This is a genomic window from Rhodoferax sp. (genome assembly GCF_025354435.1).
GTDB lineage: Bacteria > Pseudomonadota > Gammaproteobacteria > Burkholderiales > Burkholderiaceae_C > Rhodoferax_B.
This window is the reverse complement of record NZ_JANXMU010000036.1, coordinates 1-112,992: the sequence shown is the minus strand read 5'-3', so window position 1 is coordinate 112,992 and position 112,992 is coordinate 1. Positions and strand designations below refer to the sequence as shown.

Annotated in this window: 112 protein-coding genes, 3 tRNA genes and 1 pseudogene (1 of these 116 only partly in view); 56 read left to right on the top strand and 60 right to left on the bottom strand. The window is 61.5% G+C overall.

Going from position 1 to position 112,992, the window contains the following annotated elements:
* The 4 genes in view from Q0T48_RS09440 to accD are tightly spaced (at most 54 nt apart) and all read left to right on the top strand, a layout consistent with a single transcriptional unit that may run on beyond the window.
* On the top strand, positions 1–605 hold the 3' portion of the coding sequence (locus tag Q0T48_RS09440) for a phosphoribosylanthranilate isomerase (protein ID WP_295955516.1). The gene continues 112 nt to the left of window position 1, outside the view; the window shows 605 of its 717 coding nt (coding positions 113–717); its start codon lies beyond the left edge, outside the window; the stop codon is at positions 603–605.
* Complete coding sequence (gene trpB, locus Q0T48_RS09435) at positions 583–1,866, top strand: tryptophan synthase subunit beta (protein WP_295955514.1); 1,284 nt, start codon at positions 583–585, stop codon at positions 1,864–1,866. Before Q0T48_RS09440 ends, trpB begins: the two co-directional genes overlap by 23 nt.
* Entirely contained in the window at positions 1,863–2,672 is an 810-nt protein-coding gene (gene trpA, locus Q0T48_RS09430; protein ID WP_295955510.1) for a tryptophan synthase subunit alpha, read from the top strand. Before trpB ends, trpA begins: the two co-directional genes overlap by 4 nt.
* Positions 2,673–2,726: 54 nt before the next feature.
* A complete protein-coding gene (gene accD / locus Q0T48_RS09425) occupies positions 2,727–3,599 on the top strand; it encodes an acetyl-CoA carboxylase, carboxyltransferase subunit beta (protein ID WP_295955508.1) in 873 nt (290 codons plus the stop codon).
* A gap of 103 nt (positions 3,600–3,702) precedes the next feature.
* On the opposite strand, the gene Q0T48_RS09420 is transcribed toward accD, so the two are convergent.
* Positions 3,703–4,257: a YggT family protein gene (locus tag Q0T48_RS09420; protein ID WP_295955504.1), complete on the bottom strand. Its 555-nt coding sequence runs from the start codon at positions 4,255–4,257 to the stop codon at positions 3,703–3,705.
* A gap of 60 nt (positions 4,258–4,317) precedes the next feature.
* On the opposite strand from Q0T48_RS09420, the gene Q0T48_RS09415 reads away from it, so the two are divergent.
* Genes Q0T48_RS09415 through lysS form a run of 11 tightly spaced genes read left to right on the top strand, consistent with a single transcriptional unit; the run spans position 4,318 to position 14,730 of the window.
* Positions 4,318–4,965 carry an LON peptidase substrate-binding domain-containing protein gene (locus Q0T48_RS09415; protein WP_295955502.1) on the top strand — a complete coding sequence of 216 codons (648 nt, stop codon included), beginning with the start codon at positions 4,318–4,320 and terminating at the stop codon, positions 4,963–4,965.
* Entirely contained in the window at positions 4,965–6,926 is a 1,962-nt protein-coding gene (locus tag Q0T48_RS09410; protein WP_295955499.1) for a nucleoside-diphosphate sugar epimerase/dehydratase, read from the top strand. The genes Q0T48_RS09415 and Q0T48_RS09410 overlap by 1 nt, the downstream gene beginning before the upstream one ends.
* On the top strand, positions 6,923–8,275 hold the full coding sequence (locus tag Q0T48_RS09405; protein ID WP_295955496.1) for an oligosaccharide flippase family protein: 1,353 nt from the start codon (positions 6,923–6,925) through the stop codon (positions 8,273–8,275). The genes Q0T48_RS09410 and Q0T48_RS09405 overlap by 4 nt, the downstream gene beginning before the upstream one ends.
* A gap of 3 nt (positions 8,276–8,278) precedes the next feature.
* Positions 8,279–8,947 (top strand): class I SAM-dependent methyltransferase, encoded by a 669-nt coding sequence (locus Q0T48_RS09400; protein WP_295955494.1) that lies wholly within the window; start codon positions 8,279–8,281, stop codon positions 8,945–8,947.
* A 4-nt stretch (positions 8,948–8,951) separates the two neighbouring features.
* Positions 8,952–9,782 (top strand): glycosyltransferase family 2 protein, encoded by an 831-nt coding sequence (locus Q0T48_RS09395; RefSeq protein WP_295955492.1) that lies wholly within the window; start codon positions 8,952–8,954, stop codon positions 9,780–9,782.
* Complete coding sequence (locus Q0T48_RS09390; RefSeq protein WP_295955489.1) at positions 9,779–10,603, top strand: glycosyltransferase family 2 protein; 825 nt, start codon at positions 9,779–9,781, stop codon at positions 10,601–10,603. The genes Q0T48_RS09395 and Q0T48_RS09390 overlap by 4 nt, the downstream gene beginning before the upstream one ends.
* A gap of 21 nt (positions 10,604–10,624) precedes the next feature.
* The gene (locus tag Q0T48_RS09385; protein WP_295955487.1) at positions 10,625–10,834 is read left to right on the top strand and encodes a hypothetical protein; all 210 of its coding nucleotides are present in this window, start codon (positions 10,625–10,627) and stop codon (positions 10,832–10,834) included.
* Between the two features lie 17 nt (positions 10,835–10,851).
* The gene (locus Q0T48_RS09380) at positions 10,852–11,628 is read left to right on the top strand and encodes a glycosyltransferase (protein ID WP_295955485.1); all 777 of its coding nucleotides are present in this window, start codon (positions 10,852–10,854) and stop codon (positions 11,626–11,628) included.
* The gene (locus Q0T48_RS09375) at positions 11,625–12,569 is read left to right on the top strand and encodes an SDR family oxidoreductase (protein ID WP_295955483.1); all 945 of its coding nucleotides are present in this window, start codon (positions 11,625–11,627) and stop codon (positions 12,567–12,569) included. Before Q0T48_RS09380 ends, Q0T48_RS09375 begins: the two co-directional genes overlap by 4 nt.
* On the top strand, positions 12,566–13,126 hold the full coding sequence (locus tag Q0T48_RS09370; protein WP_295955481.1) for a sugar transferase: 561 nt from the start codon (positions 12,566–12,568) through the stop codon (positions 13,124–13,126). Before Q0T48_RS09375 ends, Q0T48_RS09370 begins: the two co-directional genes overlap by 4 nt.
* A 59-nt stretch (positions 13,127–13,185) precedes the next feature.
* The gene (gene lysS, locus Q0T48_RS09365) at positions 13,186–14,730 is read left to right on the top strand and encodes a lysine--tRNA ligase (RefSeq protein ID WP_295955479.1); all 1,545 of its coding nucleotides are present in this window, start codon (positions 13,186–13,188) and stop codon (positions 14,728–14,730) included.
* 69 nt (positions 14,731–14,799) lie between these two features.
* Here the strand turns inward: lysS and nagZ are convergent, their stop codons facing one another.
* The 22 genes from nagZ to Q0T48_RS09255 form a co-directional block, all read right to left on the bottom strand.
* Entirely contained in the window at positions 14,800–15,858 is a 1,059-nt protein-coding gene (gene nagZ, locus Q0T48_RS09360) for a beta-N-acetylhexosaminidase (protein ID WP_295955477.1), read from the bottom strand.
* A gap of 89 nt (positions 15,859–15,947) precedes the next feature.
* Positions 15,948–16,346, bottom strand: coding sequence for a holo-ACP synthase (gene acpS, locus Q0T48_RS09355; protein WP_295955475.1), 399 nt, complete (start codon positions 16,344–16,346; stop codon positions 15,948–15,950).
* Position 16,347: 1 nt separating this feature from the next.
* Positions 16,348–17,115, bottom strand: coding sequence for a pyridoxine 5'-phosphate synthase (locus tag Q0T48_RS09350; protein ID WP_295955473.1), 768 nt, complete (start codon positions 17,113–17,115; stop codon positions 16,348–16,350).
* Positions 17,112–17,861, bottom strand: coding sequence for a DNA repair protein RecO (gene recO / locus Q0T48_RS09345; RefSeq protein ID WP_295955471.1), 750 nt, complete (start codon positions 17,859–17,861; stop codon positions 17,112–17,114). The genes Q0T48_RS09350 and recO overlap by 4 nt, the downstream gene beginning before the upstream one ends.
* A 51-nt stretch (positions 17,862–17,912) precedes the next feature.
* Positions 17,913–18,860, bottom strand: coding sequence for a GTPase Era (era, locus tag Q0T48_RS09340; protein ID WP_295955573.1), 948 nt, complete (start codon positions 18,858–18,860; stop codon positions 17,913–17,915).
* An 80-nt stretch (positions 18,861–18,940) separates the two neighbouring features.
* On the bottom strand, positions 18,941–19,642 hold the full coding sequence (gene rnc, locus Q0T48_RS09335) for a ribonuclease III (RefSeq protein WP_295955469.1): 702 nt from the start codon (positions 19,640–19,642) through the stop codon (positions 18,941–18,943).
* Position 19,643: 1 nt separating this feature from the next.
* Entirely contained in the window at positions 19,644–19,997 is a 354-nt protein-coding gene (locus Q0T48_RS09330; RefSeq protein ID WP_295955467.1) for a DUF4845 domain-containing protein, read from the bottom strand.
* Between the two features lie 17 nt (positions 19,998–20,014).
* Positions 20,015–20,980, bottom strand: a complete 966-nt coding sequence (lepB, locus tag Q0T48_RS09325; RefSeq protein WP_295955465.1) for a signal peptidase I — start codon at positions 20,978–20,980, stop codon at positions 20,015–20,017.
* A complete protein-coding gene (gene lepA / locus Q0T48_RS09320; RefSeq protein ID WP_295955463.1) occupies positions 20,980–22,788 on the bottom strand; it encodes a translation elongation factor 4 in 1,809 nt (602 codons plus the stop codon). Before lepA ends, lepB begins: the two co-directional genes overlap by 1 nt.
* Before the next feature lie 549 nt (positions 22,789–23,337).
* Positions 23,338–24,807 (bottom strand): DegQ family serine endoprotease, encoded by a 1,470-nt coding sequence (locus Q0T48_RS09315; RefSeq protein ID WP_295955461.1) that lies wholly within the window; start codon positions 24,805–24,807, stop codon positions 23,338–23,340.
* Between the two features lie 33 nt (positions 24,808–24,840).
* The gene (locus Q0T48_RS09310; protein ID WP_295955459.1) at positions 24,841–25,854 is read right to left on the bottom strand and encodes a MucB/RseB C-terminal domain-containing protein; all 1,014 of its coding nucleotides are present in this window, start codon (positions 25,852–25,854) and stop codon (positions 24,841–24,843) included.
* Between the two features lie 26 nt (positions 25,855–25,880).
* Positions 25,881–26,540: a sigma-E factor negative regulatory protein gene (locus Q0T48_RS09305; RefSeq protein ID WP_295955457.1), complete on the bottom strand. Its 660-nt coding sequence runs from the start codon at positions 26,538–26,540 to the stop codon at positions 25,881–25,883.
* 28 nt (positions 26,541–26,568) lie between these two features.
* Positions 26,569–27,153, bottom strand: coding sequence for an RNA polymerase sigma factor RpoE (rpoE, locus tag Q0T48_RS09300; RefSeq protein WP_295955570.1), 585 nt, complete (start codon positions 27,151–27,153; stop codon positions 26,569–26,571).
* 56 nt (positions 27,154–27,209) lie between these two features.
* Positions 27,210–27,668: a hypothetical protein gene (locus tag Q0T48_RS09295; RefSeq protein WP_295955455.1), complete on the bottom strand. Its 459-nt coding sequence runs from the start codon at positions 27,666–27,668 to the stop codon at positions 27,210–27,212.
* A gap of 24 nt (positions 27,669–27,692) precedes the next feature.
* Positions 27,693–28,937, bottom strand: a complete 1,245-nt coding sequence (gene fabF, locus Q0T48_RS09290; RefSeq protein ID WP_295955454.1) for a beta-ketoacyl-ACP synthase II — start codon at positions 28,935–28,937, stop codon at positions 27,693–27,695.
* Positions 28,938–29,052: 115 nt separating this feature from the next.
* Positions 29,053–29,292: an acyl carrier protein gene (acpP, locus tag Q0T48_RS09285; protein WP_295955453.1), complete on the bottom strand. Its 240-nt coding sequence runs from the start codon at positions 29,290–29,292 to the stop codon at positions 29,053–29,055.
* A gap of 132 nt (positions 29,293–29,424) precedes the next feature.
* Complete coding sequence (gene fabG, locus Q0T48_RS09280; protein ID WP_295955452.1) at positions 29,425–30,171, bottom strand: 3-oxoacyl-ACP reductase FabG; 747 nt, start codon at positions 30,169–30,171, stop codon at positions 29,425–29,427.
* Positions 30,168–31,142, bottom strand: a complete 975-nt coding sequence (fabD, locus tag Q0T48_RS09275) for an ACP S-malonyltransferase (RefSeq protein ID WP_295955451.1) — start codon at positions 31,140–31,142, stop codon at positions 30,168–30,170. The genes fabG and fabD overlap by 4 nt, the downstream gene beginning before the upstream one ends.
* Positions 31,143–31,194: 52 nt before the next feature.
* Positions 31,195–32,175, bottom strand: coding sequence for a beta-ketoacyl-ACP synthase III (locus Q0T48_RS09270; protein ID WP_295955450.1), 981 nt, complete (start codon positions 32,173–32,175; stop codon positions 31,195–31,197).
* Complete coding sequence (gene plsX / locus Q0T48_RS09265; RefSeq protein ID WP_295955449.1) at positions 32,172–33,224, bottom strand: phosphate acyltransferase PlsX; 1,053 nt, start codon at positions 33,222–33,224, stop codon at positions 32,172–32,174. Before plsX ends, Q0T48_RS09270 begins: the two co-directional genes overlap by 4 nt.
* A gap of 107 nt (positions 33,225–33,331) precedes the next feature.
* Positions 33,332–33,514, bottom strand: a complete 183-nt coding sequence (rpmF, locus tag Q0T48_RS09260) for a 50S ribosomal protein L32 (protein ID WP_295955448.1) — start codon at positions 33,512–33,514, stop codon at positions 33,332–33,334.
* A gap of 149 nt (positions 33,515–33,663) precedes the next feature.
* Complete coding sequence (locus Q0T48_RS09255) at positions 33,664–34,212, bottom strand: YceD family protein (protein ID WP_295955447.1); 549 nt, start codon at positions 34,210–34,212, stop codon at positions 33,664–33,666.
* Between the two features lie 25 nt (positions 34,213–34,237).
* Here Q0T48_RS09255 and Q0T48_RS09250 point away from each other — a divergent pair, with 25 nt between their 5' ends.
* A complete protein-coding gene (locus Q0T48_RS09250; protein ID WP_295955446.1) occupies positions 34,238–34,843 on the top strand; it encodes a Maf family nucleotide pyrophosphatase in 606 nt (201 codons plus the stop codon).
* Positions 34,840–35,601, top strand: a complete 762-nt coding sequence (locus Q0T48_RS09245; protein ID WP_295955445.1) for an SAM-dependent methyltransferase — start codon at positions 34,840–34,842, stop codon at positions 35,599–35,601. The genes Q0T48_RS09250 and Q0T48_RS09245 overlap by 4 nt, the downstream gene beginning before the upstream one ends.
* Before the next feature lie 5 nt (positions 35,602–35,606).
* Here Q0T48_RS09245 and Q0T48_RS09240 read toward each other — a convergent pair whose 3' ends face one another.
* From Q0T48_RS09240 to ppc, 5 genes are all read right to left on the bottom strand, one after another.
* The gene (locus Q0T48_RS09240) at positions 35,607–36,623 is read right to left on the bottom strand and encodes a S49 family peptidase (protein WP_295955443.1); all 1,017 of its coding nucleotides are present in this window, start codon (positions 36,621–36,623) and stop codon (positions 35,607–35,609) included.
* Between the two features lie 2 nt (positions 36,624–36,625).
* Positions 36,626–36,997, bottom strand: a complete 372-nt coding sequence (locus Q0T48_RS09235; protein ID WP_295955440.1) for a Rieske 2Fe-2S domain-containing protein — start codon at positions 36,995–36,997, stop codon at positions 36,626–36,628.
* An 18-nt stretch (positions 36,998–37,015) separates the two neighbouring features.
* Positions 37,016–37,684: an HAD-IA family hydrolase gene (locus Q0T48_RS09230; RefSeq protein ID WP_295955437.1), complete on the bottom strand. Its 669-nt coding sequence runs from the start codon at positions 37,682–37,684 to the stop codon at positions 37,016–37,018.
* On the bottom strand, positions 37,674–39,110 hold the full coding sequence (locus Q0T48_RS09225; RefSeq protein WP_295955434.1) for a mannose-1-phosphate guanylyltransferase/mannose-6-phosphate isomerase: 1,437 nt from the start codon (positions 39,108–39,110) through the stop codon (positions 37,674–37,676). The genes Q0T48_RS09230 and Q0T48_RS09225 overlap by 11 nt, the downstream gene beginning before the upstream one ends.
* Before the next feature lie 107 nt (positions 39,111–39,217).
* Positions 39,218–42,118 carry a phosphoenolpyruvate carboxylase gene (ppc, locus tag Q0T48_RS09220; RefSeq protein WP_295955431.1) on the bottom strand — a complete coding sequence of 967 codons (2,901 nt, stop codon included), beginning with the start codon at positions 42,116–42,118 and terminating at the stop codon, positions 39,218–39,220.
* Positions 42,119–42,186: 68 nt separating this feature from the next.
* Here ppc and hemC point away from each other — a divergent pair, with 68 nt between their 5' ends.
* Genes hemC through Q0T48_RS09200 form a run of 4 tightly spaced genes read left to right on the top strand, consistent with a single transcriptional unit; the run spans position 42,187 to position 46,251 of the window.
* Positions 42,187–43,143 carry a hydroxymethylbilane synthase gene (gene hemC / locus Q0T48_RS09215; protein WP_295955427.1) on the top strand — a complete coding sequence of 319 codons (957 nt, stop codon included), beginning with the start codon at positions 42,187–42,189 and terminating at the stop codon, positions 43,141–43,143.
* A gap of 2 nt (positions 43,144–43,145) precedes the next feature.
* On the top strand, positions 43,146–43,931 hold the full coding sequence (locus tag Q0T48_RS09210) for a uroporphyrinogen-III synthase (RefSeq protein WP_295955425.1): 786 nt from the start codon (positions 43,146–43,148) through the stop codon (positions 43,929–43,931).
* 35 nt (positions 43,932–43,966) lie between these two features.
* The gene (locus Q0T48_RS09205) at positions 43,967–44,965 is read left to right on the top strand and encodes a uroporphyrinogen-III C-methyltransferase (protein WP_295955423.1); all 999 of its coding nucleotides are present in this window, start codon (positions 43,967–43,969) and stop codon (positions 44,963–44,965) included.
* 2 nt (positions 44,966–44,967) lie between these two features.
* Entirely contained in the window at positions 44,968–46,251 is a 1,284-nt protein-coding gene (locus Q0T48_RS09200; RefSeq protein WP_295955421.1) for a heme biosynthesis HemY N-terminal domain-containing protein, read from the top strand.
* Between the two features lie 326 nt (positions 46,252–46,577).
* Here Q0T48_RS09200 and Q0T48_RS09195 read toward each other — a convergent pair whose 3' ends face one another.
* Positions 46,578–49,778, bottom strand: coding sequence for an Rne/Rng family ribonuclease (locus tag Q0T48_RS09195; RefSeq protein WP_295955418.1), 3,201 nt, complete (start codon positions 49,776–49,778; stop codon positions 46,578–46,580).
* A gap of 593 nt (positions 49,779–50,371) precedes the next feature.
* Between Q0T48_RS09195 and Q0T48_RS09190 the strand changes: the two genes are divergently transcribed.
* The 7 genes from Q0T48_RS09190 to Q0T48_RS09160 all read left to right on the top strand — a co-directional run bounded on the left by Q0T48_RS09190 (position 50,372) and on the right by Q0T48_RS09160 (position 56,825).
* Entirely contained in the window at positions 50,372–51,334 is a 963-nt protein-coding gene (locus tag Q0T48_RS09190) for an RluA family pseudouridine synthase (protein ID WP_295955415.1), read from the top strand.
* Positions 51,335–51,405: 71 nt separating this feature from the next.
* Positions 51,406–53,139, top strand: a complete 1,734-nt coding sequence (gene pilB, locus Q0T48_RS09185) for a type IV-A pilus assembly ATPase PilB (protein ID WP_295955413.1) — start codon at positions 51,406–51,408, stop codon at positions 53,137–53,139.
* A 27-nt stretch (positions 53,140–53,166) separates the two neighbouring features.
* Entirely contained in the window at positions 53,167–54,384 is a 1,218-nt protein-coding gene (locus tag Q0T48_RS09180) for a type II secretion system F family protein (RefSeq protein WP_295955411.1), read from the top strand.
* Positions 54,384–55,232, top strand: coding sequence for an A24 family peptidase (locus tag Q0T48_RS09175; protein WP_295955407.1), 849 nt, complete (start codon positions 54,384–54,386; stop codon positions 55,230–55,232). Before Q0T48_RS09180 ends, Q0T48_RS09175 begins: the two co-directional genes overlap by 1 nt.
* 4 nt (positions 55,233–55,236) lie before the next feature.
* A complete protein-coding gene (coaE, locus tag Q0T48_RS09170; protein WP_295955404.1) occupies positions 55,237–55,845 on the top strand; it encodes a dephospho-CoA kinase in 609 nt (202 codons plus the stop codon).
* A 21-nt stretch (positions 55,846–55,866) separates the two neighbouring features.
* Positions 55,867–56,622 carry a cell division protein ZapD gene (gene zapD, locus Q0T48_RS09165; RefSeq protein ID WP_295955401.1) on the top strand — a complete coding sequence of 252 codons (756 nt, stop codon included), beginning with the start codon at positions 55,867–55,869 and terminating at the stop codon, positions 56,620–56,622.
* On the top strand, positions 56,619–56,825 hold the full coding sequence (locus Q0T48_RS09160) for a DNA gyrase inhibitor YacG (protein ID WP_295955398.1): 207 nt from the start codon (positions 56,619–56,621) through the stop codon (positions 56,823–56,825). The genes zapD and Q0T48_RS09160 overlap by 4 nt, the downstream gene beginning before the upstream one ends.
* A 197-nt stretch (positions 56,826–57,022) precedes the next feature.
* On the opposite strand, the gene Q0T48_RS09155 is transcribed toward Q0T48_RS09160, so the two are convergent.
* From Q0T48_RS09155 to secA, 4 genes are all read right to left on the bottom strand, one after another.
* Positions 57,023–57,490: an NUDIX domain-containing protein gene (locus tag Q0T48_RS09155; RefSeq protein ID WP_295955395.1), complete on the bottom strand. Its 468-nt coding sequence runs from the start codon at positions 57,488–57,490 to the stop codon at positions 57,023–57,025.
* Positions 57,487–58,365 carry an ATP-binding protein gene (locus Q0T48_RS09150; protein WP_295955393.1) on the bottom strand — a complete coding sequence of 293 codons (879 nt, stop codon included), beginning with the start codon at positions 58,363–58,365 and terminating at the stop codon, positions 57,487–57,489. Before Q0T48_RS09150 ends, Q0T48_RS09155 begins: the two co-directional genes overlap by 4 nt.
* On the bottom strand, positions 58,362–59,591 hold the full coding sequence (argJ, locus tag Q0T48_RS09145) for a bifunctional glutamate N-acetyltransferase/amino-acid acetyltransferase ArgJ (protein ID WP_295955392.1): 1,230 nt from the start codon (positions 59,589–59,591) through the stop codon (positions 58,362–58,364). The genes Q0T48_RS09150 and argJ overlap by 4 nt, the downstream gene beginning before the upstream one ends.
* Positions 59,592–59,660: 69 nt before the next feature.
* Positions 59,661–62,417, bottom strand: a complete 2,757-nt coding sequence (secA, locus tag Q0T48_RS09140; RefSeq protein ID WP_295955389.1) for a preprotein translocase subunit SecA — start codon at positions 62,415–62,417, stop codon at positions 59,661–59,663.
* A 192-nt stretch (positions 62,418–62,609) separates the two neighbouring features.
* Here secA and Q0T48_RS09135 point away from each other — a divergent pair, with 192 nt between their 5' ends.
* Positions 62,610–62,933, top strand: a complete 324-nt coding sequence (locus Q0T48_RS09135; RefSeq protein WP_295955385.1) for a hypothetical protein — start codon at positions 62,610–62,612, stop codon at positions 62,931–62,933.
* Between the two features lie 39 nt (positions 62,934–62,972).
* On the opposite strand, the gene Q0T48_RS09130 is transcribed toward Q0T48_RS09135, so the two are convergent.
* The 6 genes from Q0T48_RS09130 to petA all read right to left on the bottom strand — a co-directional run bounded on the left by Q0T48_RS09130 (position 62,973) and on the right by petA (position 67,129).
* Positions 62,973–63,048 (bottom strand) — tRNA-Thr (locus Q0T48_RS09130).
* Between the two features lie 53 nt (positions 63,049–63,101).
* Positions 63,102–63,590 (bottom strand): ClpXP protease specificity-enhancing factor, encoded by a 489-nt coding sequence (locus Q0T48_RS09125; protein WP_295955568.1) that lies wholly within the window; start codon positions 63,588–63,590, stop codon positions 63,102–63,104.
* A 22-nt stretch (positions 63,591–63,612) separates the two neighbouring features.
* Positions 63,613–64,224, bottom strand: a complete 612-nt coding sequence (locus tag Q0T48_RS09120; protein WP_056177195.1) for a glutathione S-transferase N-terminal domain-containing protein — start codon at positions 64,222–64,224, stop codon at positions 63,613–63,615.
* Between the two features lie 101 nt (positions 64,225–64,325).
* Entirely contained in the window at positions 64,326–65,096 is a 771-nt protein-coding gene (locus Q0T48_RS09115; protein WP_295955381.1) for a cytochrome c1, read from the bottom strand.
* A gap of 16 nt (positions 65,097–65,112) precedes the next feature.
* On the bottom strand, positions 65,113–66,522 hold the full coding sequence (locus tag Q0T48_RS09110) for a cytochrome bc complex cytochrome b subunit (RefSeq protein WP_295955378.1): 1,410 nt from the start codon (positions 66,520–66,522) through the stop codon (positions 65,113–65,115).
* Between the two features lie 7 nt (positions 66,523–66,529).
* Positions 66,530–67,129 (bottom strand): ubiquinol-cytochrome c reductase iron-sulfur subunit, encoded by a 600-nt coding sequence (gene petA, locus Q0T48_RS09105; protein WP_295955375.1) that lies wholly within the window; start codon positions 67,127–67,129, stop codon positions 66,530–66,532.
* Between the two features lie 152 nt (positions 67,130–67,281).
* Between petA and mscL the strand changes: the two genes are divergently transcribed.
* Positions 67,282–67,710, top strand: coding sequence for a large conductance mechanosensitive channel protein MscL (mscL, locus tag Q0T48_RS09100; RefSeq protein ID WP_295955373.1), 429 nt, complete (start codon positions 67,282–67,284; stop codon positions 67,708–67,710).
* A 66-nt stretch (positions 67,711–67,776) separates the two neighbouring features.
* Here mscL and pdxA read toward each other — a convergent pair whose 3' ends face one another.
* Genes pdxA through Q0T48_RS09085 form a run of 3 tightly spaced genes read right to left on the bottom strand, consistent with a single transcriptional unit; the run spans position 67,777 to position 70,873 of the window.
* Positions 67,777–68,814, bottom strand: a complete 1,038-nt coding sequence (pdxA, locus tag Q0T48_RS09095; RefSeq protein WP_295955371.1) for a 4-hydroxythreonine-4-phosphate dehydrogenase PdxA — start codon at positions 68,812–68,814, stop codon at positions 67,777–67,779.
* Complete coding sequence (locus tag Q0T48_RS09090) at positions 68,814–69,575, bottom strand: Nif3-like dinuclear metal center hexameric protein (RefSeq protein ID WP_295955368.1); 762 nt, start codon at positions 69,573–69,575, stop codon at positions 68,814–68,816. The genes pdxA and Q0T48_RS09090 overlap by 1 nt, the downstream gene beginning before the upstream one ends.
* An 11-nt stretch (positions 69,576–69,586) precedes the next feature.
* Positions 69,587–70,873, bottom strand: a complete 1,287-nt coding sequence (locus Q0T48_RS09085; RefSeq protein WP_295955565.1) for an MFS transporter — start codon at positions 70,871–70,873, stop codon at positions 69,587–69,589.
* 320 nt (positions 70,874–71,193) lie between these two features.
* On the opposite strand from Q0T48_RS09085, the gene Q0T48_RS09080 reads away from it, so the two are divergent.
* The gene (locus tag Q0T48_RS09080; RefSeq protein WP_295955365.1) at positions 71,194–72,339 is read left to right on the top strand and encodes a trypsin-like peptidase domain-containing protein; all 1,146 of its coding nucleotides are present in this window, start codon (positions 71,194–71,196) and stop codon (positions 72,337–72,339) included.
* A 58-nt stretch (positions 72,340–72,397) separates the two neighbouring features.
* Here the strand turns inward: Q0T48_RS09080 and tatC are convergent, their stop codons facing one another.
* The 7 genes from tatC to hisI all read right to left on the bottom strand — a co-directional run bounded on the left by tatC (position 72,398) and on the right by hisI (position 75,631).
* Positions 72,398–73,192 carry a twin-arginine translocase subunit TatC gene (gene tatC / locus Q0T48_RS09075; RefSeq protein WP_295955363.1) on the bottom strand — a complete coding sequence of 265 codons (795 nt, stop codon included), beginning with the start codon at positions 73,190–73,192 and terminating at the stop codon, positions 72,398–72,400.
* Positions 73,193–73,256: 64 nt separating this feature from the next.
* Positions 73,257–73,724, bottom strand: coding sequence for a Sec-independent protein translocase protein TatB (tatB, locus tag Q0T48_RS09070; RefSeq protein WP_295955361.1), 468 nt, complete (start codon positions 73,722–73,724; stop codon positions 73,257–73,259).
* 15 nt (positions 73,725–73,739) lie between these two features.
* Positions 73,740–73,982 carry a Sec-independent protein translocase subunit TatA gene (tatA, locus tag Q0T48_RS09065; RefSeq protein WP_295955358.1) on the bottom strand — a complete coding sequence of 81 codons (243 nt, stop codon included), beginning with the start codon at positions 73,980–73,982 and terminating at the stop codon, positions 73,740–73,742.
* A gap of 86 nt (positions 73,983–74,068) precedes the next feature.
* Positions 74,069–74,452, bottom strand: coding sequence for a histidine triad nucleotide-binding protein (locus Q0T48_RS09060; RefSeq protein ID WP_295955355.1), 384 nt, complete (start codon positions 74,450–74,452; stop codon positions 74,069–74,071).
* Positions 74,449–74,844: a hypothetical protein gene (locus Q0T48_RS09055; protein WP_295955352.1), complete on the bottom strand. Its 396-nt coding sequence runs from the start codon at positions 74,842–74,844 to the stop codon at positions 74,449–74,451. Before Q0T48_RS09055 ends, Q0T48_RS09060 begins: the two co-directional genes overlap by 4 nt.
* On the bottom strand, positions 74,841–75,221 hold the full coding sequence (locus Q0T48_RS09050) for a phosphoribosyl-ATP diphosphatase (protein WP_295955350.1): 381 nt from the start codon (positions 75,219–75,221) through the stop codon (positions 74,841–74,843). The genes Q0T48_RS09055 and Q0T48_RS09050 overlap by 4 nt, the downstream gene beginning before the upstream one ends.
* 5 nt (positions 75,222–75,226) lie before the next feature.
* A complete protein-coding gene (gene hisI / locus Q0T48_RS09045; RefSeq protein WP_295955347.1) occupies positions 75,227–75,631 on the bottom strand; it encodes a phosphoribosyl-AMP cyclohydrolase in 405 nt (134 codons plus the stop codon).
* A gap of 102 nt (positions 75,632–75,733) precedes the next feature.
* On the opposite strand from hisI, the gene gmk reads away from it, so the two are divergent.
* The 3 genes from gmk to Q0T48_RS09030 all read left to right on the top strand — a co-directional run bounded on the left by gmk (position 75,734) and on the right by Q0T48_RS09030 (position 78,944).
* Complete coding sequence (gene gmk / locus Q0T48_RS09040; protein ID WP_295955345.1) at positions 75,734–76,354, top strand: guanylate kinase; 621 nt, start codon at positions 75,734–75,736, stop codon at positions 76,352–76,354.
* 16 nt (positions 76,355–76,370) lie between these two features.
* Positions 76,371–76,574: a DNA-directed RNA polymerase subunit omega gene (gene rpoZ / locus Q0T48_RS09035; protein ID WP_295955342.1), complete on the top strand. Its 204-nt coding sequence runs from the start codon at positions 76,371–76,373 to the stop codon at positions 76,572–76,574.
* Positions 76,575–76,787: 213 nt separating this feature from the next.
* Entirely contained in the window at positions 76,788–78,944 is a 2,157-nt protein-coding gene (locus Q0T48_RS09030; RefSeq protein WP_295955563.1) for a bifunctional (p)ppGpp synthetase/guanosine-3',5'-bis(diphosphate) 3'-pyrophosphohydrolase, read from the top strand.
* On the opposite strand, the gene greB is transcribed toward Q0T48_RS09030, so the two are convergent.
* The 3 genes from greB to Q0T48_RS09015 form a co-directional block, all read right to left on the bottom strand.
* Positions 78,941–79,516 (bottom strand): transcription elongation factor GreB, encoded by a 576-nt coding sequence (greB, locus tag Q0T48_RS09025; protein WP_295955339.1) that lies wholly within the window; start codon positions 79,514–79,516, stop codon positions 78,941–78,943. The two genes, Q0T48_RS09030 and greB, sit on opposite strands and share 4 nt — an antisense overlap.
* 75 nt (positions 79,517–79,591) lie before the next feature.
* Positions 79,592–79,668 (bottom strand) — tRNA-Arg (locus tag Q0T48_RS09020).
* A 77-nt stretch (positions 79,669–79,745) separates the two neighbouring features.
* A tRNA-Arg gene (locus tag Q0T48_RS09015) sits at positions 79,746–79,822 on the bottom strand.
* Positions 79,823–79,953: 131 nt separating this feature from the next.
* On the opposite strand from Q0T48_RS09015, the gene Q0T48_RS09010 reads away from it, so the two are divergent.
* The 15 genes from Q0T48_RS09010 to Q0T48_RS08940 all read left to right on the top strand — a co-directional run bounded on the left by Q0T48_RS09010 (position 79,954) and on the right by Q0T48_RS08940 (position 95,318).
* Complete coding sequence (locus Q0T48_RS09010) at positions 79,954–81,102, top strand: alpha-hydroxy acid oxidase (protein WP_295955334.1); 1,149 nt, start codon at positions 79,954–79,956, stop codon at positions 81,100–81,102.
* Between the two features lie 75 nt (positions 81,103–81,177).
* On the top strand, positions 81,178–82,110 hold the full coding sequence (locus tag Q0T48_RS09005; protein WP_295955331.1) for an exopolyphosphatase: 933 nt from the start codon (positions 81,178–81,180) through the stop codon (positions 82,108–82,110).
* Positions 82,111–82,201: 91 nt separating this feature from the next.
* The gene (locus Q0T48_RS09000; protein WP_295955329.1) at positions 82,202–83,377 is read left to right on the top strand and encodes an imelysin family protein; all 1,176 of its coding nucleotides are present in this window, start codon (positions 82,202–82,204) and stop codon (positions 83,375–83,377) included.
* 73 nt (positions 83,378–83,450) lie between these two features.
* Positions 83,451–84,818 (top strand): di-heme oxidoredictase family protein, encoded by a 1,368-nt coding sequence (locus tag Q0T48_RS08995; RefSeq protein ID WP_295955560.1) that lies wholly within the window; start codon positions 83,451–83,453, stop codon positions 84,816–84,818.
* A gap of 23 nt (positions 84,819–84,841) precedes the next feature.
* A complete protein-coding gene (locus tag Q0T48_RS08990; protein ID WP_295955327.1) occupies positions 84,842–85,573 on the top strand; it encodes an imelysin family protein in 732 nt (243 codons plus the stop codon).
* A 6-nt stretch (positions 85,574–85,579) separates the two neighbouring features.
* Complete coding sequence (locus Q0T48_RS08985; RefSeq protein ID WP_295955324.1) at positions 85,580–85,771, top strand: hypothetical protein; 192 nt, start codon at positions 85,580–85,582, stop codon at positions 85,769–85,771.
* A gap of 70 nt (positions 85,772–85,841) precedes the next feature.
* A complete protein-coding gene (locus tag Q0T48_RS08980) occupies positions 85,842–86,933 on the top strand; it encodes a DUF1513 domain-containing protein (protein WP_295955322.1) in 1,092 nt (363 codons plus the stop codon).
* 266 nt (positions 86,934–87,199) lie between these two features.
* Entirely contained in the window at positions 87,200–88,228 is a 1,029-nt protein-coding gene (locus tag Q0T48_RS08975) for an iron ABC transporter substrate-binding protein (protein WP_295955319.1), read from the top strand.
* Positions 88,229–88,725: 497 nt separating this feature from the next.
* Positions 88,726–90,924: a TonB-dependent siderophore receptor gene (locus Q0T48_RS08970; protein ID WP_295955317.1), complete on the top strand. Its 2,199-nt coding sequence runs from the start codon at positions 88,726–88,728 to the stop codon at positions 90,922–90,924.
* 142 nt (positions 90,925–91,066) lie between these two features.
* Complete coding sequence (locus Q0T48_RS08965; protein WP_295955315.1) at positions 91,067–91,750, top strand: Fe2+-dependent dioxygenase; 684 nt, start codon at positions 91,067–91,069, stop codon at positions 91,748–91,750.
* The gene (locus Q0T48_RS08960) at positions 91,747–92,907 is read left to right on the top strand and encodes an alpha-hydroxy acid oxidase (RefSeq protein WP_295955312.1); all 1,161 of its coding nucleotides are present in this window, start codon (positions 91,747–91,749) and stop codon (positions 92,905–92,907) included. The genes Q0T48_RS08965 and Q0T48_RS08960 overlap by 4 nt, the downstream gene beginning before the upstream one ends.
* Before the next feature lie 41 nt (positions 92,908–92,948).
* The gene (locus Q0T48_RS08955) at positions 92,949–93,194 is read left to right on the top strand and encodes a (2Fe-2S)-binding protein (RefSeq protein ID WP_295955310.1); all 246 of its coding nucleotides are present in this window, start codon (positions 92,949–92,951) and stop codon (positions 93,192–93,194) included.
* A gap of 111 nt (positions 93,195–93,305) precedes the next feature.
* Complete coding sequence (locus Q0T48_RS08950) at positions 93,306–94,007, top strand: energy transducer TonB (RefSeq protein WP_295955308.1); 702 nt, start codon at positions 93,306–93,308, stop codon at positions 94,005–94,007.
* Positions 94,008–94,184: 177 nt separating this feature from the next.
* Positions 94,185–94,901: a MotA/TolQ/ExbB proton channel family protein gene (locus Q0T48_RS08945; protein WP_295955306.1), complete on the top strand. Its 717-nt coding sequence runs from the start codon at positions 94,185–94,187 to the stop codon at positions 94,899–94,901.
* A gap of 3 nt (positions 94,902–94,904) precedes the next feature.
* A complete protein-coding gene (locus Q0T48_RS08940; RefSeq protein ID WP_295955304.1) occupies positions 94,905–95,318 on the top strand; it encodes a biopolymer transporter ExbD in 414 nt (137 codons plus the stop codon).
* A gap of 448 nt (positions 95,319–95,766) precedes the next feature.
* Here the strand turns inward: Q0T48_RS08940 and Q0T48_RS08935 are convergent, their stop codons facing one another.
* The 6 genes and pseudogenes from Q0T48_RS08935 to Q0T48_RS08910 all read right to left on the bottom strand — a co-directional run bounded on the left by Q0T48_RS08935 (position 95,767) and on the right by Q0T48_RS08910 (position 104,244).
* Positions 95,767–96,846 carry a type II asparaginase gene (locus tag Q0T48_RS08935; protein ID WP_295955302.1) on the bottom strand — a complete coding sequence of 360 codons (1,080 nt, stop codon included), beginning with the start codon at positions 96,844–96,846 and terminating at the stop codon, positions 95,767–95,769.
* Between the two features lie 165 nt (positions 96,847–97,011).
* Positions 97,012–98,814 (bottom strand): annotated as a pseudogene (locus Q0T48_RS08930) (NAD(P)/FAD-dependent oxidoreductase).
* A 208-nt stretch (positions 98,815–99,022) separates the two neighbouring features.
* Positions 99,023–100,978 carry a sigma-54-dependent Fis family transcriptional regulator gene (locus Q0T48_RS08925; RefSeq protein WP_295955299.1) on the bottom strand — a complete coding sequence of 652 codons (1,956 nt, stop codon included), beginning with the start codon at positions 100,976–100,978 and terminating at the stop codon, positions 99,023–99,025.
* Between the two features lie 63 nt (positions 100,979–101,041).
* Complete coding sequence (lnt, locus tag Q0T48_RS08920; protein WP_295955298.1) at positions 101,042–102,592, bottom strand: apolipoprotein N-acyltransferase; 1,551 nt, start codon at positions 102,590–102,592, stop codon at positions 101,042–101,044.
* Positions 102,592–103,479 (bottom strand): transporter associated domain-containing protein, encoded by an 888-nt coding sequence (locus Q0T48_RS08915; protein WP_295955296.1) that lies wholly within the window; start codon positions 103,477–103,479, stop codon positions 102,592–102,594. The genes lnt and Q0T48_RS08915 overlap by 1 nt, the downstream gene beginning before the upstream one ends.
* A 75-nt stretch (positions 103,480–103,554) precedes the next feature.
* Entirely contained in the window at positions 103,555–104,244 is a 690-nt protein-coding gene (locus Q0T48_RS08910) for a GNAT family N-acetyltransferase (RefSeq protein WP_295955295.1), read from the bottom strand.
* Between the two features lie 231 nt (positions 104,245–104,475).
* On the opposite strand from Q0T48_RS08910, the gene Q0T48_RS08905 reads away from it, so the two are divergent.
* Complete coding sequence (locus Q0T48_RS08905; RefSeq protein WP_295955292.1) at positions 104,476–105,036, top strand: DUF308 domain-containing protein; 561 nt, start codon at positions 104,476–104,478, stop codon at positions 105,034–105,036.
* Positions 105,037–105,049: 13 nt separating this feature from the next.
* On the opposite strand, the gene Q0T48_RS08900 is transcribed toward Q0T48_RS08905, so the two are convergent.
* Positions 105,050–105,523 (bottom strand): Lrp/AsnC family transcriptional regulator, encoded by a 474-nt coding sequence (locus Q0T48_RS08900; protein ID WP_295955289.1) that lies wholly within the window; start codon positions 105,521–105,523, stop codon positions 105,050–105,052.
* A 98-nt stretch (positions 105,524–105,621) separates the two neighbouring features.
* On the opposite strand from Q0T48_RS08900, the gene phhA reads away from it, so the two are divergent.
* Positions 105,622–106,497 carry a phenylalanine 4-monooxygenase gene (gene phhA / locus Q0T48_RS08895; protein ID WP_295955286.1) on the top strand — a complete coding sequence of 292 codons (876 nt, stop codon included), beginning with the start codon at positions 105,622–105,624 and terminating at the stop codon, positions 106,495–106,497.
* Positions 106,498–106,563: 66 nt separating this feature from the next.
* Here phhA and Q0T48_RS08890 read toward each other — a convergent pair whose 3' ends face one another.
* Positions 106,564–107,487, bottom strand: coding sequence for a LysR family transcriptional regulator (locus Q0T48_RS08890; RefSeq protein ID WP_295955284.1), 924 nt, complete (start codon positions 107,485–107,487; stop codon positions 106,564–106,566).
* A 190-nt stretch (positions 107,488–107,677) separates the two neighbouring features.
* Between Q0T48_RS08890 and Q0T48_RS08885 the strand changes: the two genes are divergently transcribed.
* The 5 genes from Q0T48_RS08885 to Q0T48_RS08865 form a co-directional block, all read left to right on the top strand.
* Positions 107,678–108,709: a 4-hydroxythreonine-4-phosphate dehydrogenase PdxA gene (locus Q0T48_RS08885; protein ID WP_295955282.1), complete on the top strand. Its 1,032-nt coding sequence runs from the start codon at positions 107,678–107,680 to the stop codon at positions 108,707–108,709.
* A 13-nt stretch (positions 108,710–108,722) separates the two neighbouring features.
* Positions 108,723–109,895 (top strand): L-rhamnonate dehydratase, encoded by a 1,173-nt coding sequence (locus tag Q0T48_RS08880; protein ID WP_295955279.1) that lies wholly within the window; start codon positions 108,723–108,725, stop codon positions 109,893–109,895.
* 17 nt (positions 109,896–109,912) lie between these two features.
* Positions 109,913–110,836: a dihydrodipicolinate synthase family protein gene (locus Q0T48_RS08875; RefSeq protein WP_295955276.1), complete on the top strand. Its 924-nt coding sequence runs from the start codon at positions 109,913–109,915 to the stop codon at positions 110,834–110,836.
* Between the two features lie 29 nt (positions 110,837–110,865).
* The gene (locus tag Q0T48_RS08870; RefSeq protein ID WP_295955273.1) at positions 110,866–112,320 is read left to right on the top strand and encodes an aldehyde dehydrogenase family protein; all 1,455 of its coding nucleotides are present in this window, start codon (positions 110,866–110,868) and stop codon (positions 112,318–112,320) included.
* A gap of 33 nt (positions 112,321–112,353) precedes the next feature.
* A partial coding sequence (locus Q0T48_RS08865) for an SMP-30/gluconolactonase/LRE family protein (protein WP_295955271.1) occupies positions 112,354–112,992 on the top strand: 639 nt, incomplete at its 3' end.

Below are 112,992 nucleotides of genomic sequence, written 5' to 3'. Positions count from 1 at the left end.
TGTACCCGCCCAGCCCGCGCTACGTGACGCCCCAGCGCGCGGCCGAGCTGGCCAAGCGCTTGCCGCCCTTCGTTACACCAGTTTTATTGTTCGTCAACGAGTTCGCTATCAATGTAATAGCTGCATGTGCATATATACCAAGCGCTACAGTGCAATTTCATGGTGAAGAGTCGCCTGCGGAGTGCTGGGCGGCCAGTGCCAACGGCACGCGGCCCTTTTTACGGGCAGCCCGAATTCCCCTGGATGACAGTCAGCCGTTCGACTTGCTAAAATTTGCTTCCGATTACGCAACAGCCCAAGCCATCCTGCTCGACGCACACGTCGAAGGTTTTGGTGGCGGCGGAAAAACATTCAATTGGTCACGTCTTCCTCCAAGCGTCAGCTCTCACCTCGTCTTAAGTGGTGGACTCACGCCTGCAAACGTGACCGATGGCATTTTGCAGGTTCGGCCACGCGCTTTGTCGCTGTCCGTTGATGTGAGCTCCGGTGTCGAAATCTCCAAGGGGATTAAAGACGCCGCAAAAATCCACCAGTTTGTCGCCGCTGTGCGCGCGGCAGACGACCAACTTGCAAAGTTAAACCATGACAACCTACCAACAGCCTGATGTCTCAGGCCACTTCGGCATTTATGGCGGCAGTTTCGTTTCCGAGACGCTGACCCACGCCATTGAAGAGCTGAAAGACGCTTACGCCCAGTACCAGCATGACCCGGCCTTTCTGGCCGAGTTTGAATCGGAACTGGCCCACTTTGTCGGCCGCCCATCGCCGGTCTACCACGCGGCCCGCACCAGCCGTGAAATGGGCGGCGCGCAGATCTTCCTCAAGCGCGAAGACCTGAACCACACCGGCGCGCACAAGATCAACAACACCATCGGCCAGGCCATGCTGGCCAAGCGCATGGGCAAGCCGCGCATCATTGCCGAGACGGGCGCGGGCCAGCACGGCGTAGCCACGGCCACCATCTGCGCCCGCTACGGCCTGGAGTGCGTGGTCTACATGGGCAGCGAAGACGTGAAGCGCCAAAGCCCCAACGTCTACCGCATGAAGCTGCTGGGTGCCACCGTGGTGCCGGTGGAGTCGGGCAGTAAAACCCTGAAAGACGCGCTGAACGAGGCCATGCGCGACTGGGTGGCCAATGTGGACAACACTTTCTACATCATCGGCACGGTGGCGGGCCCGCACCCCTACCCGATGATGGTGCGCGACTTCCAGAGCGTGATCGGCAACGAATGCCTGGTGCAAATGCCCGAAATGCTGGCGGCTGCGGGCTGTACCAGTCCCCAACCCGATGCCGTGGTGGCCTGCGTGGGCGGTGGCAGCAATGCCATGGGCATTTTCTACCCCTACATCGATGTGGCGGCCACCCGGCTGATTGGCGTGGAAGCGGCGGGCGAAGGCCTGGAATCGGGCAAACACTCGGCATCGCTGCAAAAGGGTAGCCCGGGCGTGCTCCACGGCAACCGCACCTATTTGCTGCAAGACGCGAACGGCCAGGTCACCGAAACCCACAGCATCAGCGCCGGGCTGGACTACCCCGGCGTCGGCCCCGAGCATGCGTTCCTGAAGGACATTGGCCGCGCCGAGTACGTGGGGATTACCGACGCGGAAGCTTTGACCGCCTTCCATTACCTGTGCCGCACCGAGGGCATCATCCCTGCGCTGGAATCCAGCCACGCCTTTGCTTACGCCATGAAGCTGGCTAAAATCATGCGGCCCGACCAGTCGATTCTGGTGAACCTGTCGGGCCGGGGCGACAAGGACATTGGCACGGTGGCCGATTTGTCGGGCAGCGATTTCTATGACCGCCCTTCCATGCGCGGCCTGACCGTCAAAGGTGCAGGCAACACCCTCAAGGAGGCTGTATGAGCCGCATCACGACCACCTTCGCCCAGCTCCAGAAAGCAGGCCGTAAGGCCTTGATTCCGTATGTCACCGCTGGCTACCCCTTCGCCGACATCACGCCCGCGCTGATGCACGGCATGGTGGCCGCCGGGGCCGACGTGATCGAGCTGGGCATACCGTTCAGCGACCCCATGGCCGACGGCCCGGTGATCCAGAAGTCGGGCGACAAGGCCCTGGCTTTTGGCATCGGCATGGCCGACGTGCTGGAGATGGTGCGCCAGTTCCGCCTGCAAGACGCGCATACGCCCGTGGTGCTGATGGGCTACGCCAACCCGGTGGAGCGCTACGACCAGACGCATGGTGCCGATGCCTTCATCCAGAACGCCTCGAAAGCCGGTGTGGACGGCGTGCTGGTGGTGGACTACCCGCCCGAAGAATGCGTGGACTTTGCCGCCAAGCTCAAGGCCCACAACATGGACCTGATCTTTCTGCTGGCCCCCACCTCCACCGAAAAACGCATGCAACAGGTGGCCAAAGTGGCCAGCGGCTACGTGTACTACGTGTCGCTCAAGGGCGTGACGGGTGCGGGCACGCTGGACACCGGCGCGGTCGGGGCCATGCTGCCACGCATCCGCCAGCACGTGCACATCCCCGTGGGCGTGGGTTTTGGCATCCGCGATGCCGAAACCGCCCGCGCCATCGGCCAGGTGGCTGACGCGGTGGTGATCGGCAGCAAGATCATCCAGCTGATCGAAAACCAGCCGCACGACCAGGTAGTGGCCACCGCCGCCGACTTCTTGCGCGGCATCCGCACAGCGCTAGACGCATAATCCCCGGCGCGCCCCTGGATGGCCAGGGCGCGCCCACAGTACAGAGGAACCCACATGTCTTGGCTTGAAAAACTGCTCCCCACCAAAATCCAGCGCTCCGACCCGGCCGACCGGCGCAGCGTGCCCGAGGGGCTGTGGATCAAATGCCCAAGCTGCGAAACCGTGCTGTACAAGACCGACCTGGAGCAGAACCAGAACGTCTGCCCCACCTGCGGCCACCACCACCGCATCAGCGCCCGCGCGCGGCTGAATGTATTTCTGGATGCCGAAGGCCGCTACGAACTGGGCCAGGAGGTGGTGCCGGTCGATCCGCTGAAGTTCAAGGACAGCCGCAAGTACCCCGAGCGCATCAAAGAGGCTATGGAAAACACCGGTGAAACCGATGCACTGGTGGTGATGGGCGGCTCGGTCCACGGTATCAACGTGGTGGTGGCCTGCTTTGAATTTGAATTCATGGGCGGCAGCATGGGCAGCGTGGTGGGCGAGCGCTTTGTGCGCGCCGTGCACGCCGCCATTGAGCAAAAAGTGCCCTTCATTTGCTTTACCGCCACCGGCGGCGCGCGCATGCAAGAAGGCTTACTGAGCCTGATGCAAATGGCCAAAACCAATGCGTCTTTAACCCGCCTGGCCAAAAAAGGCCTGCCTTACATCAGCGTGCTGACCGACCCGACCATGGGCGGCGTGAGCGCAGGTTTTGCGTTTGTGGGCGACGTGGTGATTGCCGAGCCCAAGGCGTTGATCGGCTTTGCCGGCCCCCGCGTGATCGAATCCACCGTGCGCGTGACCTTGCCCGAAGGCTTCCAGCGGGCCGAGTTCCTGCAGCAAAAGGGTGCCATCGACCTGATCTGCAACCGCAAAGAGTTGCGCAAAACCATCGCCCACACGCTAGCTATGCTGCTCAAGCAGCCAGTCGATGCGGTTGTTTAGGTTTTTAGGCCCTTTTTAGTAAGTAAAAATGGCAGATAGCGTAGGTTCCACCTGCACTATCTGCTACTAAAAATATATTTAAAATAGATAGCAGCGTGCGGGTTTATAGCATCACCAACACCGCTGGCAGTGCGTAGTTCATCACGATGGATGCAACCTGCAACAGCACCAACAGCACCAGCGCCGATAGATCAAAGCCACCCACCGGCGGCACGATACGCCGAACGGGTTGCAGCAAAGGGGCACATAGGCGCTCCAGCACATCGGACAGCGGTGAGCGGGCCTGCATCCACGACAGCACGCTGTAGATAAGCAGCATGCCGATCAGGCCGGTAATGACCATCGACACCACGCCAAACACCGCCAGCACCGGCACCGCCTGCACACCCGCCACGCCGCCCGCCCACAACCACAGCAAGAAGAACTGCAGCAGCTTCAGCAAAAACGGGGCGATCACACTGGCCAGATCCCAGCGACCCACCGCAGGCACCAGCCGCCGCAGTGGCAGCACCAGCCAGTCGCTGAGCGCAAACACCAGGTTCCCGACAGGATTACGAAATGAAATGCGCTGGTACTGCATATACAGGCGCAACAGGCAAGCACTGCCGACCAGACCGGTGGCGACTTCCAACAAAAACGAGATGATTTGGTACAACATGCAAACGCCTATTCGGGTCGTGGGATGATAGCGCCTGTAACCGTTTGCCCAGAGCCCCCTTTGTCCACACCCCGCGCCCACGCCAACCTGCCCTTGTTCCCCCTGGAGACCGTGCTGTTCCCCGGTGGTCTGCTGCCCTTGCGTATTTTTGAAGTGCGCTACCTCCACATGGTGGAGCAATGCCGCAAGGATGGAACCCCCTTCGGTATCGTCTCGCTGATGCAGGGCTCCGAAGTACGCCGCCCTGGAGCCCAGAGTGGGCTGTTCCATCCGGTGGGTACGCTGGCCCGTATCACCCATTTCGAGGCACCCCAACCCGGTTTGATGGAGATTGACTGCCTGGGCACCGAGCGCTTTCGGATCAACTCGAGTCGCCAGCTGGCCCACGGCCAATGGGTGGCAGATGTGGAGCTGCTGAACGACGATGTCGCCACTCCTATTCCCAGCGACCTGGCCCACGCATCCCATATCCTGGGGCAACTGGTCCAGACGCTGCGTGAACAGCATGTGGCAGAAAACCGCTTCCCCATCCTGCTACCCATGCAGCTGGACGATTGCGGCTGGGTGGCCAACCGCTGGTGTGAAATGCTGCCGCTGTCGGTGCAGCTCAAACACAATCTACTGGCCCTGGACAGCCCGCTGGTACGGTTGGAACTGGTGTCGGACGTGCTGGCCAAGGCACACCCGTCCCCACAGCGTCCCGAATGATGCGGGCATTTCTTTCCAACCAGCACGCCATTCTGCAATGGTCCCGCTCCACCAAGCGGCTGGTGGTGGTGACGCTGGATGTGATCCTGGGGCTGTTTGCCATGTGGCTGGCGTTCACCCTGCGGCTGGACCGGCCGCATTGGCCAACCGGTGCGCAATGGGCGGTGTATGCACTTGGGCCGGTGCTGTCGGTACCCATTTTTGTGCGCTTTGGCCTGTACCGGGCGATTTTTCGCTACACCGGCATGGCGGCTCTTACTGCCACCGCCCAGGCCGTAGGGATATACACCCTCTGGCTAATTGTCTTACTACAGTGGTTGCAATGGATGCAGTGGGAAGTGATCCCACGCAGCATTGGTATTCTGCAGCCACTCATTTTCTTGCTGCTGGTGGGTGCCAGCCGGTCAGTAGCCCGTTACTGGCTGGCCGGTCTGGATGGCGGGGCCCGTCGCACCGACGCGCGCTTGCTGATTTATGGCGCGGGCAATGCAGGCGTACAAACGGCCGCTGCCCTGGGCAGCACGCGCACCTACACCCTCCTGGGCTTTGTGGACGACGATGCAGCCAAGACAGGCCGCAGCATCAACGGCGTGCCGGTGTACGGGCCGCAGGATATCCCCGGTATTGTCCATCGGGAGAATGTCACCGACATCTTGCTGGCCATCCCCAGCGTCAGCCGGGAGCGCCGCAACGAAATTCTGCAAACCCTGCAAACCCTGCCGGTGCACGTGCGTACCCTGCCCGGCCTGTCAGATCTGGCCAGCGGCCGCGTCACGGTGCAAGACATCCGCGAACTCGACATCGAAGACCTGCTGGGCCGCGAACCCATTCCGCCCCACCCCGAGCTGCTGGCCCGCAACCTCACCGACAAAACCGTGCTGGTGACCGGTGCCGGGGGCAGTATCGGTGGCGAGCTGTGCCGACAGATCGTGGCAGAGCGCCCCCTGCGGCTGGTGCTGGTAGACCACAACGAGTTCGGGCTTTACACCATCCATGCGGAGCTCCAAACCCTGTGCAGCCAATGCAGTCTGGACGTGGAACTGGTGCCGCTGCTGGGCAGTGTGGGCCACTACGCGCGCATGCTGGCCATCTGTACCCAGTACCGGCCCGCAACCGTCTACCACGCCGCTGCCTACAAGCATGTGCCGCTGGTCGAAAGCAATCCGGCCGAAGGCATCTTGAACAACGTGTTTGGCACGCTGAACATGGCGCGCGCCGCCGTCACCACCTCGGTGGCGCATTTCGTGCTGGTGTCTACCGACAAAGCCGTGCGGCCCACTAATGTGATGGGGGCCACCAAACGGATTGCCGAGCTGATATTGCAAGCCCTGGCCGCCAGCCCGGTGGTGCAGTGGAATGAGGACACCAGCAGCCCCAACACCACCGCCAACAATACCCTTTTTGCCATGGTGCGGTTTGGCAACGTCCTGGGCTCCAGCGGCAGTGTCGTGCCCTTGTTCCGCAAGCAATTGGTGCACGGCGGGCCACTGACCGTGACCCACCCCGAGGTGACCCGCTACTTCATGACCATCCCCGAGGCCGCACAGTTGGTGTTACAAGCCGGTGCCATGGCGTATGGCGGGGATGTGTTTGTGCTGGATATGGGCGAGCCGATCAAAATTATCGATTTGGCCCTCCGAATGGTCGCACTCTCCGGCCTCACAGTTCGTAACGCAACCCATCCCGACGGCGATATCGAAATTGCCATTACCGGGTTACGTCCTGGTGAAAAACTCTACGAGGAGCTCTTGACCGGTGACAATCCCCAGACTACTGCACACCCGCGCATCATGCAGGCCCGCGAAAAATTTATCCAATGGGATGGTCTTACTTTGGCCTTGGCAGACCTCAAGACTGTACTTTTATCAAACGACGTTCCGCAGATTCTGAGGCTGTTGGGCCAACTCGTTCCAGATGCCAGCTTACGCCTATCACAGACACAAACTGCCGCGACGATATGACCGCTGCTCGGCTTCGTTTTCACGCGCTGCAGTCGTCAGCATTCTGGGCATTGATGGGGGATGTACTACCCATGTTTGCCGCCATGGTGGTGGCCCCTGCGCTACTCAGAACACTGGGTGCTGAGCGCATGGGAGTGTTGTCGCTCATTTGGGTGTTTGTTGGTTACCTCAGTTTTTTGGATCTTGGACTAGGGCGCGCCGTGACAGTTGCGGTTGCAGCAGTTCCATCAGGACTATCACCGGAGCGGGCCGAACTCAAAGTCACCGGATCGGCTCTCTTCGCGCTACTTTTTCTGGGTAGCATTAGCGCCTTGGTGCTGGCTGGCGTACTGCATGTTTTTACTATCCCGTTTCACTTGTCCTCACCCGCTTTAGAAGAAGAGGTACGGACCGCCACTAACTGGATCCTACCCAGCCTGCCACTGTTGTTAGTGACATCGGCTCTGCGTGGTCATTTTGAAGGCAAGGGTGCATTTCGAAATCTAAACATGGTCCGCATTCCCGCTGGTGTGATGTTGATTGTTGGTCCGTTTCTCACCGCGCAATGGACTCCGGATCTATCTTGGGCCGCGATCAGCATACTACTGGTGCGTTTGTTCCAAATGCTTGCGTTGCTGAAATTACTAGCACACCAACAGAGACTTTCCGTCAGTGAGTCACTGAAGAAAATGTACTTTCTGAGCGGATGGCAGCAACTTAAAACACTACTGTCGTTTGGTGGATGGATGACGCTCAGTAGCGTTCTCGGTCCGGTGATCTTGTATGCAGACCGGTTTGTTATTGGCTTAATGGTTGGTGCCAGCATAGTCAGTCTGTACACCATTCCATTCGATGTCGTTTCACGTTTTCCAGTTTTAATTGCCTCTGCCTGCAGCGTGTTGTTGCCCGAGCTGGTTCGGGCCTCCCACTTCTCAAAAAACGAACAGGATCACGGCAGCGAATGGCGAGACATCTTGAATCATGCGCACTGGCTTGCAGGTGGACTTGTGTCGACGTGTGCTGTAACCGGTTGGTTCGTACTTCCAGACTTCATCGCGTGGTGGATGGGAGCAGCCTTCGCCGCCGATGCTGCACGTCTAGCGCAAGTACTACTCATCGCTTTTGCCATTAACGCTTTGACCCAGATTCCGTACCTCGCATTGCTAGCAAATCGACAAACCAGAATCATTGCTACGATCCATTTACTTGAGATCGTGCCGTATCTGGTCTGCTTGTGGTGGGCCGTATCCACATTGGGCCTTTGGGGTGCTGCATTGGCATCTGTTGGACGAGGACTCGTAGATTTCGTACTCATGACGCTGGCATGCCGATACGGAGTGCAGAGTCCAAAAACCAAAGAAACCATGTAAACCATGCAGACCTACACCGACAAATCTCCACCCTACTTCGGCCACGTACGGCATGAAATCGCTCCAGCATTGCCTGAGCGCTGTGGTAGCGTTCTAGAAGTTGGCTGCGGTGCAGGCGTGACCCTAGAGTGGCTACGCAAGCGTCCTGGCACCACCCACACCACGGGCATCGAAATTTTCGAAGATGCCGCCACACTGGCCCGCAGTAAAGCGGATGAAATTTACTGCCTCGACATCGAGCATGCAGTGCTGCCGGATGGTATTTCCATGTTTAACACAATCCTGTGCCTGGATGTTCTAGAACACATGGTCAACCCTTGGAGAACCTTACATCGGCTGGTGACACTGCACCTCAAACCGGGCGGAACCATCGTTGTAACGCTACCCAACATCAGGCATCACACCGTCGTTCTACCATTGTTGCTGAAAGGCCGATGGCAATATGAGGAGGACGGCATCATGGACCGAACACATCTCCGATTCTTCTCCAAGCACTCTGCTATAGCTCTACTGAACCATGCAGACTTGGAGTCTGCGCAATGCACAGCGCTCAGCTTTGCAGAAAACCGCTTGAAACATGCAGTAAACCAAGCCACCCTCAGAATTTTTGAGGGTCTCATCACACCCCAGTACCTACTGAGCGCGAAGAAAAAATTAACCACATTGGACTAAATTGGTGGCTCCTAAAGTTACGGTTATTGTCCTCAATTGGAACGGTTGGGCTGACACCTTGAAATGCTTGGCATCGCTGCACAAGCTTGTGGCCCCAGCGCCCGCAATCTTGTTGATCGACAACCACTCCACCGACGATTCGGTCGAACGAATAACGCAGGCCTATCCCGCACTGGAGGTGTTGATCACCAACGAAAACCGTGGCTTTGGTGGCGGTTGCAATGTAGGGATGCGCGAGGCTTTGGCACGATCGTCCGACTACATTTGGCTCATCAACAGTGACGCCACTGTTGAACCGCAGACTTTGTCTGCGATGGTGCGCATGGCGGAATCCACCCCCCGGCTAGGGGCCGTTGGCTCTGTGATCTATGAACTGGGGTCCACGGACCTTATCCAGCTTTGGGGCGGTGGCCGAGTCAACCCATGGCTGGGCCGATCGCAACCATTGCGCGCGCCAGGCGAACTGGCGTTTGTTTCCGGTGCATCAATGCTCCTGCGCAGCAGCGCCTTGCATGAAATAGGCCTTTTCGACGAAGAGACATTTTTCATGTACTGGGAAGATACAGACTTGGGTTTTCGGCTGCGTCGCCACGGTTGGCAGATTGGAACGGCCGACGACTCGCACGTTTGGCACCGAGGCTCAGGCAGCTTGGGCCGAGGCAGTCCCAAGATCGACGAGTACTTTGTTTGCTCTGCGGTACGTTTTTTCCGTCGACACACATCACTGCCCATACTGCCAACGGTCAGTTTGCTGACCTCAATGCTGGTGAAGCGCCTTTTTCTAGGCCACTGGCACCATGTGCGAGCAGTGTTACGAGGGCTTCAATCGGTATGAGCTCCCACCTGCCTGTTTCGATTGTCGTCCCCTGCTTTCGTTGTGCCAAAACCATCAAACGTGCGGTCGCGTCGATTGCAGGGCAGTCCATGCGGCCGCAAGAAGTTATTTTGGTAGACGACGGAAACGACGACGATACTCCCTTGGTACTTCAACGACTGCTCGCCGCGTACCCTGCCGGTTGGATTTCGGTGGTCACAATTGCGGTCAATCACGGTGCCGCCACGGCGCGCAACGCAGGCTGGGCGGCGGCGAAAGGCCGCTATGTCGCTTTTTTGGATGCCGACGATACCTGGCATCCTGAGAAGCTTGCCCTGCAATACAACTACATGCGCGCGCGCCCCGCATTGATGTTGACGGGCCATGGGTTCATTAGAGCCGATGGCGACCGTGTGCCGTGGCTTCCATTTACAACCGAAGGCGTTCAAGGTCGGACAGTAAAACCATGGAAAGTGCTACTAAAGAACCCATTCATTACGCCATCCATCATGGTTAGAGCGGATGCTCCGCTACGCTTTCCCACCGGGCAGCGCCACATGGAAGATCACTTTTTTTTGATGCAACTGGCTTTGCGCGGGGTTTCAATGTCGGGAATTGATCGGCCTTTGGCGGCTATCCACAAGCACCAATACGGGCAAGCAGGCCTAAGTTCGAACATGAACGCCATGCACCGAGCAGAACTTGAAAATTTGCGCAAGCTTCAACAAGCTGGCGATATCTCCCAGTGGACCCGCTACGCGCTGGGTTTTTACGTCAAGCTGAAGTTCATTCGCCGCAAGTTTCTAGTGGTATTGCGCAAGCACACCAAAACTTGCCGTTGATACAGCAATTTCGGCGACCGAATGATGACTAGCGACTACATGTTCAGAAATTCAATCTTGCTCAGTGCCAGGCCCTACACGCCCTGGCGCTGGAAACTCCACTTTTTAGCCCGGCTGGTACAGTTTGCAGGCTACTTCCTGCCATTCACGCCCCAACGTTTCCTGCGCCTGCGCATGATGGTGCGCGGCGTGGTCGACGGGCTGAGAGGCCGCACGGGGCCCTACCAGTGAAAGCCCCCACTTCGCCAATGGCCCGCGACACTCGGCCCAACCTCTCCATCTCCATCGTCAGCCACGGACAAATGGCACTGGTGCTGCCGTTGCTGCGTGACCTGGACCGCCTGCACCTGCAAACGCCGCTGGAAGTGATTCTGACGCTGAATATTCCCGAAGACATGCCATGTACAGCCGATGATTTTGGGTTCTCCTTGCGCGTCGTGCGCAACCTCCTGCCTATGGGCTTTGGTGCCAACCACAACCAAGCTTTGGCCCAGGCCCGATGCGCCACGGTGTGCATTCTGAATCCGGACATTCGGCTAACGCAAAACCCGTTTCCAGGCTTGCTCGCGGTGCTTGAAGATCCCTTGGTAGGTCTGGTGGCACCAGCTATTTACAGCCCCGCGGGGCAACTGGAAGACAGCGCGCGCCGTTTTCCAACCCCTTGGGGCATCACAGCCAAAGCCATCCTGCGAAAACGTCAACTAAGCCGTGCCTCCACCCACCCAGAAACGGTGTTCTACCCCGATTGGGTAGGTGGCATGTTCATGGTGTTGTCCACCGCGCTGTACCGCAGCATGGGCGGTTTTGATGAGAAGTTTTTTCTGTACTACGAAGATGTGGACCTGTGTGCACGGATCCGCTTGCAGAGCCTACAAATTGCACTGCTGCCGCACCACGGTGTGACCCACGATGCCCAGCGCAGCAGCCACACCCAGCGCAAATATCTGCGGTGGCACCTCTCCAGCATGCTGCGATTTTTTTGTTCGCGGGTGTTTATCCGCGCACTATGGCTGCATCGGCCATGACGGTCCTGGTCACCGGTGCCAATGGCTTTGTCGGGTCGGCACTGTGCGCCGCCCTGGCGCGCGTGCACGTGCGCGTGCGGGTTGCCGTGCGGCATCCGGTGGCGGCCTTACCCGGCGTGGAAGTGGCGGCTATCGACTCCATCGGGCCGCAGACCCTGTGGGCCGATGCGCTGCAAGGTTGCGATACCGTCGTCCACCTCGCCGCCCGCGCCCACGTGATGCGCGAAGATGCTATTGATCCCTTGGCAGCCTACCGCAGCGTTAACACCGATGGCACCCTGCATTTAGCACGGCAGGCAGCCTCAGAGGGCGTACGGCGCTTCATTTTTTTAAGCTCGATCAAAGTCAACGGCGAAGCGACAACACTGGGCCGGGCATTCCGGGCCAGCGACACCCCCCATCCCCTAGACCCCTACGGCACCAGCAAATGGGAGGCAGAACTTGGCTTGCAGCGCATTGCACAAGACACCGGCATGGAGGTGGTCACCATCCGTCCACCCTTGGTCTATGGTCCGGGGGTCAAGGCCAACTTTGCCGCACTGCTGCGGGCTGTCTCCAACAAGCTGCCACTGCCGCTGGGGGCCATCCACAACCTGCGCAGCCTGGTGGGTCTGGACAATCTGGTGGATTTGATCCTGACCTGCACCACCCATCCCGCCGCGGCCCAGCAGACCTTCTTGGTCAGCGATGGCGAAGACCTGTCCACCACCGAACTGGTGCGCTGCATGGCCCGCGCCATGGACCAGCCGAGCCGCTTGCTGCCCGTGCCCGCGTGGCTGCTGCAAGCCGGGGCCAGCTTGGTCGGGCAAGGGGCGGCAGCGCAGCGCCTGTGTGGCCACCTGCAAGTGGATATCCAGCACACGCGCGATGTTTTGGGCTGGACACCGCCCGTCACCCTCAACGAAGGACTGCGCCGTACGGTGGCAGCCATACAGCCATGAAACGATTTTGCGATTTGGTTTTAGGCTTGGCCGCGCTGTGCGTCCTGGCACTCCCCATGCTGCTGGTTGCTTTGGCGGTACGGTTGACTTCGCCAGGCCCGGTGCTGTACTGGTCGGACCGTGTTGGCAAAAATAATAGCATTTTCTCTATGCCAAAGTTCCGCTCCATGCAGATAGGTACTCCGGCAGTAGCTACACATTTACTAGCAGATCCTGCAAATTACCTGACCCCCATCGGCAACTTTCTGCGCAAGAGCAGCTTGGACGAGTTACCCCAGTTGTGGAGTATTTTGAAAGGCGACATGGGCTTTGTCGGGCCGCGCCCTGCGCTGTTCAACCAGCACGACCTGGTGGCCCTGCGCACCTCCCAGGGCGTGCACACCCTGGTGCCGGGCCTGACGGGCTGGGCACAGATCCACGGGCGCGACGAATTGCCGATTCCGGCCAAAGTGGCACTCGATGCCTACTACCTGCACCACCGCTCTTTCGGGCTGGATGTGCGGATTCTGGTGCTGACCTTCTTCAAGGTATTGCGCCGCGACGGAATCACCCACTGACGGCGTTTTAGAATGGCAGGTTCGGCGCAACCCGCCCTTTCTCCATCCAAAACGCCTCCATGTCTGAAAACACCCTCCCCCCCGCACCCGTCCAAGACGAAAACCAGCTGATTCTGGAGCGCCGCGAAAAGCTCAAAGCCATCCGCCAGCAGCAAGCCGAGGGCAAGGGTGTCGCGTTTCCCAACGATTTCAAACCCACAGACCACGCCGCCAGCCTGTTTGAACGCTTCAACGGCCAGTCCACCGAAGAGCTCACTGCCCTGGGCGCGACGGCCAAGGTCGCAGGCCGCATGATGCTCAAGCGCGTGATGGGCAAGGCCAGCTTTTGTACGCTGCAAGACGCGTCATTTGGCGACACTGGCGGCCGCATCCAGATCTACATCAAGGGCGAAGACGTGGGCGCGGAGCTGTACACCAGCTTCAAGCACTGGGACCTGGGCGACATCGTGGCCGCCGAGGGCACCGTGTTCAAAACCCGCACCGGCGAGCTCTCGCTGCACGCCACCAGCGTGCGCCTGCTCACCAAGAGCCTGCGCCCCATGCCCGACAAGTTTCACGGCATGGCCGACCAGGAAACCAAGTACCGCCAGCGCTATGTCGATCTGATGACCGACGTGGAGGCCCGCAAACGCTTCCTGGCCCGCAGCAAGGCCGTCAGCGCCCTGCGCGAATTCATGGTGGGCCACGACTTCCTGGAAGTCGAAACGCCCATGCTGCACCCCATCCCCGGCGGTGCCAACGCCAAGCCGTTCAAGACGCACCACAACGCGCTGGACCAAGAGATGTTTTTGCGCATCGCGCCCGAGCTGTACCTGAAGCGCCTGATCGTCGGCGGCTTCGAGCGCGTGTTCGAAATCAATCGCAGCTACCGCAACGAAGGCATCTCGGTGCGCCATAACCCCGAGTTCACCATGATGGAGTTCTACGCGGCCTACTGGAACTACCAGGACCTGATGGACTACACCGAAAAGCTGATCCGCGATGCCGCCCAGCGCGCCACCGGCTCGCTGCAGCTGACCTACGCGGGCAAGCCGGTCGATCTGAGCCAACCCTTCGAGCGCCTGACGATTGTGGAAGCCATCCAGAAGTACACCGAAGCCGGTGACAACGTGTTCGACCCCGTATGGCTGACCAATGCAGTGAAAAAGCTCGGCCTGACCGAGGCCAAGAACAAGCTCGCCGGCCGCAGCCTGGCCAGCCTGCAGGTGCTGTACTTTGAGGAAACCGTGGAAGACAAGCTCTGGCAGCCCACCTTCATCATGGAGCACCCCACCGAAATATCGCCCCTGGCCCGCGCCAACGACGACCGCCCCGAGGTGACCGAGCGCTTCGAGCTCTACATCACCGGCCGCGAGTTCGGCAACGGCTTTAGCGAGTTGAACGATGCCGAAGACCAGGCCGCCCGCTTCCAGGCCCAGGTGAACGCCAAGGACAGCGGCGACGACGAAGCCATGCACTTCGACCACGACTTCGTGCGCGCCCTGGAGTACGGCATGCCCCCCACCGGCGGCTGCGGCATCGGCATCGACCGCCTGATGATGCTGCTGACCGACAGCGCCAGCATCCGGGATGTGATCCTGTTCCCGGCACTCCGAAAAGAGTAATTTACATGCCTTTTAGACTGCTAGCGCTTATTCATTAAGCGTTAGCAGCTACAAAAATCGCAGCGCCTGCTAAGGCACCAGCCACAGCGCTTGCATGTAGGCGGGCTGGGTCATCAAAGCGTCCCACTCGGGTGCCGGGCCTACGGGCAGCAGGGCCTGTCGGCGGGCTTCGCTGGCTTCATCGGGGTGCCATTGGCCCTTGAGCTGGGCCTCGGCCAGGCCGTTGAGCAAGGCATCGACCTCCTGGCCATCGCCCAGGCTTTGGTTGCACAGCAGCACCAGGTCGCAACCGGCTTGCAGCGCGACGATGGCGGCTTCGGTGTAGCCCACGTCCTGGTCATCAATCTTGCGGGCCCCGGCCATGCTCAGGTCGTCGCTGAAAATCGCGCCCTGGAAGTCCAGCTTGCCGCGCAAAATCTCTTGCAGCCACTTGGCGGAAAAGCCTGCAGGGCGTTTGTCCACCTTGGGGTAGATTACGTGCGCGGGCATCACGCTGCTCAGGCTGGTATTGAGCCAGCCATAGGGCGCGGCATCGTCGGTCAGGATGGCTTTCAGGCCGCGCTTGTCCACCGGTATGGCGGTGTGCGAATCGGCGGTGACGAAGCCGTGGCCGGGAAAATGCTTGCCGCAATTGCCCATGCCCGCCCGCAGCAGGCCGTGCATGAGGCTCTTGGCCAGCATGCTGACCACACGCGGGTCGCGGTGGAAGGCGCGGTTGCCGATCACGCTGCTTTCACCAAAATCCAGGTCCAGCACCGGGGTGAAGCTGAAATCGACCCCACAGGCGCGCAGCTCGGAGGCCAGCACGTAGCCGCAGGCGGTGGCGATGTTGGTGGCCTGCAAGGCATCGCGCATCCACAGCTCGCCCAGCACATGCATGGGCGGCAGGTGGGTGAAGCCGTCGGTCTTGAAGCGCTGCACCCTGCCGCCCTCGTGGTCCACGCAGACCAGCACGTCGGGGCGGGCCTTTTTGATGACGCGGCACAGGGCGGTGAGTTGCGCCCGGTCTTGCCAGTTGCGGGCAAACAGAATCAGGCCGCCGACCAGCGGGTGCTTAAGGCGCTGGCGGTCGGCCTTGGTCAGGCTGGTGCCGGCAATATCAATAATGAGGGGTGCGTGTTGGGACATGGCAATAATTTATAAAAAAAGGGCTCTAGTGCAGGTAGAGCTTACGCTAGTAGCTATCAACACTATAGCAAATCGATAACCAATTACTCTCAGGCGGAAGCCTGTTCCACCACCACAAAACTCGCAGCGTAGTCCGTCTCGTCGGTCACGGTCACATGCGCGCTCAGCTGGCGCTCCTCGAACCAGGTTTTCAGCACGCCGTGCAGCACGATCACCGGCTGGCCGCTGGGCAGGTTGCCGATCTCGCACAGCCGCCAGGTCATGGGCATGCGCATGCCCATGCCGATGGCTTTGCTGAAGGATTCCTTGGCGCTGAAACGGGTGGCCAGATAGCGCACACCGCGCTCGACATTGCGTTCACTGCGGCGGCGCCAGACCGCCAGCTCGGCATCGCTGAGCACCTTTTCGGCAAACCGGTCGCCGTGCCGCCCCAGGCTGGCCCGGATGCGGCGCACGTCGCAGATGTCGGTGCCGATGCCGTAGATCACCTCAAACCTCGGGGTTGAAGGCTGCGGCTATGCAGCGCAGGTAGTCTTGCACCGTGGCGGCGTAGCCCAGCTCCAGCGCGTCGGCCACCAGGGCGTGGCCGATGGACACTTCTTGCACCATGGGGCAGCCGCGCAGAAAGGTGGTGAGGTTGTCGCGGTTCAGGTCGTGGCCGGCGTTAACTCCTAGATTGATAGCTGCTGCCGCACTTCCTGTCTGCACAAACTGCCTAAAAACCTCTTGAAAATTGGGTTGGCCAAAGGCGCTGGCAAAGGTCTCGGTGTAGAGCTCGACGCGGTCCGCCCCCACGGCTTTGGCCTGCGCCATGGCGGCGGGCACGGGGTCCATGAACAGGCTAACGCGCACACCCAGGCTTTGGGCCTCGGCAATCAGGGGGCGCAGGCGCTCGCCGTCTTGCACCAGGTTCCAGCCGTGGTCGCTGGTGAACTGGTCTTCGCCGTCGGGCACAAAGGTGCACTGCTGGGGGCGGCACTGGCGCACGAAGTCCATCAGGTTCTGGAACGGGTTGCCTTCGATGTTGAATTCGCGACCGGGCCAGGCCTTGAGCAGGGCCGACAGCTCGGTCACGTCTTCCGGGCGGATGTGCCGCGCGTCAGGCCGCGGGTGCACGGTGATGCCCTGGGCTCCCGCCTGCAGGCACAGCGTGGCCGCGCGGGCGACGCTGGGGATGCCCAGGTGCCGGGTGTTGCGTACCAGGGCGACCTTGTTGACGTTGACGGAAAGCGCAGTGCGTGCGGGGGAATGTGTCATAGGGCTTGGAGGTCCATCATCAGTTGCCGCGTATGCAGCGTTGCCATGCCGCAATGGTAGTGCAGCACCGCCCGCAATTGGGGCTTCAGGCCATTCAACACCTCAGCGCAGGCGCGCAAAGTGGCGGTGAACGGTGCGCCAGGCTGCAGCGACTGCTGCAGCGCCAGCCACTGCGCGCCGCTGAGGCTGGCGCGGTGGTCGGTCTGGCTTTGGCGCAGGCCGCCTTCGGCCACCAGGCTGTAGCGGCCTGCGGGGTCCAGCGGCTCCAGCGTCATGGTTTGCACGTCCAGCGAGGGCAGCAGGCCGATTTCGCGCAGCAGCAGCAGCTCGAAAGCCCGTAGCGCGGGTTGCAGCGCTTCGCCGTGTTCAGAAGCCAGTACCTGCACCGCAATGGCATAGGCATCGAACAGCACAGCGTGCGGGTCGTCGCGGGCCAGCAGGCGCATCAGCAATTCGTTGAGGTAGTAGCCTGAGAGCAGCGCGTCGCCGGTCGGCATCACATGCCCGCCCACCCACTCCGCGGCCTTGAGGGTGCGGATCTCGGCATCGCCACCAAACGACAGCCGCAGGGGCTGCAAGGGCAGCAGGATGGGGCGGAAGTTGGAGGTGGGCTTCTTCACCCCCTTGGCCACGATGGCCATGCGGCCCTGGTGGCGGGTGAACACCTCCAGGATCAGGCTGGACTCGCTCCAGTCGTAGCGGTGCAGCACATAAGCCGGTTCATCAAGCGTGCGTTTGGTGGCCATGGTCAGACAAAATGCACGCGTAGGCCGATCGCCAGCCTGGGGTGTGGTGGGTCAGTCTCCGTAGCCGAAAGAGCGCACGCGGGCTTCGTCGTCGGCCCAGCCGGAGCGGACCTTGACCCAGACCTCGATGAACACCTTGGCATCCATGAGCTTTTCCAGCTCGACACGGGTTTCCATGCCGATGCGCTTGATGCGTTCGCCCTTGTCGCCGATCACCATGGCTTTGTGGCCATCGCGCTCGACCACGATGGTGGCGGCGATTTTCAGCAGGCGCTTCTGGCCTTTGCGGGCGGGCGGCTCTTCTTCGAACTTGTCGATGATGACGGTAGAGGTGTAGGGCAGCTCGTCACCGGTCAGGCGAAACAGCTTTTCGCGCACGGTCTCGGCGGCCTGGAACTTCTCGCTGCGATCGGTAAGCTCGTCTTCGCCGTACCACCAGCCCTGCTCGGGCAGGTACTTGGCGCAGATAGCGAACAGGCGCTCGATGTCCTTGGCGTTCTTGGCCGACATGGGCACAAATTCGGCAAAGGCGTGGCGCTCTTGCATGGTTTGCAGCCAGGGGGCGATTTCAGCCCGGCGGTGCACGTTGTCCAGCTTGTTGGCGATCAGTAGCACGGGGATGTCTTGCTTGAGCAGCGACAGCACCTTGGCATCGGCCAGGGTGAAGCTACCAGCTTCCACCACAAACAGAATCAGGTCCACATCGCCCACCGCGCCCAGCACGGTTTTGTTCAGCGAGCGGTTCAGCGCGTTGTTGTGGTGGGTCTGGAAACCGGGAGTGTCGACAAACACAAACTGGGTGTTTTCGCGGGTGCGGATGCCGGTGATGCGGTGGCGCGTAGTTTGCGCCTTGCGCGAGGTGATGCTGATCTTCTGGCCGACCACGGCGTTAAGCAGGGTGGACTTGCCCACGTTGGGCTTGCCAACGATGGCCACCAAGCCACAGCGCTGGCCCGTGGTGTCGCCACCAGGAGCTATTCTTTTTAGCCCGGCCAGCATGCCTTCCAGCGAGGACAGGGCATCTTCCGGGGTGTCGACGGATTCGGGAACGGGAGCAGATTCGGGATTTTGGGTTGCGGTCATTTGGAGACTTTCACGGCGACGGCTTTAGTTTGAAGTTTGACCAGCATGGCAGCCGCCGCAGCCTGTTCACCAGCGCGGCGCGAACCGCCAATGCCGCGCTCGGTTTGGCCGAGCTCAACAATTTCACATTCCACATCGAAGGTTTGCCGATGGGCAGCCCCCAAGGTGCTGACCACGCGGTAGGCGGGTACTTTCATTTTGCGGCCCTGCAGCCACTCCTGCAACTCGGTCTTCGGGTCTTTGCCGATGGCTTGCATCTGGGGGTTGATTTCAACCTCTTTGAACAATCGGTGGACCAGGGCTTCGGCAGACACGTAGCCTGCATCCAGGTACACCGCACCAATCACGGCTTCCAGGGCATCGGCCAGAATGGACGGGCGTTTTTGCCCACCCGAGCGGGCTTCGCCCTCACCCAAGCGCAGCACGCTGGGCAAATCTAGCACCACAGCCAGTTGGTGCAAGGTGTCCTGCTTGACCATATTGGCCCGCACCCGGGACAGATCGCCCTCGGGCAAGTCTTTGAGGCGGGTGTAGAGCAGGCCCGCCACCGACAGGTTCAGGACCGAGTCGCCCAGAAACTCGAGCCGCTCGTTGTGGTCGGCCGAAAAGCTACGGTGGGTAGTGGCACGCACCAGCAATTTGCTATCGGAAAAAACATGCTGCAGCCGTTGCTGCAGCGCTAGAAGGCCATCGTTCACGCTATTTGCTGGTTCCGGTGTACTTGATGAGCAAATACGCAGGACCTACCAGCTCAATTTCTTTGTTGTAAGCAATGGACACCACTACCTTGTCGCCGTTCTTGGTCACTTCCAAATCCTTGCCGGACACGGACGAGATGTCATCGATGGTGGCAGCTTTGTCAAAAATAGTGCGCACTTCGGGCACGGTGTTACCGGCCTTGGATTTTTCAAGCGCTTTCAGAATCGCCTGGTGCTCGATCACGGTCGGCACCACCTTGGCACCCACCACAAATACCGAGAAGATCAGCACGCCCAAAAAGACGACGCCGAAAAAAGACAGGCCGCGCTGCTTGGATTTCGATGCATGTTTCATAGCTTGCCTTTTTAAACCTAGTGGAACGCACCGATGCGCTTGATGTTGCCAAAATTCATCCACACAAAGAAGGCCTTGCCGACGATGTTTTTGTCGGGCACAAAGCCCCAGTAGCGCGAATCCAGCGAGTTGTCGCGGTTGTCGCCCATCATGAAGTACTGGCCTTCGGGAACTTTGCAGACCACGCCTTCGACGCTGTACTGGCAGTTTTGCCGAAACGCGAAGTCATCGGCACCCTGCACAAAGGCAGGGCGGCTCTCGTCGTTGAGCAAGCGGTGCGGCTTATCGCCCAGGGTTTCTTCAAACTGCTTGAAGTAACGCATCTGGTCTTCGTCAAAGAAGTCTGGAATCTCCTTGGTGTCCAACGCTTTGCCGTTGATGGTCAGGCGCTTGTTGATGTAAGCCACTTCGTCACCTGGCACGCCCACCACCCGCTTGATGTAGTCTAGGCTGGGTTTTGGCGGATAGCGAAACACCATCACGTCGCCACGCTGGGGCGGTGTGCCGTCGGTTAGCTTGGTGTTGAGCACCGGCAAACGCACGCCGTAGTGGAATTTATTCACCAAAATCAGGTCGCCCACCAACAGTGTGGGGATCATCGAGCCCGAGGGGATTTTGAACGGTTCAAACAAAAATGAGCGCAGCAAAAACACCGCCAAAATCACTGGGAACAAACCGGCGGTCCAATCCAACCACCAGGGCTGCATCAGCAAACGGGCGTTGGCATCGGGCACCACCTGATCTACCTGGGTGATACCCATTTTTTGCAGTTCGGCCAGGCGTTGGGCAGAAGCGGCCTCCAGCCGCAGCACAGCCTGCTGGCGGCGAGGGAAGAAGTAGAACTTCTCCGCCAGCCAATACAAACCTGTCACCAAAGTCGCCAGAAACAGCAGCAAGGCAAAGTTGCCCTCCAGCATGCCCATGTACCAGGCTCCACCGTAGGCGACAAAAGCCGCCAGAATCATCGCCGTCAGAACTTGCATCAATCTTCCACCTGCAGAATTGCCAGAAAAGCCTCTTGCGGCACTTCTACCGAGCCGATTTGCTTCATGCGTTTTTTACCTTGTTTTTGCTTGTCAAGCAGCTTGCGCTTACGGGAAATATCGCCGCCATAGCACTTGGCAATGACGTTCTTCCGCAGCGCTTTGATTGTCTCACGGGCAATAATGCCCGAGCCGATGGCCGCCTGAATGGCCACGTCGAACTGCTGGCGCGAAATGATCTCGCGCATCTTGGCCACCACGGCCCTGCCGCGGTATTGCGACTGGCTGCGGTGCACGATGATCGATAAGGCATCGACCTTTTCGCTGTTGAGCAAAATGTCCACTTTCACCACATCGGCCGCGCGGTACTCCTTGAACTCGTAATCCATTGAGGCATAGCCCCGGCTCACCGATTTGAGCTTGTCAAAGAAGTCCAGCACGATCTCGGCCAGCGGCATCTCGTAGGTCAGCACAACCTGGCGGCCCTTGTAGGCCATGTTCATCTGCACGCCGCGCTTCTGGTTGGCCAGCGTCATCACCACGCCCACGTACTCTTGCGGCATGTACAGGTGCACGGTGACGATGGGTTCGCGGATTTCCTCCATGCGGCTGGAATCCGGCAACTTGGAAGGGTTTTCGACCATGGTGATGGTGCCGTCCGAGCGCGCCACCTGGTAGACCACGCTGGGCGCCGTAGTAATCAGATCCTGGTCAAATTCGCGCTCCAGGCGCTCTTGCACAATTTCCATGTGCAGCAGGCCTAAAAAGCCGCAGCGGAAGCCAAAGCCCAACGCCTGCGATACCTCGGGCTCGTAGTGCAGCGAGGCATCGTTGAGCTTGAGCTTTTCGAGCGCATCGCGCAGCGACTCGTATTCGCTGGCTTCGGTGGGGTACAGCCCGGCAAACACCTGGGGCTGGATTTCCTTGAAACCGGGCAAGGCCTCCTCGGCCGGGCCTGCGTTGTTGGGCAGCTTTTTGTCCAGCGTGACGGTATCGCCCACCTTGGCGGCCTGCAGCTCTTTGATGCCGGCGATGATGAAACCCACCTCGCCCGCCTCCAGCGACTGGCGCACCTCGGTACCGGGCGTGAATACCCCCAGGTTGTCGGCGTTGTAGCAAGCGGCTGAGGCCATCATGCGGATGCGCTCGCCCTTGGCCAAACGGCCATCGACCACCCGCACCAGCATCACCACGCCCACATAGGCATCGAACCAGCTGTCGATGATCATGGCGCGCAAAGGAGCCTTCGGGTTGCCCTTGGGCGACGGCACCTTGGCCACGATGGCTTCCAAAATTTCGTCAATGCCCACGCCGGTTTTGGCCGAGCACGGAATCGCATCCGTGGCATCGATGCCAATCACGTCTTCGATCTCCAGCTTGGCGTTGTCCAGGTCGGCGTTGGGCAGATCGATCTTGTTCAACACCGGCACCACTTCCACACCCAGCTCCAGCGCGGTGTAGCAATTGGCCACGGTTTGGGCTTCCACGCCCTGGCTGGCATCCACCACCAGCAACGCACCTTCGCAGGCCGACAGCGAGCGGCTCACTTCGTAGGAAAAGTCCACGTGGCCGGGGGTGTCGATCAGATTCAGGTTGTAAATCTGCCCATCCTTGGCCTTGTAATGCAGCGCCGCGGTTTGTGCCTTGATCGTGATGCCGCGCTCTTTTTCGATGTCCATCGAATCCAGCACCTGGGCTTCCATTTCGCGTTCGGCCAGACCGCCACAGCGTTGGATCAAGCGGTCTGCCAGCGTTGATTTGCCGTGATCAATGTGCGCGATGATGGAGAAATTTCTGATGTTTTTCATCAACGAAAAGCTTTATTTAAAGTGAAATCACTTGCATGGCCCTGGCTGCACTGCAGCCCAGGTCCATGCAAATCATGGGTAATAAACGAAAAAAGGGCGCGTCGAAAACGAACGCGCCCTGAACCAACAATCTTTGGCAACTGCGATAGCTGGAGCTTCATTGTAGGCAAAAAGCCTGGCTTGCAAAGTCCGGACAACCGGGCAGGTCATGCGTTGCAGGGCCACAACAGGGGTCTTATGCACAATGTATTCACAGGGCGGTGGATAGGTTTCTGGACAACTTGTGGGTGGTTTGTGGACCACCTGTGCACCATGGGGAGACTTCCCGCATCGTGGTTTCCAGCATTTTTGATATGTCCAAAACCTACCAAGCAGACCCCTGATTCTATCCAAAATTGTTGCTAGACCTTTTTTAAGTTAGTGGCTGCAAACTTTGAACCCATTTCTGAGGGGCAGAAGAAAGTTGGATGACAGCGTATTTTCCTTAGGACATGGCCTCCAAAAACCCCACCAGCCTGTATGGATTGGGGATTTTGGGGTCTACCGTATTTACTTCACAGGCCGAATCAACGCGTATTGGGCCCACTCGCCCCGGCGCAGCAGCAGGTTGATAGGCTTGTTTTTGTCCATCTTGGCGACGGCCGCCTCGAACTCCTTGACGCTGTTGACCTCGGCGTTGGCAATCGCCACGATCACGTCGCCCTCTTTGACACCGGCTCGGGCCGCTCCTTCGGTGGCGCTATCGACCTTGACACCGCCTTTGAGCTTGAGTTCCTTCTTCTGCGCATCGGTCAACTCGCTCACCACCAGGCCCAGTTGCTGGCCAGCAGACGATGCCTTGGGCTTGTCTTCTTTACCCGAGGCTTTTTTGACGGGTTTATCGTCTTCGATCTCGACGATGGACACCGTCAGTTCCTTAGTGGCCCCGCGGCGGAACACGGTCAGGCTGCTCTTGGAGCCGGGCTTGGTATTGCCCACCAGGCGCGGCAGGTCGGAAGATTTTTCGATCGTCTTGCCGTCGAATTTGGTGATGATGTCACCGGCCTCCACACCGGCTTTTTCGGCGGGCGAACCGGTTTCCACGCCGCGCACAAACGCACCTTGCGCCTTGCCCAGGCCCACCGATTCCGCCACTTCCTTGGACACGGTTTCGATCTGCACGCCGATACGACCACGCGAAACACGGCCCGAGGCGCGCAACTGGTCGCTCACACGGGAAGCTTCGTCGATGGGAATGGCAAACGAAATGCCCATGAAGCCACCCGAGCGCGAGTAGATCTGGCTGTTGATGCCCACCACCTCACCGCGCATATTGATCAGCGGGCCGCCGGAGTTGCCGGGGTTGATGGCCACATCGGTCTGGATAAAGGACAAATAGTCACCCGTATCGCGCTGTTTGGCGCTGACGATGCCGGCCGTGACGGTGTTTTCCAGGCCAAAGGGCGAACCAATCGCCATCACCCACTCGCCCACCTTGAGGCGGCCCACATCCCCCAGCTTGACTGCGGGCAAACCGGTCGCATCGATCTTGACCAGGGCTACGTCGCTACGCTTGTCGTAGCCGATGATTTTGGCTTTGAACTCACGTTTATCGGTCAGAGTGACCACAACCTCGTCCGCACCTTCGACCACGTGGGCGTTGGTCATGATGTAGCCGTCGGTGCTCAGGATGAAGCCCGAACCCACGCCGCGCGGTACCTCTTCTTCAGGCTGTTGCTGGGGTTTTTGCGGGCGCGGCGTTTGGCGAGGCATATTCGGGATGGGCACACCGAAACGCTTGAAAAACTCCTGCATGTCTTCGTCCATGCCATTGCCTTGTGCCGCGTGGGCCGAGGCTTTTTCCAGTGTGCGGATGTTGACCACCGACGGCCCCACCTGCTCCACCAGATCGGTGAAGTCCGGCAGCGTGCGGGTTTGGGCCCACACCGGCGCGCTCGGCAGCAGGGTCGCCACCGACACCAAAGCCATGCTGCACACCACAGCAGCGGAACGGATATTTTTCAAACTGACTTGGAACATCGTCCATCCCTTCACAAAAATACAAGAAAAGCCCTATTTCGCCCGCGTGAGTCCTTGGACAAACGCCTTTAGGGTGGTTTGTGGGGCCTCGCCCACCGCCGTTAACCACCATGCACCCATGCGGCGGGTGAGTGACTGGGTCGCGCCCACTGCCATCGCACCCTCTTGAACATGGCGCTGGGGCTCATAGGCCTCGGCAAACAACGACACCGAAGCCAGGCCATCCGAGAAAACCCACTGCACCGTGCTGTCGGCAGACCCACCCACCGAACGGCGGAAGCAGCTCATGGGTTTGAAGCCGGGTACGCCATTTTTCAAGACCCAGCCCTCTGACAAGGCCGTGGTTTTGACCATCGCCGCCGTCTCCACCTTGTAGCCCGCCGTGTTGGCCATCATTTGGCCCAGTTTGTCCATCTTCACGGGCGCGTCGAGTTGCAGCTCAGAGAAGGCCGCCTGCTCCAGCACTTGGCCGTCGACATCCAGGGTCTGCAGTTTGACCACCAGGCCGCTCTTCTTTTCGCTCCAGATGCGGTAGCCGTAGCGCAGGCTGTCTTTGGGCTTGAGAACCACCACGTCGGCATCGAAACCGGCAACCCGGTCGCTACCGACTACTTTGGCCGCATAAAACGCGGGAATGGAGAAGTCCCCCGCCTCTAGCAAATTAGGGAACAGGCCCAGGGATTCGCGCTTTTCGGCCACCGCTACCTTGGTTTCGGGCAAAAAGGTGATGACCTGGTCGTTGTGGCGGAAGGTGGAGCGTGGCGCACCGGTCAATGATTCGACCCGCTCCATCTGCTGCGCGCCATCGCAAACATGCCAAATCCGCGCGCTGGACATGCTGCCCGGACCATAGGACACCACAAAGGTGCCGATATAGGCGCGCTTGCCTGAAGCCTCGTGCATGCGCATTAACCATTCGCTGACCGTGCGCTCGGGGGAGGCAACGGCAGAGGCCGACTCTGCGGGCAATGGCGGTGCGGCGGCATGGGCCAAAGGCAATAGAGCCGCCCACAGCGCAGCCAGCAGCAATCCTTGGCGGGTTTTCATGAACATATTGCGGATGTACTGCCCCTTTAGCGGGCGGGAATCTCGTACGTGGCATTGCTGATAAAGCCCGCAGGCATCTGCAAGGCCGAAGTGCCACCAAACTGTTTATGCGCCGCCATCAGCGCGTCCAGGCGCGCGTCACGCAGCATGATCTGGGGGGCTGCGCTCACGGTATTGGCCTGCGCCACAGTTTGCAGCACAGGCGCGGCGGGTGTCACTTGCGCCAGCTGCTGGCCCGTCGGGACGGCTCCTAAACCACCGGCAACATTCCAGCCCACGGCTACAACTGCCAGCAAAGAGGCGACACCTGCCACCATCTTCCAACGAAAGCTGGGTGCATTGGCCGCAACATCGTCCGATTTATCTTGGGCATCAAACAAGGCCTTAGCGCTTGATTCATATGCGGCTATAGCTATCAAATTAGTAGTATTAACGGTGGAAGCCAAAACCGGCTCCAAAGCCAGTCGATTCTGGAAGCGGGCCAGAAAGCCCTGGTCATCGGCGCAAAAAGCCAGATCGTTGGACCGCAACACATCGCCCACTACGTGGTAAGCATGCCAGGTGGCCTGGGCTTCGGGCTGCTGCGCCACGCGCTCGACTGCCAGCGCAAACGCCTCGCCGCGCAATTGCCCATCGGCCAATGCCGACAGGGCATCCTGCGGGGTGTCAATGTGTTCTTTGGCCATGTTCTTCACCTTGCTTACTAATTTATGCTCACCAACGCTTGCCAGACTGGTTTTCCAGCAAAGGTTTCACCCGCGCTGAAATTGCCTCCCGGGCCCGGAAAATGCGCGACCGCACCGTGCCAATCGGGCACTGCATCATTTCTGCAATGTCCTCGTAGCTCATGCCTTCGATCTCACGCAAAGTCACGGCTTGGCGCAAATCCTCGGGCAGCGCCTCCAGAGCGACGTTGACTGCGTTCGAGATTTGCTTGGCTGCCAGCACCGTATCCGGGGTGTCGGGACTGGTTGGTTCATTCTTTCGGTAGTAAGTTTCATCCTCGTCATCAGAAGGTCGCATCGCGGCCTCGGACACGGTGGGATCGCGCTTGAAATCCATCAAAGTCTTCTTAGCGGTATTGATAGCGATGCGGTACAGCCAGGTGTAGAACTGCGCATCGCCCCGGAATTTGGGCAGAGCACGGTAGGCGCGGATGAAGGTTTCCTGGGCAATGTCTTCCACCAAGTCCACATCGCGCACCATGCGGCCAATCAGGCGCTGGATACGGCGCTGGTACTTGACCACCAGCAGGCCGTAGGCCCGTTGGTCGCCCGCCACAGTGCGCTCGACCAGCATCAGGTCGCTATCGGTGGCCGTAGCCGGGGTGGTCAAAAGAGGGGGAGGTAGTGCAGTCATGGTTCAGATCCGAGCGCACTATTGGTTTCATTTTGCGGTCTGGCGGGCGAATATACCGCACGGCGCAGACTGCGCCAGTGCACGGGCTGGCTTGCCCTTTCAGCCCAGCACCACAGCGGCCGTCCTGCATCCGTGCGCAGACGCAGCAGCAGATGGTGTTGCAAATCAAGATGGGCACTGACATGCACCGTGCAAGCTACGTCGTTAGCGGTCCAGAACCATTGCTGGCCGTCCCAGCGCAGAGCCGCTGCAGGTGTTTTCCACCATCCGAACACGGCCAGCAGGCCAGCACCCACCACGGCCAGAACTGCGACACCCTGCCGCCAGCCCAACATGTCTACCTGCCAGCACCAGCCCGCTACGCTGGCCGCGCCCAGCAACCACAGCACACCCTGCGCCCCAGCCTGAAAACGCGAACGCCCCACCGGATAACTTACCGGTGGGGCGTTGTGCATCGGGATTGTGCGTTCAGGATCGGCTTAAACGCGCTTGAACACCAGCGTACCGTTGGTGCCGCCGAAGCCAAAATTATTCTTCACCGCCACGTCAATCTGCATGTCCCGGGCTGTGTTTGCGCAAAAGTCCAAGTCACATTCCGGGTCCTGGTTGAAGATATTGATGGTGGGCGGGCTCTTTTGGTGGTGCAGCGCCAGTACGGTGAAGACGCTTTCAATGCCGCCCGCGCCTCCCAGCAGGTGGCCGGTCATGGACTTGGTGGAGTTGACCACCAGCTTCTTGGCATGGTCGCCAAACGCCAGTTTGATGGCATTGGTTTCGTTGGCATCACCCAGGGGCGTGGAGGTACCGTGGGCGTTCAGGTAGTCCACCTGGTCGGGGTTGATGCCGGCGTTCTTCAAGGCCATCTGCATGGAGCGGCGGGGGCCGTCCACGTTGGGAGCCGTCATGTGGAAGCCGTCGCCGCTCAAGCCAAAGCCGACGATTTCGGCATAGATCTTGGCACCACGTGCCTTGGCGTGTTCGTATTCTTCGATGACCAGCACGCCTGCGCCCTCGCCCAGCACAAAGCCGTCGCGGTCTTTGTCCCAGGGGCGGGAGGCGGTGGCGGGGTCGTCGTTGCGAGTGCTCAGGGCACGGGCTGCGGCAAAGCCACCCAGGCCCAGCGGCGACATGGTGGATTCGGCACCGCCGGCAATCATCACGTCGCAGTCACCGTACTCGATCATGCGGGCCGACTGGCCAATAGCATGCAAGCCGGTGGTGCAGGCGGTAGCAATGGCGATGTTCGGGCCTTTGAAGCCAAATTTGATCGACACGTGGCCCGAGATCATGTTGATGATCGAGGCCGGCACAAAAAATGGGGAGATGCGCCGCGCGCCCCGGCTGGTGAATTCGGCATGTGTCTGCTCGATCATCGGCAGGCCGCCAATGCCGGAGCCGATATTGCAGCCGATGCGCGTGGCTTCTTCGGGGTCCAGTGCGTCGCCAGTGGCCAGACCGGAGTCGGCCACCGCCTCGATCGCCGCCGCCAGCCCGAGGTGGATGAAGCGGTCCATGTGGCGCGCTTCTTTCTCAGGGATCAGGGCATTGATGTCAAAGCCTTTGACTTCGCCGCCAAATTTGCATGAGAAGGGACTGGCATCAAACGACTTGATCAAGTCAATACCCGATTGGCCGGCCAACAAGGCCGACCAGGCATCGCCCACAGTGTTACCAACGGGGCTGACGCAACCTAAACCTGTGACGACGACACGACGACGGGACATAAATGTATGGGGTGTGGTGGGCAGCTAAATGCTGCAAAAAACGGCACCGGGTGCCGCTTGATTCCACTGGCTGTATCCACGCAGGTGGCGCACAGCCAGTAGGCTCAGAGGCAGATTAGCCCTTGGGGTGGCTGGTCGCGTAGTCGATCGCGTTTTGCACGGTGGTGATCTTCTCGGCATCTTCGTCCGGGATTTCGATGCCAAACTCATCTTCCAGTGCCATCACCAGTTCGACAGTGTCCAGCGAGTCAGCGCCCAGATCGGCCACAAAAGACTTTTCGCTGGTGACTTGGGCTTCTTCCACACCCAGTTGTTCGGCAATGATTTTTTTAACGCGTGCTTCGATATCGCTCATAGTTCCCTCTGAGGGTTGTAAAAGAATCCGTGATTTTAGCCGGGCTGCAGAAGATCCCCTGCCCAGACTGCCGTACGGATAGAACGGCTGGATTTTGTGTGACTTAGTCCCTTGACCGCAACTACATAGTAATTACATGTACATGCCGCCGTTGACGTGCAGCTCCTGGCCCGTCACGTAGCCCGCCTGGGGCGAGGCCAGATAGGCCACCGCATGGGCTACATCGGCGGGCGAGCCCAGTTGGCCCAACGGAATCTGCGCCAGGAGGGCTTTGTGTTGTTCTTCGGGCAGGCTAGCGGTCATGTCGGTGTTGATAAAGCCAGGGGCCACGCAGTTGACCGTGATGTTGCGTGAACCAAGTTCACGCGCCAAGGCCCGCGTCATGCCCGCCACACCGGCTTTGGCGGCGGCGTAATTGGCCTGGCCCGGGTTGCCCGAGGCCCCCACCACGGAGGTGATGCTGATGATGCGGCCGTAGCGCTGCTTCATCATGGTGCGCATTACCGCGCGGCTCATGCGGAACACGGCTTTCAAATTGGTGTCCAGCACGTCGTCCCAGTCGCTGTCTTTCATGCGCATGGCCAGCGTGTCGCGGGTGATGCCCGCGTTATTGACCAGCACCTGCAGGCCGCCAAACTCTTTGGCGATGCTATCGATGACGGCCTCGGCCTCGGCCAGGTCGTTGACGTTGAGCTTCTTGCCGCTGCAACCGGGAAAGGCGGCCAGCGCTTGGCTGATCGCTGCGGCACCCGCATCGCTGGTGGCAGTGCCAACGACCTTCAGGCCGCGCTGCGCCAGTTCCAGCGCTATGGCCGCACCGATGCCGCGCGAAGCGCCTGTGACCAAGGCCACCTGGCCTGAAAATTCAACGGTACTCATTCGGCGGCTCCTAATAGTTGGGACTGGACCTCGGCCATGCTGGCGGGGTCGAACAAAGGCAGACCAACCAAACCCGCATCGATGCGCTTGACCATACCGGCCAGCACCTTGCCGGGGCCGCACTCGACCAGAGTGGTCACGCCGCGGGCCTTGATGGCCGCTACGCACTCGACCCAGCGCACCGGACCAAAAGCCTGGCGCACCAAGGCATCGCGGATACGGTCGGCATCCGACTCCACCGCCACATCAATATTATTGACCACCGGGATCTGCGGCACGGCAAACGCGGTCTGCGCCAATTTCTCGCGCAGCTTCATGGCCGCGGGCTGCATCAGGCTGGAATGGAACGGGGCCGACACCGGCAAAGGCAGGGCCCGCTTGGCACCGCTGGCCTTGAGGACTTCGCAGGCTTTCTCCACCGCGGCCTTGCTGCCCGCGATCACGGTCTGGCCAGGATCGTTGAAATTCACCGCTTCCACAACCTCGCCTGCAAATTCAGTGCCTAAAGCACGCATAGCGCTGGTCACATCTACACAACCAGCTATTACTTTAGTAGCATCGAGCCCCAAGATTGCGGCCATGGCACCGATGCCCACTGGCACCGCATCTTGCATTGCCTGCGCCCGAAAGCGCACCAAAGGGGCCGCCTGCGCCAAGGTCAAAACACCAGAAGCCACCAGCGCAGAATATTCGCCCAGCGAATGGCCGGCCACCACGGTAGGCGCTGCGCCAGTCTCGGCCATCCAGGCCCGGTACGCGGCGACTGCGGCCACCAGCATCACCGGCTGGGTGTTGGTGGTCAGGGCCAGGGCTTCCTTGGGGCCGTCTTTGATCAGCAAGGCCACGTCTTCGCCCAGGGCATCAGAGGCTTCTTGCAAGGTCTGGCGCACCACGGGGTGATCACCCCAGGAATCGATCATGCCGACGGACTGGGAACCCTGGCCAGGAAAGATAAAAGCGAAATGGTTCATGGATTTTATGAGTCAAAAATGCCGCTAGCGCTTATGAAGCGTGCGCAGTATGCTACAAATTAAGCAGCACAGCACCCCAGGTAAACCCGCCGCCCACACCTTCAAGCATTAGGGTTTGGCCTTTTTTAATTTTGCCGCTGCGCACGCCCGCGTCCAGCGCCAAGGGAATCGACGCAGCCGAGGTGTTGCCGTGCTGGTCCACGGTCACGATGACCTTGTCCATGGACATCTTCAGCCGCTTGGCCGTGCTTTGCATGATGCGGATATTGGCCTGGTGCGGAATCAGCCAGTCGATATCGTCGTGGGTTTTACCGGCCTTGGCCAAGGTGGCACGAGCGGCTTCTTCCAGCACACCCACCGCCAGTTTGAACACGGCCGGGCCGTCCATGGTCAGCATGGCACTGCCCACCACCGAGCCGCCCGACACCTGGCCGGGCACGCACAAAATACCTACGTGCTTGCCATCCGCATGCAGGTCGCTGGCCAGAATGCCCGGCGTGTCCGAGGCCTCCAGCACGACGGCACCTGCGCCATCGCCAAACAGCACACAGGTGGTGCGGTCGGAGAAATCCAGAATGCGCGAGAACACCTCGGCCCCGATCACCAGGGCCTTGCGGGCCGTGCCGGTGCGGACCATGGCGTCGGCGACCGTCAGGGCGTAGACAAAGCCGCTGCACACGGCCTGCACGTCAAACGCCGGGCAACCGTGGATGCCGAGTTTGTTTTGCACGATGCAGGCGGCCGAGGGGAAAACCATGTCCGGCGTAGACGTGGCCACGATGATCAGGTCGATGTCTTGGGCCTGGACACCGGCGGCCTCCAGCGCCTGCCGGGCGGCATGCACCGCCAAGTCGCTGCAGGTGGCATCGGCGGCGGCAAAGTGGCGGGCCCGAATGCCGGTGCGCTCCACGATCCAGTCGTCCGAGGTTTCCACGCCTTTGGCGGCCAGTTCGGCCACCAAATCGGCGTTGGTCAATCGACGGGGGGGGAGGTAGCTACCGGTGCCGGTGATGCGGGAATAAAGACTCGTCATGCGCTCGTGGTTGCGGTCGTGTCCAAGGCACTAGCCGCAGATGCCGCCAAAAGCGGCGCTGCATGCGCAATGCGGGCCTGGACACGGTCCAGCAGGTTGTTTCGGGCTGCATCATACGCCCGGTGCAACGCCTGCTCAAACGCAAACGCGTCCGCCGAGCCATGGCTTTTGAACACCAGACCGCGCAGGCCCAACAGGGCTGCACCGTTGTAGCGCCGGTGGTCCATGCGTTTTTTAAGCGCAGATAACACCGGAGTGGCGAGCAATGCCGTAAATTTGGTGAAGATATTGCGCGAAAACTCGGCGCGCAAAAAGTTGACGATCATGTTGGCCAGGCCTTCGCTGGTTTTCAGCGCCACATTGCCCACAAAACCGTCGCACACGATGATGTCGGTGGTGCCGACAAAAATATCGTTGCCTTCGACGTTGCCGTAAAAGTTCAAATCGCCCGCACGCGCAGCCGCGCGCAGCAGCTCGCCAGACAGCTTGATAGTCTCGTTGCCCTTGATGGCCTCTTCGCCAATATTGAGCAGGCCCACCGTAGGGTTCTCGTTATCGCTGAGCACCGACACCAGGGCCGAGCCCATCACCGCAAACTGCAGCAAATGCTCCGCCGTGCAATCCACATTGGCTCCGAGGTCAAGTACCGTGGTGGCACCGCCTTTGGCATTGGGGATTTGCCCGGCAATCGCGGGGCGGTCGATGCCGTCCAGGGTTTTGAGCAGATAGCGGGCAATCGCCATCAAGGCCCCTGTATTGCCTGCCGACACCGCCGCCTGGGCCGCACCGAGCTTGACCTGGCTGATCGCCACGCGCATGGAAGAATCCTTCTTCTTGCGCAAGGCAATTTCAATCGAATCATCCATGCCCACCACTTCGCTGGCCGCAACAATCTGGGCGCGCGGATGCACAAAGCCCGCCAGGCTTGCAGGCAAACCTACCAACAGCAGCGAAACTCCGGGGGTGTTGTCCAGAAAATGGCGACAAGCAGGCAGCGTGACGCTGGGGCCGTGGTCACCACCCATGCAGTCCACAGCGAGTGTGATCATGGTGTAGCAGCGCCCAGTGGCGCGCGAAGTCTAGAGAGTGCAAACATCAAAACAAAGGCCCGTGGCTACGGGTTACGTAGCACCGGGCCCTGGATGGTGAGCGCAGATCAGGCTTCAGATTTGTTTTTCAGCACCTGGCGACCACGGTAGAAACCGTTGGGGCTGATGTGGTGGCGCAGATGGGTTTCACCGGTGGTGGATTCCACTGCGATACCGGGCACGTTTAGTGCGTTGTGCGAACGGTGCATACCGCGCTTGGAAGGGGACTTTTTGTTCTGTTGGACGGCCATGGTCGGCTCCTAAGTAAATACGTTTAAATTTAAACGTTAAAAGATTAGACAATTCACGAGAGGCCACTCAACTTTGAAGTCAAAATGCTCAAAGCCTTTTCGCGCTAAGCCTTAGATTATAGCCCAAGCTTGCCGGGCAAGGCTAGTCCCTAGTCTGCGCCCTCGCCACGCAGCTTGGCCAGCGCAGCAAACGGATGGGGCTTTTCCGACAAGGCGGCCTCAAAAGCCGGGTCCACCACCTCCAGGGTCACCTCCACCGGGCATTCGTCGTGGCGGGGCACCAGGGGAATTTCCATTAGCAGCTCATCTTCCACCAGGGTGGCTAGGTCGAATGCGGGGTCGAGCGCCAGAATGTCTTCTTCGGACTCGTCGTCCAGTGCGGCAGCAGTTTCTTCATCGGCCACAAAGCGGAACGAGCGGTCTACGGCCAAAGGAATATTGATTGGGGTCAGGCAGCGCTGGCAGGTCATGGGCAGGCAGGTATCGGCCTGGATGTGCAGCCAGATTTCAGGCTCGCCGCCAGACACCAGGCGCAGCTCGCCCTGGGCACTCCAATTCACAGTCAAATCAGCCTCTAGCGCAGATGCCTCTTGCGTAAGGCGCTCATATTTTAGTAGCAAATCCTGGGCAGAGCGGGTGCCCGCAGCCTGTGCGAAGGCACGCACGTCCAGGGGGGTTGAAGCAATCTCGATTTTCATGGGCACAGTGTAAGAGAATCCCAGCATGCATTCTCCTTTGCCCTCCCCTCTCACCCGCACCTTGGTGTTGGGCTCGACTTCGCGTTACCGCAGCGAGCTGCTGCAGCGCCTGCGCATCCCCTTTGAAGTTGCCGCGCCCGATGTGGATGAAACCCCGCTGGCCGGTGAATCGCCCCGCGACCTGGCCCTGCGCCTGTCACTGGCCAAAGCCCGCGCCGTGGCCGCCCGCTTTCCGCAGGCTGTGGTCATCGGCTCCGACCAGGTGGCGGATTTGCACGGCGAGCCGCTGGGCAAACCCGGTAACCACGCCAACGCCGTGGTGCAATTGCGCCGGATGCGTGGCCACACCGTGGTGTTCCAGACCGCTCTGTCGGTGGTCTGCCTGGACACCGGCTTTGCCCAAAGCGCCCTGGCCCCGGTGCAGGTCCGCTTCCGCGACCTCAGCGATGCTGAAATCGAAACCTATCTGCAGGCCGAGCAACCCTACGACTGCGCAGGCAGCGCCAAAAGCGAAGGCCTGGGCATCAGCCTGCTGGACAGCATAGACAGCGACGACCCCACCGCCCTGATCGGCCTGCCGCTGATCCGCACCTGCCAATTGCTGCGCGCCGCCGGAGTGGTACTGCTATGACTCCCGGAAAACTCTACCTGGTCCCCGCACCGCTGGACTTCGGCTGCGCCACGCTTACGCCGTTGGAAGACGTGATGCCACTGGGCACCCTGCGCGTGGCCGCACGCCTGCAGCACTGGGTCTGTGAAAACGCCAAAACCACCCGCGCCTACCTGAAGCGGGTAGACGCGCTGGTGCCCCTGGCCCAGACGATCCAGGCCTTGCAGATCCAGGAACTGCCGCGCGAAGTGCACAAAAAGGGCGACCACAGCGGCAACTTCGATGCCAAACCGCTGCTGGCCGCCGCCCTGCAGGGTGCGGACATCGGACTGGTCAGCGAAGCCGGCATGCCTGCGGTGGCCGACCCGGGTTCGTCGGTGGTACGTGCCGCCCACGAGCTAGGGCTGGAGGTGGTGGTGTTGGTAGGGCCCGTGTCGCTGCTGCTGGCTCTCGCGGCCAGCGGTTTGAACGGGCAAAACTTTGCTTTTGTGGGCTACGTGCCCCAGGCCGAGCCGGAACGCGGCCAGAAAATCCGCGAACTGGAAGCCCTGGCACTGAAAACCGGGCAAACCCAAGTATTCATTGAAACACCTTATCGCAACTCGGCTCTGCTGCAGGGACTGCTACAAAGTTTGCAGCAAAACACGCGTTTGGCGGTCAGCAGCGGAATGACTTTGGCCGAACCCCGAACCGTGAGCGACACCGTCAAAGGCTGGCGGCAAAAAAACAAGGCGGGTCTGGTCAATGACCAGCCCGCCGTGTTTGCGATTGGTCGCTAAGGGCTTTAACGCAGCGCCGGGACGCTCTGCAGAGCACGGATAGAGCCTTCGCCAATGGCGGCACCGAAGCGCTTGGCCAGACGTTCGGCCACGTTTTCGCGGCGGGTGTAATCCACCAGCTCTTCGGCCTTGACCACCTCGCGGGCCACGTAATCCAGGTTACCCAAGTGATCGGCCAGGCCCATTTCCACGGCCTGCTGGCCGCTCCAGAACAGACCGCTGAAGGTCTCAGGGGTTTCTTTCAGGCGTTTGCCACGTCCGGCCTTGACCGCGTCGATGAACTGGGTGTGGATCTGGTCCAGCATGGTCTGGGCGTAGGCCCGTTGTTTTTCGGTTTGCGGGCTGAACGGGTCCAGAAAACCCTTGTTTTCACCGGCGGTCAGCAAGCGGCGCTCCACGCCCAGCTTGTCCATTAAGCCGGTGAAGCCAAAGCCGTCCATCAACACGCCAATACTGCCGACGATGCTGGCCTTGTCGACAAAAATCTGGTCGGCTGCCACCGCAATGTAGTAAGCGGCTGAGGCGCAGCTTTCTTCGACCACGGCATACACCGGCTTGTTGTACTTCTTTTTGAGGCGCCAGATTTCGTCGTTGATGATGCCGGCCTGCACCGGGCTGCCGCCGGGCGAGTTGATCAGCAAGACCACGGCCTGGGCCCCCTCGTCCTCGAAGGCGCTGCGCATGGCGGCCACGACAAATTCCGCCCCGGCATCCGCACCCGAGGCAATTTCGCCCTTGATTTCCACTACCGCGGTGTGGGCGGTGGTTTTGTCGGTGCTAGGCGTGGTGCGCGACAAGCCGATCCAGCCTGCCACCACCAAACAGACCAGCCAGGCCAAGCGGACGAAATTGCGCCAGCGGCGGGCAGATTTCTGCTCGGCCAGCGCGGCAAAAGCCAGTTTTTCCAGGGTTGCGCGCTCCCAGCCCGGGGTGTCGGTGGGACTACGGCCCGCCGTGCTGCCCGCAGAGCGCTCAGGCTGCGCGGGGGCGTGGGGTTCGCCGGGAAGAATCGGGTCGGTCATGGTTAAAACTCAACAGGTTGCAATTGGGCGCGAGTATGCCAGTGCACCACTCCGCTGGACTCGGACAGGGCTATCTTCACCAACCCGCCGCGGCAAGGGCCGCCACCGCATTCGCCGGTGTCGGGCCGGTAGGCCGCGCCGTGGGTAGCGCACAGTAGCCATTCACCGGAATCGTCAAAGATACGGTTCGGCTGGTAGTCCAGCTCCATGGGCACATGGGTGCAGCGATTGAGGTAGGCAAAGGCCTGGCCGTTGTAGCGGATGGCAAAAGCCCGGCAGGTCTCGCCCAGGTAGGCCACATCAAACGGCACGGCATCGCCGCCGTCGCGGAGCTCAGCCGTGTTGCACAGGGGAATTTCTTGTATATCTTGCATGGTGTACAGCTCCCAAAATCAGCCGTGCGCCAGCAGCCAGGCGTGCAGCTCGGCCACCGAATGCGCCACAAAACGCGGCTTCAGTGCCGCAAACGCCTCGGTGGTATGCGCACCGTAGCCCACGCCCACACTGGCGCAGCCGGCGTTGACGGCCATTTGCAGGTCGTGCGTGGTGTCACCCACCATCAGGGTGCGCTCGGGAGCCACGCCAAATTCGCGCATCAACTCATGCAGCATGCGCGGGTGCGGCTTGCCCTGGGTTTCATCGGCGGTGCGGGAGCCGTCAAACAGGCCCTGCAACTCCACCGCCTGCAAGGTTTCATCCAAACCGCGGCGCGACTTGCCGGTGGCTACGGCCAGGCAGTACTGGCGGGCCTTCAGTGCAGCCAGCATGGGCAGCACCCCGGCAAACAGGCTGATATCGTGCTGGTGCGCCAGGTAATGGTGGCTGAAGCGCGCACCCAACGCAGCGTGCTGGGAAGCAGGCACATCCGGCGCGGCATGGGCCAGCGCAGGAATCAGGTCCATGCCAATCACGTACGAAGCCGCCGCATCGCTGGGCACCGTGCCGCCCACGTCGCGCACGGCCTCCTGGATGCTGCGGGTGATGATGGCCGTGGAGTCGAACAGCGTACCGTCCCAGTCGAAGGCGATCAAATCAAATTGCCGGACCTGGCTAGCGGCCATAGACATCTTCAAAGCGGACGATATCGTCCTCGCCCAGGTAGCTGCCGGACTGCACTTCGATCATTTCCAGCTCGACCCGGCCCGGATTCTCCAGCCGATGGGTGGTGCCCAGTGGGATGTAGGTGGATTCGTTCTCGGTGACCAAAAAGGTCTCGGTGCCGCGGGTGACCTTGGCGGTGCCCGACACCACAATCCAGTGCTCGGCGCGGTGGTGGTGCATTTGCAGCGACAGGGTGCCACCAGGCTTGACCACGATGCGCTTGACCTGGAAGCGGGCACCGTTATCCACGCTGTCGTACCAGCCCCAGGGGCGGAACACTTTGCGGTGCAGTTGGCCCTCAGAGCGGCCTTGTTTCTTGAGGCTTTCAACAATTTTTTTCACGTCCTGGGTCTTGTCCTTGTGGACCACCAGGATCGCGTCGGCGGTTTCCACCACCACGATGTCGTCTACGCCCACGCAGGCGATCAGGCGGCCTTCGGACAGGGCCAGGGTGTTGCGGCAGTCGTGCAGCAGCACGTCGCCCTGGGCCACGTTACCCGCGCCGTCCTTGGGCAACACCTGCCACAGCGCGTCCCAGGCACCCACGTCGGACCAGCCCGCCGCCAGCGGAATCACCACGCCCGGCGGCAAACCGGCCTGGCCAGAGGCGATGCGTTCCATCACCGCGTAGTCGATGGAATCGCTGGGGCAAGCGGCAAACAGCTCTTTGCCCACGCGCACAAACTCGCCGTCGGTACTGCCTGCGTCCCAGGCGGTCTGGCAAGCCGCCAGGATGTCGGCCCGGCACACGGCCATCGCCGCCAGCCACACCGAAGCTTTGACCATGAACAGGCCGCTATTCCACGAGTAGGTACCGGTGTCCAAATAACTTTGGGCTGTGGCCTGGTCGGGTTTTTCAACGAACCGGGCGATGGTGGATGCGCCGCCGTTGCCGTACAGCGCCCCCGACTGGATGTAGCCGTAGCCCGTCTCGGGGCTGTCGGGCGTGATGCCAAAGGTAACCACCGCCCCCTCGGCCGCCAATAATGCACCCTGGCGTACCACGGTCTGGAAGGCAGGCTTGTCCACGATCACGTGGTCGGCCGGCATAACCAGCAGCACCGGGTCGGCCCCGCCGCACAGCGCGGCCAATGCGGCCAGGGTCAGTGCGGGTGCCGTGTTGCGGCCGCAGGGCTCCAACACGATGCTGCCAGGCTGGCCCATCTGGCGCAGCTGCTCGGCAATCACGAAGCGGTATTCCTCGTTACAAACCACCATGGGCGCGACCAAGCTACCTGCGCCCAATCCTTCAACCCGGCGCACGGTGGCTTGCAAGAGCGAGTCATCGCCGATCAGTGGCAGCAGTTGCTTGGGGTATTTCTCGCGCGACAGGGGCCACAGGCGGGTGCCTGAGCCGCCAGAAAGAACAACGGGTTGGATCAGCATAAAACTCCACACAAAATAAAAAACCAAGGGCCCTAAAACGTGTTCTGAGGCCATTGGTTTTCATTATTGCAGAGCAACATAGCGCATCTCAGCGCCGCCGGGCGGTTTTAGCCCGTATTGCGCAGCGCCGCCGCAATTCCATTGATAGAAATGTGGATGCCGATCTGCACCCGCTCGTCGCCCTGCCCGGCCCGGTAGCGCCGCACCAGCTCCACCTGCAGGTGGTGCAGCGGGTCGATGTAGGGGAAACGATGGCGGATGGAGCGCTGCAGCGAGGCATTGCCCGACAGGCGCTGCTTCTCGCCGGTGATCTGGGTCAGTGCGTTGGCGGTGCGGTGCCACTCGGCCTCGATGCTGGCAAAAATGCGCTTGCGCAGCTTGGCATCGCTCACCAGCTCGGCATAGCGTGAGGCCAGGGCCAGGTCGCTCTTGGCCAGCACCATGTCCATATTGCTCAGCAAGGTGCTGAAGAACGGCCATTGGCGGTACATTTTTTGTAGCACGGCCAGCGCGTCCTTCTTGCCTGCAGGACCGTTTTCGTTCAAAAACGATTCCACGGCCGAACCAAAGCCAAACCAGCCCGGCAAGGTCAAGCGGCACTGGCCCCAGCTAAAGCCCCAGGGAATGGCGCGCAGATCTTCGATCTTTTGCGAGGGCTTGCGGGCGGCGGGGCGCGAGCCAATGTTCAGCTCGGCAATCTCGCGCAAGGGAGTGGATTCGAAAAAGTAGGTGGTGAAACCCGGTGTTTCGTACACCAGCGCCCGGTAGGCGGCCATGCTGGCGGTAGAGAGCTGCGCCGCGGTCTTCAGGAAGGCCGGGGTGGCGGACTTGGTGGGCTGCAGCAGCGTGGCTTCCAGGGTGGCGGCCACCAGGGTTTCCAGGTTGCGTCGGCCGATTTCAGGATTCGCGTATTTGGAGCCAATGACTTCGCCCTGCTCGGTCAGGCGGATCTGGCCGCGCACCGTGCCGGGGGGCTGGGCCAGAATGGCCTGGTAGCTCGGGCCACCGCCGCGGCCCACGGTGCCGCCCCGGCCATGGAACATGCGCAAGGTGATGTTGTGGCTGTTGGCCAACTGGTCGAACAGGTCTACCAGCGCGATTTCGGCACGGTACAGCTCCCAGTTGCTGGTGAAGATGCCGCCGTCCTTGTTGCTGTCAGAGTAGCCCAGCATGATGTCCTGCTCGGCCCCGCTGCGCTGCACCAGTTCGGCCACATTCGGCAGGGCGTAGAACTCGCGCATGATGGGCGCAGCGTTGCGCAAATCTTCAATGGTTTCGAACAAAGGCACCACGATCAGGTCGGCGGTGGCCTTGTTGTCCAACGTGCGGTGCATCAGGCCGACTTCTTTTTGCAGCAGCAGCACTTCCAGCAAATCGCTCACCGTCTCGGTGTGGCTGATGATGTAGTGGCGGATGGCCTGCACGCCGTAGCGGGCGCGAGACTCGCGGGCCGCCTCGAAAATCGCGATTTCCTTGCAGGTGTGCTCGGAATACTGGGCCCCGACCACGCGCAGCGAACGCGCGTCATTGAGCAGGCCCATCAGCAGCGTGCGCTTGGCCATTTCGTCCAGCGCGGAGTAATCGGCCTGGATGCGGGCTGTGGCCAGTAGTTCGGCTACCACCTCTTCGTGCTTGTCCGAGCTTTGGCGCAAGTCCACCGTGGCCAGATGGAAGCCAAACACCTCCACCGCGCGGATCAGCGGGTGCAGGCGCTCGGCCGCCAGGCTGGCACCGTGGTTGGCCAGCAAAGAGGCTTCGATCGTGCGCAGATCGGCCAGAAAGTCTTCGGCCAGCAGATAGGCGTTTTGCGGCGCGACGGCATGGCGGGCGGCATCGCCCCCGGTCAGTCCCTTCAGGGTGGCGGCCAGGCGGGCATAGATGCCAGTCAGCGCCAGACGGTAAGGCTCGTCTTTGCGGTGCACATTGGTGTCGGGCGAGCTGGCGGCCAGCGCCTGCATCTCCGGTGTCATGCCCACCAGCCCGGCCGACAGCGACAACTCGCCGCCCAGGTAATGCACCTCGGTCAGGTAGTGGCGCAAGGCTACGTCGGCTTGGCGGCGCAACGCGTATTCCAGCGTTTGAGCGCTCACATTAGGGTTGCCGTCGCGGTCGCCGCCAATCCACTGGCCCATGCGCAAGAAGCTGTGCACCGGGTGGTCGCCCAGCGCGCCTTCCAGGTCGGCGTAGATCTTGGGAATCTCGCGCAGAAAGGTCGATTCGTAGTAGCTCAGCGCGTTTTCGATCTCGTCGGCCACCGTCAATTTGGAGCGGCGCAGCAGCCGGGTTTGCCACAGTTGCATGACGCGGGCCCGTAACTGCGCCTCATTGGTGGCCAATTCGCGGGGGGCCAGGGCATCTTTGGTGGTGCCGACCAGGGTGCGTTCGCGCAGAGTGTCGCGCACCGTCAGCAGCCGGGCGATGTCGCGCTCGGCATCCAGAATGCTCTTGCGCTGCACTTCAGTGGGGTGGGCGGTGAGCACCGGAGCCACGTAGGCGTGGGCAAGGGTCTGCGCTATTGTTTTAGGAGCTATACCAGCCCAGCGCAAGCGCGCCAGCGCCACTTCTATGCTCCCCTCTTGGGTGTCGCCCGCACGCTCGTGCACGGCGCGGCGGCGGATGTGGTGGCGGTCTTCGGCCAGATTGGCCAGGTGGCTGAAGTAGGTAAAGGCCCGCATCACGCTCACCGTTTGGTCGCCGGTCAAGGCTTTGAGCAATTTCTTCAGCGCCTTGTCGGCCTCGGCATCGGCATCGCGGCGGAAGGCCACCGACAGCTTGCGCACCTGCTCCACCAGCTCAAATGCAGCCACGCCCTCTTGCTCGCGGATCACATCGCCCAGAATACGGCCCAGCAGGCGGATATCTTCTACCAGGGGCCGCTCGTTGGCCTTGTCGCGGCTGGCAGACCGTGCCGCCGTGGGAGCGACCTTGGGTGCAGACTTTGGTGCAAGAGCCTTGGCCCCCGCCGTTTTGGCGGCCTTGGGGGCGCTGGGAGAATCTGCCGTGGTCATGCGTGGACTTCCTAAATGTGCTTAAAAGGGTCGGACAAACCCTATGCTAGCATCCAAGTCCCCCTGAAATGCCTTCAATTTCTTCTAAAAATTACCAACAGGTTACCGGTTTGAGCACCCCCTCCTTGCACATCACCATCGCCACCCGCGAGAGCCGTTTGGCCCTGTGGCAGGCCGAACACGTCCAGTCCCTGCTGCAGCAACGCGGCCACACGGTCACCCTCTTGGGCATGACCACGCGCGGTGACCAGATCCTGGACCGCTCGCTGAGCAAGGTCGGCGGCAAGGGCCTGTTTGTCAAAGAGCTGGAAGTGGCGCTGGAAGAAGGCCGCGCCGACATCGCCGTGCACTCGCTAAAAGATGTGCCCATGGACCTGCCCGAGGGCTTTGCCCTGGCCTGCGTGCTGGAGCGCGAAGACCCTAGCGATGCCTTTGTGTCCAATCGCTACGCCACCCTGGCCGATGTGCCGCAGGGCGGCGTGGTCGGCACCTCCAGCCTACGCCGCACCGTGCTGCTGCGCGCACTGCGGCCCGACCTGCAGATCGCCCCGCTGCGCGGCAACCTGGACACCCGCTTGCGCAAGCTCAATGAAGGCCAGTTCGATGCCATCGTGTTGGCCAGCGCCGGGCTGCTGCGCCTGGGCCTGCCCGAACGCATCCGCAGCCGCTTTGCCGCCACCGACATGCTGCCTGCCGCAGGGCAAGGGGCTTTAGGCATCGAAATCCGCGCCGACCGGACCGATCTGGTGTCCGCCCTGGCTCCGCTGGCCCACACCGCCACCTGGCAGGCCGTGGCCGCCGAGCGCGCCGTCAGCCGCAGCATGGGCGGTAGCTGCTCCATGCCGCTGGCCGCGTTTGCCACTTGGGTGGACGGGCAACTCATTATTAATGCCGCCTGGGGCGATGCCGAGCAGCCCGCGCCGCTGGTAACCGCCAGCGCGCAGGCCGCCATTACCGACCTGGCTAGCGCCACCGCCCTGGGCGAACAGGTGGCGGCCCAGTTGCGTGCAGGCGGCGCGGTTTAGCCTTGGCCCAAGTCATCGTCACCCGGCCCGCGCAAGATGCCCAGCGCTGGGTGCGCGAACTGTCCGCCCAGGGCCTACACGCCATCGCCCTGCCGCTGATCGCTATCGCACCCGCGGCCAACGCGCTGCCGGTGCAACAGGCCTGGCAAGCCCTGGCCGACTACCAGGCGGTGATGTTTGTCAGCGGCAACGCCGTCCAGCACTTTTATGCATCAAATAGACCCCTAGCGCATAATATATATACGCAAGTAGCTATAAAAACAAGAGCATGGGCTACCGGACCCGGCACCGTGGCGGCGCTGCACCAGGCGGGTGTGGCGACCACGCAGATCGACGCGCCGGATGCCGCCGCAGGCCAGTTCGACTCCGAAGCCCTGTGGAACATCGTCGCCCCCCAGGTGCAGCCAGGAAGCCGCATTTTGGTGGTGCGCGGCAGCGACCACACCGGGGAAGCGGCAGGGCGCAGCTGGCTGGCCGAGCAACTCACCGCCGCCGGGGCGCAGTTGGACACCGTGGTGGCCTACGAGCGCTGCCTGCCGGTGTTCAGCCCCGAACAGCTCCAACAAGCGAAGCAGGCCTGTAGCAACGGCAGCGTGTGGCTGTTTAGTAGCTCTGAGGCGATTACCCACCTGCAAAGCCTGTTGCCCGGCCAGGATTTCCGCGCCGCCCGCGCCGTGGCCACCCATGGCCGCATCGCGCAAGCGGCCCGCAGTGCGGGTTTTGGTGTTGTTTGCGAGTCACGTCCCTTGCTGGCCGACATAGTGGCCTCGATAGAATCGCTGGCATGAATGTCGAGCTGCCCCCCGAAAATTCCGCCCCGCCCATGCCGGCAGTAACACCGACCGCCAAAGGGTCCGGCATGCTGACCCTGGTGGCGGGTGGCGTAGCTGTGCTGGCCCTGGTCAGCAGCGGCATGCTGTGGCAAAAGCTCAGCCATATCCAGGAACAACTGGCCCGCCAAAGCGCCGATGCAGGGGCCCAGGCCGTCGAGGCCCGCACCATTGCCAGCCAGGCGCAGGACCAGGCCCGCGATATTGCCGCCCGCCAGGCCGTCACCGATGCCCGCATCAGCGAAACCACGCTGCAACGCACCCAGCTCGAAGACCTGATGCAAAGCCTGTCGCGCTCGCGCGATGAAAACCTGGTGGTCGATATCGAATCCGCTGTGCGCCTGGCCCAGCAGCAAGCCCAACTCACCGGCAGCATCGAACCCCTGCTGGCCGCTCTGAAAAGCGCCGACGACCGCGTCACCCGCGCCGCCCAGCCGCGCCTGGCACCGCTGCAGCGCGCCATCGCCCACGACACCGAGCGCATCAAGGCCGCCACCACCACCGACACCCCCGGCCTGCTGGTCAAGCTGGACGAGCTGGTGCGCCAGGTGGACGAGCTGCCCACCGTCAACGCCGTGGTGGTCGCCTCCGCCGTGGGCGCAGGCAAAACCGCGCCGCCGCTGGCCGCCGAATGGTGGCAGCGCGCGCTCGACGTGGTGCACCAGGAAGCCCGCAAACTGCTGCGCGTGAGCCGTATCGAACAGCCCGAAGCCGCCCTGCTCTCGCCCGAGCAAACTTTTTTCCTGCGCGAAAACCTCAAGCTCAAGCTGCTCAATGCCCGCCTGGGCTTGCTGGCCCGCCAGTTGGCCTCGGCCCGCGCCGACCTGACCGCTGCCGCCACCGCCCTGAACAAATATTTCGACCCCGCCTCGCGCAAAACCCAGTCCATGGCGACCCTGCTGCAGGAAGTACAAGGCCAGATGAAGGCCGTGGAGCTGCCACAGGTGGATGAAACCCTGGCCGCCCTGGCCACAGCCGCAGCGGGGCGCTAACCATGCGCGCAATTGCCTGGCTCCTGGCCCTGTTTGGCGTGGCGGTGGCAGCGGCCCTGCTGGCGGGTAACAACCAAAGCACGGTCACCGTGTTTTGGCCACCGTACCGGGTCGATCTGTCGCTGAACCTGGTGTTGCTGCTCACTGTGGCCACCTTCATCGCCCTGCACTACGCCCTGAAGGCCTTGTCGGCCCTGTTCGCCATGCCACAGCAAGCCCAGCGCTGGCGGCTGCAGCAAAAAGAGCGGGCCACCCACGCTGCGCTGCTGGATGCGTTCTCCCATCTGCTGGCCGGGCGTTTTCTGCGCGCCCGCAAGGCCGCCGAAGTGGCCCTGCGCCAGGAACAAGCCCTGCTGGCCAGCGGCCACCCCCTGGCCCACGGCGACAAACTGCGCGCTCTGGCCCACCTGGTCACCGCCGAAAGCGGCCATTCGCTGCAAGACAAAACCACCCGCGACAGCCACCTGCAGCAAGCCCTGGACAGCACCGCCCAGCGCAACACCCTGGAAACCCAGGAAACCCGCGAAGGCATCCAGTTGCGCGCCGCCCACTGGGCACTGGCCGACCGCGATGCCGATGCCGCCCTGCAGTGGCTGGATGCCCTGCCCCAGGGCGCGGCCCGCCGCACCCTGGCCCTGCGCGTGCGCCTCAAAGCCACCCGGCTGGCCCGCCAGACCCTGCCCGCACTGGAAACCGCCCGCCTGCTGGCCAAGCACCGGGCCTTCTCGCCCGCTGCGGCGCAAAGCATTCTGCGTGGCCTGGCGCTGGAGCTGCTCAACACCGCCTACGACCCGGCCCAGTTGCAACGCGCCTGGTCCGAACTGGAACCGACCGAGCGCCTGATGCCCGACGTGGCCATCCAGGCCGCCCAGCGCCTGGCCACCCTGCAAGGCGACACCGCCACCGCGCGCATGTGGCTGCTGCCCATCTGGGAGCAAATGGTGGCCCACCCTGAGCAGGAACACGCCTTTGGCACCAAGCTGGTTCGGGCGCTGGAGGCAGGTTTCTCCGCCACCAACAGCCCCGCCGACCTGCCTTGGCTGCACCGCATCGAAGCCGCCCAACAGCGCAACCCGCGCGATGCCCGGCTGCAGTACCTGGCCGGCATGGCCTGCCTGCGCCACCAGCTCTGGGGCAAAGCCCAGCAACTGCTGACGCAATCGCTCCACCAACTGGAAGACAGCGGCCTGCAACGCAGCGCCTGGCGCGCCTTGGCCGACCTGGCCGAGCAGCGCGGTGACTTGGCCGCTGCGCAAGCGGCTTACAAGCAAGTTGCTGGAATATAAAAACACCCCCAGGCTACACACTTCCCCGGGATCGGCCCGCAGGGCAGATCCCGCATGTTTCCGCCAACCCCCCTTGCAGGGGGCGAAGCTGGTGGCCCGGTAAAGCCGGTTCCACGGGTTCTTGCGGGGTGTACGTTCCGTTTCTTAGACTGGTTAACTCTTTGAGTTTTAGCCTGTTTTTTGAGGCTTCAATAGGCCTCTAACGCCTAACTTACCTGCACGGAAAGCTATAAAAAGCATAGTTAAAAACTGTAGCGTACGATAGCCAAAAATTGCCCAAAAAAAATGGACCCGAAGGTCCATTTTTTCATTGCCAGGTCAATGGCTTAGAACGGCAAGTCCATCTTGCCCAGGTCGCGCTTGGTTTCCACCATCACCAGGGGTTCGGCCTGGACCGGAGCTACCGCAGGGCGTGCACGGGATACGTGGACCACGATGGGCTCGGCGGCGATGGCGGCTTGTACCGCAGCAGCGCGCTCGGGGCTGGTGCCTACCCATTGCAGACCGGAGCTCTGGGCCAGTTGGTCCAGTTCGGCGGTCGGCAGGGCAAACACAGGCTTGGGGGCCACCACCGGTGCCGCCACGACCGCAGCAACGGGTGCCGCCACCGGTGCGACGACAGCAGGTGCTGCGACTTCGGCCACCACGGCAGCAACGGGCGCTGGAGTAGGTACAGGTGCGAACTCTGCCACCACCGCAGCAGCGCGCTCCACCAAGGATTCGGCTTGCGGCTGTGCATCCGACTCCACGGGGTTGGGCACAAAGGCAGCGGGTTCACCGGCGTTGTCGCGCGGCGCACGGTCCTTGCGGTCGCGGCCATAACGGTCGCGGGAACGCTTTTCGCGGCGCTGGGGCTCTTCGCCTTCAGGACGCGCTTCGTCGCTGCGCTCAGCTGGTTCGGCTTCGGCATCGACCTGGTCCGCTACCGGCTGGGCGGCACTGGCTTGCGCTGCGGCCTGGGCGGCGGCGAAGTACGACGGACGCTCGGGGCGTTCGGCGGGCTCAGCGGGTTCGCGGTCCATGCGGGGCTCGCGCTCGGCACGGGGTTCGCGGGGCTCACGCGGTTCACGCTCGGGGCGGGGCTCGCGTTCGGCACGCGGTTCGCGCTCGGGGCGGGGTGCGCGGGGGGCCTCGGCCACGGGTTCACCGTTGGCATCCAGCTGGGGTTCGCGAGGTTCACGGGGTTCGCGAAGGTCAGGGCGGGGCTCGTCCTGGCGGTCACGGCCTTGGGCAGGGGCACCGTCTTCACGCGGGCCACGGCCACCACGGCCACCGCGGGGGCTGCGTTCGCCACGTTCACCGGCGTTGCGCGGGGCGCGCTCGGAACCGCCGACTTCGACATTGGCGGCGGCATCGTTCACCACGCCTTCACCGGCCTGGGCGGCCTGGGTATCCACCTCGGAACGCTCACGCGGACCCGGTGTACGCTCGCCACGGCCACGGCCACCGCGGCTGCCACGGCCTGCGGCTTCGCCGTCGGCACGCAGCGCGTCGTTGCGGTCTGGGCGCTCGGCGCGTTCGGGACGGTCACCCGCATTGCGCGGAGCACGTTCTGGGCGGGCTTCCTGGCCTTCACGGGGCTCGCGGGTTTCGCGGCCTTCCGCGTTGCGTGGGCCGCGGTTGCGACCTTGGCCTTCACCACGTTCTGCAGTTTCATCGCGTCCGCCACGGCCATTGCGGCCACCACGGCTGGCACCGTCGCCACGCGGGTTGCGGGGCTCGCGCTTGTCATCGGACTTGCCGGTTACAGGCGCTGGTGCGGGGGCAGCCGGAGCCACCACCACAGGTGCTGGTGCAGCACCAAACAGGTTCTTCAGCCAGCCAAAGAAGCCCGCCTCGACCGGTGCAGCCACCGGTGCAGGCGCTGCAACGGGTGCCGCTACGGGTGCCGGGGCCACGGCCTTGGGCACGGCTTGCGGCGCGGGTGCGTCGGGCAGTACGCCCTTGATCACCGGGGTTTGCTTGTTGGTGGGCTCTTGCGAACGGCGCGTCACCGAGGTGGCATCGTCCATCACGTCGGCCATTTTGTAGCTGGCTTCGATGTGGTCGAGGCGTGGATCGTCGTGCTTCAGGCGTTCCAGCTTGTAGTTCGGCGTTTCCAGCGTCTTGTTGGGCACCATCAGCACGTTGATGCGCTGCTTGAGCTCGATCTTGGCGATTTCGGTGCGCTTTTCGTTCAGCAGGAACGAGGCCACGTCCACCGGCACCTGGCACATGACCGAGGCGGTGTTGTCCTTGAGCGACTCTTCCTGGATGATGCGCAAAATTTGCAGCGCGCTAGATTCGGTGTCGCGGATGTGGCCGGAACCACCGCAGCGTGGGCAAGGAATCGAAGCACCTTCGCTGAGCGCCGGGCGCAGGCGCTGGCGGCTCATTTCCATCAGGCCAAACTTGCTGATGGTGCCGAACTGCACACGGGCGCGGTCCTGGCGCAGCGCGTCGCGCAGGCGGTTTTCCACATCGCGGCGGTTGCGCGACTCTTCCATGTCGATAAAGTCGATCACGATCAGGCCACCCAGATCGCGCAGACGCATCTGGCGGGCCACTTCTTCGGCGGCTTCCAGATTGGTGCGGGTGGCGGTTTCTTCGATGTCGCCACCGCGGATGGAGCGGGCAGAGTTGACGTCCACCGACACCAGGGCTTCGGTGTGGTCGATCACGATGGCACCGCCCGAGGGCAGTTGCACGGTGCGGGCGTAGGCCGATTCGATCTGGTGTTCGATCTGGAAGCGGCTGAACAGCGGCGCGTCGTCGCGGTAGCGTTTGACGCGGGCGGCGTGCTCAGGCATCACGTGGGCCATGAACTGCTGGGCCTGCTCGTACACGTCGTCGGTGTCGATCAGGATGTCGCCGATATCGGTGTTGAAGTAGTCGCGGATGGCGCGGATCACCAGGCTGGATTCCTGGTAAATCAGGAATGCGCCCTTGCCCTGCTTGCCTGCGCCGTCGATGGCGGTCCACAACTTGAGCAGGTAGTTCAAATCCCATTGCAGTTCAGGTGCGCTGCGGCCAATGCCGGCTGTGCGGGCAATGATGCTGGAGCCGTTGGGGTATTCCAACTGGTCCATGGCTTCCTTGAGCTCGGCCCGGTCGTCGCCTTCGATGCGGCGCGATACGCCACCGCCACGGGGGTTGTTGGGCATCAGCACCACATAGCGGCCAGCCAGCGACACAAAGGTCGTCAGGGCGGCACCCTTGTTGCCGCGTTCTTCTTTTTCGACCTGGACCAGCAGTTCCTGGCCTTCGCGGATGGCGTCCTGGATACGGGCTTGGCTGGCAGACACGCCTTGGGCGAAGTATTGCTTGGAGATTTCCTTGAACGGCAAAAAGCCGTGGCGGTCTTCGCCGTAGTCGACGAAGCAGGCTTCCAGCGAGGGCTCGACGCGGGTGACGACGGCCTTGTAGATATTGCCCTTGCGCTGTTCGCGCCCCTCGATTTCAATTTCGTAGTCGAGCAGTTTTTGCCCGTCCACAATCGCCAGCCGGCGTTCTTCCGACTGGGTTGCGTTAATCAGCATCCGTTTCATGGTGCGCTTCCTTTGACTGGACCAGCAAGGGTCCAGAAATGTTCTTCAATTCAATACGGCCCAAATCGGGCCTATTGATGCCTGAACCAACGCGCGGAAACAGCCGGAATGACCCAAGACTGCACTAGGTAAGCCTGGGCTCACAGGGTGACAGTGGGGGGAGGTAGAGGGAAGCGGGGAGTGTGTTGGCCTGATAAGCTATTGATTTAATAGCTACTCGCGCATAGTAGATCTGCGCCAGGGGCGATTCCATGCCGAAAACCGGGGCCACAGCCGGAGCCATGAGCCACCGCCAGCAGGTTTGAAGTATCGCCATCAACACAAGAGTTCTCGCTTCGATCCGTTGCACAACATGCACCTACGGCACATGTTGACAAATTAGGGGGTATTCCGTATCTGTATTTCCATCGCGTCAGCCCGCCCCATCAACTTTTGCCGCCAACGGAGCGTGAATTGCTCGGGTGGGCAGCAGATCGCCTTGGGTGGCATCGACTTCGCAGCGGCGTAGATGCAATGCTCTAAACTGTGGTGAATCAAGCACTTACGACACGACGCTGGTGAAAAATATTATAGGGGCTAACAACCCACCCCCCATGCCAGAAGTCAAATTCATTACGGTCGACCCCGACGATGCCGGGCAGCGACTGGACAATTTCCTTATGCGCCACCTCAAAGGCGTACCCAAAACCCACGTCTACCGCATCATCCGCAGCGGCGAAGTACGGGTCAACAAGGGCCGCGCTTCTGCCGACACACGCGTTGCGGGTGGTGACGTGGTGCGCCTGCCGCCGACCCGCATTTCCGAGCGGGTGGCAGAAAAGGCCGAAGCCATGGCCGCCGCGCCCGCCCCGGCGCGCGAGTTCCCCATCCTGCTGGAAGACGAGCACCTGCTGGCCATCGACAAGCCAGCGGGTGTGGCGGTGCACGGCGGCAGCGGGGTCAGCTTTGGGGTGATCGAGCAACTGCGCATGGCCCGCCCGAAAGCCCCGTTTCTGGAACTGGTGCACCGGCTGGACCGCGAAACCTCGGGCATCCTGCTGTTGGCCAAAAAGCGTAGCGCGCTCAAAAACGTGCAAGACCAGTTCCGTGAACGGGAAACCGGCAAGACCTACTTGGCTCTGGTGATCGGCCATTGGCCCGTCAATAAAAAAGTGCTGGACAAGTCTTTACACAAATACCTGCTGCCCAATGGGGAGCGCCGGGTCAAGGTGGTGGCCAAGGACGACCCGGATGGCATGCGCTCGCTAACCCTGGTCAAAGTAGCGCAGCATTTCGAAGGCTTCAGCCTGCTGGAAGTGACCATCAAAACCGGCCGCACCCACCAGATCCGGGTGCACTTGGCCTCTGAGGGCTTCCCTATTGCTGGAGACGATAAATACGGCGATTTCGAGGCTAATAAAGCCTTGGTAAAACAAGGGCTCAAACGCATGTTTCTGCACGCCTGGCGGTTGCAGCTGAGCCACCCCGCCAGCGGCGAAAGCGTGGTGTTGAATGCCGCCTTGCCAGAGGAGCTTCAGCGGTTTTTACCAGCGAAACCGGTGCCGACCCCAAGCTGATGTTGGTTTACATCTGACCCTGAATCAGGGATGATGAAGTTACCTTTTGCTACCTGCTACATTTTGGGCTTATGGCCGCTGTTGAACCCTTCACCAAAGAAACCTCTTCTGTTGCGCTTCCCGGCTTGGGGAGGGTTCTGATATCTGCAGGAAAACTCGGCCAACGTGCGGCCGAAGACATCTACCGAAAATCCCAGTCCAACCGCTCCAGTTTCATCGCCGAGCTGATGTCCTCGGGAGCGGTGTCGGCCTCGGACTTGGCGCACACCATGTCCACCGCGTTTGCCGCGCCCTTGCTGGACATGGATGCGGTGGACCGCCACCGCCTGCCCAAAGACCTGCTGGATGCCAAAATTTGCCAGGCCTACCGCGTGGTGGTGCTGAGCAAACGCAATAACCGCCTGATCGTTGCCACCGCCGACCCGTCGGACCAGGAAGCCGCCGAAAAAATCAAGTTCTCCACCCAGCTGGGTGTGGATTGGATCATTGCCGAATACGACAAGCTGTCGCACATGGTGGATGCCAACGCAATCACCACCGGTGAGGCGATGGAAAACATCATCGGCGGGGACTTTGACTTTGATGACACGGCCATCGGCGCGCCCGCCGAGGCCGCCGAAATCAATATGGCCGAGGTGGAAGATGCCCCGGTCGTCAAGTTTTTGCACAAAATGCTGCTCGATGCGTACAGCATGCGCGCGTCCGACTTGCACTTTGAGCCCTACGAGCACAACTACCGTGTGCGCTTTCGGATTGACGGCGAACTGCGCGAAATCGCCTCGCCGCCGGTGGCTATCAAGGACAAGCTGGCCTCGCGCATCAAGGTGATCTCGCGCCTGGACATCTCGGAAAAGCGGGTGCCGCAAGACGGCAAGATGAAGCTCAAGATCGGCCCCGACCGGGTGATCGACTTCCGGGTCAGCACCCTGCCCACCCTGTTTGGCGAAAAAATCGTGATCCGGATTCTGGACCCGAGCAGCGCCAAGCTGGGCATTGATGCCCTCGGCTACGAGCCCGAAGAAAAAGAGCGGGTGATGCTGGCCATTGGCCGCCCCTACGGCATGGTGCTGGTCACCGGCCCCACGGGTTCGGGCAAAACCGTGTCGCTGTACACCTTTTTGAACCTGCTGAACAAGCCCGGCGTGAACATCGCCACGGCCGAAGACCCGTCCGAAATCAACTTGCCAGGTGTCAACCAGGTCAACGTGAACGAAAAAGCGGGCATGACCTTCGCGGTGGCCCTGAAATCGTTTCTGCGCCAAGATCCAGACATCATCATGGTGGGCGAAATTCGCGACCTGGAAACTGCCGACATCTCCATCAAGGCCGCCCAAACCGGCCACTTGGTGTTGTCCACCCTGCACACCAACGATGCGCCCACCACCTTGACGCGCATGCGCAACATGGGCATTGCGCCGTTCAATATTGCGTCCAGCGTGATCCTGATCACCGCCCAGCGGCTGGCGCGGCGCCTGTGCCCGGCGTGCAAAGCACTGATCGATATTCCCCAAAAGACCTTGCTGGAGTCGGGCTACAAACCCGAGGAGCTGGATGGTTCCTGGAAACCCTACGGTCCGGTGGGCTGCAATGCCTGCAACAACGGCTACAAGGGCCGGGTCGGCATCTACCAGGTGATGCCGATTTCCGAAGAAATACAGCGCATTATTTTGCGCGACGGCAGTGCGTTGGACATTGCCGAGCAGGCCAAGCTAGAAGGGGTTCGCACCCTGCGCCAAGCGGGCCTGCACAAGGTCAAACTCGGGTTGACCTCGCTGGAAGAAGTGCTCGCCGTGAGCAATGAATAGACATACCTCGTCGTATTAAGGCATTCCATGGCATCAGCAGCGTCCAGAAACATCAAAGAATTCGTCTTCGAGTGGGAGGGCAAGGACCGCAATGGCAAGCAGGTGCGTGGCGAAACCCGGGCATCGGGTGAAAACCAGGTCACCGCGTCCTTGCGCCGCCAAGGGGTGTTCCCCACCAAGATCAAAAAACGCCGGATGAGTTCGGGCAAAAGCATCAAGCCCAAAGACATTGCCATCTTTACCCGCCAGCTCGCCACCATGATGAAGGCCGGTGTGCCCCTGCTGCAGGCGTTTGACATCGTGGGCCGCGGTAACGCCAATGCCAGCGTCACCAAGCTGCTTAACGACATCCGCCAGGATGTGGAAACCGGCAGCTCCCTGAGCGCGGCCTTCCGCAAATTTCCGCTGTACTTCAATAGCCTGTATTGCAACCTGGTCGAAGCCGGTGAAGCAGCGGGTATTTTGGAAGCCTTGCTGGACCGGTTGGCCATCTACATGGAAAAGACCGAGGCCATCAAATCCAAGATCAAATCGGCCCTGATGTACCCGATCTCGGTGGTGGTGGTGGCGTTTGTGGTGGTGGCGGTGATCATGATTTTTGTGATTCCAGCCTTCAAAGAGGTGTTCAGCAGCTTCGGTGCCGACCTGCCTGCACCTACGCTGTTCATCATTGCGGTAAGCGAAATTTTTGTGAAGTACTGGTGGCTGATCTTTGGCGGCATTGGCGGCGGGTTCTACTTTTTCATGCAGGCCTGGCAGCGCAACGTCAAGATGCAGCAGGTCATGGACCGGGTGATGCTGAAAATGCCGGTGTTCGGCGTGCTGGTCGAAAAATCCTGCATTGCCCGCTGGACCCGTACCTTGTCCACCATGTTCGCGGCCGGTGTGCCGCTGGTGGAGGCACTGGATTCGGTAGGTGGGGCCTCGGGTAATTCAGTGTTCGAAATCGCCACCGACAAAATCCAGCAAGAAGTCTCTACCGGCACCAGCCTCACCACGGCCATGGGCAACGCCAAAATCTTCCCGTCCATGGTGCTACAAATGTGCTCCATCGGCGAAGAATCCGGCTCCATCGACCACATGCTGGGCAAGGCGGCCGACTTTTATGAGGCCGAGGTGGACGACATGGTGGCCGGGCTGTCCAGCCTGATGGAGCCCATCATCATCGTGTTTCTGGGCACCATCATTGGTGGCATCGTGGTGTCGATGTACCTGCCGATCTTCAAGCTGGGCCAAGTCGTCTGATGCCGGAAATGCAATGGGTGGCCGCCCTGTTAGGCGGTATTTTCGGGCTCATGCTGGGCAGTTTTCTGAATGTGGTGGTCTACCGCATGCCCAAAATCATGGAGCGGCAATGGGCGGCAGATTACGCCGAGATGCAGGGCAGCGAACCAGCCCGCCCCCCCGCCGAACCGTTCAACCTGGTGGTGCCGCGCTCGTGCTGTCCGCACTGTGGCCACCAGATTCGCTGGTTTGAAAACATCCCCGTCGCCAGCTACCTCGCCTTGCGCGGCAAGTGCTCGGCCTGCCGCGCACCCATCAGTCCCCGCTACCCGGCGGTGGAAATCGCCACCGCTGCCCTGTTCTTCTTTTGCATCTGGACCTGGGGGCCTACGGTCACTGGCCTAGCCTGGTGCGGTTTTGCGGCTGCGCTGCTGAGCCTGGCCCTGATCGACTGGGATACCACCCTGCTGCCCGACGACATCACCCTGCCGCTGCTGTGGGCCGGGCTGATTGGCTCGTCGCTGCACTGGACCGGCGTGCCCTTGTTTGCCGCCCTGTGGGGGGCCGTGGCGGGCTACTTGTCGCTCTGGACCATTTACTGGCTCTTCAAGTTGCTCACCGGCAAGGAAGGCATGGGCTACGGCGACTTCAAGCTGTTTGCCGCGCTGGGTGCCTGGTTTGGCTGGGAAGCGCTGGTGCCGATGATTTTGATGGCTTCGGTGATCGGTGCCATCGTTGGCATTGCCATGAAGTTCAGCAGCGGCCTGCGCGAAGGCGGCTACATCCCGTTTGGCCCCTTCTTGGCCGGGACCGGCCTGACCGCCATGGTGTTCGGGCCCAACGCCATCCTGCATTTTGTCGGTTTGTAAGGCCATGCCGCGCTGCCTTCGGCTTGGACTCACCGGCGGTATTGGTAGTGGAAAAAGCACGGTAGCGCATATGCTGCTTGCACGAAGCGCTATTATTATTGATGCAGATGCGATTTCGCGCCAGACCACCGCCTCCCAGGGTACGGCTATCTCAGCCATCCACGCCGCCTTTGGTGACTATGCCATCACCGCCGACGGCGCGATGGACCGGGAGCGCATGCGCGGCCTCATCTTTACCGACCCCGGCGCAAAAAAACGCCTGGAAGCCATCGTCCACCCCCTGGTCGGCCAAGAAATCGAGGCGCAATTCCAGCGGGCGCTCGCCCATGGTGCCCGCTGCGTGGTGTTTGACATCCCCTTGCTAGTCGAATCCGGCCACTGGAAAAACCGGCTGGACCAGGTGCTGGTGGTGGACTGCACGGTGGACACCCAGGTGGCCCGCGTCATGGCCCGCAGCGGCATGGACGAGGCGACAGTGCACGCCATCATCCAGACCCAGGCCAGCCGAGCCCAGCGCTTGGCGGTGGCTGACGTGGTCATCCTCAATGACGGCCTGACGCTGGAGCAGTTGCGTCTGGAGGTGGAGAAAATCGCCCCCCTGTTCGGGCTATGATGCCGCCACTGGAAAAACTGCGTGATCCTCTACGAATACCCCTTTAACGAACGTATCCGCACCTATTTGCGGCTGGAGCACCTGTTTCGGCGGCTCGGTGAACTGGTACCGCGCGCCCACCCGCTGGACCACCACTACGCGCTGACCACGATCTTTGAGGTAATGGACGTGGCGGCCCGCGCCGACCTCAAATCCGACGTGATGCGCGATCTGGAGAAGCAAAAGGTCATTCTCAACGGCTACCGGGGCAACCCGTCGATTGCCGAAGAAGTGCTGGACGATGTCATCGCCCAGCTCGACCGCTGCTATACCGCCCTGCACGAGCAACCCGGCAAGGCCGGCCATGCGCTGACCGAAAACGACTGGCTGATGAGCCTGCGCAGCCGCGTGGGTATCCCTGGCGGCACCTGTGGTTTTGACCTGCCCGCTTATGCAACCTGGCAGCACAAACCCGCCGAGGTGCGCCGCCACGCGATCGAACAATGGGCTTCTACCCTGGCCCCGCTGGCCGAATCCATCCACCACCTGCTAAAGATGCTGCGCGACTCGGGTGCGCCGCAAAAAGTCATCGCCCCCGGTGGCCAGTTCCAGCAAAACCTGCCGCAGGGCCGTACCTACCAGTTGCTGCGCCTGCGCATTGACCCGGCGCTGGATTTGGTCCCCGAGATCAGCGGCAACCGCCTCATGGTGTCGGTGCGCATGATGCGCCACGAGGCCGACGACCGCCTGCATGCTTGCAGCGAGGATGCTTCTTTTGAACTCACACTCTGTGCATGAGCATGACAGACACACCGAAAAAATGGGTCGCCTGCCCCACCTGCAAAGGCAAAAGCCTGTTTGCGCCTAGCAACGCATTTCGCCCGTTTTGCAGTGAACGCTGCAAAAACATCGATTTCGGTGCCTGGGCCAGCGCCAGTTTCAGCTTGCCTGCAGACGCACCGCCAGACGACCAAATGTTCGGCGATGCACGCCTGCAATAGGTTGGCTCACCCCCAGGCTACAGCGCAAGCGCTTTCCGTCAATCCCCTTGCAGGGGGCAACACCAGCAGTCTGGCAAAGCCAGTTCTACGGTGTTTCTAGTGGGCGTGCGTTTTAGCTGAATGTTGGGTGGTGAATAATTGCGTAAATTTAAAAGAAATCAGGCTCTAGCGTAGGTAGCGCCTTCACTAGTAGCTACTTAATATGTAGCACCTGCAAAATCACGCTCGGCGGCCAGCCAGCCCAGCACCGGCACGGTTCCCGGCAGTACCGGGCCGACTTGCAAGGGCAAGGACTGCCACGCAGAGGTCTGGCCTTCGCGCATCTCCAGCGTACCGCTCCAGGCGAACACTTTGCAGAAATGCAGCCGCACCAAAGAGTGTGGGTAGTCCACCAGTTCCACCTTCCAGAGCTGGGCAGGGCCGATGGTGATGCCGAGCTCTTCCTCCAGCTCGCGGCGCAGGGCTTGCTCCACGGTTTCGCCCTGTTCCAGCTTGCCGCCGGGGAATTCCCAGTAGCCCGCGTAGACCTTGCCTTCAGGCCGCGAAGTCACCAAGAAATCGCCATTGGGCTGCACCAGCACGCCCACGGCCACGTCCACGATCGCGCGGTCGGGCCCGCCTTCGCGCGGTCGGTCGGCATCCGCGACCAGCGGCTGGGCGCTCATGCGGACACGGCGTGCTGGCCCGCGTAGTCGCGCGCAAACTGGTAGGCTACCCGGCCACTGCGCGAACCGCGCTCCAGCGCCCAGACCAGCGATGCACCGCGGGCCGCGGCAATCGCCGCTGCGTCCACGCCAAACGACTGTAGCCACTGGGCCACGATGGCTAGGTATTCGTCCTGGGTGAAAGGGTAGAAGCTGACCCACAGGCCGAAGCGCTCAGACAGGGAAATTTTCTCTTCCACCACCTCGCCGGGATGCACTTCGCCATCGTCGGTATGGGTGTAGGTGAGGTTTTCCTTCATGTACTCGGGCAGCAGGTGGCGGCGGTTGCTGGTGGCGTAGACCAGCACATTGGGCGTGGAGGCGGCTACCGAACCGTCCAAAATCGACTTCAACGCCTTGTAGCCGGGTTCGCCGTCTTCAAAGCTCAGGTCGTCGCAGAAGACGATGAACTTCTCGGGCCGGTCGGCCACCACGTCCACGATGTCGGGCAGATCGACCAAGTCGGTCTTGTCCACCTCGATCAGGCGCAGGCCCTGGGGTGCGTAGGTGTTCAGGCAGGCCGTGATCAGCGAGGATTTGCCGGTGCCGCGCGCGCCCGTCAGCAGCACATTGTTGGCCGGTTTACCTTCGACAAACTGCAAGGTGTTGCGCTGGATCTTGTCCTTCTGGATGTCGATCTCTTTCAGGTCGCTCAGGGCCATGTGGCCGATGTGGCGCACCGGCTCCAGCACGCCGTGGCCGTTGCCCCGGCGGCGGTAGCGGTAGGCGATGGCGGCGTTCCAGTCCGGCGCGGAGACCGGCTGGGGCAAGGCCGCTTCGATGCGCTGCATCAGGTGCTCGGCGCGGTCAATCAGGCGTTCAAACTTGTCGTTCATGAGCGGTAATCCGCGTTGATGGTCACATACTCGTGGCTAAAGTCGCAGGTCCATACCGTGTCAAACGCAGTGCCACGGCCCAGGCCGACGCGCACGGTGATTTCGCTTTGCTTCATGACCCGCTGGCCGTCTTCCTCGCGGTAGCTGGGGTTGCGCCCGCCGTTGACCACCACGTGCACGTCGTCCAAAAACAGGTCGATACCGGTTTGGTCCAGGTCGGTAATGCCGGCATAGCCCACGGCGGCCAGGATGCGGCCCAGGTTGGGGTCGCTGGCGAAGAAAGCGGTTTTGACCAGCGGCGAATGGGCGATGGCGTAGGCGGCCAGGCGGCATTCCTCAGAAGTCTTGCCGCCTTCTACACGCACGGTGATGAACTTGGTGGCGCCTTCGCCGTCGCGCACGATGGCCTGGGCCAGTTGCTGGGCGACCTGCTGCATCGCCGCCTTCAGGATGCGGCCATCGGCGCTGTCCATAGCGGTGATGGGTGCGTGGGCGGCCTTGTGGGTGGCAATCACCACGAACGAGTCGTTGGTGGAGGTGTCGCCGTCGATGGTGATGCGGTTGAAGGAGGCATCGGCCAGGTCTTTGGCCAATTGGCCCAGCAACGCCTGGTCTACACAGGCATCGGTGGCCATGAAGCCCAGCATGGTGGCCATGTTGGGGCGGATCATGCCCGCGCCCTTGCTGATGCCGGTGACGGTAACCGTCTTGCCGCCGATCTGTACCTGGGTGCTGAAGGCTTTGGCGATGGTGTCGGTGGTCATGATGGCCTCGGCGGCACGGCCCCAGTGGTCGGCGCGGGCATCGGCCAGGGCGGCGGGCAGCCCGGCGTTGATGCGTTCGTGTGGCAGGGTTTCCATGATCACGCCGGTGGAGAACGGCAGGATTTGCTCGGGGGCCAGATCCAGGTGCTGGGCCAGCGCAATGCAGGTCGATTTAGCGCGCATCAGGCCATCGTGCCCGGTACCCGCATTGGCATTCCCGGTGTTGACCAAGATGGCGCGGATGCCCACACCCAGCGCGAGATGCTCGCGGCAGATTTGCACCGGGGCGGCGCAGAAGCGGTTTTGGGTGAATACGCCCGCCACCGAAGCGCCCTCTTCCAGCAACACCACAGTCAAGTCCTTGCGGTTGACCTTGCGGATGCCCGCCTCGGCGATGCCCAGCAGTACGCCGGGAACAGGGTGCAGGCCAGCGGGATCGGGAGCGGACAGATTAACGGGCATGGTGGGCTTTCAAAATGGCATGAACATGTGAAAAACGGGCCGAAGCCCGTTGCAAAACCAGCGCTGCGCTCAAGCCAACTTGCCGTGGCACAGCTTGTATTTGTTGCCACTGCCGCAGGGGCAGGGGTCATTGCGGCCTACGCGGGGCAAGTCGGCCGCGGTCTGTTGGCCGCGCGGTGCAGCATCGGTACGCACCTCGACTTCGCCGGTTTCGGTAGGCGCGGTGTAGGTCACGTTGGCGATGCTCTCGGCCCGGCTTTCCATGGCCTCGGCGGCTTCACCCAGTTGCTCGTTAGACTGCACCTTGACCGTCATCAGCACCTTGGTGACATCATTTTTCACCGCGTCCAGCAATTGGCCGAACAGCTCGAAGGCTTCGCGCTTGTATTCTTGCTTGGGCTGCTTTTGCGCATAGCCACGCAAATGGATACCCTGGCGCAGGTAGTCCAGCGAGCTCAGGTGTTCGCGCCAATGGGTATCGATGCTTTGCAACAGCACCATGCGCTCGAACTGGGTGAAGTTCTCACCGCCCACTTGCTCCACCTTGGCATGGAACGCGGCATTGGCAGCGGTCAGCACGGTTTCCAGAATGTCTTCCTCGGTAATGGCACTGGCGGATTCGACTTGGGCACGCAAAGCCAGGTCCAGTTGCCAGTCGTCACGGATGGTTTTTTCCAGGCCAGCAATGTCCCACTGCTCTTCCACCGTCTCGGGCGGCACAAACTGGCGCACCACATCATCCACACAGCCTTCGCGCAGGGAGGCGATCTGGGCGGTCAGATCTTGTGCGTCCAGAATCTCGTTGCGCTGCTGGTAGATCACTTTGCGCTGGTCGTTGGACACATCGTCGTATTCCAGCAGTTGCTTACGCACGTCGAAGTTGCGGGCTTCGACCTTGCGCTGGGCGCTTTCGATGCTGCGCGTGACGATACCGGCTTCGATGGCTTCGCCGTCGGGCATCTTCAGGCGGTCCATGATGGACTTGACGCGGTCACCAGCAAAGATGCGCATCAGCGGATCGTCCAAGCTCAGGTAGAAGCGCGAAGAACCAGGGTCGCCCTGGCGGCCCGAACGGCCGCGCAGTTGGTTGTCGATACGGCGGGATTCGTGGCGCTCGGTGGCGATGATGCGCAGGCCGCCGAGCGACTTCACCGTCTCGTGGTCGATGGCCCATTGGGCACGCACCCGCTCGACCTCGGCGGCCTTGGCCGCATCGTCAAGCGCTGGGTTAGCCTCTACAGCCTTGATCGCCATTTCCAGGTTGCCACCCAGCACGATGTCGGTACCGCGACCAGCCATGTTAGTGGCGATGGTGATCATCTTGGGACGACCGGCCTGGGCCACGATGTCGGCTTCGCGGGCGTGCTGCTTAGCGTTCAGCACCTGGTGGGGCAGCTTCGCGTCGTTTAGCAGGCGGTCAATGATTTCCGAGTTCTCGATCGAGGTGGTACCCACCAACACGGGCTGGCCGCGCTCGTAGCATTCGCGGATGTCCTTGATGGCGGCCTCGTACTTCTCGCGCGTGGTTTTGTAGACGCGGTCGAGCTGGTCTTCGCGGCGGCTGACGCGGTTGGGTGGGATCACCACGGTCTCTAAGCCGTAGATTTCCTGGAATTCGTAGGCTTCGGTATCGGCCGTGCCGGTCATGCCCGACAAACGGCCATACAGGCGGAAGTAGTTCTGGAAGGTGATGGAGGCCAGCGTCTGGTTCTCGGCCTGGATTTCCACGCCCTCTTTGGCTTCCACCGACTGGTGCAGGCCTTCGCTCCAGCGGCGACCCGACATCAGGCGGCCGGTGAATTCATCGACGATGACGATTTCGCCGTCTTGCACCACGTAGTGTTGGTCGCGGTGGTACAGGTGGTTGGCCCGCAGCGCTGCATACAGGTGGTGCATCAGGGTGATGTTGGCCGGGTCGTACAGCGATGCGCCTTCAGGCAGCAGGCCGTGCTCGACCAGAATGCGCTCGGCGTTTTCATGGCCGTCTTCGGTCAGGAACACCTGGTGCGATTTTTCGTCCAGCGTGAAATCGCCGGGCTTGGTAACACCCTCGCCGGTGCGCGGATCGGCCTCGCCTTCCTGGCGGGTCAGGAAAGGAATGATCTTGTTGATCGCAACATAGGTGGCGGTGTGGTCTTCGGCCTGGCCGCTGATGATCAGCGGGGTGCGGGCCTCGTCGATCAGGATGGAGTCCACCTCGTCCACGATGGCGTAGTTCAGGCCGCGCTGCACGCGGTCGCGCACCTCGTAGACCATGTTGTCGCGCAGGTAGTCGAAGCCGTATTCGTTGTTGGTGCCGTAGGTGATGTCGGCGGCGTAGGCGGCCTGTTTTTCTTCACGCGGCATATTGGGCAGGTTGACACCGACGGTCAGGCCCAGGAAGTTGTACAGGCGCTCCATCCAGCGTGCATCGCGGTTCGCCAGGTAGTCATTGACCGTGACCACGTGCACGCCCTTGCCGGACAGCGCATTCAGGTACACCGGCAGCGTAGCGGTCAGGGTCTTGCCTTCACCGGTGCGCATTTCAGAGATCTTGCCGTTGTGCAGCGACATGCCGCCCAGCATCTGCACATCGAAATGGCGCATCTTCATCACGCGCTTGGAGCCTTCACGCACCAGGGCAAAGGCCTCTGGCAAGATGGCATCCAGCGTTTCACCCCCGGCAACCCGCTGCTTGAAGGACAGCGTTTTCTCACGCAGCGCCTCATCGGACAGCTTTTCATACTGCGGCTCCAACGCATTGATACCTTCGAGCGTCTTGCGGTACTGTTTCAACAAACGCTGGTTACGGCTGCCGAAAATTTTGGTCAGAAAGTTGGTGGTCATGGATGCGAGACCGCCACCGCCACAGAAGCCGAGGGGAGGCGATCGAAATTCCTAAATGTAATCTTGGAGTCAGATGAGGCTTTGACAGCAAAAGTCAAGCCACAAGGGCCAGTTTGCAATCCACAGCCTTAGGATTTTACTATCTGCCAGCACAGGCCAGAAACCAGTGCCACGGTGATAATCAAGCCCACGATGCGCCAAAGCAACCGCTCCTTCACGCTGCTGCAAGCCGCAGCCGACTCGCCCACCTTGGCACGCTTATCAGCTTTAGCGCAAGACTCCAGTGACCGGCTCAAAGCCATCAAAACCTTGATCCCCGAAACCCTGTGGTCGGCCATCCAGCCCGGGCCGATTGACGGTGCCAGCTGGTGCCTGCTGGTGAACAGTAATGCCGCATCGGCCAAGCTGCGGCAGCTGAGCCCGGCGCTGTTAGCGCATTTGCGCACCAAGGGCTGGGATGTGACAACCCTGCGCATCAAGGTGCAAATGCGTGCCGCTACGCTGCGCAGCCAATAAAAAAGGTTCTGGCCATTTCTGGACAGAACCTTTTAGGTGTGGTGCCGATTGTCGGAGTCGAACTGACGACCTTCCGCTTACAAGGCGGGTGCTCTACCAACTGAGCTAAATCGGCGAATTTCTTATTTTACAGAACCGAATGGGGCATTTTGGTGCCCCTACGATTTTTTACTTGATACGTTTGAGCGCCGGGCGGGACCCGGAAGCGGGCCGCGGCGGCTCGGGTGGCTCGTCGTCGCTGGATTCCGCCGGTGACAACGGGACCACTTTCGATGAGGCATCAGGCACCCCGGCCAGCGCAAAGGGCTTGGCGGGCTCGTCTGTAGATGCGCTGGCAACCGGTGACGGAAAGGCCATACCTTGCCCATTTTCACGGGCATAAATGGCAATCACCCGGCCAATCGGCACCAGAATCTCGCGGGGCGTGCCAGCGAACCGTGCTTTGAATTCGATGAAATCGTTCCCCAGCTTGAGCGAACTGGTCGCATCAAAGCTAATGTTGAGAACGATCTCACCGTCTTTCACGTATTCACGCGGCACCTGCACCGAGTCGTCTACCAGCACCGCCACGTACGGTGTCAGACCGTTGTCGGTACACCACTCGTAGAGCGCACGGATCAGATAGGGACGGGTGGAGGTCGAATCCAGGGCTTGCATGATGGACAACAGCGGCTCCGAATTACTTGCGCATCACTTTTTCAGACGGTGTCAGCGCTTCGATGTAGGCTGGGCGCGAGAAAATGCGCTCGGCGTACTTCAGCAACGGTGCCGCGTTCTTGCTCAGATCAATGCCGTAGAAGTCCAGACGCCAGAGCAGCGGTGCAATCGCCACGTCGAGCATCGAGAAGTTCTCGCCCAGCATGTACTTGTTCTTCAGGAACACGGGAGCCAGTTGGGTCAGGCGGTCACGGATGTGGGCGCGGGCTTTTTCCAGGGCTTTTTCGTTACCCTTAGAAGCACGGGACTCCAGCAGGCCGACATGCACAAACAGTTCCTTCTCGAAATTGAGCAGGAACAGGCGCACACGGGCGCGGTCCACCGGGTCGCCGGGCATCAGCTGGGGATGCGGAAAGCGTTCGTCGATGTACTCGTTGATGATGTTCGACTCGTACAGAATCAGGTCGCGTTCCACCAGAATCGGCACCTGGCCGTACGGATTCATCACGCTGATGTCTTCTGGCTTGTTGTAGAGGTCCACGTCGCGGATCTCGAAGTCCATGCCTTTTTCAAACAAGACAAAACGGCAGCGGTGGGAAAAAGGGCAGGTCGTGCCTGAGTACAACACCATCATGATGGGAGCTCCTAAAAATCAAAAAGAGTGGGATGCTTGGTGCCAAGCCCACTCTGTACATCCCGGACAGCAAGTCCGGGCCTGGTTGGGGTAGATGGGGACTACTTCACGTCTTTCCAGAACGCGGCATTCAATCGCCATGCGAAGAAGGTAAACACCAGCAAAAACAGCAGCACCCACACGCCCACACGCACGCGGGTGTTTTGGGCGGGCTCGGCCATCCATTGCAGGTAACTAACCAGATCGCCCACGGCCTGTTCGTATTGCAGCGGGGTCATGGTACCGGGAGACACTTGCTCCCAACCCTTGAATACTTGGACCTCGTGGCCGTGCTGCTCTACTTCTTCATACACCGGCTTGCGGTTGCCTTGCAGCTCCCACAACACATGTGGCATACCCACATTGGGGAAGGCCAGATTGTTCCAACCGGTGGGCTTGGAAGGATCGGGGTAGTAGCTGCGCAGGTAGGTGTAGAGGTAATCGGCACCGGTACCGCCGTGGCCCGAACGCGAACGCGTGATCAGGGTCAGGTCGGGTGGATTCGCACCAAACCATTCCTTGGCCTGCTTGGGATCGATCGAGGCTTTCATGGTGTCGCCGACCTTGTCGGTGGCAAACAGCAAGTTATCCTTGATCTGCTGCTCGGTCAAGCCGATGTCGCGCAGGCGGTTGTAGCGCATGAAGGCTGCCGAATGGCAACTCAGGCAGTAATTGACGAACAGCTTGGCACCGTTTTGCAGAGCTGCTAGGTCGTTGGTTTTGTTAGGCGCTTTGTCCCAGGCCAGTTCATTGCCTTCAGAAGCGTGTACCGCTGAAGTCGCCGCGAAAGACAAGGTTAGCGCTGCGAGCACGCCGAGAATCAGTTTTTTCATAGTCAGAATCTCCGGCTTAGTGCGCAGTAAAGGTAATGCGACTGGGCACCGGCTTGGGTGTACCCAAACGACTCCACCACGGCATCAGCAAGAAGAACCCGAAGTAGAACAAGGTGCCCACCTGGGAAACACGCCCACCGAGATCGGAAGGAGGTTGCACACCCAGGTAGCCCAAAACCAGAAAGTTGACGACAAACACCGCATACACGTATTTGTGCCAGCTAGGACGGTAACGGATGGACTTCACCGGGCTGTGGTCCAGCCATGGCAGGAAAAACAGAATCACCACCGCGCCGCCCATGGCGACCACGCCCCAGAACTTGGCATCGATGTTCAGCATCATGGCCACCACACCGGCGGCCACCACCACGATGATGGCCTTGAAGAACACCGGCATCTTGAACTTGACGATGGCCAGCAGCCCGCCGCCCACCACACAGGCGATCAAGGCATACATCATTTCGCTGGTGATGGCGCGCAGCATCGAATAGAACGGCGTGAAGTACCAGACCGGCGCAATGTGCAGCGGTGTTTTCAGCGAATCGGCCGGGATGAAGTTGTTGTACTCCAGGAAGTAGCCGCCAAATTCAGGCGCGAAGAAGATGATGGCGGTGAACACCATCAAAAACACGCTGACCGCAAAAATGTCGTGCACCGAGTAGTACGGATGAAAGGGAATGCCATCCAGCGGGTGGCCTTCGGCATCCTTGGGGGCGTTAGGGCCCTTGATTTCCACGCCGTCGGGGTTGTTGGATCCCACTTCGTGCAGCGCAATGATGTGCGCCGCCACCAGACCCAGCAGCACCAGCGGTACGGCAATCACGTGGAAGCTGAAAAAGCGGTTCAAAGTTGCATCGCCCACCACGTAATCGCCACGGATCAGCAAAGCCAGATCAGGGCCAACAAATGGAATGGCAGAGAACAAATTGACGATCACCTGGGCGCCCCAGTAGCTCATCTGGCCCCAAGGCAGCAGGTAGCCCATGAAAGCCTCGGCCATCAGGCACAAGAAAATCGCGCAGCCAAACACCCACACCAGTTCGCGTGGTTTACGGTACGAACCGTACAGTAGCCCTCGGAACATGTGCAAATACACCACCACAAAGAAGGCCGAGGCCCCAGTGGAGTGCATGTAACGGATCAGCCAGCCCCAGGGCACGTCGCGCATGATGTATTCGACAGAGGCAAACGCCAAGGTCGAATCCGGCTTGTAGTGCATCACCAGGAAGATGCCGGTGACGATCTGCAGCACCAGCACCAGCAGCGACAGCGAGCCAAACACGTACCAGAAGTTGAAATTCTTCGGTGCGTAGTACTCGGACATGTGCTCTTTATAGAGCTTGCTGGCCGGGAAGCGGTTGTCCACCCAGTTCAGCAGCTTTTCAGGGGCGCTGGCGTTGGGGGAGATTTCTTTGAAAGTTGCCATATGTCCCTCAAGCCTTCTTGTCTTCGCCGATCAGCAGCCGGGTATCGGAGAGATACATGTGCGGCGGCACCGGGAGGTTGTCGGGAGCGGGTTTGTTCTTGAACACGCGGCCCGCCATGTCGAAAGTAGAGCCGTGGCAAGGGCACAGGAAGCCACCCTCCCAGTCGTTGGGCAGAGAAGCCTGTGGACCCGGAGTGAACTTATCCGATGGCGAGCAACCCAAGTGCGTGCAGATGCCCACCACCACCAGGAATTCAGGCTTGATGGAGCGGCCTTCATTGCGGGCGTACTCCGGCGTGAACTCAGACGGGTTGCGCAAAGACTGTGGGTCGGCCAGCTGGCTGTCCAGCTTGGGCAACTCGGCCACCTGCTCGGGCGTGCGACGCAAAATCCAAACGGGTTTGCCGCGCCACTCCACGGTCATCTTCTCGCCGGGCTTGAGGGCTGAAATATCGGCTTCAACGGCAGCTCCGGCGGCTTTGGCGCGCTCTGAGGGCTGGAATGTACTCACGAAAGGGATGGCGGTAGCTACGCCACCCACTGCACCGGCACAACCGGATGCGATCAACCACGTCCGCTTGCTGGTGTCGACTGGGGTGTCACTCATGGGGGTCCTCAAAATCATCACACATTTGGGGTCAACCGCGGATTGTAGCGGAGCGGTCCAAGACGACTTCACATGCCTGCAACACTTTGTGCCGTGTGTCGAGGGCATTTTGTGGACAATACGGCGGTCAATTAACCAACAAAGGGGCTTTTATGGGCATGATGGCTGAATTCAAGGAGTTTGCAGTCAAGGGTAATGTGATCGATCTCGCCGTGGGCGTGATCATCGGTGGAGCCTTCGGCAAAATTGTGGACTCGGTGGTGGCAGATCTGATCATGCCGGTGGTCGGCATGGTGTTTGGAAAAATCGACTTTTCCAATCTGTTCATCGTGCTGGGCAAGGTGCCCGAAGGCACCAGCATGGCACTGGCCGACCTGAAAAAAGCCGGGGTACCGGTGCTGGCCTACGGCAATTTTCTCACCGTGGCGGTAAACTTTGCGATTCTGGCCTTCATCATCTTCATGATGGTCAAGCAGATCAACCGCATGAAGAAAGCGGAGCCCGCCGCTCCGGTCGCCGCACCCGCCACGCCAGAAGACGTGCTGCTACTGCGCCAAATCCGCGACAGCCTGCAGAAGTAAGAGCGTTTTAAGCACTACATTTTTAGTAGCTACTCACGCCCTCTGCTGTTACGGCAGAGGGATTTTTTATGCCTGAAACCCACTCAGCTTGCGCGCCATGCGCAGCGCGGCGATCAGGCTGGACGCATCGGCCACGCCGGTGCCCGCAATGTCAAACGCCGTGCCATGGTCCGGGCTGGTGCGCACCAAGGGCAGGCCCAAGGTGACGTTCACGCCCTGCTCCACACCCAGGTACTTCACCGGGATCAAACCCTGGTCGTGGTACATGGCCACCACCACATCGAACTCGCCGGGCTGGCCGTTTTTGGCCCGGGCGCGCATGAACACCGTGTCGGGCGCATACGGGCCGTGCACGTCCAAGCCTTCGGCGCGGGCGGCCTGAATGGTGGGGATGATGGTGTCGATTTCTTCACGGCCAAACAAACCGCCCTCCCCCGCGTGCGGGTTCAGCCCGGCCACGCCGATCCGCGGCGCCCGCCCCAGCGCCGCGCCGACCGAGCGGTCGGTGATACGCAGGGTTTGCAGCACGTTGTCGAACGTGACAGCCTCGATGGCCTGGCGCAGTGACATATGGATGCTGACCAGCACGGTACGCAACTCGTTATTGGCCAGCATCATGCGCACCGGCACCTCCTGCAGCGACTTGCCCAAGTAGGCTGCGGCCTCGAACTGCAGCAGCTCGGTGTGGCCAGGGTACGGCAGGCCCGCCGCTGCCAGCGCCTCTTTGTGCAAGGGCGCGGTGACCAGTGCGGCCAACTCGCCCCGCAGTGCCGCACGGCTGGCCCAAAGCACGCAGTCGGCCGCAACATTACCCGCCAAAGCACTTACCAGACCATAGGGAACGGGCGCAAGCAGCTCCGTTATTTGTAGCACGGGGATACAGCGCGGTGGCACGTTTGCCAGCTCTGCAGGCGATGCGATCAACGCCACCGGCAGCGTGGGTTGGCCGGGGCCGCTAACCAGGGCGCTGGCGCGGCGCAACGTGCCCACATCGCCTGCCACAAAGCAGCCCTGCGTGGCATCCGGCGCGTCGCGGAAGGCTTTGGCGATGGTTTCGGGGCCGATCCCAGCGGGGTCACCCAAGGTGATGGCAATGGGTTTCATCAGGCGGGGTTGTCAATGTCAATGAAGCTGTGCTCCAGCCCAAGCTGGGCGGCGACGTGGGCCGCCACCGCCGGTGCCCCGTAGCGCTCGCTGGCGTGGTGGCCGCAGGCGATGAAGGCCACGCCGCATTCACGGGCGTAGTGGGCCTGCGGCTCGGAGATTTCGCCGGTGATGAAGGCATCGGCCCCGGCAGCGATGGCGGCTTCAAAGTAGCCCTGCGCGCCGCCAGTGCACCATGCTATATTTTTAATAGCAACAAGTGTAGAGGATACATACACAGGAGGCCGATTTAACTGTTTTTCTATGTGCGCAGCCAATGCCTGGGCCGAACCGAATGCGCCGCCGTCGCTGCGCTGCCCCAGAAAGCCTAGGTTGTTGTCGCCAAAGCTGCCCACACCCTCCAGCCCCAGCTGCACGCCCAGTTGCGCGTTATTGCCCAACGTGGGGTGCGCGTCCAGTGGCAGGTGGTAGGCGTAGAGGTTGATGTCGTGGCGCAGCAGCAGGGCTAGGCGCTGCTTCATCCAGCCAGTCACCGTGCCGCTCTGGCCGCGCCAGAACAAGCCGTGGTGCACAAAAATCGCGTCGGCCTGTGCGGCCACGGCAGCTTCGATCAGGGCCAGGCTAGCGGTGACCCCCGATACGACGCGGCGGATATCGGTTTTGCCCTCGACCTGCAGGCCGTTCGGCCCGTAATCTTTGAAGCGGACGGGTTGCAGCAGGTCGTCAAAGGCCTGCAGCAGTTCCAAGCGGGAAGTGGTCATCCCGCATTCTCTCAAGCTTTCCGTTCCACGTAGCCGCGGCCCGACATTGGCACCAGGGCCAGCAGCATGCCCAGCACGGCCAGGCCACCCACGTAGTAGGCGGGAGCCATCGCGTCTTTTTGCAGCCACAGGGTCAGCACGATGGGGGTCATGCCACCAAAAATCGCGTACGACAGGTTGTAGGCAAACGACAGACCCGAAAAGCGCACCGCCGCCGGAAAAGCCCGCACGCCCACGATGGGCACCAGCGCAATCGAGCCCACAAAGAAACCTACCAGCCCGTAGCTGTACACCAGCGAAGTCGGCGTGCCCGGCAGCCCCGTGTAGAACCAAACCGTGGTCACCAGCAGCCCACCAAAGCCCAGCAGCATGACCGGCCGGGTGCCGATACGGTCGGTGGCCCAGCCCATCACGATACAGCCGATAGTCAAGGTCAGCGTGGCAACCGCATTGGCTTGCAGCGCCAGTGCAGGGGCGATGCCGTGCATTTTCTGCAGGTAGTTGGGGGTGATCAACACCACCACCACGATAGCGGCCGACAGCACCCAGGTCAGCAGGCCGACCAGCACGCAGGCGGCGCGGTGTTCGCGCAGGATGGTCTTCAGCGGCAACTCACGCGCCACGGTGCGGCGCTTTGCCAGTTCCTGGAACACCGGGGTTTCGTGCAAAAACCGGCGCAAATACACCGACACCAGACCAAACACGCCGCCCAAAATGAAGGGCATGCGCCAGGCGAAATCAGCCACTTCGGCCGGGCTGTAGTGGGTGTTGATGCCCACCGCCACCAACGAACCCAGCAGGATGCCGCCGGTGATGCCCGCCGTGAGCGTGCCCACGCCCAGGCCGTAGCGGCTGGCCGGCACATGTTCGGCCACAAACACCCAGGCGCCGGGCATTTCACCGCCAATCGCCGCGCCTTGCAGCACGCGCATGGCCAGCAGCAGCAGGGGCGCGGCCACGCCGATGCTGGCGTAGTTGGGCAACAGGCCAATCACCAAAGTGGGCACGGCCATCATGAAAATGCTCAGGGTGAACATGCGTTTGCGCCCCAGCAGATCGCCAAAATGCGCAATGATGATGCCGCCCAGCGGCCGCGACAGGTAGCCGGCCGCAAAGATACCAAAGGTCTGCAGTTGGCGCAGCCAGTCGGGCATGTCCACCGGGAAGAACTGCTTGCCCAGCACGGCGGCAAAAAAGACATAAATCACAAAGTCGTAAAACTCCAGCGTGCCGCCCAGGGCGGACAGGCCCAGGGTGTTCACGTCTTTACGCGACAGGCCAGTAGAAGGAGTCGGCATGGGTGCGCCTGCGGGCAAGGGAAGGGAAGAAGGCATGGGTTCTTTGGGCAGTAGAGGAAACTGCTGCGCGCGGGGAGTGCAGGCAGTGGTGGCTTGCAGGCAAGGGTTCAAGGCAGCCCAGGGTACTGGCTAGGCGGGCAGCACAGCGGGTTCAGCAGGGCCGCCAGGAACAGCGGTGCTGGCAAAGACGAAGGCAGCATTCTAAGGGCCGCCCCTGATTTACGCAGGCCAAAGCCCTCTGAATTCCCCCTGGCATGGGAGACAATGGACCCTTGTCTCGCCTGATTCGGCGGCATTCCACCACCACACACCCCACCACCATGAAGCGCCTCTGGCTCCTGTTCGCCCAAACCGCCACCATTTTGCTGGCGGCCTATTTTGTTGTGGGCACGCTCAAGCCCGAATGGCTGGGCAAGCGGCCTTTCAGCGGCTCCAGCATTTCGCTGATCGAAGCGCCCGCCAGCACCACCAGCTTTCCTGCCAGCGGCAGCTTCAGCGCGGCCGCCAAAAAAGCCTCGCCCGCCGTGGTCAGCATCAACACCAGCAAAATGGCCGAGCGCGACCCGCGCAGTGATGATCCGTGGTTCAAGTTCTTCTTTGGCGAGCGCGGCGCGCAAGCCCAAGTGGGCCTGGGCAGCGGTGTGATCGTCAGCCCGGACGGCTACATCCTCACCAACAACCACGTGGTCGAAGGCGCAGATGCCATCGAAGTTACGCTCAACGACAGCCGCCACGTCCAGGCGCAGGTGATCGGTACCGACCCCGATTCCGATCTGGCCGTGCTCAAAATCAAGCTCGACAAGCTGCCGGTGATGGTGCTGGGCAGCTCGGACGCGCTGCTGGTGGGTGACCAGGTGCTGGCCATTGGCAACCCGTTTGGCGTGGGCCAGACGGTCACCAGCGGCATCGTCAGCGCGCTGGGCCGCAACCAGCTGGGCATCAACACCTTCGAGAACTTCATCCAGACCGACGCGGCCATCAACCCCGGCAACTCGGGCGGCGCGCTGGTGGACGTGAACGGCAATCTGATGGGCATCAACACCGCCATCTACTCGCGCTCGGGCGGCAGCATGGGCATTGGCTTTGCTATTCCCGTGTCTACCGCGAAGCTGGTGTTGGAAGGTATCGTGGCCGACGGCCAGGTCAAACGCGGCTGGATCGGCGTGGAGCCCAGTGACCTGTCGCCCGAACTGGCCGAAACCTTTGGTGTCAAGGCCGACCACGGCGTGATCATCACCGGCGTACTGCAAAACGGCCCCGCCGCGCATGCCGGTGTCCGGCCCGGCGACGTGATCGTACAGGTGGGCAGCAAGGCGGTAAACAATGTGTCGGAGTTGCTGACCAGCGTCGCCATGCTGCAGCCCGGCAAGGCATCGCCTTTCAGCGTGCTGCGCCAGGACAAGCAGCTGGCGCTAGAGGTGACCCCGGGCTTGCGTCCCAAGCCAGCGGCGCGGGTGGAACGTTAAATACTACAAAATTGATAGCCACTAGCGTAGGTAGAACATACGCTAGTGGCCTATTTCACTAAGATTTTGGTGAAACGGCTTCTTCGTCTGGAGCTTGGGTGTGCTTGATGAAAATCTGCGCAGCCCAGATGCCCACCTCGTACAAGATGCACATCGGAATGGCCAGCGCCAGTTGCGACACCACATCTGGCGGGGTCACGATGGCGGCGACGATAAATGCCAGCACCACAAAGTAGCCGCGAAAGCTCTTCAGCTTATCGATGCTGACCAGGCCCATGCGGGCCAGCACCACCACGACAATCGGCACCTCAAAGGCCAACCCGAAGGCCAGGAACATGGTCAGCACAAAGCTCAGGTAAGCCTCGATGTCGGGTGTGGCCTTGATGCTTTGCGGCGCAAAGTTCTGGATGAACTTGAACACCTGGCCAAACACGAAAAAGTAGCAAAACGCCACGCCAATGAAGAATAACAAAGTGCTCGACACCACCAGGGGCAGCACCAGTTTCTTTTCGTGCGCATACAGGCCTGGGGCTACGAAGGCCCACACCTGCCACAGCACCACCGGCAAAGCCAGCATCAGCGCCACCATGAACATCACCTGCAGTGGCACCAGAAACGGCGAGATCACCGAGGTGGCGATCAGGGTGCTGCCCGCAGGCATGGTGGCCACCAGCGGGGCCGCCAGCATGTCGTACAGCCGCGCTGGGCCGGGGTACAGCGCCAGGCCTCCAGCGGCCACCATGACGGCAATCAGCGCCTTGACTAGGCGGTCGCGCAGCTCCACCAGGTGCTGCACAAAGGGCTGCTCGGTTCCGGCTAGTTCGTCGTCTGGGCTTTTGTGGGGATCGGACATGGGGCTTTAAACAGGGCCAGGCCCAGAATGACACCGAGGCCAAAAGGCCCCAGGTTGTTGATTTTTAAGTGTTTGGCGACACGGGCTTGGGCCGGTAGCGGGCCACACGGGCCGCGCCCGACAGCGCCTTGGTACGCACCCCGGCACGGGCTTTGTACCACTGCGGTGTGGCACCCAGCTTGGTACGCCAGCGCTTGTGCGGGAGCTTGTATTCGGGGTAGCTGGTGTAGGCATCGTCCGCCACCGCCGGGGTAGCATCGGTTTCTGACCATTGCTTCTCGAAGTCGCTGGCGTTGGTCTGGATGGACTGGTGCACGTCGCGCGCCGCACCTTCCATCGTTTCCTTCATCTTCTTGAGCTCGTCCAGGTCCATGGAGCGGCTGACTTCGGCCTTCACATCGGACACGTAGCGCTGGGCCTTGCCCAGCAACGTGCCCACGGTGCGGGCCACACGTGGCAGCTTTTCGGGCCCGATGACGATCAACGCCACCGCGCCAATCAGCGCCATTTTGGAAATGCCGAGATCAATCACAGAATGCGCGCCAGATCAGGACTTGGTCTTGGCTTCGACATCAATGGTGTTCTTTTGCGCCGCCGCAGCCGCGCTGGCAGACACCTGGGCGGTAGGTTTATCGTCGTCCACCGACGCAGCGCCGTCCTTCATGCCGTCTTTAAAGCCCTTGACCGCGCCACCCAGGTCGCTGCCCATGTTCTTCAACTTCTTGGTGCCAAACACCATCACCACGATCAACAACACGATCAACCAATGCCAAATAGAAAATGAACCCATGGAATAACTCCTAACAAAGTGTTTCTGATTTTAGACGGCGCAGATGACGGTTTTTGCCGTGCCCTGCGATGCCCCTTGCGTTATCACTAACCCTTGAGCCAGGGGCGCGGCCCACCAATGACATGCAGGTGCAGATGGTGCACTTCCTGCCCGCCATCATCCCCCGTATTCACCATCACCCGAAAACCACCCTGCGGGTAAGGTCTGCAGCCCTCTTGGGCCGCCAGCTGGGGGGCCAGCACCATCATGCGCCCCAGCAGGGCAGTATGCTCAGGCTGCAGCTGCGCCATCGACGGAATATGCAGCTTGGGGATTAGCAAGAAATGCACCGGCGCCCAGGGATGGATGTCGTGGAAGGCCAAAAGTTCGGCATCTTCGTAGACTTTTTTAGACGGAATCTGGCCCGCAATAATTTTGCAAAACAGGCAATTTGGGTCCAAGCAACTCGGGTCATAGGCCAGTACGCTCATGCCGCGTCTCCTACGGCTTGGCTGGCGTTCATGGCCACCATGCCGCGCACGATGCGGTACAAGAACCACAGCGAAATTAAACCCCAGGCGATCCAGCCCGGCAGGATGAACAGGAACCACAGCGGTGCCGTCACCACGTACAGCACCCCGGCCCACAGCACCGAGCGGATGCGCCAGCTGAAATGGCTGGCCTGCCAGGTACCTTCGGCTTCGTTTTTTTTCACCAGATCGATCACCAGCGCCACGATCAGCAGCAGTGCGCCCGGCTGTGCGCCCGGCACCACTGCGCCCACGGCCACGATCAGGTGCAGCACATAGCTGACCCAGCCCACGGTTTTCAGGTCCTGGGCCTTTTCGCTGTCGATCGCGCGCACGTCAATGATGTCGTTCATGGGGACTCAGCCTCTCGGGTTAAAACTTTGCGCAAGGCTTTTTCTTCGATGCCGCTAGTGCCTTCACGGCGCTCCAGCTCGGCGAGCACGTCGGCGGGGCTGAGGCCAAAGTGCGCCAGCGCCACCATGGAGTGGAACCACAAATCGGCTACCTCGCCCACCAGCTTGGCTTGCAGCGCGGGAGTGTTGCCACCGTATTCGGCATCTTTGGCGGCCATCACGGCCTCGGTGGCTTCTTCGCCGATTTTTTTCAAAAATGCGTCCGGCCCTTTGTGCAACAGGCGGGCCACGTAGCTGGCGCTGGGGTCACCGCCGTTGGCCGCCTTGCGGCTTTCAATAGTGGCGGCCAGCCGCGCCAGGGAATCGTTAGAGGTCATAGCCATTACTTGTAGATGGATTCCGGGTCTTTCAAGACCGGTTCAGTAGCTTTCCAGGCCTTGGCGCCTGCGGCATCAGTGTCCAGCAGACTGAAAAAACAGCTATGGCGGCCCGTGTGGCAGGCAATGCCGGGGGTGTGGCCCAGCTGCGTCACCTTGAGCAGGACCACATCGTTGTCGCAATCAAGCCGGATTTCGTGCACGGTTTGCACATGGCCCGACTCTTCGCCCTTGAACCACAGCCGGTTGCGCGAGCGGCTGAAATACACCGCACGCCCCAGGACCGCCGTTTTCTCCAGCGCCTCGCGGTTCATCCAGGCGAACATCAGCACATCGCCGCTGCTCGCCTCTTGCGCAATCACCGGAACCAGCCCTTGGGCGTCCCATTTCACATCGTTTAGCCAATTCATAAGCCGTATTGTGAGCGATTACACAACTGCATTGTTCAGCGTGGGGCGATGGGGCAAATATAGAATGTGCCATTTTTTGACCACCTTGATGGTGAACACAGCATGGACTACCCCGGAAATTTGATCGTCGTCGCCGCCCCCAGCGGTGCCGGAAAGTCCAGCCTGGTCAAGGCCTTGATGGAACTGGATGCCAAGGTACAGCCCTCGGTATCGCACACCACCCGCGACCCGCGTGGCCAGGAGAAGCACGGGCGTGAATATTTCTTTGCCTCGCAGTCGGAATTTGATGCCATGGTGGCGGCCGATGCGTTTGTCGAATGGGCCGAAGTGCATGGCAACCGCTACGGCACTTCCAAGAAAGCCATTGAAGAGCGCATGGCCCTGGGCTCAGACGTGATTCTGGAAATCGACTTCCAGGGTGCGGTGCAGATCAAGCAGATTTTTGCCAACGCGGTGCTGATTTTCATCCTGCCGCCCAGCTGGGAAGAGCTGCGTTCCCGGCTGGAACGCCGCGGCGAAGATGCCCCCGATGTGATCGAATTGCGCCTGGCCAATGCCGCGATTGAGATGGAACAAGCCCATAAATTTGACTTCGTTATAATCAATGAGCTATTTGACCGGGCAGTTTTCGACCTGAAAACCATTGTTCATGCCCAGCGGCTCAAATTTACGGCCCAACGCCGTGCCCGAGCCGACACCTTCAAATCCCTGAACATTGCTTAGTTTTCTGGAGAAATTCATGGCCCGTATCACCGTCGAAGATTGCCTGGTGCAAATCCCCAACCGTTTCCAGCTGGTGCTGGCCGCGACTTACCGGGCCCGTATGCTGAGCCAAGGCCACGCGCCCAAGATCGAAAGCAAGAACAAACCGGTGGTTACCGCGTTGCGTGAAATCGCGGCGGGCAAGGTCGGCATCGAGATGCTCAAAAAAGTACCCAACTGATCCCATCGGGCCCAAACCCACTTTAAAAGGCACCGCATTGCGGTGCCTTTTTTGTTGCGCGCAAGGCATACGCAAGGCTCAAGCTATATTCAAGCCATGAGTGACAAGCATTTCCCTGCCGACGGTTCGCCCCCCAAACCTCCACACAAAAAAGGCGGGCACACGCCCAGCCCCGCAGCAGCCAACGCCGCTGCCGCCAGCTTTGCCGCACTGATGGCCAATCTGCACTACCTGGATGCCGCCAGTGTGGAGCAGGTACGCCAGGCCTACCGGTTTGCCGATGAGGCCCATCTAGGGCAGTTGCGCAACAGCGGCGAGCCCTACATCACCCACCCGATTGCCGTGGCCGCCCAGTGCGCCGCCTGGAAGCTGGATGCGCAGGCGCTGATGGCCGCCCTGCTGCACGATGCAATGGAAGACTGCGGTGTAACCAAGCCGGAGCTGATCGAGCGCTTTGGCGCACCGGTGGCCGAGCTGGTTGATGGCCTGACCAAACTCGACAAACTACAGTTCAACACCCGCGAAGAAAACCAGGCCGAGTCGTTTCGCAAAATGCTGCTGGCCATGGCCCGCGACGTGCGGGTGATCTTGATCAAGCTGGCCGACCGCACCCACAATATGCGTACCATGGGCGACATGCCGCGCTCCAAGTGGGCACGCATTGCCTCGGAAACCCTGGATATTTACGCGCCCATCGCACACCGCCTGGGGCTGAACCAAACCTACCGCGAACTGCAAGACCTGTCGTTTCGCCACCTGCGGCCCTGGCGCTACGCGATCTTGGCCAAAGCCGTGGCCAAAGCGCGCAACCGACGGCGCGATTTAGTGCAAAAAGTGCAGCAAGAAGTCGAGGCAGCATTTGCGCAAACAGCCATTTCGGTGCGTATTGCCGGGCGCGAAAAGACGATGTATTCCATCTACCAAAAGATGGATGACAAACACCTGACCTTCGCCCAAGTGACCGATATTTACGGCTTTCGGGTCATTGTGCAGAACGTGACCGACTGCTACACCGCCCTGGGCGTATTGCACCAACTCTACAAACCCGTACCCGGCAAGTTCAAGGACCACATCGCGATTGCCAAGCTCAACGGCTACCAGTCGCTGCACACCACGCTGGTCGGACCGTCCAGTGTGAACGTTGAATTCCAGATGCGCACCGAGGCCATGCACCTGGTGGCCGAATCCGGCGTGGCTGCGCACTGGCTGTACAAGAACAACGAAACCGACAGCGCCACCGCCGAGCGGCTGGGTACTAAATGGCTGCAATCGCTGCTCGACATCCAGGACGAAACCCGTGATGCCGCCGAGTTCTGGGACCACGTCAAGGTCGATCTGTTTCCCGACGCGGTCTATGTGTTCACCCCCAAAAGCCAAATCATGGCCATGCCGCGCGGCGCCACGGTAGTGGACTTTGCCTACGCCATCCACAGCAATGTGGGCGACCGCACCGTAGCCGCCAAAATCAACGGCGAACAGGTGCCGTTACGCACCGAACTGCGCAACGGCGACATCATTGAAGTGATTACCGCACCGGTGTCGGCCCCGAATCCTGCATGGCTGGGTTTTGTACGCACCGGCCGGGCGCGTTCCAAGATCCGCCACCACCTGAAAAGCATGGCGCAAACCGAATCCGAGAGCATGGGCGAAAAACTGCTGACCCAGGCTTTGCGTGCCGAAGGGCTGGAGCGATTACCTGAAACAACGGTGGAAGACCAGCCGATCTGGGACAAGCTGCTGCGCTTTACCGGCAACCGCACGCGGATCGAATTGCTTACCGATATCAGCATGGGCAAGCGCGTGGCCAGCATCGTCGCCAAGCGGTTGGTGGCGTTATTGACCGAAAACGGCGAAAAGCCCGATGCCTTGCTGCTGACCCGTGAACGTTACACCGCGCACGAGCGCCTGTCCCAGGGTGCTGTGGTGCTAGACGGTAGCGAAAACACCTCCGTCCAGTTTGCCCGCTGTTGCCGCCCTATTCCGGGCGATGCAATCGTGGGCTACCTGGGCCGTGGCGAAGGTCTGGTGGTACACACCGACGATTGCGCGGTAGCCAAACGCCTGCAGTACAAAGACAGCGAGCGCTTCATCGCCGTGGACTGGGCGGATGAGCCCGTACGGTCTTTCGAGACGGGGGTGGTTGTCACCGTGAAAAACAGCAAAGGCGTGCTGGCCAAGGCTGCCGCCGCATTGTCTGCGGCCGAGGTGGACATTACCCATGTCGATATGGGCCAAGAAGGCGAACAGGAGGCGACCGACATGCGGTTTTTAGTGTCGGTACGCGACCACGCCCACCTGGAAGTGGCCCTGCGCCAACTCAAACGCACGCCCTCGGTGTTGCGGGCGGTACGGGCCAAACCGGCGGCTTAAGCCTGCTTCAGGTTTGGAGGTGGATAGTCCACCCGCAGCACCTCGATCTCTTGCACACCCACGGGGGACTGCATGCGCACCACATCACCCACCCGGGCTTTGAGCAACGCCCGGGCAATGGGGGACACCCAACTGACCTGCCCTTGAGCGGTGTCGGCCTCGTCAATCCCGTAGATGGTGACGGTGCGCTCCAGGCCCGAGGCACCTTCGTAGGCCACGGTAGCACCGAAGAAAATCTGGTCGTTCCCAAAATGCACGCTAGGGTCTACTACCTCGGCCATTTCCAAGCGTTTGGTCAAAAAACGGATGCGCCGGTCGATCTCGCGCAGGCGTTTTTTGCCGTAGATGTAGTCGCCGTTTTCAGAGCGGTCGCCATTGCTGGCCGCCCAGTAGATCACGTCCACGATCTTGGGGCGCTCCACCTCCATCAGCTCGGTGAATTCGGCACGCAGGCGGGCGTAGCCCTGGGGTGTCATGTAGTTTTTGCTGCCTGCAGGCAAGGGCGCGGGTGCTGGGGCATCGCCGTCGTCATCCTGGTCGGCATCGGTTTCGCGGGTAAAGGCTTTGCTCATAAGCCACGTACCTTACCGTGAAGTGGGCGCAAAAAGTAAAAAGCCCGTTATCTTGCGATAACGGGCTTTTACATTTGGTGCGGCTGGCAGGAATTGAACCCACGACCCCTTGGTTCGTAGCCAAGTACTCTATCCAACTGAGCTACAGCCGCTAAGAGATTAATTCTACAACGGACTTTAATCCATCGAGTAAAAAGCCCGCCACCTTGCGGTAACGGGCTTCTACATTTGGTGCGGCTGGCAGGAATTGAACCCACGACCCCTTGGTTCGTAGCCAAGTACTCTATCCAACTGAGCTACAGCCGCTAAGCTCACGATTCTACAACGGATTTCCGCTTGCGGTAAAGCGGTTTGAGAAAAATGCGGGGTGCACCAAAATTTCTTCATCCCACGCACTGCCCAAGCCCGCTAGCATCGCTGACATTCAGGAGACAGATTTGCCCCACGTCATTACCAATATCGAAGACCTGCGCGTGCTCGCGCGAAAACGCGTGCCGCGCATGTTTTACGACTACGCCGACTCCGGCTCGTGGACCGAGGGCACCTACCGCGCCAACTCGGCCGACTTCCAAAAAATCAAGCTGCGCCAGCGGGTGGCAGTCAACATGGCCAACCGCAGCACCCGGGTGAAAATGGTAGGCCAGGATGCCGCCATGCCCGTGGCGATTGCGCCCACCGGCCTGACCGGCATGCAGCATGCCGATGGCGAGATTCTGGCAGCGCGGGCGGCCGAGAAGTTCGGCATTCCGTTCACCCTGTCCACCATGAGCATCTGCTCGCTGGAAGACATCGCCGCCCACACCAAAGCGCCGTTTTGGTTCCAGCTCTACTGGATGCGCGACCGCGCCTTCATGGAAGCACTGATGGACCGCGCCAAAGCGGCGGGCTGCTCGGCACTGGTACTGACGCTCGACCTGCAGGTGCTGGGCCAGCGCCACAAGGATCTGAAAAACGGCATGACCGCGCCGCCCAAGCCCACGCTGGCCAATATCCTGAACCTGATGACCAAGCCGCGCTGGTGCCTGGGCATGGCGGGCACGCGCCGCCACACCTTTGGCAACTTGGTGGGCCACGCCAAGAACGTCAGCGACATGTCATCGCTCAGCGCCTGGACCAAAGAACAGTTCGACCCCCAACTCGACTGGAACGACGTGGAGTGGATCAAGAAGCGCTGGGGCGGCAAGCTGATCCTCAAGGGCATCATGGACGCAGAAGATGCCCGTCTTGCCGCCAACAGTGGCGCAGATGCCATGGTGGTGTCTAACCACGGAGGCCGTCAACTCGACGGTGCCCCCAGTGCCATCGAAGCCTTGCCTGCGATTGTGGACGCGGTAGGCTCACAGATCGAGGTGTGGATGGACAGCGGCATCCGCTCTGGGCAGGACGTTTTGAAGGCCTGGGCCCTGGGCGCGCGCGGCACCATGATCGGGCGCAGCTTTCTGTACGGCCTGGGTGCCATGGGCGAGGCCGGGGTCACTAAATGCCTGGAAATCCTGCACAAAGAGTTGGATGTGACCATGGCTTTTTGCGGCCACACCCAGATCGCCACGGTGGACAAAAGCATTCTGTTGCCCGGTTCGTTTTAACTACGCAACTTTGGCCATGGCGGCATAATCGTTACACATTTTGTAACCGCCAACACGGCAAAAAGGATGGTCCCCATGGGCACAGAAAAATTTCGCTTGGTCACCCGCAGTGATTTCGACGGGCTGGTGTGTGCGGTGCTACTCAATGAGCTGGACTTGATTGACGAGATCAAGTTTGTCCATCCCAAGGACATGCAAGACGGCAAGATCACCATCACCGACCGCGACATCACCACCAACCTGCCCTACGTGCCGGGCGCCCGCATCGCGTTTGACCACCATGCGTCCGAGACCATCCGCAACCAGAGCGGGCTCAAAAACCATGTGATCGATGCCACGGCCCCGTCGGCTGCGCGCGTGGTGTTTGACTACTACGGCGGTGCCAAAGCCTTCCCCAACATCACCGTGGACATGATGGACGCGGTGGACAAGGCCGATTCCGCCCAGTACGTGCGCGAAGAAATCATGCACCCCGAGGGTTGGGTGCTGCTGAACTATCTGATGGATGCGCGCACCGGCCTGGGGCGTTTCCGAGAATTCCGCATCAGCAACTATGCGCTGATGATGGATTTGATCCAGTACTGCCGCGACCACGGAATCGAAGACATTTTGTCGCTGCCCGATGTTAAAGAGCGCATCGACATCTACCAGGAACACGCCGCCAAGGCCAAGGCGCAGATCGAACGCTGTGCCGTGGTGCACGGCAACCTGGTAGTACTGGACCTGCGCGAAGAAGAAACCATATGGGCCACCAACCGGTTCATGGTCTATGCGCTGTTTCCGCAGTGCAACATCTCCATCCACGTGATGTGGGGCGTGCAAAAGCAAAACACCGTGCTGGCCACCGGCAAGTCGATTCTGGACCGCAGCAGCAAAACCAATGTGGGCGAACTGATGCTGGCCTACGGCGGCGGCGGCCACCATGCAGCAGGCACCTGCCAGGTGGAAAACGACCAGGCCGCCACGGTGTTGCAAAAGCTCATCACCCGGATCAACCTGGACGGATAAAGCAATCCGCACAAACGGTATCAAGAATCAATCTCATTACAATAGGTTTTTGCCCTGTCCGCGTCAACCGCAAAATTCTTGCGTTTCGCGGATGGGAACACCAAGGACCTGCGCCTTGAAATCTCTTCTGCTGAGTGCCGCCCTGCTGACGGCTTTTGCCGCCACCGCCCAAACCACCGCCCCCGTCACCGCAGCAGCTGTCGCCGCCGACTACAGCAAACTGGTCTACGCCAGCTACGAAGACACGCTGACCACGGCCCAAGCACTCCAGACCGCGATTACCGCATTCAATGCCGCCCCCAGTGCCGAAGGCCTGACCAAAGCCCGTACCGCCTGGCTGGCTGCCCGCGAGTTTTACGGCCAGACCGAAGCCTTCCGCTTCTACGCCGGCCCCATCGATGACAAAAATGGCCCCGAAGGCCGCATCAACGCCTGGCCGATGGACGAAGCCTATGTGGACTACGTCGTCGGCAAGCCAAAGTCCGGCATCATCAACAATCCCAAGGTCAAAATCACCGCCAAAGCCCTCTCGGCCCTGAACGAACGCGGCGGCGAAGAAAACATTGCCACCGGCTGGCACGCCATCGAGTTTTTGCTCTGGGGCCAGGATCTGAGCGAAACCGGCCCCGGCGACCGTTCGTTTGAAGACTTTGTGGACGGCAAGACCCCCAACGCCAACCGCCGCCGCGAGTACCTGAAGGTGGTGTCCGATTTGCTCATCAGCGACCTGACCAGCCTGACCAAGGCCTGGGCGCCCGATGCCAAGAACTACCGCGCCAAGTTTGAAAAATCCGGCACCAGCGCCGTGCGCAACATGCTGGTCGGCGTGGGCTCTCTGTCGCGCGGCGAACTGGCCGGTGAACGCATCGAAGTAGCGCTGGCCTCCAAGAACCAGGAAGACGAGCACTCTTGCTTCTCCGACAACACCCACCGCGATATCGTGGCCAACGCCACCGGGATTGAAAACGTTTGGTTGGGCCGCTTCAAGCGTGCCGACGGCAGCCTGCTGCAAGGCGCTTCGCTGCGCGACCTGGTGGCTTTGAAAGACGCCACCACCGCCGAGCGCACCAGCGGCCACATCGCCGCTAGCGTGAAAGCCGCTGAAGGCATCCACGCCCCGTTCGACCGCGAAATCGTGGACACCGAAGGCCGCAAGCGCGTGCAGGCCGTGGCCGATGCGCTCAAACTGCAAAGCAAGGACTTCCTGGACGCGGCCAAGGCGGTGGGCATTACCAAACTCACCTTGGCGGACCCCGCCAAAGAGTAAGCCGATGCGTCAGCCGAACCCGCAAAAAACACGCTGGCGCACCCTCACCACCACCGCCCTGGCCTCGGCCGGGATGGCGGTGGCGTGGCTAGCCCTGGCAACGCCCCCCACGATCGACACCTCGGAAGAAAAACCCGGCGGCGACACCACCGTGTTTGAAGAAGGGCTGAACGCCTTCTCGTTTCCCGCCGCCAACCTAGACGAAGAAGGCCGCACCAACTTCGCCATCGGCAACTCTTTTTTTCGGCGCAACTGGGTCGAAGCCCCGTCTTCCACCTCCGCCCGCGACGGCCTGGGGCCGCACTTCATTGCCCGCTCCTGCGGCGGCTGCCATGTGCAGGACGGCCGCGGCGCACCGCCCAACACCTTTAAAAACGGCATCACCGCCGAGCAACCCATCGGCCTGCTGTTCCGCCTGTCGGTGCTGGATGCACAGGGCGCGCCCCAGCATGAACCTACCTACGGCGAGCAGTTCACCAACTCGGCCGTACAAGACGTGCGCCCCGAGGGCAAAGTCCGCATCCGCTACACCGAGCTGCCCGGCCAGTTTGCCGATGGCACCCGCTACAGTCTGCGCCAGCCGCACTACCGCTTTACCGATCTGGGCTACGGCCCCATGCAGCCTGGCACCCTTGTCAGCCCGCGCATCGCGCCACAAATGCCCGGCGTAGGCCTGATCGACGCGATCACCGAGGCCGACATCCTGGCCAATGTGCAGCAGCAGGCCGGTCGCAGCGATGGCATCCACGGCATGGCCAACCGCGTGTTCAACCCGTTTGCGGGCAAGGACGTGGTGGGCCGCTTTGGCTGGAAGGCCAATACCGGCAGCCTGGCGCACCAATCAGCAGCCGCCTTCAATGGCGACATCGGCATCACCTCCGAAAAGTTCCCGCGCGAAGACTGCACGCCGAAGCAAAAAGACTGTGCTGCCGCTCCCCGAGGCGGAGAAAAAGGCGGGTCTGAGATCGACAACGCCACACTCAAAAAGGTCATCCAGTACCAGGCCACGCTGGCTGTGCCCGCCCGGCGCGGCTATGACAACGTAGACGTGCGCCGCGGCCAGGCCCTGTTTGCCCAGGCCCAGTGCGCCGTGTGCCACCGCCCCAGCCACACCACGGGTGCATCCGCGTTTCCGTCACTACGCGGGCAAAAGATCACGCCCTACACCGACCTGCTGCTGCACGACATGGGCAAGGGCCTGGCCGATGGCCGCCCGGACGGCTTGGCCAACGGCCAGCAGTGGCGCACCCCGCCGCTGTGGGGCATTGGGCTGATCCCTGACGTGAATAACCACAGCTTTTTGCTGCACGATGGCCGCGCCCGCAATACGCTGGAAGCCATTCTGTGGCACGGTGGCGAAGCCGATGCGGCCCGCCAGGAGGTGCTGAAAATGCCCAAAGCCGACCGCGACGCGCTGGTGAAATTTGTGAACTCCCTCTGACCCGTTCTGACCGAAAGCCCACCGTGCATCTCTTGATCGACCGCCGCCAATGGTTGGCACTGGGCCTGGGCACCCTGTGCAGCGCCGCCGGGGCGGCCCCTCTGCCACAGCGCATTGCCAGTCCGGCCATCACCCAGACCGACTGGGTGCGCAACGCCTTGCGGCTGCACTTTGTGCCCGCCGCACAGGCCTTTGCCCAGAGCAGCGCCGCCCTACGCGATACGCTGACCACGGGCTGCAACCCGGCCACGGCCCGCCCCGCCTGGCGTGCTGCCATGCTCGATTGGGAGCGCCTCAGCGCCGTGTCCGTCGGCCCGCTGCTGGAGCGCCGCAGTACCCGCAGCATAGACTTCTGGCCCACCCGGCCGGCCATGGTCCTTGCAGCCGCACCCAACCCGCCGCAAACCGCCGCCGCGCTGGACGACCTAGGCGCACCCGCCAAAGGCCTGCCCGCCCTGGAATGGCTGCTGTGGCAAGCCACGCCGGATGCCGCCCAATGCGCCTACGCCGCAGCCCTGGCCCAGGGCTGCGCGGCCGAGGGCCAAGCCCTGCTGGCCGACTTCCAAAGCCTGGCCGCCCGCACCTGGACCCCCGACACCGCACTCGTCGCCTTCAACGAATGGTTCAGCCAGGCCGTGGGCGGGCTGGAGCAATTGCGCTGGAAGAAGATGGGCAAACCAGCCCGCAGTGGCCGCGCCAGCGACTGGCCGCGGGCCACCAGCAGCGGCACCCGGGCAGCCTGGCAGGCGGCCTAGGCCAGCATGCAAAACTTCTTGGTCGGCACCGGCCGCAGCCAGGAGCAAGGAAGCCTGAACGGCTACCTGGCCGGTGAAAACCAGCTTGCCCTGTCCACCCAGCTGGAAACCGCCGTGGCCCTGCTGCACACCCGCATGCTGGCGGCAGACCCGGCCCGCGCCGCCAGCGTCACCGCCGCCATGCAGGCCCTGGCCTAGGCCAAGAAGCTGCTCGAAGACAAAGTCGCCCCCGAACTGAAAACCATGGTCGGTTTCTCGGAGTCCGATGGTGATTAATTCCAATTTGCGCCGCCGCGACTGGCTGGCCCTGGCCGCTGCCAGCATGGCTTTGCCCGCCAACGCCACATCCGCGCCTGGCCTGCTCACCTCCTGGGTCATCGACGACCAGGCCTGGGCTGGTGTCTGGCAACTCGGCAGCACATCGCGCGGCGTGGCCCTGCCCAAGCGCGCCCATGAGGTGCAAATGCTGCACGCAGCGCTGGGCCACCCCGGCCAGGCGCTGGCAGTAGCCCGGCGCCCGGGCGAATACCTGCTGCGCTTCGACACCCGCAGCGCCCGCGCCGTGCTGTGGCACGATATTGAAGACGACCGCGTGCTCTGCGGCCATGCCAGCTACGCACTGGACGGCAGCGCCCTGTACACCACCGAAACCAGCACCGACACCGGGGCCGGGTTCATCGCCGTGCGCGACCCAGTCAGCCTGGAAAAAATCCGCGAATTCTCCAGCGGCGGTCTGGATCCGCACATGGTGCTGGTCGAACCCGACGGCACGCTGTTGGTGGCCAATGGCGGCCTGCTCAACCTGCCCGAAACCGGCCGCACCAAGCTGAACCTGAAGCAGATGGACTCGTCCATCGCCCGCCTGGATGCCGCCACTGGCACCCTGCGCCAGGCCTGGCGGGCCAGCGACCCGTATTTGAGCCTGCGCCACCTGGCCCGCGCGCCCAACGGCACCGTGGCCATCGCCATGCAGGCCGAGCACGCCGATGCCGCCGCCCGCCGCAGCGCCCCGCTGCTGGCGCTGCTGGATGCCAACGGCCTGCGCACCATCGCCTTGCCAGAACCCTTGGCCCTGGGCGGCTACGGCGGCGACGTGGCCTTTGTGCCGGGCCGCAACAGCCCGGCCGACGACCGCTTTGTGGTCAGCGCCACCCGCGCCGGGCAACTGGCTTGGTGGTCGGCCCAGGGCGGTGATCCGCGCCAGCTCGCACTACCCGAAGCCGGTGCCCTGGCCGCCTACGGCCCCGATTGGCTGGCCAGCGGTGCCCAGGGCGGCGTGCGCGGCGAGGTAGCAACCCGCCGCTTGGACCGGCTACTGGCCGACGTGCACTGGGACAACCACGGCAAATGGCTGGTCTAAGCCAATACTATTAAAAAGATAGCTACCTACGTAGATGTTATATACGCTAGGGCCATTTTTTTTTAAAAATCCTTGCAAAGATAGCCCGCCGCGGGCTGATTCGGCTGACGGTTTACACCACCCACCAGCCTGGTTTACACACCTGCAGATGGGTACGTGTAACAGCACGCACCTATAATGCGAATGCAAACAATTCTCGTTACATCCGCATTGACGGATGCTCAACGGCGAACGCTATTTCGGTATTTATTTAGGACTTTCCACCCATGCAATTTCCATTCAATTTCCAGCGACGCTCATTGGTTCTGGCACTCGGCCTGGGGGCCGCAGCACTGGCATCGCACGCCCAAAGCGCGGCAGACAGCAATACGCTGGTGGTCTACAACGCCCAGCACGTCTCGCTGACGCAAGCCTGGACCGACGCGTTCACCCGCGAAACCGGCATCAAGGTCTTGGTTCGCAATGGCGGTGATGCCGAGATGGGCAACCAGATCGTGCAAGAAGGCGCCAATTCGCCCGCGGACATCTTCCTGACCGAAAACTCCCCCGCCATGTCCTTGGTTGATAACGCCAAGCTGTTCGTCCCGCTGGACCCCGCTACGCTGGCGCAAATACCTGCCGAGTTTCGCCCTGACCACGGGCGTTGGACCGGCATTGCCGCCCGCAGCACGCTGCTGGTCTACCGCAAGACCAAGTTCCCCTCCAAAGACATGCTGCCCAAGTCTTTGATGGACCTGGCCGACCCGGTGTGGAAAGGCCGCGTGGCCGCTGCGTCTGCAGGGCCCGACTTCCAGGCTATCGTCAGCGCCGTGTTGCAGCTCAAGGGCGAGGCGGCTACTGCGGCCTGGCTCACGGGTTTGAAAACCAACGTGGTGACCTACCGCAGCAACAGCGCAGCCATGAAGGCCAGCAACGATGGTGAAGTCGACACCGCGGTGATCTACCACTACTACTATCTGGGCGACATGTCGAAAGGCGGCGCCAACACCGACAAACTCGGCACGCTGTACTTCCGCAACCAAGACCCTGGCGCGTTTATCAGCGTATCTGGCGGCGGCATCCTGGCCTCCAGCAAACACCAGCCCCAAGCGCAGCAATTTATGAAATGGCTGACCGGCAAGGGCGGACAAGACATTCTGCGCACCGGCAACTCTTACGAGTACGCGGTCGGCGTAGATGCCAAATCCAATCGCAACCTGATGCCGCTGGGCGAATTGCAGGCCCCCAGGGTGGACATGTCCAAACTCAACACCTCCAAGACCACCGACCTCATGCTGAAGGCCGGTCTGCTCTAACTTGCACGGACTCGGGTGCAGAGCCCCCCGAGCCAGACAAGTTGTTTCACGTTCATTCACCGCGTTGCCACGCACGCAACCACGGCCTTTTCGCGCGGCCGTGGTTTGCTCCCAGCTACCTGCCTGAGCCCGGTGCGCTAGCACAGCGCCACTGGCTGTGCATGGCGGCATGCTGCCTCGGGCCCCGAATCCGGGAAAAATCCACAGGCTCCGTGGTGAAGGTGCAACAAAATGTTGGGGATTTGCGGTTTTCTGGAGGATGGCTGCGGGTTTACCACCTCCAAGTAACAAGAATGATTCGCATTAATTTACAATTGTGTGGTATTTCTCAACCCAGCCAGCCAAGCCATCGGACCCGTTCCAAGCGTTAGCCAGCCGTTCATTGCAACCCTTCTCAGGCTGACTCCATGTTCCGACGCAAAAACCTCAAGCAAAAACCCGCTCTAGCTCATATCCAAACTGCGCCAGTAGCTATCAAAATCGCAGCACCTTATGGGATGCTACCCCTCGGCGCGATGATGCTGGCCGGCTCCATGGGTGCCATGGCGCAAACCGCACCGACCGAAGCCAAGACCTTGGCCCCCGTGACGGTGAAGGAAAAAGCGGAGCAGCCTCAAGGTAAAGATTCGATCAAGGTTGAACGCACCACCATCGGCAAGGGCAACCAAGAACTGCGCAACATCCCCCAGTCGATCACCGTTCTGACCGAAAAGCTGATCACCGACCGCAATTTCGACACCGTGAAAGACGTGCTGCGCAACTCCGGCGGCATTTCGTTCCAGGCTGCCGAAGGTGGCGAAGAAGACATCAAACTGCGCGGCTTCAGCCTGCAGGGCTCGGGCGACGTGTTTGTCGACGGCAACCGCGACCCGGCTTTCTACGAGCGTGACACTTTCAACAACGACCGGGTTGAAATCCTGCGGGGTTCGGCCGCACTGTTGTTTGGCCGGGGTTCCACCGGCGGTGCGGTCAACCAGGTCAACAAGCAGCCACTGCTGCTCAACCAGAACGAGGTGGAAGCCACGGTGGGCAGCCACAACTACCGCCGCGCGACTGGCGACTTCAACATCAAGACCGGTGAAAGCTCGGCTCTGCGCATCGGTGCCATGGCCACCAAAGCCGACAACAACGGCGCGGGCAGCTCCATCGACAAGCACGGTATCGCCGCGGCCTACCGCTTTGGTATCGGTGAGGTGGACGAGTTCTCGGTAGGCTTCTACCAGCTGGAAAACAACAATGGCATGAACTACGGCATCCGCTTTATCAAGCCTACGTCGGCATCGCCAACGAGCACTTCAGTGCTCAACTCCAATCTCGATCCAGATGCCTACTACGGCATGGACAGCGACTACAACCATGGCCGGGCCACCTACGGCACGCTCAGCCATGTGCACCGTTTCTCCGGCGACACCGAACTGAAATCCTCGGTCCGCAAGGGCCATTACACGCGCGACCAACGCGCAACCCTGTGGAACTTCGGTGCTGCCGCGGTCCAACCCAATAGACAAGCGGTGGGCCTGGACAACTTCGGCCCCGGCACGGTGCTCACACGCGGTGCGCAAAACAAAGTGCAGGACATGGACAACCTGTATGCCCAGTCCGACCTGAGCACCAAGTTCGATGCATTGGGTTACAAACATGAAGTTCTGGCCGGTCTGGACTTTTCCCATGAAGAGCGCACCGTCTATGGAGCCAAGACGCTGACCGCTGCGCAGACGGCAGCCTTGGGCTTGAACCGCCCCAACACCACGATTGGCACGCCTAACGACGGTGCCGCTATCGCCGAAGGCAACCGCCCCTTCGGCACAAGCAATAACTTCACCTCCAACGGTTATGGCATCTACGGCCAAGATCTGGTGCAGTTGGCGCCGAAGTGGAAGCTTTTGGGTGGTCTGCGCTTTGACCACATGGCCGCAGGGTACCGAAGCTTCAACCCGACCACCGCAGCCGCGACCGGCAGCTACGACATGAAAATTTCCGAGTTGAGCAAACGCGCAGGCGTGTTGTTCCAGCCGACCGATTTGCATTCGTTCCACTTCGCTTACGGCACCTCATTCAACACTTCGGGCGATGCCTATTCACTGGGTGCGGCTAATGCCGAGACGCCACCGGAACAAAGCCAGAATCTGGAATTTGGTGCCCGTATCGACTCGGCCGACAAGCGCTTCACGGCACGCCTGGCCGCATTCCACTCGACCAAACTGCATGAGCGCAACACCGATCCGCTCGTCCCGATCGCGATCTTGTCCGGTAAGCGCCATGCGGCGGGTATCGACCTCGATTTCACCGGAAATATCACGCTGCAGTGGGAAGTGTTCGGCTCCTATGCATGGATCCCGTCCGCCAAGATCGACATCGCCGCCCCAGGCGCTGAAGGCCAAGGCACCCGCCCATCGCTCACACCCAAGCAGAGCGGCACGGTCTGGACGACCTACAAAATCACACCGCAAATCCGAGTCGGTGCTGGTTTGAACTTCAAGAGCCGGGTTGCGCCCCTCCGCAACCCGGGCTTCTACTCGCCAGGCTACGTGACCGCCGATCTGCTGGCCGAATACACGGTGATCGAAGACAAGTTCACCGTCAAGGCCAACGTGATCAACGTGACCAACAAGTTGTACGGCGATGCGCTGTACCAAACGTTTTATGTGCCGGGTGCCGGCCGCATGTTGCAGATGTCTGCCAAGTACCAGTTCTAAGCCTACGGCATAGCACTGGCGCTCACCACAAGCCGCCCTTCGGGGCGGCTTTTTTTATGAGAGCCCGCCCAACTTGCATGGACTCGGCGCAAAGCACCCCGGACCAGACAAGTTATTTCACGTTCACTACGACAATCCACGCATGCTGCTGCACATCCCCAACATCCTCAGTCCCGAAGAAGTCGCCACCGCCCAGAGTCTGCTGGTCAACGCACCCTGGGCCGATGGCCGGGCCAGCGCGGGCAGCCAGGCGCAGGCGGTCAAAAACAACGAGCAACTGCCGCACGACTGCGAGGCCGCCACCCAAATCCGCGCCCTGCTAATGCGCGGGCTGGACCGCAACCCGACTTTCTTTTCCGCCGCCCTGCCCAAGCACGTGTTCACTCCGCGCGTCAACCGCTACAGCGGTGCCAGCAACTTCTACGGTAACCACGTAGACAACGCCGTACGCTTTGCCCCCGACACCGGCCAACGCGTGCGCACCGACATCTCCTGCACCTTGTTTTTGACCGAACCCGATGCTTACGATGGCGGCGAGCTAGTGGTACAGGACAGCGCAGGCCCGCAGCGCGTCAAGCTGCCCGCAGGCAGCCTGGTGCTGTACGCGGGCACCAGCGTGCACCAGGTCGAGCCGGTCACCCGCGGAGCGCGGCTGGCCTGCTTCTTCTGGATCGAGAGCATGGTGCGCAGCCAGGAGCAACGCCAACTGTTGTTCGACCTAGACACCCACCTGCTCAGCCTGCGCCAACAACACGGCGAAACGCCAGAGACCACCGGCCTGACCGGCACGTACCACAACCTTTTGCGCATGTGGGCTGACACATGAACGCTCCCACCGTTGCCCAAATCCCCCCTGGCATCGTCAATCTGGACGACCACGCCCGCCATGCCCAGACCGTGCTGGATGCGAATGCCTGGGCCTATTTCAGCGGCGGTGCGGGCGACGAGATCACCCTGCGCGCCAACCGCAGCGCCTGGGATGCGCAGCAGCTGTACCCCCGCGTATTGCAAGCCCTGGCCGGTGGCCACACACGGGCTCAGCTGCTGGGCCACAGCCTGGCGCACCCGATTCTGCTGGCCCCGGTAGCCTTCCAGCGCATGGCGCACCCAGACGGAGAACTGGCCAGCGCTTACGCGGCGGCGGCGCTGGGTGCCGGCCTGGTGCTCAGCACGCAATCCAGCATTGCTCTCGAAACCATAGCTAACTCTGTAATAACAGAGAGCGCTAGAGGCCCATTATTCTTTCAACTGTATCTACAGCATGACCGCGGCTTCACCCGCGAGCTGCTGCAACGCGCCGAGCAGGCTGGCTATGAAGCGCTGGTGCTAACGGTCGATGCGCCCACCCACGGTGCCCGCGACCGGGAGCGCCGGGCCGGCTTTAAGCTGCCGCCGGGTATTTCCGCCGTCAACCTGGCCGGTCTGCCCCCGCCTCCCCCGATCGTGCTGCAAGCCGGCCAAAGCGCGCTATTCGACGGCCTGCTCACCCAGTCCACCACCCCCACCTGGGACGACGTGGCCTGGCTGCAAGCCCAGACCCGGCTGCCAATTCTGCTCAAAGGCATCTTGCACCCCGCCGACGCACGCCAGGCCGCTGCGCTGGGGCTGGCGGGCATCATCGTCTCCAACCACGGCGGGCGCACGCTGGACACCACACCTGCCACCGCCGCCGTGCTGCCGCGCATCAAGGATGCGGTGGGCACGCTGCCGGTGCTGGTGGATGGAGGCATTCGGCGCGGCACCGATGTGCTCAAAGCCATGGCCCTGGGGGCCAGCGCCGTGCTGATCGGCAGGCCCTACGTGTACGGGCTGGCCAACGCCGGTGCCGTGGGCGTGGCCCATGTGCTGCGCCTGCTGCGCGACGAGTTGGAGATCGCCATGGCCCTGTGCGGCTGCAAAACCCTAGACAAAGCCAGCCCGGCCCTTTTGTTTGAAGGGAAATCCACGATAGGTATTGCAAATGCGACGGATTCGTATTTATAATTGTGGCATCTTATCAACTGCCAGCCAATGTGCTTGCCGCCATGATTGTTTGTGTTTGCCAACGTGTTTCTGACCGCGAAATTGCCCGCCACGCGCGTGCCGGTTTTGGGTTTGACGACATCCAGCTCGAACTCGGTGTAGCCACCCAGTGCGGCCGCTGCGAAGGCTGTGCACGCGACATCGTGGCGCAATGCAACGCGTCGCACCCCGTCGCGGCCATCCAGCTCGCCAGCACCATTTTGGAAAGCAGGGCATGGAACTCCTCTCCTCACTCTGCGGCAGCCTGATCTTTGTACTGGGCTCGGCCTGGTGGATCTTTCATAAATAATTTTTAGTTGCGCCCCTGCGCCGTGCGTCCGTTTGCATGAACGGCGATGGTTGAGCGTGGCCCACTCCGTATGAATAGCACTTTGTCCATCCCTCCACCCTTCACCCCCCCGCCCCGCTTCAGTCGCAATGCCGTCATCGTGGGCAGCGTACTGCTATTCCACGGGGCTGGGCTGTGGGCCCTGCAAAGCGGATTGGTGCGCCAGGCCGTCGAAATCATCGTTCCGATCGAAATGCTGGCCCAGATGGTGGAGCCGCCCAAGCCCAAGCCACCACCGCCCGCGCCACCTGTGCCGGTGAAGCAGCAAGTGGTCAAAACCAAGGCCCCCACACCACCACCCGCACCGCGCCCGATGGCGATTGCCGATCCCACGCCCACACCCAACGCTCCCACCGGTGTGACCACGCCACAGCCTCCCGCCCCCCCAATTGCCGAACCCGTAGCCGTGGCGCCTGCCGCCCCACCTGTTGCACCACCTGCCCCGCCCCGCGTGGTGCTGCCATCCAGCGATGCCGACTACCTGAACAACCCCAAACCCAGCTACCCGGCCATGAGCAAACGCCTGGGTGAACAGGGCAAGGTGCTGGTACGGGTGTTTATTGGCATCGATGGCCACCCCGAAAAAGCCGAGTTGAAACGTAGCAGCGGCTATGAGCGGCTGGACAAATCGGCCCTGGAATACATCATGAAATGCCGCTTCGTGGCGGGCAAGGTCAACGGCGTACCCCAGCCCATGTGGTACGAGGCCCCAGTCAATTACGTTCTGGAGTAATCGCACACCCCTAGGCTGCAGTGCTGCGCATCTTGCGCCAACCCCCTAGCAGGGGGCGATGCCTGTGGCCTGGCAGAGCCAGATCCATGGCATCTCTGGCGAGGTCCGCTCCGGCTGCAATCGCGGTTGTGTAGTTACTTTTTAGGTTAATTTTTTCTTTTCTTTTTGGAGTTTTTAATGGAATCGCAATTCGGTATCGCCAACGTCTGGACGCAAGGCGACTTTGTCACCAAAACCGTGGCCATCATCCTGCTGGCCATGTCGCTGGCCTCGTGGATCGTCATCATCATCAAGGCGCTGGACATCTTCAAGTTCAAGAAGCTGGCAGGCAGCGCAGCTGACTTCTGGCACAGCGAAGACTTCGCCACCGGCCTGAAGAAGCTGGGCGATGACCCGACCAACCCGTTCCAGCAGCTGGCCCTGGAAGGCCGCGAAGCCACCGCCCACCACCGCAACACCAAGGCCCATCTGCACGACAGCCTGGACGTAAGCGACTGGGTCACGCGCTGCCTGCGCAACAGCATGGACGAGTTCACCGCCAAGCTGCAATCCGGCCTAGCCATCCTGGCATCGGTGGGCTCCACCGCCCCCTTCATCGGCCTGTTTGGCACGGTCTGGGGCATCTACCACGCGCTGCTGAGCATCGGCCTGTCCGGCCAGTCCACCATCGACAAGGTGGCAGGCCCCATTGGCGAAGCGCTGATCATGACCGCGCTGGGTCTGGCCGTGGCGATCCCTGCAGTGCTGGGCTACAACGCCCTGGTGCGCGGCAACAAATCCATCCTGATCAAGCTCAACAGCTTTGCCCACGACCTGCACGCCTTCTTCGTCACCGGTGCCCGCGTGGCCACCGGCAGCGCGGCGAACGTGGTGCCCATGAAAAAGGGGAGCTAATCCATGGCCTTCGGAACCCAAGACGAACCCGATGAGGTGATGAACGAGATCAACATGACGCCCCTGGTGGACGTGATGTTGGTGCTGTTGATCATCTTCATCATCACCATTCCGGTGATGAAGCACGCTGTCAATATCGACCTGCCCCGCGCCACCAACCAGGTGCAGGAAGTCAAGCCCGAAACCATCCGCCTCAGCGTGGATGCCAAGGGTGACTATTGGTGGAACGAGAACCAGATGGCCGAGGCCAACCTGGTGCCCATGCTGCAAGCCGAAGCCGCCAAGGAACCGCAGCCCGAGCTGCACATCCGTGGCGACAAAGACGTGCGCTACGAGCGCGTAGCGCAAGTAATGGCGGCGGCGCAGCAGGCAGGAGTGAAGAAAATAGGCTTTATCACCGAGCCCAAAACGCAATAAGCAAATTTACAAATAAAAATGGCTGCTAGGGGGGCTGGGCGGCAGAGCAAATCAACCAACCCCGCCTCCCAGCCCAGCGGTGGGCAGTGGCGTAGAACCTGGTGAACGCGCACCCACCGCCAGTGCTCGTAGGGCGCTTAACGCGCCCTACGTCTCGTGCAAATCCTGCAGCGGGCACTTTCACCCGCACCTACCGTCTCAACCGGCCCTCACGACCCAGCGCGATCACCAGTTCGGTATCCAGATATGCCTGGACCAGCTTGGCCATGACCGCTTCGCTGCGGTAGCCCGCATCGGCCAGGACTTGTGTTGGCTAACCACAATGCACGCACTTCAAGGGTGCCGCGGAACTGGCTTTGCCAGGCCACGTGCATCGCCCCCCTCAGATCGGTTTATCAAACCAATCTGAGGGGGGCGAAAGATGCATTGCACTGAAGCTTGGGGGGGGTCAATACTCCCAAAAAATACGTTGCAGCTCTTTGGTGTCGCTGGTCTTGGTCAAAGCAACCATGGCCAGGATGCGGGCTTTTTGGGGGCGCAGGTCGTGGGCCACGACCCAGTCGTACTTGTCGTCGGGCTGCTCGGCATTACGCAGCACGAAGCCGTCGGGCACGCGGGCACTGCGGATCACGATGGCACCGTCGGCGCGAATTTTTTGCAGGTAGGGCACGATGCGGTCGGCCACCGAACCGTTACCAGGGCCACCGTGGATGAGGGCCTTGATGCCGCTTTTTCCCAGGGCTTCGATGGCCGTGGGTGCCACGCCTTCGTAGCCCATGGCGATTTCCACCTTGGGCAAGGTGGTGATGGTGTCAATGTCGAACTCGGAAGTCATGGTGTTGCGTTTGACCGGGGCGCGGAACCAGTAGTTCTTGCCTTCCACAACCATGCCCAAGGGGCCCCATTGGCTAGAGAACGCATTGGTCTTGATGTTGACGTTTTTGCTGACATCGCGGCCGCTGTCGATGGTGTCGTTCATGGTCAAGAGCACGCCCTTGCCCATGGCATCCTTGCTGCCTGCCACGCTCACGGCGTCAAACAAATTCAGCGCGCCGTCGGCCGACAAGGCGGTACCCGGACGCATCGAAGCCACCATCACGATGGGCTTGTTGGTGTGCTCCACCAGGGTCAGGAAGTAGGCGGTTTCTTCCACGGTATCGGTGCCGTGGGTGATGACAATGCCGTCCACATCGGCTTGCTTGGCCAGCGCAGACACGCGGCGGGCCAGGGTCAGCAGATTGTCATCGGTCAGGCTTTCAGACGCGACCTGGAACACCTGTTCACCGCGCACATTGGCAATATTGGCCAACTCGGGCAGACCGGCAATCAGCTTGTCCACACCCACCTTGGCGGCGGCGTAGGTGGCGCTGTTGAGGGCCGAAGCACCGGCTCCGGCGATGGTCCCGCCGGTGGCCAGAATCACCACATTGGGTTTGGCTGCCTGGGCGTGGGCCAGCGTGGCAAAAGCCGACAGGGCCGCGATGGCAGCTCCGGCGACGAATTTTTCGATCTTGAAATGGGCGCGCATAGGAGGTTCTCTGGTGAAATTGTTGGGGGGACGAAGCACCTCGTTTTCGAGGTGCTTGATGGTAGCGATGGGCACCAGAAATGGGTATGCAAGTCCCATGCCTTGTGCGTATAACCCCGTCACACTCTGGTCATAATCTTATGTTGGCCACCGTTACCGCCTGCACTACTTAAGGTGGTGCACCGCGCCCATGCCGTAAACCGGCGTAGGAATGCCCTCCATGCGCGCCTTCAACTGCAGCGCCAAAAACTCCGAATAGTGGCGCGACTGGTGCATGTTGCCGCCGTGGAACCACATCTGCGGCTGCGCGCTGGGCTTCCACATATTGCGCAATTCGCCCTCCCAGGGGCCCGGATCCTTGGTGGTGCCGGAGCCTAGCCCCCAGCATTTGCCAACCCGGTCGGCTACCTCCTGCGACACCAGCTTGGCCACCCAACCGTTCATGGAGCCGTAGCCAGTGGCGTAGACCACCAGGTCGGCCGGTAACTCGGAGCCATCGGTGAAGCTGACCGAATGCGCATTCAGCCGCTCGATGTTGACCCCGCTCTTGAGCTTGATGCGCCCATCGGCCACCAGCTCAGACGCGCCCACGTCGATGTAGTAGCCCGAGCCGCGCCGCAGGTACTTCATGAATAGGCCCGAGCCGTCTTCGCCGAAGTCGAGCAGAAAGCCCGCACGCTCCAGCCGGGCGTAAAAGTCGGCATCGCGCTGTTTCATCGCGTCGTACACCGGGATGTGAAAGGTGTGCATGATCTTGTAGGGCACCGAGGCGAAGGTCAGGTCGGCCTGGTTGGTGGTCACGCCTTTGGCCAGCGCTTCCTCGGAGTACAACCCGCCCAGGGCCAGATCCATCAGCGAGTCCGAGCGCGCGATGTGGGTGCTGGAGCGCTGCACCATGGTTACGTCGGCTCCGTTTTCCCACAGGTCGGCGCAGATGTCATGGGCCGAGTTGTTGGAGCCCAGCACCACCACCTTTCTGCCCGCGTAGGCCTCGCCGCCCGGGTGCTGGCTGGAGTGGTGCTGCACGCCCTGAAAGGTCTCCGCACCGGCCACCTTGGGCACATTGGCAAAGCCCGACACGCCCAGCGCAAACACCAGTTGCTTGGGCCGCAGCACCACCTGGCGGCCTTCGCGCAGCACGGTCACGGTCCATTCCTGGGCGGCTTCGTCGAACTGCGCGCTCTGGCATTCGGTGGAGCTCTAGTAGTTCAGCTCCATCACCTTGGTGTACATCTTCAGCCAGTCGCCCACCTTGTCTTTAGGGGTGAACACCGGCCAGTCGTCGGGAAACGGCAGGTAGGGCATGTGGTCGTACCAGACCGGGTCGTGCAGGCATAGCGACTTGTAGCGGTTGCGCCAGGAGTCCCCGGCGCGCGGATTCTTCTCGATGACCAACGTGGGCACGCCCAGCCGCTTGAGCCGCGCCCCCAGGCCGATGCCGCCCTGGCCGCCACCGATGATGACCACGTAGGGCTGCTCGGTAGTGCCCAGCGCCGCCTCCTGCTGCGTTTTGCGTTCCAGCCAGTTCTGGCGGTTTTTCTGCGCACCGTGCTCTGCACCCTTGATGCGGCGTGGCCCCGTCTTCTCTTCAAAGCCCTTGAGCTCGATCATGGTGGTCAGCAGAGTCCAGCACAGGCCATTCTTCAGGCGAATTTGCCCGCGGCCGCGCGCCACCGCCGTCTCAAAGGTGAACCAAGCCTCGGTCAGGTCACCCGTCGCACTGGCCTCGCCTTCGACCTGCCAGTGGCCGGGCTGCACGCGGGCCAGCGTGCTGTCCAGCAGGTCGCGGATCTGGTCGCGGCCCTCCACGGTTTTGATGTTCCAGGTAAAGGCGACCAGGTCACGCCAGTAGCTCTCGGGCGCGAACAAGGCCAGCGCGCCCTCCACGTCGTGCGCCGTGAGCGCCGCGCCAAAGCGGTCCAGCCAGGCTTGCACCTGCTGGCTAGGGGGATGTACAGAATCGGTCATACAGCTTGTCTCCGTTATCGTTGGGAAGTTCGTCACCGGGTTGCCCCGGCAAGGTCTTACCGCAAACGCCGTGCCCGACGACACCACTGCCGCGACCAGAATGCAAGCTATTGATTCAATTGAATTTTTTCCGCACCGACGGGACCAACGCTGCCAGGTGCAGCTGTCACAACAAGACAGGTGTCACAGGCCCCGGCTGTGACACCTGTCACTCCCGGGAAGCGCTGTCGTCCGCGTGGTTGGGCGAGGTAATGCCCCAGCGCTGCATGCGCCGGTACACCGTCATGCGCGACACCTGGAGCTGGCGGGCCACGGCCGTGACATTCCAGCCCGCGGCACGCAGTTGCCGGGCCAGCGCAGCGCCATCTCCATCGCCTGTCGGGGGTGCCAGCACGGTGTGCGGACCGGGCATGCCGCCCAGCCGGTCGGGCAGATCGGCCAGGGTGATGCGGCCCTGGCGGTAGACGCCACGGGCGTACTCGACCACGTTGTGCAGCTCGCGCAGATTGCCCGGCCAGCGGTACGCCAGCAGCCAGGCCCGTGCGTCCGGGGCCAGCACCGGTAGCTCGACACCGTCCGCGGCCGCTTGCAGCATCTGGTCCAGCATCCAGCCCAGGTCTTGCCGCTCGCGCAGCGCAGGCAGGCGGATATGCGCGCCGTTCAAACGGTAGTACAGATCGTCGCGAAACCGCCCTTCCCGCACTAGCACTTCCAGGTCGCAATGGGTGGCGGCGATGACGCGCAGATTCACCGGCACCGGCCGCATCGCACCGATGGGCAGCACCTCGCGCTCGGACAGCACGCGCAGCAGCCGCGCCTGCAGCGGACGTGGCATGTCGCCAATCTCGTCCAGAAACAAAGTGCCGCTGTCGGCCTCCTGGATCAGTCCGCGCTTGGCCTTGCTGCCTGCGCCGGTGAAGCTGCCTGGCAGGTGACCGAACAACTCGCTTTCGATCAGAGTCTCAGGAATCGCCGCGCAATTGACCGCCACAAACGGGCGGTCGCGCCGGGCGCTGCTGGTGTGCAAAGCCTTGGCCAACACTTCCTTGCCGGTGCCGGTTTCGCCGGTGAGCAGCATGCTGACAGGCGAGTTCAGCAGGCGTGCGGCACGCTCGATCTGCCGGTCCGGCGCCGGGTCACCGCCGGACAAGCGTGCCAGGGGCACAGGCAGTGGGTTCTCGGGGACGTTGTATGTCGAGGTATGCGGCGCGCTGGGCCAGCGGGTGGGCGGCGGCGTGGCCAGCAAAAACAGCAAACGGGCACTGCCCGCCAGCGCCACGGCCCGCTGGTCGGTGGGGTGGCCCTGCACAAAGCGGCCCAGGTCATTGAAATCCAGGTGGAAGATGCGGTCCAGGTGCTGGCCCAGCACCGGGGCGGTATGCAAGGGCTGCAGCAGCAGCTGGGCCCGCCGGTTGTGCCCAATGATGCGACCGCCCGCGTCCAGGGCCAGCAGGTATTCGGGGTTGGCATCCAGAAACTGCGGGGCCGCACTCAAGCGCAAGATCCAGTCATGCCGAAAGCGCTGCAGAAAACTGGCGTTCTCCACGTGCTGGGCGTACACCTTCACCAATTGCAGGGCCAGGTGCTGGCTGTCCTTGGGCAGGGGCGAGCGCAACGCCGAAATGTCCAGCACGGCGGTCAGCTGGCCCAGCGCGTCAAACACCGGCGCGGTGGTGCAGGTCAGCGGGATATGGGTGGCGTCGAAGTGGTCGCCCTGGTGCACGGTGAGGGCTTCTCCGGTGCTGATGCAGGTACCCACACCGCAGGTTCCGGCCACCGCTTCGCTCCAGTCTGCGCCCAGGCACAGCCCGGCTTTGCGCATGGGCTGGACGTACTGCAGGTCGCCAATGAAATCCACGGTGATGCCGCGCGCGTCGGTCAATAGCACCACGTAGCCCATGCCGGCCACCTGCTGGTAGAGCGTTTCCATGCCGTGGCGGGCAATCTGTAAAAACGCCTCCATCTGGTCTTGCCGCTCCCGCAGCCGCGCGTGCGGCAGGATGATGGCTTCCTGCATGCGGGTGGGGTCGAGCTGGTGCTGCTGCACACAGCGGGTCCACGAGTTGCGGATGATGCTGTCGTGCCCCTCGGTGCCAACCATGGCATTGCCGCCGCTGGACAGCCGCATGACCTGGGCAATGTGCTGCTGCTGGGAAGAATGCATGGACCGGTCTCCTGTGCAGCCGTCCACCGCCGGTGGAAGCCGGGCCTCTGCGGGCCAGAAGCACTATAGCCTGCGCGCCCTGCGTCCGCCCATCCACGCCAGCACCCACGCCAGCAAACCCAGCCCCCACAGCGGCCACAACCCCATGCGGGCCACCCACCAGGCGTAGGGCGTGATGCGCCAGCCACTGGTGGCGTTTAGCCCCCGGCCTTGCACCTCGCCTACCAACACGTCGCGCGTCAGTCGGGGCAACGCCTGCACCACCCGACCCCGGTGGTCGATGATGGCGGTGGCACCGGTATTGGTGGCGCGCAGCATGGGCCGCTCGAATTCCAGCGTGCGCATGCGCGAGATGCTGAGATGCTGGTCAATCACCAGCGAGTCGCCAAACCAGCCAATGTTGCTGATGTTGACAAAGATGGTCGGAGCCTTGGCCGGGTCGATGAAACGCGCGCCCAGCTCTTCGCCAAACAAATCTTCGTAACAAATATTCGGTGCCAGGCGCTGGCCTGCCACCACCAGGGACGGCTGGCCCACTGCACCCCGGTTGAAGTCGCCCAGCGGGATGTTCATCATCTCGGTGAACCACTTGAACAGCGGCGGAATGAACTCGCCAAACGGCACCAGGTGGTGCTTGGCGTAGCTGTAAGGCTTGGGGCTGCCGGGTTGCAGGCCGACCACGGCATTCAGGTAGCCCTCTTTGGCATTGCCCAGCGGCACGCCGACCAAGGCGGTTTGCCCGCCGCTGGCAAAGCGCTGCAACAAGCCTGCCCAGTAGCCCGCAGGCAGCTGCTGCGGCAGCATGGGGATGGCGGTCTCGGGGGCCACCACCAACGGGGTGCGGGCCTGGGCTAACTGCGCGCCGTACCAGTTCAGCGCCACCGGCACACCGGCACCCAGGTCAAACTTTTCATCCTGCGGGATATTGCCCTGCAGCAGCGTAACCGGCAAGCGGGCCGCCGGGTCGTTAGGCGGCTGCACCACCGAATCGGCCGTGGCCACCAGCAATGCCACCAGCGCCAGCACCCGCCACTGGCGCAGCACCACACAAGCCGCCACCAGCGAGGCCACCCAGCCCACGCCGTACACGCCCACGTAGGGAGCCAGCAGCGCTAGCCCGTCGAGCTGGGCATATCCGCCCGCGCCCCAGGGAAAACCAGTCAGCCACTGCCCGCGTGCCAGTTCGGCCAGCAACCAGGAAAACGCAAAAAGAATAGCACGAGGTGCAGGTGGAATATGCGCTAGCGCCTTAAAACATCCACATACCAGGGCATACAGTAGCGCCAGGGCCGCGGCCAGCCCGCCTACCGCCAACACGGCCAGCACCGCAGGTAAGCCGCCGTAGGTGTGCATGGAAATAAACAGCCACCAGAAAGTGCCGCTCAGCCAGGCCCAGGCAAACACCCAGCCCAGCAGGGCCGCGCGCCGGGACGTGGCCGAGCGCTCTACCAGCCAGTACAGGCCAGCCATGGACAACAACTGCAGCCACCACAGCGGCTGGCCGTTCCAGGGGTTGGCGATGGACAGGGCCTGCGCACCGCCCAACAAGGCGGCCCGCAGGATTTCCCCCAGCGCAGGCGGTGTGCGACTGGGGTTGCGGAACAGGCCGCGCATCAACCGGTGAGGTCGGTATCGGCCACCGGCGACACCTTGAACCAGCGCACCGCGCCGCCCTTGGCGTGCAGCACCACAAAGTTCAGCCCGGCCATGGCATGGTGCTCGCCGCGCTTAGGCACGTGGCCCATTTCGTGGGCAATCAGGCCGCCGATGGTGTCAAAGTCGTCCTCGGGATCGGTGCTGGCCAGCTTTACGCCAAAGGCTTCGTTGACGCGCTCGATGGAGGTGTCGCCGCTGACGCGGTAGGTGCGGTCGGCTAGGCCGAAGATGTCGCCTTCGTCTTCGGCAATGTCAAACTCGTCTTCGATCTCGCCGACGATCTGCTCCAGCACGTCTTCGATGGTGATCAGCCCGGCGATGCGGCCAAACTCATCGACCACGATGGCCAGGTGGTTGCGGTTGCCGCGGAACTCGCGCAGCAGGTCATTCAGGCCTTTGGTTTCGGGCACAAACACCGCCGGGCGCAGCAGGGCACGGATATTCAGCTCGGGGGCCCGCTGCAGCTTGAGCAGGTCTTTGGCCATCAAGATGCCGATGATGTTTTCTTTTTCGCCCTCGTAGACCGGAAAGCGCGAGTGGGCGGTTTCGATCACGATGTGCAGCAACTCGTCAAACGGTGCGGCAATGTTGAGCAGGTCCATGCGTGTGGCCGCCACCATCACCTCGCCCGCGGCCATGTCGGCCATGCGGATCACCCCCTCCAGCATGGCGCGCGACTCGGAACCGATGATGTGGTTGCCCTCGGCTTCGGAGAGGGTTTCCAGGAGTTCGTCGCGCGAATCGGGTCCGGGGTGGATGAATTCGGCGAGTTTTTGCAAAAAGCCACGCTTGTCTTCCCGTTCAGGAACAGAAGAGGACGAGCGCGCGGGGTAAGGGTCTGACACAGCCTTGGATGCAGGACGTGCGGTTGTTAAGGAGGCTCAAGGATAGCTGATCCCCAAGACGGCGACCGGAAACCCTCAGGCAGCCGACTTGTGGCGGGCATCCTTGACACTCTGGCGCACGCTCTGCAGGCCGCTGAGCAGATCCCAGAAGTTTTTCGCTTGGGTCTTGAACTGGTAGTCGGTCTGGGCAATTTGCTCGGCCACCATTTCGGTGACGCGGCTATCCAGCGTGGCGGGCGGCAGGCGCAAAAACGCTTCGGCTTCGGAACCGTCGCGCTCCACCGTGGCTCCGGCTTTGCGGGCTATTTTCAGCATGGCTGTGTTTTCGCTCAGGGCGTGGACGAACAACAGCTCTACCCCTTCGTTGCTGGCATGCATGGTGGCGCGGTCGAACAGACGCGCGCCATAACCCCGGCCGCGGGCGGTAGGCCGTACCGACACACCAAATTCAGCGCAGGACTTGAACTGCGGATTCACCGAATACGCCAGGTGCGCCATGGCAATCAGCTCCAGCTTACGGTTGTAGATACCGAAGATGTCGTCTTTCGAAAAATTCAAGCTGTCCACATACTCCCGGATATTGCGGTCGGCGGCGTTGTAGCCAAAGCGCAGGTAACGGTCGCGCGGGTCTAGCGCCAGCAGGTGGGCGGCAATCCGCTCGCGGTGGCCCACGCCCAAAGAGCGGATAGGCACCAAAATGGGCGTGGCTGCACGGGAAGCCACCAGGGCCAAGGGTGCAGTAGACGGTTTTTGAGAATCGAGCATCCTTGGAATATACGGGTTTTCCCTTAAAAATCTAGTCCGCCGCCCGGCCTGGCCGGGGGACTAGAGACCGTCCTCCAAATCCATGCCAATTAATGCCGAAATAATGCGGCCCCCACCGGTCGAAAAACAACAAATTACGGTGCACACATCTCTGAGACGGCATAAACTTTGCGTTCACTACCGTTGCAAAATGCAATTTACGGTATTTATTCACAGACAGGGACCCGCGATATGCGCATACACACCGATTATTTTTTGACTCAAATGGGCCGCCAATGGGGCTGGGTGGTGTTTCGCGGACTGGTCGCGGTTCTGTTTGGTGTACTGGCTTTACTGGTATCTGACCGCGAATTCGAAACACTGACCCCCATCTGGGGTGCCTACGTGGCTGCAGACGGCTTTCTAGCTCTGCTCACCGCTTACCAGATCCGCGAAAAGAACCGCCCCTGGTGGTCGCTCGCGGTGGTGGGCCTGGTCGGCATTGGTGCGGGCTGGGTCATTTTTGCTCTGCCGGGCAAAACCATGGGCTTGCCATCGCTGGTGGCGCTGTGGTCCCTGGCCATGGGTGCGTTCCAGATTGTGGCGGCCTTGCGCATGCGCCGGTCTATCAAAGGCGAGTGGAGCCTGATTTTGTCGGGCGCGCTGGCTGTGCTGTTTGGCGTTCTGCTGTTCATCATCCCCAGTAGCTACGTGGCGGCCATTGACTGGATGATCCGGGGATTTGCCATCAGCTTTGGCGTGCTGGTCATCGCGTTTGGTTTGCGCCTGCGCAACGCGGCTTCCGCGGCCTGAATCTCGGCGAACCCTAGACCGGCAAGGCCGTGGTGGCCTTGACGTGGTCCAGTACAAAGCTGGTTTTGCAATCTTCCACGCTGGGGTGCTTGAGCAGCGTGTCCATGATGAAGCGGGAGTAGGCCGCCATATCCTGCACCACCACGCGCAGCAGGTAATCCATCTCGCCGGTAAGCGACGCGCATTCCACCACCTCGGGCCAGGTTTGCACACTGGCACGGAACACGTCCATCGGGTTGCGCTTGTGGCTTTCGGTGTGCTTCTGCAGCCGCACGTTCAGGTAGGCAGTCAGCCCCAGGCCCACGGCTTCGGGCTTGACCAGGGCCACGTAGCGGGCGATCACCCCCGTGTCTTCCAACCGCTTCACACGCCGCAGCACCGCGCTGGGCGACAGGCTCACCTGCTCTGAAATCTGGTCGTAGGTGGCCCGCCCATCGGCTTGCAGGCTGCGCAAAATCAGGCGGTCAATCTTGTCGAGTGTTTCCATGGACTGGATTTTGCAGCTTTCCTGCGCAGAAAGTCCAAACATGCAGTAAAGCTAAATCGCCCGCGGTCTACAGTGCCAACATTGACCCAGGAGACACCATGGCTACAGAACCTTCCGTTTATGCCGCGACGTACGGCAGCAGCGACCGCCCGCCGCGGGGCGACTACACCCGCGACGGCCTGGTACTGTCCGACTACACCTGCCCGCAAAACTACGCTGCCTACACGCCGCAAGACCACGACACCTACCGTCGCCTGTTCGAACGCCAGTCGGCCCTGCTGCCTGGCTTGGCCTGCGATGCCTTCATCGAAGCCCTGCCCTCGCTGGGCATCCACGACCGCATCCCGCGCTTCGAAGAAATCAACGCCCGCTTAACTCCGGCTACCGGTTGGGAGGTGGTAGCCGTGCCCGGACTGATCCCCGAGGTGCCTTTTTTCACCCTGCTGGCGAACCGCAAGTTCCCCGTGACCGACTGGATCCGCACGCCCGCCGAATACGACTACATCGTCGAGCCCGATGTGTTCCACGACCTGTTTGGCCACGTGCCGCTGCTGTTCAACCCGGTGTTTGCCGAGCACATGCAGGCCTACGGTGCAGGCGGCCTGAAAGCGCACCGCCTGGGTGCCTGCGAGCTGCTGTCGCGCCTGTACTGGTACACCATCGAGTTCGGTCTGGTGCGCCAGGCGGACGGCCTGCGGGCCTATGGCGCGGGCATCCTCAGCTCGTCCGGCGAGTTGCAGCACAGCGTGCGCAGCCCCGATCCGCAGCGCATCGCCCTGGACGTGACCCGCTGCATGCGTACCCGCTACAAGATCGACAGCTACCAGCAAACCTACTTCGTGATCGACAGCTTCCAGCAACTGTTTGACGTGACCGCCCCCGACTTCACCCCGCTGTATGCCCAGGTGCAGACGCTGGGCGAGTTGGCCGCCGATGCGCCAGCGCCAGGCGATGTACGCATCGCCTTGGGTTAAAGCTATATTTTTTATAGCTATCAGCGTATGTGCTATATGCGCTAAAGGGCTAAAAAGCTTAAAAACCTAGGTATGGAGCAATTCTAGAAACCGGGCTGTCGCCACACCCAAAGGCCGGTCGCTGCGCACAATGCTGCCGTAAGCCGCCAGCTTGTGGTTGATGGTGTAAGACAGTATTTTTAGCAGCCCGTGGGTCTGGTAGCGGCTGGCGCTGGACTCGGGAATCACCGCAATCATCTGGGTCTTGAAGATCAGGTTGGTGGTAGTGAGAATGGACGAGGTCTCGATCAGCCCGCGGTGAAACCCCGTGTGGTGGTCGCGAAACTCCTGCTCCAGCACCTCGCGCATGGGGCTGCCATGGGGCTGCAAAATCCACGGAAACTGCAGCATGTCGTCAAATGACACGTGTGCTTTGTCGGCCAACGGGTGGTCAATCGCCACCACCACCGACAGCGGCTCCTCGCCAATCGGCTGAAAGTGGTGGTTCTGCCGCGCCGGGCCCAGCATGCGGCCAATCACCACGTCCAGCGTGCCTTCGCGCATTTGCTCCACCAGGCGGTCGCTGGTGTCCACCGCAATCTCGATAGACAGCAGCGGGTACTCCTCTTTGAGGCGGATCAGGCTGTCGGTCAGCAGCCCCGGCGACGCGGCCATGATGCTTCCAATGAACAGTTTGCCGGCCCCACCCAGGCGCAAGTCCTGCAGCTCGCGGTTTAACGCCTCCATGGTGCCGCGCATGCCGCGAAAGGTGTTCGTTACCGCTTGCCCGGCCGGATTTAACCGCAGGCCCCGCCCCACTCGGTCAAACAGGGGCTGGCCCAGCGCGTCCTCCAGCTCGTGCAACATCTTGGTCGCTGCAGGCTGGGTCATGCCCATCTGCTGCGAAGCGGCGTACAAGGTGCGGTGTTCGTCAATCGCCAGCAGCAGGGCCACCTGGCGCATACGCAGGCGGTTCAGCAGCTGGGTGGTGGTGTCGGTAGTCGCCGTCATTTAATAACCCCAGGCAATCAATACATCAAATACTTTCACTATACGGGAATCAATCGGCTTCCTAAGATACGCTCTACCCCAACGCATTGCGAAGACATTGTGACCGGAGACAAGCCCCCATGTATTGCCAGCCCGTCTGGTGGTAACTGGATGCCTGCGTCCGGTTGGACCCAACCTACTGGACGCCACCATGCAGACTGCAACCCAACCCGCCACCCAGCCTGTGGTAGCCCTCACGCTGGGCGACCCCGCGGGCATCGGCCCCGAACTGATCGCCCGCCTGCTCGGCCAGACCGATGCCACAGCGCACGCCAACATCGTGCTGGTCGGCGATGCCTGGCTCTGGGCCGAAGGCCAAAAAATCGCCGGTGTGCAGGTGGCCACCCAGCCGGTGCACAGCTTCGCCGAAGTGCGCTCCCGGGTCGACACCTCCCTGCCCGCCTGGCTGCCCATGGACACCGTGACCGCCGCGCAGGTGGTGCGCAGCCAGGCCCAGGCCATCGGCGGTGCGTCGGTGCTGCAGGTGCTCAACGCCTGCATGGATGCCACCCAGCGCGGCGAGGTGGATGCCATCTGCTTTGCCCCGCTGAACAAGTTCGCCATGAAGCAAGGCGGCCTGCGCCATGAAGATGAGCTGCACCACTTTGCCGAGTACCTGGGCGTGAAAACCTACTTCTGCGAGTTCAACACGTTGGGCGATTTGTGGACCTCGCGCGTGTCGTCCCACATTCCGCTCAAGGATGCCGCTAGCTATCTGACGCAAGAGCGCATCCAGCAGGCTGCCGCCCTGATCTACCGCTCGCTGCAGGCCAGCGGCATTGCTACGCCGAAGGTGGCGGTGGCGGCCTTCAACCCGCACGGCGGCGACGGCGGCACCTGCGGGCGCGAAGAAATCGACACCATCGCCCCGGCGGTGGCCGCACTGCAGGCACAGGGCATCGCAGTGGAGGGTCCGTTCCCGGCCGACACCATCTTCCTGAAAGCCCGGGACGGTGAGTACCAGGCCATCGTCACCATGTACCACGACCAGGGCCAGATCGCCATCAAGCTGATGGGCTTCAGCAAGGGCGTGACGGTGCAGGGCGGCCTGCCCGTGCCCATCACCACGCCCGCCCACGGCACGGCCTACGACATCGCAGGCCAGGGCAAAGCCGATGTCAACGCCACCTACAACGCCTTCCGCATCGCCGCCCGCATGGGCCTGGCACAACCTACGAACTGAAGAGAGACAGACCATGAAAATCACCGCCGTCCGCGCCCGCGTCTTCGAATGGAAGGGCAAAACCGTGCCCCCACAAGGCAACTTCTGCTCCAACGCCATGGATCTGGTTTATTCCAAGACCGAGAGCATGAGCACTTTCCGCTTCCATTCCTGGACGGTGGTGGAGATTGAAACCGACAGCGGCATCATCGGCCTGGGCAACGTGGCCCTGGCCCCCAAGATCGCCAAGGCCATCATCGACGAATACCTGGCGCCGCTGGTCATCGGCCAGGACCCCTGGGACTACGAATACCTGTGGCAGCGCATGTACCGCGCCACCCACGCCTGGGGCCGCAAGGGCGTGACCATGGGCGCGATTTCGGCCATCGACTTGGCGATCTGGGACATCCTGGGCAAGTCCGTCAACAAGCCCGTTTTCAAGCTGCTGGGTGGGCGCACCAAGGAAAAAATTCCTTGCTACTACAGCAAGCTGTACCGCACCGACCTGGCGGAGATGCAAAAGGAAGCCCAGACCTTCAAAGACCAGGGTTTCACCGCTTTCAAGATGCGCTTTGGCTACGGCCCCGCCCACCTGCAACACGGCGTGGCTGAGAACCTGAAATCGGTCGCCGCCATCCGCGAAGTCATCGGCTATGACAGCGATTTAATGCTGGAGTGCTACATGGGCTGGAACCTGGAATACGCCAAGCGCATGCTGCTCAAGCTGGCCAAGTACGAACCGCGCTGGCTGGAAGAGCCGGTGATCGCCGACGACATCGACGGCTACGCCGAACTCAACGCCATGAACATCATCCCGATCAGCGGCGGCGAGCACGAATTCAGCCTCTACGGCTTCAAGCAGTTGCTGGACAAAAAAGCCGTCAGCGTGGTGCAGTACGACACCAATCGCGTCGGCGGCATCACCGCCGCGCACAAGATCAATGCCCTGTGCGAGGCCTACAGCGTGCCGGTCATTCCCCACGCGGGCCAGATGCACAACTACCACCTGACCATGAGCACCATCGCCAGTCCGATGAGCGAATACTTCCCCATGTTCGACGTGGAAGTGGGCAACGAGCTGTTCTATTACATCTTTGACGGTGAGCCGGTGGCCGAGAACGGCTTTGTGCAACTCGACGACAACACACCCGGCCTTGGCCTCACGCTCAAGACCGAGTTCCTTGACCAGTTCAACATCATTGAGTGATGCACATGAATGCTCCCATGACCGCACCAAAACCGTACCAAGGGGTCTTCCCCGTCGCCCCGACCATCTTTCATGCCGATGGTTCGCTCGATCTCGAAGGCCAAAAGCGTTGCATTGACTTCATGATCGACGCTGGCTCGAACGGCATCTGCATCCTGGCCAACTTCTCCGAGCAGTTTGTGGTGTCGGATGATGAGCGCGAAGTGCTGACCCGGACTATCTTGGCGCACGTCAAAGGCCGCTTGCCCATCATCGTCACCACCACCCATTTCAGTACCCAGATCTGTGCCGAGCGCAGCCGCCGTGCGCAAGACCTGGGGGCCGCGATGGTGATGGTGATGCCGCCTTACCACGGGGCCACCTTTCGCGTGCCTGAGGCCAAAATCTATGAGTTCTACGCCCAGCTTTCTGACGCGCTGAGCATTCCCATCATGGTGCAAGACGCGCCTGCCAGCGGCACTGTCTTGAGCGCTGAATTCCTCGCCCGCATGGCGAAAGAGATCAAAAACCTGGCGTATTTCAAGATCGAAACCGCAGGCGCTGCCAGCAAGCTGCGCGAGCTGATTCGCCTCGGTGGTGACGCCATTGAAGGCCCGTGGGACGGCGAAGAAGCCATCACCTTGCTGGCCGATCTGGACGCGGGTGCAACAGGGGCGATGACCGGTGGCGCGTACCCTGATGGCATCCGCACCATCATTGACCCCTACCTGGCTGGGCGGCGTGAAGAGGCGGTAGCGGCCTACGCGAAATGGCTGCCGCTTATCAATTACGAAAACCGCCAAGGTGGCATCCTGACCGCCAAAGCCCTGATGCGCGAGGGCGGCATCATCGCCTGCGAAGCCCCACGTCACCCTTTTCCCACCATGCACCCCGAGGTGCGCAAAGGCCTGATGGACGCAGCCAAGCGGCTGGATCCGATGGTGCTGCGCTGGGGCAAATAAGCCTGCTCAACACACCTGTTAGATACTGTATGACCACCTCACAAGACTTCAATAACCTGATTAACGGCGAATGGCTTGCCGGCCCCAGCACCGCACCCAACCTCAACCCCAGCAATCTGGCGGATGTGGTGGGCCATTACACCCAGGGCGGTGCTGACCATGTGAATGCCGCCGTCGCTGCGGCGCAAGCTGCTTTCCCCGCATGGAGTACCAGTGGTATCCAGGCCCGCTCTGATGCGCTCGATAACATCGGCCGTGAAATCCTGGCCCGCAAAGAAGAGCTGGGCATCCTGTTAGCCCGCGAAGAGGGCAAGACACGGCCTGAAGGCATTGGTGAAGTCACTCGTGCGGGTCATATTTTCAAATTTTTTGCTGGTGAATGCCTGCGTTTGAGTGGTGAAACACTGCCCTCGGTGCGCCCCGGTATCGGCATTGATATCACCCGCGAACCCGTGGGTGTGGTGGGACTGATCACGCCGTGGAATTTCCCCGTCGCCATTCCTGCGTGGAAGATTGCTCCAGCCCTGGCTTTTGGCAATTGCGTGGTGCTCAAGCCGGCTGATTTGGTGTCCGGCAGTGCCTGGGCACTGGCCGAAATCATCAGCCGCAGCGGCATTCCAGCGGGGGTTTTCAATCTGGTTATGGGCCGTGGCAGCGTGATTGGCGATGCCCTGGTCAACCACCCTGGTGTCACGGCCATCAGCTTCACTGGTTCGGTGGGGGTAGGCGGCCGCATTGCGCAAAGTGCTGCGCAGAGCTTCAAGAAGGTGCAGTTGGAAATGGGCGGCAAGAACCCGCAAATCGTGCTTGACGATGCCAATCTCACGCAGGCAGTGGAGTTGTGCGTGCAAAGCAGTTTCTTCAGTACCGGTCAGCGCTGCACCGCGTCCAGCCGCCTGATCGTGACCGAAGGCATTTACCCCGCCTTCATTGAGGCGATGAAAGCCCGCATGGCTACCCTCAAGGTAGACGATGCGTTGAAGATGGGCACGGACATCGGCCCCGTGTCCAGCGAAAGCCAGTTGGCGCAAAACCTGAGCTACATCGCCATTGGCAAGGCTGAGGGGGCCACATTGGCTTGTGGTGGCGAGCGCCTGCCACGCAGCTCAGAAGGCCATGAGGGCTATTACATGACGCCTGCACTGTTCAGCGAATCCACCCCCGAGATGCGCATTAACCGCGAAGAAATCTTTGGCCCTGTGGCCAGTGTGATCTGCGTCAAAGATTACGAAGAAGCGCTGGCCACCGCCAACGACACCCCTTTCGGTTTGGCCGCAGGCCTTGCCACGACCAGCTTGAAATACGCCACGCATTTCAAACGCCACAGCCAGTCGGGCATGGTGATGGTGAACCTGCCGACGGCAGGTGTCGATTACCACGTGCCGTTTGGCGGTCGCAAAGGCAGCAGCTACGGCCCGCGTGAGCAGGGCAAGTACGCGCAAGAGTTCTTCACCACGGTGAAGACGGCTTACACCCTGGCCTGATCCTTGAGCCCAAGACGAACCCAAGGTGTATGCATGATCGATATTTTTGATCCCCGTTTAACCCCTGTGGTGCAGGGCGCTCGGTTAGAGCGCCTGTGTACCGGAGCGGTCTGGAGCGAAGGCCCGGTGTGGCTGCGCGAAGACGATGCCGTGCTGTGGAGCGACATCCCCAACAACCGCATGCTGCGCTGGTCAGCCTCAGACGGCATGACGGTGTGGCGTGACAAAGTAGCGTTCACCAATGGCCATACGCGGGACTTGAATGGCGACCTGCTGCACTGCTCGCACGGCCTGCGTGCCCTTGTGCGAACGCCCTTGCGCAACGGCCACATTCATGCGGCCACCCCTGATGTGCGGGTGGTCAGCCGCTACCAGGGCAAACGCCTCAACTCGCCCAATGACCTCGTGGTCAAACGCGACGGCACCCTTTGGTTCACCGACCCACCGTATGGCATCTTGAGCGACGTTGAGGGCCACAAGGCGGCATCCGAGCAAGCGGCCAACCATGTGTTTTGCTACAGCCCGCTGACCGGCAAACTGAGCGCCGCCACCGCCTGGGTGCAAGAACCCAATGGCCTCGCGTTTTCGCCCGACGAAACACTGCTGTACGTGTCCGACACCTCGGCGGCTTTGGCTCCCGAGGGCGCAGGCCACCACCACATTGCGGTGTTT

Bases quoted from the DNA above. Each gene is read 5' to 3' on its own strand.
- Q0T48_RS09180 (WP_295955411.1), top strand. From the start codon at position 53,167: ATGGCATCAGCAGCGTCCAGAAACATCAAAGAATTCGTCTTCGAGTGG.
- Q0T48_RS08975 (WP_295955319.1), top strand. From the start codon at position 87,200: ATGCAATTTCCATTCAATTTCCAGCGACGCTCATTGGTTCTGGCACTC.
- Q0T48_RS09310 (WP_295955459.1), bottom strand. From the start codon at position 25,854: ATGAAAACCCGCCAAGGATTGCTGCTGGCTGCGCTGTGGGCGGCTCTA.
- Q0T48_RS08995 (WP_295955560.1), top strand. From the start codon at position 83,451: ATGGCGGTGGCGTGGCTAGCCCTGGCAACGCCCCCCACGATCGACACC.
- Q0T48_RS09205 (WP_295955423.1), top strand. From the start codon at position 43,967: ATGCCGGCAGTAACACCGACCGCCAAAGGGTCCGGCATGCTGACCCTG.
- Q0T48_RS09385 (WP_295955487.1), top strand. From the start codon at position 10,625: ATGATGACTAGCGACTACATGTTCAGAAATTCAATCTTGCTCAGTGCC.
- Q0T48_RS09060 (WP_295955355.1), bottom strand. From the start codon at position 74,452: ATGAGCGTACTGGCCTATGACCCGAGTTGCTTGGACCCAAATTGCCTG.
- Q0T48_RS09390 (WP_295955489.1), top strand. From the start codon at position 9,779: ATGAGCTCCCACCTGCCTGTTTCGATTGTCGTCCCCTGCTTTCGTTGT.
- Q0T48_RS09200 (WP_295955421.1), top strand. From the start codon at position 44,968: ATGCGCGCAATTGCCTGGCTCCTGGCCCTGTTTGGCGTGGCGGTGGCA.
- fabG (WP_295955452.1), bottom strand. From the start codon at position 30,171: ATGAGTACCGTTGAATTTTCAGGCCAGGTGGCCTTGGTCACAGGCGCT.
- argJ (WP_295955392.1), bottom strand. From the start codon at position 59,591: ATGCCCGTTAATCTGTCCGCTCCCGATCCCGCTGGCCTGCACCCTGTT.
- lnt (WP_295955298.1), bottom strand. From the start codon at position 102,592: ATGCGCGGCCTGTTCCGCAACCCCAGTCGCACACCGCCTGCGCTGGGG.
- Q0T48_RS09225 (WP_295955434.1), bottom strand. From the start codon at position 39,110: ATGCTGATCCAACCCGTTGTTCTTTCTGGCGGCTCAGGCACCCGCCTG.
- fabD (WP_295955451.1), bottom strand. From the start codon at position 31,142: ATGAACCATTTCGCTTTTATCTTTCCTGGCCAGGGTTCCCAGTCCGTC.
- Q0T48_RS09080 (WP_295955365.1), top strand. From the start codon at position 71,194: ATGAAGCGCCTCTGGCTCCTGTTCGCCCAAACCGCCACCATTTTGCTG.
- Q0T48_RS08885 (WP_295955282.1), top strand. From the start codon at position 107,678: ATGCAGACTGCAACCCAACCCGCCACCCAGCCTGTGGTAGCCCTCACG.
- secA (WP_295955389.1), bottom strand. From the start codon at position 62,417: ATGACCACCAACTTTCTGACCAAAATTTTCGGCAGCCGTAACCAGCGT.
- Q0T48_RS09315 (WP_295955461.1), bottom strand. From the start codon at position 24,807: ATGTTCCAAGTCAGTTTGAAAAATATCCGTTCCGCTGCTGTGGTGTGC.
- accD (WP_295955508.1), top strand. From the start codon at position 2,727: ATGTCTTGGCTTGAAAAACTGCTCCCCACCAAAATCCAGCGCTCCGAC.
- fabF (WP_295955454.1), bottom strand. From the start codon at position 28,937: ATGTCCCGTCGTCGTGTCGTCGTCACAGGTTTAGGTTGCGTCAGCCCC.
- ppc (WP_295955431.1), bottom strand. From the start codon at position 42,118: ATGACCACGGCAGATTCTCCCAGCGCCCCCAAGGCCGCCAAAACGGCG.
- lysS (WP_295955479.1), top strand. From the start codon at position 13,186: ATGTCTGAAAACACCCTCCCCCCCGCACCCGTCCAAGACGAAAACCAG.
- Q0T48_RS09195 (WP_295955418.1), bottom strand. From the start codon at position 49,778: ATGAAACGGATGCTGATTAACGCAACCCAGTCGGAAGAACGCCGGCTG.
- Q0T48_RS09230 (WP_295955437.1), bottom strand. From the start codon at position 37,684: ATGGCCGCTAGCCAGGTCCGGCAATTTGATTTGATCGCCTTCGACTGG.
- trpA (WP_295955510.1), top strand. From the start codon at position 1,863: ATGAGCCGCATCACGACCACCTTCGCCCAGCTCCAGAAAGCAGGCCGT.
- pdxA (WP_295955371.1), bottom strand. From the start codon at position 68,814: ATGAAACCCATTGCCATCACCTTGGGTGACCCCGCTGGGATCGGCCCC.
- Q0T48_RS09050 (WP_295955350.1), bottom strand. From the start codon at position 75,221: ATGACCTCTAACGATTCCCTGGCGCGGCTGGCCGCCACTATTGAAAGC.
- Q0T48_RS09235 (WP_295955440.1), bottom strand. From the start codon at position 36,997: ATGCAAGATATACAAGAAATTCCCCTGTGCAACACGGCTGAGCTCCGC.
- Q0T48_RS08985 (WP_295955324.1), top strand. From the start codon at position 85,580: ATGCAAAACTTCTTGGTCGGCACCGGCCGCAGCCAGGAGCAAGGAAGC.
- Q0T48_RS09110 (WP_295955378.1), bottom strand. From the start codon at position 66,522: ATGGCAACTTTCAAAGAAATCTCCCCCAACGCCAGCGCCCCTGAAAAG.
- Q0T48_RS09030 (WP_295955563.1), top strand. From the start codon at position 76,788: ATGGCCAATCTGCACTACCTGGATGCCGCCAGTGTGGAGCAGGTACGC.
- Q0T48_RS09295 (WP_295955455.1), bottom strand. From the start codon at position 27,668: ATGCACAACGCCCCACCGGTAAGTTATCCGGTGGGGCGTTCGCGTTTT.
- Q0T48_RS08880 (WP_295955279.1), top strand. From the start codon at position 108,723: ATGAAAATCACCGCCGTCCGCGCCCGCGTCTTCGAATGGAAGGGCAAA.
- Q0T48_RS09330 (WP_295955467.1), bottom strand. From the start codon at position 19,997: ATGAAACATGCATCGAAATCCAAGCAGCGCGGCCTGTCTTTTTTCGGC.
- Q0T48_RS09380 (WP_295955485.1), top strand. From the start codon at position 10,852: ATGGCCCGCGACACTCGGCCCAACCTCTCCATCTCCATCGTCAGCCAC.
- Q0T48_RS08960 (WP_295955312.1), top strand. From the start codon at position 91,747: ATGAACGCTCCCACCGTTGCCCAAATCCCCCCTGGCATCGTCAATCTG.
- Q0T48_RS09085 (WP_295955565.1), bottom strand. From the start codon at position 70,873: ATGCCGACTCCTTCTACTGGCCTGTCGCGTAAAGACGTGAACACCCTG.
- Q0T48_RS09120 (WP_056177195.1), bottom strand. From the start codon at position 64,224: ATGATGGTGTTGTACTCAGGCACGACCTGCCCTTTTTCCCACCGCTGC.
- Q0T48_RS09410 (WP_295955499.1), top strand. From the start codon at position 4,965: ATGCGGGCATTTCTTTCCAACCAGCACGCCATTCTGCAATGGTCCCGC.
- Q0T48_RS09375 (WP_295955483.1), top strand. From the start codon at position 11,625: ATGACGGTCCTGGTCACCGGTGCCAATGGCTTTGTCGGGTCGGCACTG.
- greB (WP_295955339.1), bottom strand. From the start codon at position 79,516: ATGAGCAAAGCCTTTACCCGCGAAACCGATGCCGACCAGGATGACGAC.
- Q0T48_RS09240 (WP_295955443.1), bottom strand. From the start codon at position 36,623: ATGACCGACCCGATTCTTCCCGGCGAACCCCACGCCCCCGCGCAGCCT.
- Q0T48_RS09160 (WP_295955398.1), top strand. From the start codon at position 56,619: ATGAGCATGACAGACACACCGAAAAAATGGGTCGCCTGCCCCACCTGC.
- Q0T48_RS08950 (WP_295955308.1), top strand. From the start codon at position 93,306: ATGAATAGCACTTTGTCCATCCCTCCACCCTTCACCCCCCCGCCCCGC.
- petA (WP_295955375.1), bottom strand. From the start codon at position 67,129: ATGAGTGACACCCCAGTCGACACCAGCAAGCGGACGTGGTTGATCGCA.
- Q0T48_RS08905 (WP_295955292.1), top strand. From the start codon at position 104,476: ATGCGCATACACACCGATTATTTTTTGACTCAAATGGGCCGCCAATGG.
- rpmF (WP_295955448.1), bottom strand. From the start codon at position 33,514: ATGGCCGTCCAACAGAACAAAAAGTCCCCTTCCAAGCGCGGTATGCAC.
- Q0T48_RS09155 (WP_295955395.1), bottom strand. From the start codon at position 57,490: ATGAGCGCCCAGCCGCTGGTCGCGGATGCCGACCGACCGCGCGAAGGC.
- Q0T48_RS09400 (WP_295955494.1), top strand. From the start codon at position 8,279: ATGCAGACCTACACCGACAAATCTCCACCCTACTTCGGCCACGTACGG.
- Q0T48_RS09255 (WP_295955447.1), bottom strand. From the start codon at position 34,212: ATGAAAATCGAGATTGCTTCAACCCCCCTGGACGTGCGTGCCTTCGCA.
- Q0T48_RS08890 (WP_295955284.1), bottom strand. From the start codon at position 107,487: ATGACGGCGACTACCGACACCACCACCCAGCTGCTGAACCGCCTGCGT.
- Q0T48_RS09150 (WP_295955393.1), bottom strand. From the start codon at position 58,365: ATGAACGACAAGTTTGAACGCCTGATTGACCGCGCCGAGCACCTGATG.
- tatA (WP_295955358.1), bottom strand. From the start codon at position 73,982: ATGGGTTCATTTTCTATTTGGCATTGGTTGATCGTGTTGTTGATCGTG.
- mscL (WP_295955373.1), top strand. From the start codon at position 67,282: ATGGGCATGATGGCTGAATTCAAGGAGTTTGCAGTCAAGGGTAATGTG.
- Q0T48_RS09270 (WP_295955450.1), bottom strand. From the start codon at position 32,175: ATGACGAGTCTTTATTCCCGCATCACCGGCACCGGTAGCTACCTCCCC.
- Q0T48_RS09405 (WP_295955496.1), top strand. From the start codon at position 6,923: ATGACCGCTGCTCGGCTTCGTTTTCACGCGCTGCAGTCGTCAGCATTC.
- tatC (WP_295955363.1), bottom strand. From the start codon at position 73,192: ATGTCCGATCCCCACAAAAGCCCAGACGACGAACTAGCCGGAACCGAG.
- plsX (WP_295955449.1), bottom strand. From the start codon at position 33,224: ATGATCACACTCGCTGTGGACTGCATGGGTGGTGACCACGGCCCCAGC.
- hisI (WP_295955347.1), bottom strand. From the start codon at position 75,631: ATGAATTGGCTAAACGATGTGAAATGGGACGCCCAAGGGCTGGTTCCG.
- Q0T48_RS08965 (WP_295955315.1), top strand. From the start codon at position 91,067: ATGCTGCTGCACATCCCCAACATCCTCAGTCCCGAAGAAGTCGCCACC.
- Q0T48_RS09175 (WP_295955407.1), top strand. From the start codon at position 54,384: ATGCCGGAAATGCAATGGGTGGCCGCCCTGTTAGGCGGTATTTTCGGG.
- Q0T48_RS09055 (WP_295955352.1), bottom strand. From the start codon at position 74,844: ATGAACGACATCATTGACGTGCGCGCGATCGACAGCGAAAAGGCCCAG.
- Q0T48_RS09250 (WP_295955446.1), top strand. From the start codon at position 34,238: ATGCATTCTCCTTTGCCCTCCCCTCTCACCCGCACCTTGGTGTTGGGC.
- era (WP_295955573.1), bottom strand. From the start codon at position 18,860: ATGCTGGCCGGGCTAAAAAGAATAGCTCCTGGTGGCGACACCACGGGC.
- acpP (WP_295955453.1), bottom strand. From the start codon at position 29,292: ATGAGCGATATCGAAGCACGCGTTAAAAAAATCATTGCCGAACAACTG.
- Q0T48_RS09190 (WP_295955415.1), top strand. From the start codon at position 50,372: ATGCCAGAAGTCAAATTCATTACGGTCGACCCCGACGATGCCGGGCAG.
- Q0T48_RS08945 (WP_295955306.1), top strand. From the start codon at position 94,185: ATGGAATCGCAATTCGGTATCGCCAACGTCTGGACGCAAGGCGACTTT.
- Q0T48_RS09135 (WP_295955385.1), top strand. From the start codon at position 62,610: ATGCGCCAAAGCAACCGCTCCTTCACGCTGCTGCAAGCCGCAGCCGAC.
- phhA (WP_295955286.1), top strand. From the start codon at position 105,622: ATGGCTACAGAACCTTCCGTTTATGCCGCGACGTACGGCAGCAGCGAC.
- trpB (WP_295955514.1), top strand. From the start codon at position 583: ATGACAACCTACCAACAGCCTGATGTCTCAGGCCACTTCGGCATTTAT.
- Q0T48_RS09245 (WP_295955445.1), top strand. From the start codon at position 34,840: ATGACTCCCGGAAAACTCTACCTGGTCCCCGCACCGCTGGACTTCGGC.
- Q0T48_RS08940 (WP_295955304.1), top strand. From the start codon at position 94,905: ATGGCCTTCGGAACCCAAGACGAACCCGATGAGGTGATGAACGAGATC.
- Q0T48_RS08955 (WP_295955310.1), top strand. From the start codon at position 92,949: ATGATTGTTTGTGTTTGCCAACGTGTTTCTGACCGCGAAATTGCCCGC.
- coaE (WP_295955404.1), top strand. From the start codon at position 55,237: ATGCCGCGCTGCCTTCGGCTTGGACTCACCGGCGGTATTGGTAGTGGA.
- Q0T48_RS09420 (WP_295955504.1), bottom strand. From the start codon at position 4,257: ATGTTGTACCAAATCATCTCGTTTTTGTTGGAAGTCGCCACCGGTCTG.
- pilB (WP_295955413.1), top strand. From the start codon at position 51,406: ATGGCCGCTGTTGAACCCTTCACCAAAGAAACCTCTTCTGTTGCGCTT.
- hemC (WP_295955427.1), top strand. From the start codon at position 42,187: ATGCCTTCAATTTCTTCTAAAAATTACCAACAGGTTACCGGTTTGAGC.
- Q0T48_RS09370 (WP_295955481.1), top strand. From the start codon at position 12,566: ATGAAACGATTTTGCGATTTGGTTTTAGGCTTGGCCGCGCTGTGCGTC.
- Q0T48_RS08875 (WP_295955276.1), top strand. From the start codon at position 109,913: ATGACCGCACCAAAACCGTACCAAGGGGTCTTCCCCGTCGCCCCGACC.
- Q0T48_RS09000 (WP_295955329.1), top strand. From the start codon at position 82,202: ATGGGAACACCAAGGACCTGCGCCTTGAAATCTCTTCTGCTGAGTGCC.
- Q0T48_RS09090 (WP_295955368.1), bottom strand. From the start codon at position 69,575: ATGACCACTTCCCGCTTGGAACTGCTGCAGGCCTTTGACGACCTGCTG.
- Q0T48_RS09305 (WP_295955457.1), bottom strand. From the start codon at position 26,540: ATGGCCAAAGAACACATTGACACCCCGCAGGATGCCCTGTCGGCATTG.
- rpoE (WP_295955570.1), bottom strand. From the start codon at position 27,153: ATGCTGGTCGAGCGCACTGTGGCGGGCGACCAACGGGCCTACGGCCTG.
- recO (WP_295955471.1), bottom strand. From the start codon at position 17,861: ATGGCCACCAAACGCACGCTTGATGAACCGGCTTATGTGCTGCACCGC.
- Q0T48_RS09125 (WP_295955568.1), bottom strand. From the start codon at position 63,590: ATGCAAGCCCTGGATTCGACCTCCACCCGTCCCTATCTGATCCGTGCG.
- gmk (WP_295955345.1), top strand. From the start codon at position 75,734: ATGGACTACCCCGGAAATTTGATCGTCGTCGCCGCCCCCAGCGGTGCC.
- Q0T48_RS09005 (WP_295955331.1), top strand. From the start codon at position 81,178: ATGGGCACAGAAAAATTTCGCTTGGTCACCCGCAGTGATTTCGACGGG.
- lepB (WP_295955465.1), bottom strand. From the start codon at position 20,980: ATGCAAGTTCTGACGGCGATGATTCTGGCGGCTTTTGTCGCCTACGGT.
- Q0T48_RS08900 (WP_295955289.1), bottom strand. From the start codon at position 105,523: ATGGAAACACTCGACAAGATTGACCGCCTGATTTTGCGCAGCCTGCAA.
- nagZ (WP_295955477.1), bottom strand. From the start codon at position 15,858: ATGTCCCAACACGCACCCCTCATTATTGATATTGCCGGCACCAGCCTG.
- Q0T48_RS08925 (WP_295955299.1), bottom strand. From the start codon at position 100,978: ATGCATTCTTCCCAGCAGCAGCACATTGCCCAGGTCATGCGGCTGTCC.
- Q0T48_RS08970 (WP_295955317.1), top strand. From the start codon at position 88,726: ATGCTACCCCTCGGCGCGATGATGCTGGCCGGCTCCATGGGTGCCATG.
- Q0T48_RS09350 (WP_295955473.1), bottom strand. From the start codon at position 17,115: ATGACACATTCCCCCGCACGCACTGCGCTTTCCGTCAACGTCAACAAG.
- rpoZ (WP_295955342.1), top strand. From the start codon at position 76,371: ATGGCCCGTATCACCGTCGAAGATTGCCTGGTGCAAATCCCCAACCGT.
- Q0T48_RS09115 (WP_295955381.1), bottom strand. From the start codon at position 65,096: ATGAAAAAACTGATTCTCGGCGTGCTCGCAGCGCTAACCTTGTCTTTC.
- Q0T48_RS08935 (WP_295955302.1), bottom strand. From the start codon at position 96,846: ATGCGCGCCCATTTCAAGATCGAAAAATTCGTCGCCGGAGCTGCCATC.
- Q0T48_RS08910 (WP_295955295.1), bottom strand. From the start codon at position 104,244: ATGCTCGATTCTCAAAAACCGTCTACTGCACCCTTGGCCCTGGTGGCT.
- Q0T48_RS08870 (WP_295955273.1), top strand. From the start codon at position 110,866: ATGACCACCTCACAAGACTTCAATAACCTGATTAACGGCGAATGGCTT.
- lepA (WP_295955463.1), bottom strand. From the start codon at position 22,788: ATGAAAAACATCAGAAATTTCTCCATCATCGCGCACATTGATCACGGC.